Below are 115,343 nucleotides of genomic sequence, written 5' to 3'. Positions count from 1 at the left end.
AGCGATGAAATAAAAAAAGAAGAAGCAAAGAAAGAAGATAAAATTGAAGAAATAAAAGAACTTGGAAATTCAAATTCTACTCAAGAAACACAACAAAGAATTCATATATTATCTATAATTGGTCAGATTGAAGGTCATGGTGTTTTACCACCACAAACTAAAACCACAAAATATGAACATGTAATACCTCAGTTAATTGAGATGGAACAAAACGATAAAGTAGAAGGTATATTAACTATTTTAAACACTGTAGGTGGTGACGTAGAGGCAGGCCTTGCTATTTCAGAGATGATAAGAAGTCTAAGTAAACCTACTGTATCCTTAGTTATAGGTGGAGGACACTCTATCGGAGTTCCTTTAGCTACAGCATCTGATTATTCGTTTATATCTCCTTCTGCTACTATGATATTACATCCAATAAGAATGAATGGATTAGTACTTGGAGTTCCTCAAACTTTTAAATATTTTGATAAAATGCAGGAACGTATAAATGAATTTATAGTTAGAACTTCTAAAATGAATAAAGAAACCCTAAAAACATTAATGCTTCAAACTGATGAGCTATTAAATGATATGGGAACTATTTTAGTAGGAAAAGAAGCTGTAGATTATGGACTCATAGATGAAGTAGGTGGAATTAAGGAAGCGCTTGCTAAACTGAATTCAATGATAGATAGTGTAAATAAACCATAGGGAAATCCTATGGTTTATTTACTCTCTAATCGGCCATAATTTAGATAAGCTATGGATTATTATATTTGTGATAGAATAACTATTAAAATAAAGAGTAATTAAGAATATATCGCCTCAAAGCTTTCTTCACATACATTCGAAAAGGCAGATGCGCAAAAATAAGACACATTAGCGATTTTTTACTGTATAGGGAACTATAAAATTTTCAAATTGGCTAAACCTAGAGATTTCAATGGCTTTGGAAGTTTTTTATGGCTAGACAGTAAAAAAACAAAACTTATTCGCCTGCCAGATTTTCCTCATATACATTCGGAAAGGCAGATGCGTAAAAAAACTCACTGAAGAAGGTCACTTCAGCGACTTTTTTAAGGTTCTTAGAGGAAATTAAATCTACGTGTAGAAGTAGTAAAGAGAGGTGAAAAGAATGGCTAAGAAAAAATCTACAAGCAAAAAAAATCAAAAGAAAAAAAATACTGATATAACAGGAATAATATTACTAGCAGTGAGTCTAGTTTTAGCTATAAGCATATATACAAATGCGGCTGGATATCTTTCGTTTTTTTCAAAACGTTTCTTCATATCAGCAATAGGAGTAGGAACATATATATTACCCATATATATGATATATTTATCAGTAATATATATTAGCTCAAAAGGAGTTATAAAGTTATCTAAAAGTTTCATAGCTTTATCAATAGCAATAATAAACTCTTTAGTATTTATACAAGTGATGTCTATAGAAAGCTATTATGACAAGACTAGTTTTTTTAATTCATTAAAAGCAATTATATATTCTCAAAGTTATTTTCATAGCGGAATTATTGGATTTACTATAACTTTACCTATATATAAATTAATTGGTAGTATAGGTACTTTCATTGTGAATATTGCTATCTATATTATAGTATTTATAATTGGATTTGATTTTTCTTTAGATTCACTGAATCTAGATTTAGGTTTTCTACAGAAAAAGAGTGTAAAGAATAGTGAAAAGCCTAAACAGGTAGAGAAAAAAGATGATTTTCTAGTTATTGAGGAAAAGAATCCTGATCAAAACGAATTTATCAATGGAATAAATAATAAAATTAAAATATTGGACTTTATGAAAAACGCTTCAGTTCATGAAGAAGTAATGTCTGAGAGTGCTCCAACAAAGATAGAGATAACAGATAATACTATAGCTACTCCAAGCGCTACTAGTACCTCCGATAAGAAAAAAGGCTTAGACAACGAAGTTAAGGAAGTAGTTAATAAGGAATTAACAGAAAGATTGCTTTCAGCAGAAGATAAAGAATATATAATTCCATCTACTGAACTTTTAAATGTAAATTCGGCTTTAAAGCTCAAAAAGGAAGATAAGAAGGATTTACTTTTAAATGCAACTAAACTTGAAGAAACACTCAATAGTTTTGGCGTTGATGCTAAAATTGTACAAGTAACTAAAGGACCGTCTGTTACTAGATTTGAGCTTCAGCCAAGTGCAGGGGTAAAAGTAAGCAAAATAGTTAATTTATCAGATGATATAGCTTTAGGACTAGCCGCTAACGGTGTAAGAATAGAAGCACCTATTCCAGGTAAAGCAGCAGTAGGAATAGAAGTTCCTAACAAAGAATTGACTCCAGTTATGCTTAGAGAAGTATTAGACTCTGAAGAGTTTATCAATACTAAAACCAATCTTGCCTTCGCTCTAGGTAAGGATATAGCAGGAAAAGCTATTGTCACAGATTTAAGTAAGATGCCCCATTTATTAATAGCTGGTGCTACTGGATCAGGAAAAAGTGTATGCATAAATACTCTAATTATTAGTATATTATATAAATATTCTCCTTCAGAAGTTAAGCTTTTGATGGTAGACCCTAAAGTAGTTGAACTTAATGTATATAATGGAATACCTCAGCTTCTAATTCCAGTAGTAACTGATCCTAAAAAGGCAGCAGCAGCTCTTAATTGGGCTGTTAATGAAATGACAAGAAGATATAAACTCTTTGCAGATAGTGGTGTTAGAAACATAGAATCATATAATAATCTTTTTGATAAGGGTATTATCACTGAAAAATTACCTTGGATTGTTATAATAGTAGATGAGCTTGCAGATTTAATGATGGCTTGCCCTAATGATGTAGAGGATTATATAGCTAGATTAGCTCAGATGGCTAGAGCAGCTGGTATGCATCTTGTTATTGCAACTCAAAGACCTTCGGTTGATGTTATAACAGGTGTTATAAAAGCTAATATACCATCTAGAATATCTTTTGCCGTTTCTAGCCAGATAGATTCAAGAACTATACTAGATTCAGCAGGTGCGGAAAAACTTCTAGGTAAGGGAGATATGTTATTCTATCCTGTTGGTGCATCAAAACCAGTAAGAATTCAGGGAGCGTTTATATCAGAAGAGGAAGTTGAGCAAGTAATTAACTTCATAAAAGGTTCATCAGAAGAAACTTCTTATGAAACAGAAATAATAGAGCATATTAATAGTGAGGTTACTTCATCAAGTACATCAAATCCTGAAGATGGAGACGAACTTTTGGATGAGGCTATAAGAATAGTAGTTGAAACTGGTCAGGCGTCTACTTCTTTTCTTCAAAGGAAGCTTAGAGTTGGGTTTAATAGAGCAGCTAGAATAATGGAACAGTTAGAGGAAAACAATATTATATCACCAAAAGATGGCAGTAAGCCTAGACAAGTCCTTATATCAAAGGAAGAACTTGAGAATATGTAGAAAAAATACTTGTTTTAATGTTGAAACAGTTTTAAAATTAATTTGTATTATATATTGTATTGAACACAGGAGGAATTAAGTTGACGAAATATAAGGTGGGCTTGATAAGCCTAGGATGCGACAAAAATAGGGTTGATTCTGAAATTATGCTGGGTAAGCTAAAGTCTGGATACGAATTAACTAATGACCCTAAATCTGCAGATATAATTATTGTAAATACTTGTGGCTTTATAGAAAAGGCTAAACAAGAATCTATAGATACAATATTAGAGATGGCAGAATATAAAAACAAATATAACTGTAGGTTGCTTATCGCCACAGGATGTTTAACTCAAAGATACGGAAGTGAACTCACAGAGCTAATGCCTGAAATTGATATAATGCTTGGAGTTAATGATTATAATAAAATCGATGAGTTTATAAGAGCTTTTATAGAAAAAGAAGAAGGAAAAATAACTAAGCTTGAATACAGTAATACAAATATAAATGAAGGTGAAAGAGTTATTACAACTGATAAAGCAACAGCTTATATAAGAATATCAGAAGGATGTGATAATTTCTGCACATACTGTATCATACCAAAGATAAGAGGTAAATATAGAAGCAGAGCTTTAGAAAGTGTACTTGAAGAAGCAAAGAAATTAGCGTCAGCTGGAGTAAAAGAACTTATACTAATAGGTCAAGATACTACAAGATATGGAATAGATTTATATGAAGAGAACAGACTTCATATATTATTGAATGAATTAAGCAAGATAGAAGGTATTGAGTGGATTAGACTTTTATACTGCTATCCTGAAGAAATATATGATGAATTAATAGATGAAATTGCTTCAAATCCTAAGGTTTGTAAATATATAGATTTGCCTATACAACATATAAGTGATAATATTTTAAAAGCTATGGGAAGAAAGACTACTAAAGAAGCGATCATTAACAAGATAGAGCTTTTAAGAGAAAAAGTTAAAGGTATAACTTTAAGAACTTCATTAATTGTAGGATTCCCTGGAGAGACTGATGAAGATTTCAGCGAGCTTAAAAACTTTTTGAAAGATTATAAACTAGATAAGGTTGGTGTGTTTAAATATTCAAAAGAAGAAGGAACACCAGCATTTTCAATGCCAAACCATGTTGACGAAGAAGTGAAAGAAAAAAGAGAAGAAATATTAATGTTAACTCAAATGGATGTTTCAGAAGCTGTTAATAAGGCTAAGGTTGGCAATATCTATGATGTTCTAATTGAAGAATATGATGGAGAAAATTATATTGGAAGATCTTACGAAATGGCTCCTGAAATAGATGGTACTATAATCGTTAATCATACTAATGATAAATTAACTATTGGTGACATAATAAAAGTTAAAATTACTGATTCCGCTGAATATGACTTGTTGGGAGTTGTTTGTAATGAATCTTGCTAATAAACTAACTTTGATCAGGATTTTTTTAGTACCGTTTTTTTTGGTATTTATAGCCTTTAGAGACTTAACATATAGTACTTTTATAGCTACCTTCATTTTTATATTAGCATCGCTAACTGATAAACTTGATGGATACATAGCTAGAAGTAGAAATCAAATAACTCGTTTTGGAAAGCTTATGGATCCATTAGCAGATAAACTGTTAGTTACATCTGCACTTATATCATTAGTTGAGCTTCATGTAATACCAAGCTGGGCTGCTGTTATAATTATTGCTAGAGAGTTTGCAGTATCTGGACTTAGAACTATAGCAGCTTCTGATGGTACAGTTATTGCTGCTAGTTGGTGGGGAAAGATAAAAACTGTAATTCAAATTGTTGCTATAATTTTATTATTATTAAAGGTTAATATAGGTTCTTCTAAGTATTTAACAGATTTGGTTGATAAACATAGTTGGATGAATAATTTCTTTGCTATAGTACCAACCATTGCGCTATATATAGCTGTAATAGTGACTATTTTATCTGGAGTAGACTATTTTGTAAAAAATAAAGGTGCAATAAATACAGATAAATAGGTTTAATAATCATAAAAATAGTCTATAATTTTAAAGACTGTATGATTGATATTATGGAAGTTAAATTAACTTATGTTGATTTTAGTTGATGTATACTTATTTTAATAAATGTACCACTTCATAACTAAATGCATGTCTTCAAATTATCTAGTCAAATGCTGATAAGAGGATGTTTATGGCTTGAAGTGGTACATCTATTATGTGTTTAATTTAAATTTATTTTTCTACTCTGTTGGGTCAAATCACGCTACTTTCTTAAGTAAGGATTAAAGATGAAACACTTCAATTCGAAAACTATTTTAAAAACTCCTTTGGACTCTGAGAGACGGATTTGAAAATATAAATTTTATAATGAAGTGGTACATCCATATAGGGGTCCTAGCTCAACTATTAATTTATATATGCTAAAAGTCATAAGTGCGTGATTTTCGAACAAGTATAAATTAAGTTTCTACAGAGGAGCCCAATAGTAGAACCGTGTAAAAGAAGATATCACAAGAAATTTCAAAAGAAAAAATTACTAGGTATTACTTTAATTTTAAGTGTACATTAGTGTTGACTTATATATTAAAGTACCTTATAATATAAATAGAACAAATGTTCGATAGAGAGAGGATGTGTTTTATCAATGGGTATTGATATGGAAAAGCTAAAAGCTATAGAATCTGCTATGGGCCAAATAGAAAAACAATTCGGAAAAGGCTCAATAATGAAATTAGGTGAACATAGTACATTAAATTTCGATGTTATATCAACAGGTTGTTTAGATTTAGATATAGCTTTAGGAATTGGCGGAGTTCCTAAAGGAAGAATAATAGAAATATATGGACCAGAAAGTTCTGGTAAAACAACTGTTGCTTTAAATATAGCCGCTGAAGCTCAAAAAGCTGGTGGAGCAGTTGCATACATAGATGCAGAACACGCTCTAGATCCTAGCTATGCTAAAGTTCTAGGTGTAGATATAGATAATCTTGTTGTTTCTCAACCAGATACAGGGGAGCAAGCATTAGAAATTACAGAAGCCTTGGTTAGATCAGGCGCTATAGATGTTATAGTTATCGACTCTGTTGCAGCACTAGTTCCTAGAGCTGAAATTGAAGGCGAAATGGGAGATTCTCATGTTGGTCTACAAGCAAGACTTATGTCTCAAGCTTTAAGAAAATTAGCTGGTACTATAAATAAGTCAAAGTGTGTAGCTGTATTTATTAATCAGTTAAGAGAAAAAGTTGGAGTTATGTTTGGTAGCCCAGAAACAACAACTGGTGGTAGAGCATTAAAGTTCTATGCTTCAGTTAGAATGGATATAAGAAGAATTGATTCTATAAAACAAGGTGAAAGTATTGTTGGTAATAGAACTAGAATTAAGATAGTTAAGAATAAAGTTGCACCTCCTTTCAAACAAGCTGAATTTGATATTATGTATGCAGAAGGAATATCAAAGACAGGTAATTTAGTTGACGTTGGTGTAAAAGATGAAATTATACAAAAAAGTGGTGCTTGGTTCTCATATGGTGATGTGAGATTAGGACAAGGAAGAGAAAATGCAAAACAATTTCTTAAAGAAAATCCTGAAATAGCATTTGAAATAGAAAATAAAATAAGATCAAAATATGGTTTGCCACTTACTGTAGCAAATACACCGGCTAAAGCAGAAGCAGCTACTACTAAAGCTGAAGCAAAACAAAATAAACCTACTGCTGACCAAAAATAAATCGCATTTGCGATTTATTTTTTTGTTATAAATTACAAACAATTGATAATAATAATATATATAAAGATATTAAATTGTTTTTAACAAGCTTTTACCTATCAACTTGACATAATTTTAAAATTAATATAAAATAATAACAAATACTGGTTTATCATATTCATTTAATTACAGTGAGAATTTAATATGCACCTTACTACGCCTTCATATTTACTTATAATATAAATTGCTAAAATAGTGCGAAGGAGGTGTTAATAATGGAAAGATACATTATTGAAATTATAGTTTGTGTAATAGTTTTGATAGTGCTAGGAATTATCGAGTATTCAGTAATTCAAAATACTTTTAAACGTAGAATGTCCAGCTTAGAACAGGAAGCTGAAACTAATTTGGATAACGCAAAAAGAGAAGCAGAAGCACTGAAAAAAGAATCAATTTTGGAAGCTAAGGAAGAAGTTCATAAGTTAAGAAGTGATGTTGAAAGAGAATCCCGTGAAAGAAGAAATGAAATTCAACGTTTAGAGAGAAGATTAATACAAAGAGAAGAATCTCTAGACAAAAAAAGTGATGCTTTAGAAAAAAAGGATGAGGGCCTCAACAAAAAGATACAAGAGGTTCAACAATTAGAGGATAGTGTACAGGAATTATACACAAAGCAGCGCGAAGAGCTAGAAAGAATATCAAGTCTATCTAGTGAAGAAGCAAGGCAAATTCTTCTAGACGAAATAAGTAAGGAAATAAAACATGATGCTGCTATAATGATTAAAGAAGTTGAAACAAAAGCAAAAGAAGAAGCGGATAAGAAAGCAAGAGAAATAATCACTACTGCTATTCAAAGATGTGCCGCTGATCATGTTTCAGAATCTACTGTACACGTTGTGGCTTTACCTAACGACGAAATGAAGGGCAGAATTATAGGTAGAGAAGGTAGAAACATTAGAACTTTAGAAACACTAACAGGGGTTGATTTAATTATTGATGATACTCCAGAAGCAGTAATACTATCAAGTTTTGATCCAATTCGTAGAGAAGTAGCGCGTATCGCTCTAGAAAAATTAATTGTAGATGGTAGAATTCACCCAGCTAGAATAGAAGAAATGGTAGAACGAGCAACTAAGGATGTGGAAAATGATATTAAGGAAGAAGGAGAACAAGCTACCTTCGAAACCGGAGTACACGGACTACACCCTGAATTAATTAGACTTCTAGGTAGATTAAAGTATAGAACTAGTTATGGTCAAAATGTTCTAAAACACTCTATTGAGGTTTCATACTTAGCAGGACTTATGGCATCTGAACTTGGTTTAGATGTTACACTCGCAAGAAGAGCTGGTTTGTTACATGATATTGGTAAAGCTGTAGATCAAGAGTATGAAGGACCTCATGCCTTAATAGGTGGAGATTTAGCTAAAAGATATCATGAATCACCAATAGTAGTTAATGCTATAGCAGCTCATCATGGTGATGTAGAAATGCTATCTCTTGAAGCAGTACTAGTTCAAGCAGCTGATGCAATTTCAGCAGCAAGACCAGGCGCAAGAAGAGAAACCTTAGAAGCTTATATTAAGAGATTAGAAAAGCTCGAAGAAATTGCAAATTCATACGAAGGTGTAGAAAAGTCATATGCCATTCAAGCTGGAAGAGAGATTAGAATTATGGTTAAACCAGATCAAGTTGATGATGCAGGGGCCATTGAAATGGCAAGGAATATTGTAAAGAACATAGAAGAACAATTAGAATATCCAGGACAAATTAAAATAAATGTTATTAGAGAAACCCGTGCAGTTGACTATGCCAAGTAATTATAAAATACATTTTGTGAAAACAAAATGTATTTTTTTATGTTTTTTAGTAACATTTTTATTGTTTGTAAAATTTTTATAAATTTTTAAAAAAAATAAATTTATAAAAAAGAGGTTTTTCTGAGTTTATATAGAATATAGATAAAGTAGGTAATTATTATACTTTATGTAAACGATATCGATAATTTCTAGGAGGTCATATAATAATGGAAGTATTAAAAGTATCAACAAAATCTAATCCTAACTCTGTGGCAGGTGCTTTAGCTGCTATAATAAAAGAAAAAAATATCGTAGAAATACAAGCAGTAGGTGCAGGAGCTATAAATCAAGCTGTTAAGGCTATTGCAATTGCTAGAGGCTTCGTTGCTCCTAGTGGAAAAGATATAGTGTGTGTACCAGCATTCACAGATATAATGATTGATGGTGAAGAAAGAACAGCTATAAAATTAATAGTACAACCAAGATAAAAATAATAAAGGGAGCTTTTACACATTGAATTGTAATCCAGGTGTACGAGCTCCTTTTTGTATACGATTAAATTCTTGGGCATGTTTAAAGCACTGTGTTAAAATCAAGTAATTAGTCATCCAATACTTTAATGAGACTTCGCAAAGAATTAATATGATTTTGTCATATTCCATGGCTAAAACTGTAAACTCACTACGTTCGAACAGTACAGTTTTTTAACGCCCCTCCATCTGAAAAAATCATTTAATTCTAATAGCTTGCTCATATAGTATCTCCTGCCTAACCACTTGATTTTAAAAATACTATTAATCATAGCTTTATATAAATATCATGAAACTATTGACATTTTTCAGTTTAGACTATAAAATTTATCTGTAATACTAGGGGGGCCATTAAGGCTGAGATGAAGTTTTTCAGACCCTTTGAACCTGCACTGGGTAATGCCAGCGAAGGGAAGTTTTAAGACAATATGACAGGTAAATCTAAGAATATTAGTTTTACGATTATTAGATTATTAACTCTTTTCGTTGGTATGACAAATACTGATTGAAAGGAGTTTTTTTGCAGTTTTCAGAAAAGTTGTTCTCAAAAGGTTATCCTATTTAGGAAACATCTTTAGTGCAAGTTTTCGTAATATCTAAAATATTTATATATTGATATATATTTTGGTATAGAGGCTATAAAAAAGTTGGATAATTTATATGAAAGCATTGAAGATTAATAATTTATCGTTTAAGTATAAGGATACAGAGAAGTTAATAATTGATGATTTATCCCTTACTATAGATAAAAATGAGTTTGTTACAATTATCGCCCCAAGTGGCACAGGGAAAAGCACTCTTTTTAGACTGATTTTAGGCTTGATTAAGCCGCAAAAAGGTAGCATTGAAGTGGCGGAGGAAGATAATAAAAATATAATAGGCTATATGCCACAGAAGGATTCTTTAATGCCCTGGAGGAATATTCTTGACAATACATCAGTTGGACTTGAATTGAATGGACACAGTAAAAAAGAAGCAAGGAAAATAGCAGCAGACTATTTTAAAGACTTTGGACTTGAAGGTACCGAAAAATACTACCCTTATGAATTATCTGGTGGTATGAGACAAAGAGCTTCTTTTTTAAGAGCTATAGTAAATAAACCTTCAATACTATTACTAGATGAGCCCTTTTCTTCTTTAGATGCATTAACTAGAAGAAAAATGCAGGCGTGGCTTTTAGAGCTTTGTCAAAAGGAAAAGAATACTGTATTTATGATAACCCATGATATAGATGAGGCTTTGCTTTTATCGGACAGGATACTTATTTGTACTGAAGTTCCATACAAAAACTTAAAGTCTATAGAAGTTAATATAGAGAGGCCTAGAAGTTATGAAACCACACTCTCTAGTGAGTTTATAGAGTTAAAAAGAAGTATTCTAAATATTCTTGATGGGCTAGAAGAGAATGACAGGGGGAATTCATAATGAAAAAGATAAAGGATTATATATTCCCTTTAATGTTCCTATTGCTTTTACTTTTAGCTTGGGAGTTTTTAATACCATACTTCAAAGTGCCGAAATATATTATACCTAGACTTTCTGTAGTGCTTAAAGCGTTATGGACTCAAAGGGAGCTATTATATGGTCATTCTATTATAACCTTAGGAGAAGCAGTACTTGGACTTATGATATCTGTAATTATCGGTATTTCTTGTGCCCTTTCCATTTATCTTTGGAGAAATGTTGGGAAAACCTTGTATCCAATTATAATTTTTTCTCAAACAATCCCTACAATTGCTTTGTCTCCAATTATGGTTATGTGGTTTGGATATAGCATATGGTCAAAGGTAGCTGTAGTAGTACTGTTTTGCTTCTTTCCTATAGTTATAAGCACCTTAGATGGTTTAAATGGTGTAGATAAGGATTTAGAGGATGTTTTAAAAGCTCTAGGTGGAAGCAGGCTTCAAATATTTTTTAAACTTCATATGAATACTGTGCTTCCTAACTTTTTAAGCAGCTTTAAGATAGCTGCAACCTATAGTGTTGCAGGAGCTACCATAGGAGAATGGTTAGGAGCAGAAAAAGGATTAGGTATATACGTAAAGAGAACAGCAGGGATGTTGCAATCAGATTCAGTTTTCGCAGGAGTGTTAGTTCTATCTTTTCTAGGATTACTACTATTTTCAACAGGGTTTTTACTAGAAAAAGTTTTATTAAAATACAGAAGAGTAATAAAGGAGGACAATCATGAAATTAAAAAAGCTTAGTGTTTCATTAATTATCGTAGTAATGTTCAGTTTCTTGTTAAGCGCATGCTCTACAAAGTCAGATAACAAGGAAGAAAAAAGTGCTTCTAAGGATTTAAAAGAAATTAGTGTACTTTTAGACTGGTATCCAAATGCGGTGCATACTTTCCTATATGCTGCTGAGGAGCAAGGTTATTTTAAAGAAGCAGGCTTAAAGGTTAAATTAATTACACCTGCAGGTACAGATGATGGAATTAAATTAGTGGCAGCAAATAAAGCTGACTTAGCTATAAGCTATCCTAAGCAAGTTATCTTAGCAAGAGGGGAAAATATCCCAGTTAAATCTGTAGGTGCAATAGTTAGAAGCCCATTAAATCAGCTTATGGTACGTAAGGATTCAGGAGTTAAAACTTTGAAAGATCTAGAAGGTAAAAAGGTTGGATATGCATCCTTTGATATTGATAAGGAAACGGTTAAGGCAATGGTAACTGCTGCTGGAGCAGATGCTTCAAAGGTAGATTTCGTAGATGTTGGGTATGATCTAATGCCTGCAATGGAAACAAAAAGAGTTGATGCAATAATAGGTGGATATATAAACCACGAAAAATTATTACTAGAAAAAGAAGGTATTGAACTTATCACTTTTAATCCAGTAGACTACGGAGTAGCAAACAGCTATGAACTAGCATTTATTGCAAGTGAAGATGGACTTAAGAATAATAATAGTACAATACAAGCTTTCTTAACAGCTGCTAAAAAAGGCTTTGAATATACAAAAAATAATCCAGATAAAGCTTTAGATTTAGTTTTAAAGGCTCAAAATAAAGATTTTCCACTGGATTCAGAAGTTGAGAAGAAGAGCTTAAGTACATTGCTTCCGCTAATGGAAAATGAAAGCGGTAAGTTCTTAAGCCAGGATGAAAATGTTTGGGATAAGAATATTAAATGGTTACAAGATAAGAATTTACTTAAAGGAAAAGTTGAAGGTAAAGATTTAATTCAATAATTTTATACAGTATAGTACCTAGAGTAGTAAGCTCTAGGTGCTTTTTCTTTTAAGTAAAGAATAGGAACGATTTAAAATATAAAAAAATCAAAAGAATTTTATCGTTTTGCAGATATAGACTGCGGAGCCTTTGAGATATTTAGAAACATAATAGAGAAAAGAGACTTTGACTTTGTTGCCTACAACATGAACCTAGAACCCTTGAAGAAAGAATAAAATTACTACAAGTCACTAACCTTAAATGATGCAAAAGCTTTAGAAAAAATTTTAGAAAAAACAATAAAAGAAAAAGAGTTTAAATTTGAAACTCATATTAATATACTGTACAATTTAATAGGGACACAATGGTAAAGAATGCAAAATAAGGGTTGTTTGTATTGTCTATATGGACTCTACGAATAGTTTACTTGACCATATTCCACAGATAGTCGGTTACTTTAATATAAAATGTCCTATAAAATTGTATGTGAAAGGACGGTGCTTAATATGAATAATGGAAGTATGGCTAATTTCATTTGTGAACTACGAAAATCAAAGAATATGACACAAAGACAATTAGGAGAAAAATTGAATATTACAGATAAAGCAGTTTCTAAATGGGAAAGAGGATTGGGGTATCCAGATGTATCAATATTATCCTCGCTTGCCGAGGTCTTGGGGGTTACTGTAAATGAACTGCTTAATGGGGAAAGAAGCGTTGCTCTGCCTTTAGAGGCAAATGCACTTATCGAAACAACTTTGCAGTATGCAAATAAAGTTACATTCAATAAAAAAGAATCAGTAAAATTTGTTGCAAAAATTGCAATTACAGTAACCTGTTTGCTTGGTATATTTGTTTGTATGATTTGTGATATGGCTATTTCAGGTGCTTTTACATGGTCATTATATCCAATTTCAGCTATTTCATTTTCATGGCTTATTATAATTCCTCTTTTTCAGCTTAAAAAGAATAATGTGTGCATGTCACTTGTTTCGTTAAGTGTTTTTATTATCCCGTTTTTATTTATTTTAAATAAAATTATTGGTGGTACAAAATTCATGTTACCACTGGGAATTCCCGTATCACTGATTGCTATTGCCTATATGTGGACTATATATATTTTGGCTTCAATTAAAAATTCAGCAAAATGGAATATGGCGGCAATTTCTATCCTATTAGGAATTCCTGTTTCTTTAATTATAAATTACATTGTTGCAAAATTTACAAACCAACCAATAATCAATGTATGGAATATTTTATCATGGGGAATACAGGTGGTATTATCAATTGTGCTTTTCTTCATAGGAAAGAAACAGGAATTCTAAGACTCAATGTAGATGGTTCATTTTCTTATTATATAGCTTTATAGATAATTAAAAGTAAAAAGGCTTACTTTTAGCTGTAAGTCTAATTTCAGGAATAACATTATTTTATTAGGTAAACATTACTACATCTTTTATACATTAGCTTGTCTACAGTCAGCACTCTACGAATGTGGAGACTTGCGTGTTGCCACAACGAAAAACTATATTTTAAACTCTTCTTTAACCATTTTGTTTTTACAAATGAGGGTGATAAAATTCGTAATAAACAGTTGAAAAAATATATTGACGTTTCTGTAGTTATTGATATGGAGTGTAGTAACACAAAAGAATAGATTTAGAAAAAGAGATGTTGTGAAAAATATAAACGGCTCAGATAAAGGTAGTGCTTGTATAATTTTATGGACTCATCTTAATATAAAATATTAAATTTAGATTAGATAAAAGGATGTATCCAAATGATTCCTACAGGAAAAGATATACTGAAGATTTTAAGAAAATGATAATAGAAGTTTATAACTCAGGAAAACCGGTATTGGATATTTGGATCGAATATGGCATAACTACAGCAACATTGTATAAACTAATCAAAAATCCACCTAGTAATGATCCGAAAAAGGTTATTGAAAACTTGGAGCCACTGATAACAAGCTTAAAGAAAATAAGGAAACGCTAAAACTTCAGGCTGAGCTTAACAGTATTAAAGAAGAGAATGAGATATTAAAAAAAGCTATCGCCATGTTCGCAAAGGAATAAAATCAATAATTGAATTCATCAATTTAAATAAATATATTTATTCTGTGAAGACAATGTGCAAGATGTTGGAAATTTCTGCGAGAAATTATTATAAAGCCCAAGAGAAGACTTTAAGTAATAGAGCAATAGAAAATAGTAAATATGAAAAGAAACTCTTTAAAATTATAAAGAAATATTAGATGATGCTTATAAAACTTTAACAAACAAATGCTGCATTTGATTATATTCAAACTTGAGCCTTTACCTTTAAAGGAAAAATAGTTTTTAGGCATAAACATGTAAGAAGTTAATCGAAATTATAGAAAACTTTATGCTATTTTAGTCATTAAGCAAGTTGCTTTATAGGTAAAAGAAGGGGAGGTTATATGAATATGTATGTTCGATTAGCTGAATATAAAGATTCTGAAGCACTATCATTATTGAATAACATGTTCAATGAGGTAAATATAACTAGTGAAGAAATAAAACAGAACCTTATAAATAATAATGAATTAATAGTCGTTGGCGTTATTGATGAAAAGATTGTTAGTTTTGGCTGTGCTCAAATATATAAATCATTTTGTTATAATTACTTACATGGTGAGATAACAGAGATGTATGTAAATGAAGAGAGTAGAGGAAGAGGGTCTGCTTCCATGATGATTGAATTATTAGAAAAAGAATTAAAAAATCAAGGAGTAAAAAGTATAAAGTTACTTACTGGTAAATATAATCATATTGCACAGAAAACTTACTTATCTTGTGGATACATATCAAAGGATGAAGCAATGTTCTACAAAAAAATAAATACATAAATACTTGAAATGGGAGGTTTTTATGATAATAGATATTCATGCCCATGCAGCAGGTGATTACAGCACAGTAGATTCAATAAAAAATATGGCATCAAAATATAATGTAGAGAAAATTGTTTTGTGCACAAGTCCTAAGAATATGCAAAATCTTAAGGAACCACCGAGTATGCCTTTTAAACAGAAACCTGATAGCATTTATATGATGAATCGGATGAACAGGATGGCTTATAATCATTTTTTCAAAGATAACGGTGATGGTAATCGCTTTGTTTGGAATTTGAAGAATCAGCTCCCTGAGGTGGTTATCCAGTTTCTTTGGGTAAACCCGCTTGATACTGGACACATGAATAATCTTGAAAACAATATCCGCACATATCAGCCTAAAGGGATCAAACTACATCAAGCATGGAGTCCGTTTAAGATTGATGGCGTAGAATTTAAAAATCTGGTTGATATTGCTTCTTTTAATAAATTACCTATTTTCATTCATTTATATTCCAAAAAGGAAGTTCTGAAGCTGGTGCATTTTATAAGAGGAAACCCTAACGCAGTGTTTATAATTGGACATATGACCGGTACAGATATTTTTAGTGAAAGCGGTGTAAACCTAAAAAATGTTTACTTTGATACTTCGAGCTCCAAAAGAATCCAGAGCAGTGATATAAAGCAGGCAATCGATATTTTTGGGTATGAACATATTGTTTTCGGTACGGATACACCTTATGCAAGCATTGACGAACAGATTGAACGAATTGAACAGTTAAAGCTGTCTGATAATATAAAGGAGCATATTTATAGCCTAAATGCAAAAAGAATTTTAGCTTTAGATTAATTATAAAAAATTCCATGTTATTTTATTAATGAATATAAAGTACTCTTTAGGTGGTAAAACGATATGTATCATTGAATGGTCGTTCTACCATCTTTTTTGTTTCTTTAAATAATCGAAATTAAAGGAAAGATTGTTGATATTGAATAAATTTCTTAATGCATTTACAAATATATGGATATGCTTTGAAAATTTGAACAAACAAATATAGCAATGGTACCGATATAATGAAAATATATTCTGGAAATAAGGTGATTTTCTTGGATTTGTGTCGAAAATTAATACAATTGAATGATTTTTGTAAGTAATATTTCACAAAATGCAAATTTAGGTATATGGAAATACATAAAAAATGAAGGTTGTACATTTTTATATTGCATAGAATAATTGCTATTGGTAAAATATTCTGTTTTGTCACCATCAAAATATGTCTTAGAACTGTGAAAATTAAAGATTTAGTAGATTCATTTGCAAAGATTTACTTCCGTAGAGGACTTATAGAATAGAGGAGTAGCAACAATAGAACTAAGTTATTTAAATAATAAAGAAATTAAAGGAATTTACAATATAGAAAGTACTGGCAGATTCTTCGATGATACTTGAATATGTAACCCTTAAGAATGGAGTTATCTGAAAAAATTAAAATGAAAATGGTCCATTCTTAGAAAGTGGCTTAAGGGTTTCAATAAAAAAAGAGTTATTTAGAACCCTGAAGAGTTCTATGTGATAATAAGAAGTGCTATTATAGCCATTTGAGATAGTGGCACTTAGTCAAGCTTACTCCAAACTCATTGGAGCATAGACATTGTATTTAAAAGCTGGATATATAACTTCGTTCACAATTTTGCTTTCTTCCTTATTGGCACAGTATGCCTTTATAGAAAGAGTCTTTGTCATCATCTGGTCATAGACAACACTGGTTTTTATGGCAATGTTCGCACTTCTTAAAATATCCGCAAACTCTTTGCCGCTGTGCATGGTATCTGCCGTGATATCAAAGATATAAAGCTTCTCTTTCTCGGACTTCTTAACCGCAAGCCCTGGGATTAAAGTCCCGATAAATGTTGCAGCACATATAGCTATGATGCTTAGTATGCCATCTGACTTTGCCATCCTCACAACAGCAATCATGTATATAGTTGTAGACAACGCAGCTAGTAAGCTCGAAAAGAAGAACTTTCCACGGGCTAGATATATATTCTTCATGGTGCCTAGAGTGTTGTCCAGCAGTTTTAGTAAAAATACTATTAAAATTTCCATTTTTCCTCCTAATTTTTGTTAAATAAAAATAAAAGACCCTTGCAATAAAAATCACAAGAGCCAAATAATATCTTAATTTATGGATAAAATTGTTTTGCACCGTAAGGCGCATTCTTCTGTAACTACCTTAGTATATCACATAACATGTATCTTGTATACATCCACATTTTTACAAAATATTAGAAAACCTCTTTATTTGCTCTCAATTATACTGTTTCAACTCCAATTATTAATTTATACATGCCATAAGAGCCTGAGAAGCCTCGATTTCTTAACAAATATAAATTAGCCTTTTGTAATAGGGCCCCATATTTACATTTACAATCAATAATGATATATTTTAATATATAAAATGGAAATAAGGTGCTGAGATGAAATATGCCGATTTGCATATACATTCTAATTACTCTGATGGGGTATTAAGCCCTTCAGAAATAATACATATCGCAGAACAAAAAAACATAAATACTATTTCTATTACGGATCATGACTCAATATGCTCACAATTCGTTTTAAAGGGTTGTGAGACTTCAGTTAATATTATACCTGGAGTTGAGATAAGCACTATCTGCAATGATTCGGAGTTACATATACTAGGCTATTTTATAGATATCAATAATGTAGAACTTAATGATGCTATGAATAAGCTAAAGGATATACGGTTAGACAGGATAAGACAAATCATATTGAAGCTAAATGAACTTTCTATAGATATAAGCTTACAGGACATTGAATGTTGTTGTAGGGATACTGTTGGAAGATCTCATATAGCTAAAATTCTTGTAGAAAAAGGCTATGTAGATAATTATAAAGCAGCTTTTACTAATTATCTTATAAAAGGTCGTCCTGCTTATGTAGAAAGATATAAATTTAATTATACTGAAACGTTAAGTTTGATAAGAAAAGCTGGAGGAATTCCAATTCTAGCTCATCCAGGCAAGATTTATAGAAATATAGATGTTGAAAAGGTAATAAAAAGGTTAAAAGATTATGGCCTTTATGGCGTTGAGGTTTTTCATCCAAGTCATTCAGGTATTCAAGTGAATAAGTTTTTTAATCTTTGTAAAAAATATAAACTTTTAGTTGCTGGTGGTAGTGATTGCCATGGAGTGTGCTCAAATGATGGTAGTAACTTAATTGGACAGTATGGAATTGATAAAGAATACTTAGATAAGATTGTTAGATTTTATAATAAATTATAAAGGTGGGGTATCATGACATTATCAAAAAAAATAGAAGCTTTAACGCCTTCTATAACATTATCAATAACAGCAAAAGCAAATGAAATGAAAAAAACTGGGGTGAACGTAATAAGTTTTGCAGCAGGAGAGCCAGATTTTAATACTCCTAAGAATATTATTGATTCTGCAATTAGCGCTATGGAAAATGGGCATACTAAATATACACCAGCGTCAGGGCTTTTGGAATTAAAAAAGGCTGTGTGTAAGAAATTTATAGATGATAATGGATTAGAATATTCGCCTTCACAGGTTATTATATCTAACGGAGCTAAACAATGCTTAGGAAACTTATTTTTAGCTTTATTAAACCCTGGTGATGAGGTAATAGTACCTACACCATATTGGGTTAGTTATCCAGAACTTATAAAAATAGCAGATGGAGTTCCTGTTTACGTACAGTGTGAAGAGGAAAATGATTTCAAATACACTATAGAAAACTTAAAACAAAGTTTAACAGATAAAACAAAGGCTTTATTATTAAATTCTCCTAATAATCCAACTGGAACTATATATTCTAAAGAAGAATTAGTTGAAATAGCTAATTTTGCTAAAGAAAATGATCTTTATATAGTATCAGATGAAATTTATGAGAAACTAATATACGGTGGAGAAAAGCATTTTAGTATTGCAGCTGTATCAGAAGATGCTTTTAATAGAACCATAGTTATAAATGGACTTTCCAAAACATATGCTATGACAGGATGGAGAATAGGTTATGCTGCTGGACCAGAAAACGTAATAAAGCTAATGTCCAGCATACAAAGTCATATGACATCAAATCCAAATACTATAGCTCAACATGCTGCTATTGAGGCGTTAAATTCTCCTGTGAAATTAGTAGAGGATATGGTAATTGAATTTGAAAAAAGAAGAAATTATATGGTTTCTAAGCTAAGTGAGGTAGAAAACGTAAAAATAATTAATCCGAGTGGTGCTTTTTACGTAATGGTAAATATATCATATTATTTAAAAAAGAAATTTGGAGAAACTATAATTGAAGATTCAAAAATGTTTTCTGAACTTCTGCTAGAAGCTAGTGCTGTAGCCACTGTTCCTGGTATAGCTTTTGGACTTGATGACTATATTAGATTATCCTATGCCACTTCAATAGACAATATAGAAGAAGGTGTAAAAAGATTAAAATCTTTTATAAATAAACTAAAATAACCAACTTGTCCAAAACTTATTGATATTTTGTCCAAAAATTATTATAATATAATAGTTAATGATATAAAATATAATTAAAGAGGTGGATATAATGGTAACTAAAGAAGTATTAGTTAAAAATTCAACTGGTTTACATGCTAGACCAGCAACATTATTAGTAAAGAAGGCATCATCATTTAAATCTGATATTAGCATTGAATTCAATGGAAAGAAAGCTAATGTTAAGAGTTTAATAGGAGTTCTTTCTTTAGGCGTAACTAAAGATGCTAACATAAAAGTAATAGCTTCTGGAGATGACGAAACTTTAGCTGCTGAAGAAATCGTTAAATTAATCGAAGGATTAGACGAATAATAAAAAAGGTTCCGTAAGGAACCTTTTTTATTTATGTTCAGCAATTCTTTTTATAAACAGTTTTACTTCTTAGTATTACGACAATGAGATTAACTGCTCCTGCAAAAACTAGAGTGTAAATTATTCTTTCAATATAGCAGTTGTTTAGAGAGATTAGCTTAACTAAATTAAAATTAAGTAATCCTATTAACCCCCAATTAATTGCTCCTATAAGTACTAGTAAAAAACTTAGCTTGTCGATAAGACTTAGCTTGTACACAATTTTCAACTCCCATCAAATTAAATTCCCATAGTATATATATTAAAATAAATAATAAAATATACCTGTAAAAAAAGAAAAAATATGATATAATACGAATGATAAACGTATTTTTTTACATTTTATTCGCAGGAGGAAAGAAAATGAGAAATTTGTATAGCACACCTTTAAATTCAAGATATGCATCTAAAGAGATGTCGTATTTATTTTCCGATGATATGAAGTTTTCTACATGGAGAAAGCTTTGGGTAGTACTAGCGGAGAGTGAAAGGGAATTAGGGTTAAATATCACTGAAGAACAAGTTAATGAGCTCAAAGAGCATATATACGATATAAATTATGATGAAGCAATAAAGAAAGAAAAAGAAGTAAGACACGATGTTATGAGTCATGTATATGCCTATGGATTACAATGTCCTAGTGCTAAGGGAATAATTCATCTAGGAGCAACTAGTTGCTATGTAGGGGATAATACTGACATAATAATAATGAAAGATGCTTTATTGTTAGTTAAAAAGAAGCTTATAAATGTTATAAATCATTTAAGTAATTTTGCAAATAAATATAAAGATTTACCTACACTTGGTTTTACACATTTTCAACCAGCTCAACTTACCACAGTGGGAAAGAGAGCTACATTATGGATACAAGATCTTCTAATCGATCTTGAAAACTTAGACTTTGTTATTGAAAAACTAAAACTAAGAGGAGTTAAAGGAACAACTGGAACTCAAGCAAGTTTTATGACTTTATTTAATGGCGATGAAGACAAAATAAGAACCTTAGATAAAATGGTTGCTGAAAAAATGGGGTATACTAGCAGTTATGCTGTTACAGGTCAGACATATCCTAGAAAAGTTGATTCAATAGTGCTTAATACATTATCAGAAGTAGCTCAAAGTGCTTACAAATTCAGTAACGACTTAAGATTGCTTCAAAGTATGAAGGAAGTAGAAGAGCCGTTTGAAAAAAATCAAATAGGATCTTCAGCAATGGCATACAAGAGAAATCCTATGCGTTCAGAGAGAATAGGTGCTTTAGCTAGATACATAGTTGTAGATGCTTTAAATCCTGCTATAACGGCTTCAACACAATGGTTTGAGAGAACACTTGATGATTCTGCAAATAAGAGAATAGCTGTAGCTGAAGCTTTCTTAGCTTTAGATGGAGTTTTAAATCTTTATATAAATATAGCTGAAAACATGGTTGTTTATGATAAAGTAATAGCAGCACATGTATTAAATGAATTACCTTTTATGGCTACAGAAAACATAATGATGGAAGCTGTAAAAAGAGGAGCAGACAGACAGGAAATGCATGAAAAGATAAGAGTGCATTCAATGGATGCAGCTAGAAGAGTAAAAGAAGAAGGCTTAAACAATGATTTAATAGAAAGAATTGTTGCTGATGATAGTTTCTTATTATCAAAAGAAGAAATATACAATATAATAGATCCGATTAAATTTGTTGGTAGAGCACCAGGTCAAGTGGTTGAATTCTTAAGAGATGAAGTTTCGCCGATTCTTGAAGCTAATAAAGAATTATTAGGTGTAGAAGCTCAAATTAATGTTTAATAGAATTTAAATTCAAATTAATAAGGTTAAGAAATCTAATTTGATTTCTTAACCTTATTTTATCAATATCAACTTTACATAATGTTTAATATGTTACTTTATAAAATCATCAGAAATTATTAAGAGGGAGAACTGAGAAGAAAATGATTCTCAGTTGTGAAAAAACAAAAAAAGATATACATCAAGTAATAAATGAAAACTAGAAAATTATATGAAGTTATTTTTGATTGAAGAAACGAATTAATGAATTTGGCTGAAATAAATCATACATATAAATTGTAAAGAAAAAATAAAATTTAAGTATATAGCTAAATATATGCTTGAATAAAAAAAATCAGTTAAAGAAGTAATTTTAAGAATAAGAATATTTATTATAATGTTCTAAATAAATGTGATAAATTTCAATAAAAATCATGGTTGATTTGTAGAAAAATAAGTTTTTTAAAAAATATGTAATATACATTGGAATGGTTTTGAAAATTCTCGGTAGAAATTTTTCGTCAAAATCCATGGTTGTTTTTAATAAAGATTTTATTGGCAAAAAATGTAGAATTATAAGTAGAAAATAAAACCTCGATAATAAATCAAATTTATATAATTAAGCGAATAAAATTATTATCTTTCAAAACCTAATAAAATTTAAGGCAAGATCATTGATTTTGTAATTAAATTTAAGAGATATAAGTAATAAATGATAATTTATATGATTGAAATCAGTAAAAGCTTTTAAAAATGCGTAAAATTAATTTCGCTAAATGCTAATTTAGCGAAATTAATCTATATTTTTAAAGGAAAATATGGTATAATTTAATAAGTACATATGATTAAGGAGATTTTATAATGAAATATGATATAAAAGCAATTCAAGCATATAATAATTTGCCAAATTCAGTTATAGATTTTTTAAATTACTTAGAAACAATAAAAGGTAAATCCGAAAGAACTATTGCCGGATACAAATTCGATTTAACAGTATTTTTTAGATTTATAAAATTATATAAAGGATTATGTAATCCAGAGACAGATTTTAACGAAATTCCTTTAACAGATATAGATGAAAATTTTTTAAGAACTATAAAACTTACTGATTTATACGCATTTATGAGTTTTGTTGAAAAACAAAGAATCAACGGAACTTATGCTAGAGCTAGAAAGGTTGCTGCTTTAAAATCGTATTTTAAATTCATTTCTACAAAGGCAAAAATCCTTACCGAAGATCCTACTGTAGAGTTAGAAACGCCTAAGATAAGTAAAAGGCATCCTGTATATCTTACATTAGATCAAAGCATTAATTTACTTAACTCATTAGATCGGAAAAACAAAAATTACTTAAGAGATTATTGCATTTTAACACTGTTTTTAAATTGTGGATTACGATTATCTGAATTATGTAATATTCAAATAGATAAAATTAAAAACGACACTCTTACTATAATAGGTAAAGGTAATAAAGAAAGAACTGTGTATTTGAATGAAGCTTCTCTGGATTCTATTGAAAAATATATTGCTGTAAGAGATTCTTCTAAATGCGATACGGAAAATAAAAAGTTTTTATTTCTTTCTTCTAGAAATAAAAAAATTGATAAAAGAACTGTTGAAATACTAGTAAAGAAGCATATTACAAATAGCGGATTAACACAAGATAAATACACTCCTCATAAGCTAAGACACACTGCTGCTACCCTAATGTATAAGTACGGAAATGTTGACATAAGAAGCCTTCAACAGATATTAGGCCACGAAAGCGTTTCAACTACCCAGATATATACTCATATTGATGACGAAGGACTAAGAGAAGCTGTAAATTCAAACCCACTTTCTAAAATAAATAGATATAAATAGAGCGTTCAAAATGAACGCTCTTCTACTCTCTTCTTTTAATTTTAATTAATCCAGGATAAACTTCTTCGGTTAGTTTTTGTATACTTATATCGTCATCTAATATATCTTGTAAATCATCTATGTATTCTATATGATCCCAAGCGTCTTCGTATTCTTCATCTTCGTAGATTACTTCATCATTTTCATCGTCAACGCTGTCTAGATCTAAATCATCATAATTATTTTCATCTAACTCTATTAATTCTTCTTCTACAAAATCATTCTCATCTACATTTCTAGCTATATCTTCAATTTTAATAGCTTTTAGGTCTACCCCCTCGTTTTCAAGGCATTTTCCGCAGTTATCGCATGCCTTGTTAGGGAAAATATCACATAATTCATCTGCTAGATTTCCATTTGTATTCATTTCTTCTCTCCTATCCTAAAGATTATAATATTAAGTTTACATTGTAAAAGATATCGCTTATATAGATTATTGACTGTACAAATTAACTTATTCATTCAAATGCGGGAAATTGAGTATCTTTTTTCTTTAATCATTTCCGCTCTTCTATTAGTAATAACTTTGTAAAAACCATCAATTATCTAGTAACTTAACAATCCAAAACCAATAAAATAAAACATAAAGTTATAGTTCTACTAAAGTATACTATTCTACTTTGCGTACATTGTCAATATTATATGATAATATACCAAGTAATTATATCAAACCTTAGCAATAATATCAATAAATAGAGAACGTTCGTTTGATTAGTGCTAACATCTGTGATATAATCAAGTTAATTAGATTGAGAGGTGTAAGTTATGCTTGAAAATACTAAACAAAATGAGATATATGAATTCCTGAAAAATTATACTGAAAACAAAGGATACCCACCTTCAGTAAGAGAAATTTGCGAAGCTGTTTCGTTAAAATCAACATCAACTGTTCATGGTCATCTTAAAAGATTAGAAAAAAAGGGATTAATTAAGAGAGATCCTACTAAACCAAGAGCTTTAGAAATAGCTGAGTTATCTATGCCTAAAAAAGAAATGATACATATCCCTATAGTTGGTAAGGTAACAGCAGGCGAACCAATACTCGCAACCGAAAACATAGAAGATGTATTTCCAATGCCTATAGAATACATCAAACATGACAATGAACTATTTGCTCTAAGAGTAAGCGGTAATAGCATGGTAGATGTTGGTATTGAAGACGGGGATCTTGCTATAATAGAACAATCTAGCCACGCTAACAATGGTGAGATTGTAGTTGCTTTAATAGATACAGAAGCTACTATAAAAAGATTCTTTAAGGAAAATGACCATATAAGATTACAACCTGAAAATAAAACGATGGATCCAATAATAGTGGATGACTGCGCTATATTAGGACGTTTAGTTGGATTATTCAGATCATATTAGTTTACATAAAGAACTTCTAAAACAACTGAAATATCTAGGTTTAGCTAGCTTGAAATTTTTATAACTTACTATACAGCAAAAAAAGAACGGTTTAATCCGTTCTTTTTACTTTGCATATATTTATTTAACCTATATTAGATAAAGCTATTAATATACCTATTTTTGCATGATCAAAAGTTAATCCACCTTGTAAATATGCAATATAAGGTTCTCTTATTGGAGCATCTGCAGATAACTCAATTGATGATCCCTGTATAAATGCCCCTGCAGCCATTATAACTTGATCATTATATCCTGGCATATCCCATGGTTCACATTCAACAAAAGAGTCTACAGGCGATCCTTTTTGTATTCCCTTACAGAACTTAATTAATTTTTCAGGATTATTGAATTTTATAGCCTGAATTATATCACTTCTTTTTTCATCAAACTTTGGTAAAACTTCAAAGCCAGCAAGGTCCATGATTCTAGCACAGAATACAGCTCCTTTTACAGCTTCAATAGCTACATGTGGTGCAAGAAATAAACCTTGGAATAACTGTCTCATCACTCCAAAAGTAGAACCGCACTCTCCTCCTATTCCAGGTATAGTTAACCTAAAAGCAGCTTGTTCTACATATGCACTCTTACCTGCTATATATCCACCTGTTGGTGCTATTCCTCCACCTATATTCTTAATTAAAGAACCAGCTATTAAATCAGCACCAACATCTGTTGGTTCAATAGTGTCGATAAATTCTCCATAACAGTTGTCCACAAACACTATAACATCTTCTCTAATTGATTTAACAAGCTTTATAGCTTCACCTAATTCTGCTACAGAAAAAGAATTTCTCCATCCATAACCAGTACTTCTTTGCATGTGTACCACTTTTATACTTTTATCTTCTCTTAACTCTTTTTCTATTAGCTCAAAATCGAATTTTCCTTTTGAAGTCAAATCCGCTTGTTTATAATTAACGCCATATTCTTTTAAAGATCCTATGTTTTCATTTCCACTTATTCCAATAATATTATGTAAAGTATCATATGGCTTACCACTTACAGTAAATAAAGTATCATTAGGTCTAAGATTACCAAATAAAGCAGCTCCTATAGCATGAGTTCCATTTACAAAGTGCGGTCTAACCAAAGCACTCTCTGTATTAAAAATCCTTGCATAAACCTTATCTAACGCATCTCTACCCACATCACCATATCCATAACCAGAGGAGTTAGTAAAATGTGTGTCGCTTATTCTTTCTTCTTGAAGTGCATTAAGAACCTTTAATTGATTAAACTCTCTTATTTTATCATACATATCAAATTGCTCTTGTACATCTTCAATAGCCTTTTCATAAAGAGCAAAGGTATTTTCACTAATATTGTAGCTTTTTCTTAAAAAATCTTTTGTAATATCAAACATGTATAAACCTCCAAATTTATCCTAAAACAATAACATTAATATTATCATATGAATAAAAATTAGGCAAACAATTTGTTTGCCTATGCTAATACTTATAAACTCTCATCAACTTGTGGTGTATTAAATAGTATTGGCTTTGCTGGGGTTACTGTAGTTATCGCATGTTTATAAACTAGCATCTGTTTTCCATCTGAATCTAGAACAACAGTAAAGCTATCAAAACCCTTTACAAAACCTTTCAATTGGAATCCGTTAACTAAATGTATTATAACTAAAATCTTATTCTTTCTTGCGCCATTTAGGAAAATGTCCTGTAAATTATTTGTTGACTTGTTCATAACCGTAACCTCCAAATTTTCTTAATCTTATATATTATTATAATGCTATTGAATATTTATGTCATCAACTATTTTGTTTATTATTTCGTTATCTGACATTATATCCTTATCTAAGTAAACAACTCGAGGGTCTTTTCTAAACCATGTGAGCTGCCTTTTTGCATAGTTTCTACTTCCTTGTTTTATCAGCTCTATAGCCTTCTCTAAGGAAATTTTATCCTGTAGATAGTATAAAATCTCTTTATAACCTATTCCCTTCATTGACTGCATTTCTGGAGTAAGATTCATATTCATTAACATTCTTACTTCTTCAATTAGGTTTTTATCAAGCATAATGTCTACTCTTTTATTAATGCGGTTATAAAGCTTTTCTCTATCCATGGTTAAAACATAGTAATAAAGATCATAGTCGCATTGGTAAATGGATTCTTTTTCTTTAAATTCACTAAATTTTTTTCCTGTAGTTTTATATACCTCAAGAGCTCTTATAACTCTTTTTCTATTATTGAAATGGATATTTTCATAACTTTCCATATCAATAGCTTTGAGCATCTCATGAATATATTGGTTGCCATGGGCCTCAGCTAAACTTTCTAGGTAAGCTCTATATTCTTCATCTTTCTTACTATCAGTAAAGCTTAGGTTACAGATTATTGAATCTATATAAAGACCAGTACCTCCAGCAATTATAGGTAATTTCCCTCTGCTGTATATATCCTCGATATAGCCTTTAGCTAGATCTTTAAAGTCTGAAACACTAAATTCCTCTTTAGGATGTACCACATCAATCATATAATGTTTGACCCCATCCATCTCAGCTTCTGTAACTTTTGCAGAACCTATATCCATATATTTATATATTTGCATTGAGTCAGCTGATATTATCTCGCCATTTAGCTCTTTAGCTAATTTTATGGATACATCAGTTTTTCCAACTGCAGTAGGTCCCCCAAGCACTAATAATTTCTTCTTTTCCATAAGTCTATTCCTTTATTGTATCCTTCTAAATTTCTTTTCTAATTCATTAAGTGTAAGTTTAATGATTGTTGGCCTTCCATGAGGGCAATGAAACGGATCATCTATGAATCTAAGGGTATTTAACAGTTCATACATCTCTTCAGTACTTAACAAATCATGTGCCTTCACTGCAGCTTTACAGGCCATTGTGGCAATTCTATTATATTTAACTTCAGTGGTCTTCCCAGAACCAAGATTTTTTAAATTATCGATAATATCTAGAAGTAGACTTTTAGGATTGAGTTTATCCAAAAAGTAAGGAACTTCCTTTAACAATATACTATTATCCCCAAAATCCTCTATAAGAAAACCTGCTTTTTCAAATATTGATTTGTTTTCTAATATAATCTCATAGTCGTCCATGATTAAATTTATTACACATGGTACCAGTAAGCTTTGTACCTGTATATGGGAACTTTCAATATCTTTTAAATATTTTTCGAAAAGAATTTTTTCATGAGCAGCATGCTGATCTATTAAATACATAGTATCGTCATACTCACCTATTATATAGGTCTTGTTAAACTGACCTATAATTCTAAGGTTAGGTATTTTAGCATTACTCTTTTCTTCTACGGCTTTATATGTGTTCTTAACTGAGCTAGCATTTTCAATACTCTCACTATTTTCAATATAAGATTGAGTTACTTCTAAGGAACTGTTGACAGCGTCTGTAATTTGGTTATTATCCGTTGCCTCTTCCTTACTAAATGAAATAGGCTTTAAATCAACTGGTAAGTCTACAACTTGTTGCTTATCCTCATAAGTAGCTTCATCATCATTTTCTTTAACTATATAGTCATTTTGAGGCTGTACATATGAATGATAAACTTTATCAAAGTTATGGAAATCTAAATCTAGCGGAACATTTTCTACCTTTTCCTCTTGAACCTGTTCTTCAGGCAATTTAAAAGATTCAAAAACATCATCTTTTAAGGCTTTATGAACACTGTCAAAAGCAATCTTATATATACTTCTATCATCCTTAAACTTTATTTCAGCTTTTTGCGGATGAATATTAACATCTATAAGCTCAGGGTAGATATCAATAAGTAGAATAAAAAACGGAAATTTATTTACTGTACTGAAGGATTTAAAAGCATTTTCAACAGCTACAGTAGCTAATCTATTTTTTACATAACGCTTATTTACAAAAAGGATTTGGTTATTACGAGAACCTCTGCTTATTTCTTCTTTACCTATATATCCATAAGCAGAAGAAGTATCAGTATGACCTTCAAAGTATATAAGGTTATCTACTATATTCTTGCCAAATATTGTTCTAATAGCATCTAACATGTTGCCATTTCCATATGTATTAAATACTTTTTTACCATTGTTATGATATTCAATAGCTATGTCAGGATTTGCTATTGCTATCCTACTTATTATCTCATTTATCAAAGCAGCTTCTCTTGATTGAGATTTTAAAAACTTTTTTCTAGCTGGAACATTGAAAAACAAATCTTTAACCTCAATTTGAGTTCCATTTGGCATACTTACTTCTTCATTTATAACTGTTTTTCCACCTTCAATTTGAAGCATCCTGCCAGTATCAAACTCTGTACTCTTAGATTTTATGCTTATATAAGATATTGAAGCAATACTAGGAAGTGCTTCACCTCTAAAACCTAAGGTGTTTATGTTATAAACGTCCTCAATTGTTTGTATTTTACTAGTAGCATGAGGCATAAATGCTTTTTCAATATCATCTGGGTGTATTCCATTACCATCATCAGTAACCTTTATAAGCGTTTCTCCACCGTTTTCTATCTCTAAGACTATCTTCTTAGCTTTAGCATCTATACTGTTCTCTAGTAACTCTTTAACCACTGAAGAAGGTCTTTCGACAACTTCTCCAGCAGCTATTTTATTTGAAGTATTAGTATCTAGTAGATTAATTCTTTTCAAATTATCACCACCTATAATAGCTCCTTAGCTCTTTTCACCAAATCATATAATTTATTCATTGTTTCTAATGGTGTCATAGACATAATATCCATTGAAGCTATTGATTTTAATAAGGTTTCTTTCTCTATATCTGTAAAGTTCAGTTGCATCTGCGGTTCAAAGAAATCTTCTTTTTGTTTTTTGCTTTTACCGGTTTTTAGATGCGTGTTAGCAGTCTCTTTAATTGTATCTACAGCTACTTCTGAAGCATCATTATTAGATGTATCATTATTACTTGCGGCTACCCCATCAAGTTTGTCATGAATTTTATTATCTTCAAGAGAAGATAATATCTCTTTAGCTCTATCTATAACCCTAATAGGAAGCCCTGCAAGTTTTGCAACTTCAATACCATAAGATTGATCTGCCCCACCTTCAACTATCTTTCTAAGGAATATTATTGTGTTATTCACTTCCTTAACTGCAACTGAAAAGTTCTTAACACCCTTAATATCTTTTTCTAATCTAGTAAGTTCATGATAATGTGTAGCAAATAATGTCTTGCATTTTAAGCTATCATCCTTTGTCATGTACTCTATCACTGACCAAGCTATGCTTAATCCGTCATAAGTACTAGTACCTCTTCCTACTTCATCTAATAGCACCAAGCTTTTTCTAGTTGCATTATTTAGGATATTTGCAACTTCCCACATCTCTACCATAAAGGTACTCTTTCCACCAGCTAAATCATCAGATGCTCCAATTCTTGTAAAGATCTTATCACATACAGATATGTTGGCATAAGATGCTGGAACAAAGGAGCCTATTTGAGCCATTAATGTAATTAAGGCCACCTGTCTCATGTAGGTAGATTTACCAGCCATATTAGGACCAGTTATAATGAGTAGCTGTTCATCATTAATATCTAATTTTGTGTTATTAGATATAAATTCACCTTTAGAAATCACCTGTTCTACAACCGGATGTCTTCCCTCTTTAATATCTATAACATCTGCTTCATTAATCAGTGGTTTTACGTAATTATTATTAATAGCTACATTAGCTAAGGAACACAAACAATCAAGCTCAGCTATTATTTTCGCAGTATGCTTCATTCTATCTATTTCTGCTTCAATCTTATCTCTTATTTCAACAAAAATGCTATATTCTAAACTTGTTAGTTTTTCTTCAGCTCCAAGAATTTTTTCTTCCATTTCTTTAAGTTCTTGAGTAACAAATCTTTCAGCATTTGATAAGGTTTGTTTTCTAATATATCTTCCTTCAGGAATAGATGAATAATTAGCTTTCGATATTTCTATATAATACCCAAAGACTTTATTATAGCCGACCTTTAGAGATCTTATGCCGGTGAAATCTCTCTCCTGATTTTCTAACGCAGCAATCCATTCTCTACCATGAATTTTTGCTTGCCTTAGCTCATCAACTTCTATTGAATAACCACTTTTTATTATATTTCCTTCCTTTACAGAAAGTGAAGGTTCATCAGCAATTGAAATATCAAGTAACTCGCTAACATCTTCTAATTCATCAATGCTATTATAGAATTTTGAAAGCATTGATGAATTACAGTCTTTTAGTAATTGCTTCAAATTAGGTATCTTTTGAAGTGATACCTTTAAAGATATCATATCTTTAGCATTTACATTGAAGTTAGCAATTTTACCAGTGATTCTCTCTATATCGTATATATCCTTTAATGTTTCTTTGAGCTGCTCCATTAAATATAGGTTATTATGTAATTCCTCTACACCACTTAGTCTATCTTCAATTAATGATTTTACTATTAGGGGCTGATCTATCCATCTTCTAATTTCTCTACTCCCCATAGCTGTTGAGGTTTTATCAAGTACCCATAAAAGAGAGCCTTTTTTTGTTTTCTCTCTAATATTTTCTGTAAGCTCTAGATTTCTTCTTGAATTAGTATCTATAGTCATAAAATCTACTATTGAGTAGGTATCAATTCTGTTCAAGTTACTCAAAGACATCTTCTGAGCATCTATTACATATTTAATTAAACCTATAGAACTATATAAAGAGAATGAATCTAGTTTTTTCTTTTCATCTCCAAATTGAGAAGATAATAAGTCATTGTCATCCTCTTCAAAATAGCCTACAGGCTTTCTTGTGATTAGAGCGTTACAACTATCGGTTATAGAAGAAATTAAACTTGTATCTTCTAGTATATTTAATATTATCTCCTTAGGAGAGAATTTTGATATCTCATCTAAAATAATATTTTCATTATATTGAAAACTTGTAGTCAAAAAATCACCAGTAGATATATCAGTTGTGCTTAATCCTACAGTGTTTTTTGAAGGATCTACAAATATACACATTATATAATTGTTCTTAGATTCATCTATGTAATTTGAGTCACTATATGTACCAGGAGTAATTATCTTAATAACATCTCTTTTAACAAGCCCCTTAGCTAGAGCAGCATCTTCAACTTGCTCACATATAGCTACCTTAAAACCTTTAGCTATAAGCCTTCCAATATATGAATTTGAAGCATGATATGGTATCCCACACATAGGAGCTCTACTTTCGAGTCCACAGTCTCTGCCAGTAAGAACAAGCTCTAATTCTTTGGCTGCAACCTCTGCATCTTCAAAGAACATCTCGTAGAAATCTCCTAATCTGAAAAACAGAATGCAATCTTTATAATTTTCTTTTATCTCCATGTATTGCTGCATCATTGGAGTTAATGCCATAGTTAAACCTCCTTAAACGAAAAAGCTCTTATAATAAGAGCTTTATACTTCTTCACCTACAAGAGAAAATGATTGTGCTTTTGTTATTTTAACATTTACAAGCTTTCCTACGCTTTCCTTGCAACCGTCAAAATTAACAAGTTTTCCATTTCTAGTTCTTCCCATAAGTCTGTTATCATCATTTTTACTTGTGCCTTCAACTAGAACTTCAACAGTCTTTCCTTCATATGTAGAGTTCTTCTTTGCAATAATTTCATTTATTGCATCTACTAATTTGTTAAATCTAGCATGTTTTACTTCATCTGATATTTGGTTTTCCATTCTGTCAGCTGGAGTATACTTTCTTCTAGAGTATATAAAAGTAAAGGCTGAATCATATTCTACTTCTTTTACTAAATCTAGAGTGTCATTAAAATCTTCCTCAGTTTCTCCTGGGAAACCAATAATTATATCTGTAGAAATAGCAACATCTGGTATTTCTTTTTTTATCTTTTTAACTAATTCAATATATTGTTCTTTAGTATAACTTCTATTCATTTCTTTAAGAACTCTAGAAGAACCACTTTGAACAGGAAGATGTATTTGCTCACAAAGCTTATCACATTCTTTTATTGCCATTATAACATCTTCAGTAAGATCCTTAGGATGTGAAGTCATAAATCTTACTCTTTCAAGTCCATCTATTTCGTTTATTCTTCTTAAAAGACCAGCAAAAGTAAGCTCTTCTTCTAAGCCGTTTCCATAAGAATTTACATTTTGACCTAGTAAGGTTATTTCTTTATAACCTGCTGCTACTAGTTCCTTTATTTCTTTTTCTATATCTTCTGGCTTTCTGCTTCTTTCACGTCCTCTTACATATGGTACTACACAGTAAGTACAGAAGTTATTGCATCCATACATTATTGTAACAAAAGCTTTTATATCGCTTTTTCTATCTATTGGAATGCCTTCTACTATTTGCTCTTCTTTATTAACAATTTCTTTTACCTGAACCCCTTGTTGCTTAACTGTATTTAAATATTCAGGGAATTTATAAGCATTATGTGTTCCAAATATAATATCTACATAAGGGAACTTACTAAGAACTGTATCTGCCATATCTTTTTGTTGCATCATACATCCGCATATAGCAATTATAAGTTCTGGTTTCTTTGCTTTTAGAGCTTTAAGTGCACCTAAATTTCCAAATACTTTATTTTCAGCATTTTCTCTAACACAACATGTATTAAAGATTATGATTGATGCGTCATTTTTTTCCTCAGTACGTTCATATCCAATTCTTTTTAGCATACCTGAAAGCTTTTCAGAATCTTCTTCATTCATCTGACAGCCCCATGTTTCTATATAATATTTATCCATTACGTTACTCACTATTTTATTCCTCCAATTATTCAATTCTTTAATATTATACTGAATTTGTGAAGATTTTTAAAGTGTTTATACATAAGTTTCACTAAATTAATTACATATATTGTGGTAAAAACAAATATTTTAAAGCTTATGCTACAAAATTTACCAAAACTTATTGACTTGTTTTTCCCTTTTAACTGATAATAATAGATAATCAATTATCATATTAGAATAATAATGAATTGGGGGTATAATATTTATGAAATTTTCTAAACGCGCGAGTAGCATTAAAACTTCTGAAATAAGGGAGATCTTAAAACTGATTGAGAATCCAGAAATTATTTCTTTTGCTGGAGGGCTACCAGCACCTGAATTATTTCCTAAAGAAGAAATAATAAAATTAACAGCTGAGGTAATTAATAACGAAGGGAATGAAGCACTTCAATATGGTACCACTGAGGGATACAATCCACTAAGAAAGGCTATACTTGAGCAAAGACTTAATCCTTTTGGAATAACAGGAACAATTGATAATATCTTAATAACCAGTGGATCTCAACAAGGTCTAGATTTTACTGGGAAGCTATTTATTGATAAAGATGATGTAATTATTGTAGAAAAGCCAAGCTACCTTGGTGCTATAAACGCTTTTAGGGTTTATGAAGCACAATTTGTAGAAGTTTCTATGGATAAGGATGGTATGGTTATCGAAGAGTTAGAAGAAAAATTAAAATTGTATCCAAATGCAAAATTTATATATACCATTCCAGACTTCCACAATCCCTCAGGAATAACTATGTCTTTAGAAAGAAGAAAGCAACTTGCTGATATAGCTAGTAAATATAAAGTGCCAGTATTAGAAGATAGTCCATACGGCGAACTTGTACTTGAAGGAGAAAAACTTCCGCCTATAAAAAGCTTTGATACAGATGGATATGTTATATATTTTGGTACTTTCTCAAAAACATTTTGCCCAGGATTAAGACTTGGCTGGATTTTTGGTGACGAAAAAGTAATTAATAAATACGTAACTTTAAAACAAAGTTCTGATCTTCAATGCAGTTCATTAGATCAAAGAATAATTGCTTATTATTTAAATAATTATAATTTAGATAACCATATAGAAAAGATTAAAAATGTTTATAAAAGAAGAAGAGATCTAATGTTTGATTGTATGGACGAATTTTTGCCTAAAGAAATAAAATACACTAGATCTAAGGGTGGTTTATTTACTTGGTTAGAATTAAGACAAGATATAGATACTGTAAAGCTACTAGAAGAAGCATTGAAATTTAATGTGGCTTTTGTTCCTGGAAGTTCTTTTTTTGCTAATGGAGGCCATAATAATTACTTGAGACTAAATTATTCAAATATGCCTGAAGATAAAATAGTTGAAGGTATTAAAAGATTATCAAGACTTTTAAAAGAATATTATAAAGAAAGTTAAAATTTCTATTGTGTTTTAAGTCTGTTACGCATACTTATTCATAGATATATATTAAATATAATTTTCTAAAGAATAAATAAAATCCCTTCTTATTGGAATAATAAATAAGGAGGGATTTTTTATGTATGATTTAAAACAAAATCAAGAAACTAATGACGCCTCTAAGGAAACAGACTTAAATAAAGAAAATGACTCAAGAAACATAGGTGACAGAGCATATTACAGAAGTCATTTAACTGACAGTGTATTATACACTAAGTCGTCCTATGTTCCAACAGAATCCCTGTTCTAAGAAAATGAGCAATAAGGTAGTAATATTGCTACTTTATTGCTCCCAAATGCCAACTGTGTTCACAAATTTAAACCCGTTATTTAAATAAAGCTTTTTAGCTATTTCATTCTTTTCATCAACTCTAATATAGATGTTTTTAATACCTCTATCATAGCAAACATTCATTAAATGATTAAGTAGACATGTACTAAACCCTTTTCCTCTTTGCTCTTTTACAATACCTAAATTAACAATAAAATAACTATCGTTATTGAGTATTATTTGTCCATAACCTACATGATCATCATAACTTTTTATAAAAACTGATGCCTTTTCTAAATAATAGTCTTGGCACTGATCATAGTATATATCATCTATTGTTAATGGAATTCTGCTATCATCTTCGAAAATATTATTCTGCAAATTGCATCTTAAATTTTCGTCTTTATTATTTTCCATAAAACTAAAGGTTATATTAGCAGTAACTTCTTCTTCATGTTTATTTTCAATGGATTTTTCCATAAGCAATGTTTCACCAGATTTTTTAAACCCTAGCGTAGTTAATATTATATTATTTAAAGTATTATCTTCACACTCATATATAAAGAGACCCTTTGAGAAGAAACTAGGTTTCTCTGTACTTTCTTCTAAAGTTTTTGATAAATTAGCTGTGTTATTTACTACAAAATCCTTTATCGAATAAGTTTTTTCATATATCTGCTCAAACCAAAAGTAACCTATAACCTTTTGGTTTAAATATATAAATCTGATATTTCTAAGTAGTAGCAATCTAAAGAGTGGTAGTTTAGATTTATAGAATTTAATAAAACTATTATTAAAGGAATTAAAGCTTTTAGAGCTTTCAAATAAGTTAATTAGTCTATTTTTATCAAAACAAAATCTCTTAATTTTTATCATACCATTATGTCCTTTACATTATTTACCTAATAATATTTTAATATTGTTCTTGGAACAAATCAACTAACTATATTGAAATATGTTATTTATATACCTCGATTTAGAAGAAATAAAAGTTCTATGCTTTCATATATAATAAAAAAGCAACAGAATTATCTGCTGCTTTTAGGCTATACATCTTTAATGCTTAAACCAATACGTTTATTTTCTTTTTCAACTTTGATTATTCTAGCTTTAACTAACTCTCCTACCTTTAACACTTCTGAAGGATGATTAATTTTGTTAAAGGATATTTTAGATATATGAGCTAATGCATCAACACCAGGTTCTAATTCAAGGAACGCACCAAAATCATTAAGTCTAGCTACCTTACCTAAAACTATACTTCCCTCAGGATATTTCTCTTCAATATCCATCCAAGGATCTTGAACTAATGCTTTAATGCTAAGAGATACCTTTTTCTTTTCAATATCTAAAGCAATAACTTTAGCTTTTACAGTTTCACCAACTTTTAACACATCTGATGGATTATTTATTTTGCCCCAAGAAATTTCAGATATATGGACTAAACCATCAATACCATTTACTTCAACAAATGCTCCAAAATTAGTAAATCTTTTGACTATGCCATCAACTATATCTCCTACATTTAGCGAGTTAAGAGCATCTTGCTCACGTTGATGTTTTTCTTGTTCTAATAATACTCTTCTTGATGCAACTATTCGGATATGTCTCTCTTTTTCAACTTCAAGAAATTTAACTTCTAGTTCCTTACCAACAAAATTATTGAATTCTCCAGTATATCTTATATCTAATTGAGATGCAGGAATAAATACTCTAAGTCCTTTAAAGGTTGCAACTACTCCACCGTTCACAACTTCAGTTACTTTTACAGTTACTATATCTCCATTTTTGAATGCTTCCAAAGTTTCATCAAAGGCCTTTTCTTTTTCTAATTCAATTCTTGATAGAACAACATAACCTTCTTCGTTTTGTAGCCTTAAAACCTTAGCATCTACTAATTCTCCAACTTTAAAATGTTCTGATAGTTTTGACTTAACACCGTCATTAAACGAAATTTCTGAATTAGGGATTACACCGTCAGCTTTATATCCATCAATAGCAACAATTAACTCGTTTTTAACTATTGATAAAATTTCACCTTTTAATATTTCACCTACATGTATCTTTTTTGTAGATTTCTCCATCAATTCTAGCTGTTCATTATATTCGCTGTTATTCATAGTCATTTTATCAATAACCTCCTTAATTATCCAGTCAGGTGTAGAGGCACCTGCGGTTACTCCTATAGTACTGATAGAATTATCATTTAGTAGTTCTTTAGGTAATTCTTCTAAATTTTCTATGTGAATAGTGTTTTCACAGTTACTTCTACATATTTGAAATAACTTTGTTGTATTTGAACTATTTTTTCCACCAATAACAATCATTGCATCAACTTTTTTTGATATCTCTTCAGCGCTTCTTTGCCTTACATCAGTGGCTGAACAAATGGTATTAAATGCAAGAACATCAGTGCTTTTTTCATTAACTACATTTAATGCCTTATCCCAGTTGGCTTTTTTCTCAGTAGTTTGAGAAACTATACAAATTCTTTCAGGTAGATTATCATTGAATTCACCACTTTTTGTAACCATAGCTTCGTTATTACACCATCCGTTAATTCCAACAACTTCAGGATGATCTTTATCGCCTACTATGATAATATTGTATCCTTCATCATGATATTTATTTACTTTCTTTTGAATATTAGTAACATATGGGCACGTAGCATTTACTACAGTTAGCCCTTTATCATTTAATTTATCAACTAATGCTTTAGGAACACCATGTGAACGAATTACAACTACATCATCGTTAGCTAAGGAATCAATATCATTGATATCAATAGCAAAAATATTATTATCTTCTAACATTTTAACCACATCGTTATTATGTATTAAAGGTCCAATTGTAAAAATTTTTTTATTATATTGCTTTTGAACTTTTAGAGTTTCATCTACAGCTCTTTTAACTCCAAAACAAAATCCAGCACTTTCAGCTAATAATATTTCCCTCATATTTTTACCTCATACTAAATTCTAATCCATTATTTATATACTCACAAATTTTGTTAACAACCTGATCTATATTTATTCCAGTAGTATCCACTTCTAGCGCATCATCTGCCTTAGTTAAAGGGTCAACTTCTCTATTACTATCTAAATAGTCTCTTTGAATTATATCTTTAAGGATGGTACTATAATCTACTTCGAGACCTTTAGCTTTTAGTTCTTCATAACGCCTTGTTGCTCTTTCTTCTGGACTTGCTGTTAAGAAAAATTTAAAAGATGCATCCTTTAAAACTACAGTGCCTATATCTCGACCGTCCATTATTACGTCATACTTTTTAGACATATTTCTTTGAAGTGTTACGAGTCTAGTTCTAACTTCCTTGATTGATGCATATGCAGAAACATTTTTACTGATATTAGGTACAGTCAACTGTTCATTTATATTAACATCGTTTAGATATAATTCATCATTCTCAAAATGCATTTCCATAGTATCTATTAAATTGCATAAAGCCTCTATGTTTTCGGGAGGTATATCCTTTTCTAAAGCTTTATATGTAACAGCTCTATACATCGAGCCAGTGTTTATATACATTAAGTTATATCTTTTAGCCACAATTTTAGCTATTGTGCTTTTACCTGCACCAGCTGGGCCATCAATAGCAACTGATAATCTCAATTAAATCGTCCTCTCTCTATGTAGTTTTCTTTCTGATTATACCACATTTTATGAAATTCAATAAATATCTTTTCTGATAAACGAAAAAATCATTTGTAACTATTCGTTTACGTGAGTTCCTGCTATATAACCAGTTGAAAGTGCAATTTGAACATTATACCCACCGGTAAATGCGTCAACATCAATTACTTCTCCAGCAAAGAATAAATTTGAAATAATCTTTGATCTCATAGTGGATGGGTCTATTTCTTTTGTATCAACACCACCAGCAGTAACGATAGCCTCTTCAATAGGTCTTAGACCTTTAACAGTAAAACTGAAGTTCTTTAGTAGATTTACGAGTTTTCTTCGTTCTTCCTTAGTTACTTCATTTACCTTTTTATCACCGGATATCCCGCTCAAATGAATTATTGTTTCAATAAGTCTTTTTGGTAATAAATCAACCAAAGAATTTTTAAAATCTTTATTTATATACTTTTGAAAATCTTTCTGTATTCTTAAATCTAACTCCTTATCATCTAAGGCTGGCTTTAAATCTAAAGATGCTGTATATGTAATCCCGTCACTTTTAACAAATCTGCTACCACTTAGAACTACTGGTCCTGATATCCCGAAATGTGTAAAAATCATTTCGCCAAAATCTTTGAATAGTACCTTTTTTCCGTTGCTTATTGTAAATTCTATATTTTTAAGCGAAAGCCCTTGTAACTCTTTTACCCAGTCTTCTTTAATTTCTATCGGAACTAAAGATGGCTTTAGATCAATAATCTTGTGACCTAATTTTCTTGCAAAGTTAAAACCTTCTCCAGTAGATCCAGTAAGGGGATATGATTTTCCTCCGGTACACAAAATGAAACTGTCGCCTTCTATTACTTTGCCGTCAGTTAAAGCTACTGCCTTTATAACATCGCCTTCAGTTATTATCTTACTAACCTTAGAATTAAGCATTACTCTAACTTTAGCTTCATCCAAAGCCCTGCTAAGACCACTTATAATATCTGAGGATTTATCTGATTCAGGAAAAACTCTATTTCCTCTTTCAATTTTAAGTTTAACTCCTAGTTTTTGAAAAAAATTCATAGTATCTTCATTTGTAAAAGTATATAAAGAACTATACAAAAAATGTGGATTACCAGGAATCATATCGAAGAAATCACTAATGTCCTTAGCGTTAGTAACATTACATCTCCCTTTTCCAGTAATAAAAAGTTTTTTACCTAATCTATTATTACCTTCTAATAAAATAACTTGATTATCTTTAGCAGCAGAAATAGCCGCCATCATTCCCGCTGGTCCAGCACCGATAACAATAACCTTACTCATGTGTATTACTCCTTCTATAAAAATAGCTAATTTATTTTTTATTAATGATTTATATACGCAAAATTTAGTATGCAAATAAATTCTGTCTTTTTACTGTATTACTATAAGGTATTTATAAAAGCATAGGGATATCTAAATTTATCTAGTTTGGAATTTTATAAAACTTTCTTAAACAGTAAAAAGAGGCAAAATAGCCTCTTTATCTAGATTCATTACCATTTTTATTGTATGAATATACATGATATTCCTTCCAAAGGCTTTCAAGATCAGCAAAAGTTTTGGATATCTTTTCTTTTTCTCTCATTCCAACTGCTATTATTAGTGCATTTATAATACTTAGTGGTGCTACAAGAGAATCAACAAAAGATGCCATGTTACTTTGTGCGATTAAAGTATAATCAGCCTGTGAAGCTAATGGTGAAAGTAAACTATCTGTTATTGCAACGACCTTAGCGTTTCTAGATTGTGCAAATTCAAGTGCATCTATAGTTTTAACAGCATACCTTGGAAATCCTATTCCAATTACTAAATCACCATCTCCAATATTAATCATCTCTTCGAAAACATCACTTATACCATTACCTATTATTTTAACATTATCTAATATTAAGTTTAGGTAAAAGCCTAAGAATTCTGCTAGTGCTGAAGAACTTCTAAGACCGATTATATAAATTCTTTTGGCAGTAAAAATATTATGCACAACATCTTCAAAGGTTTTATGATTTGTTTTCTCTAAAGTTGCTCTTATATTTTCCATATCAGCTTTTAAAACGCCTTTAAGAGCATTTTCTTCACTAATATAGTCATTTGAAAGCTGTAATCTTTGAACTGACGTCAACTTGTTTTTTATAAGTTCTTGAAGCGCTTTTTGCAGCTTTGGATAGCCACTAAATCCTAATTCATTTGCAAATCTAACAACAGTAGATTCACTAACCCCTACGCTAATTCCTAATTTTGCAGCAGTCATGAAAGCCGCTTTATCATAATATTTAAGTATGTATTCAGCAATTAGTTTTTGACCTTTACTTAAACGTGGAAATTTTATTTGTATTAATCTCATTAAATCGTGATTATCGTTGATACTCATACTAGCTATCCCTTCTTCCATTGCAGATGATAAAATGCAATATTTATTTCATTTTATCATCAAATATGAAGATATTCAATATTGTAGAAACTTATTTCTTTTCTATAACAACTAGTTCTGGTGGGCAATTAGTGCGATTTAAATATTCATGATGCATTACACCAAAGAACTTTTTATCAAGATTTCTTGCAAAATTTATTACTTCTGAGCTTTCTCTTTTTCCTTCAGTATGTCCGTTATATAATGCAATAGTTATTATACCTCCAGAAGATAAAAGCTTAATCGAAGCCTTTAAACTTTTAAGTGTTGAATCTGTAAGTGTGGTAATCTCTTTGGAACCACCAGGTAAAAAACCAAGGTTAAACATGACACAATTAACCTGTTGGGTTACATACTTTTCTATGTACTCATGGGAATCCAATATAAGCTCTACATTATCTTTTTTCTTTAACTTGTAAGTACTAACCGCTTCTTCTTGAATATCAAACGAATATACTTTTTTAAAGTTATCGCTTAGGAAATCAGAATCATAACCATTTCCTAAAGTTGCATCGATAGCAATGTTTTTTTCGTCTACAAAATTATTAATTATGTAATGGGTAATGCTGCTTATATCTCCAACATACTTAAACATTCACTCACTCCTATAGAGATTTTATATAATCTAATTCAGCCTCAGTTAGTTCTCTAAAATTGCCTTTTTCTAAAGTTCCAAGTCTTATTTCACCAATACTTTCCCTAGTTAGTTCAAGCACTTCATGATTTAAAGCTGCACACATTTTTCTGATTTGCCTATTTTTACCTTCATGAATTTGAAGTCTAACTTTTGAACGGTCTTCCTGAATTTCAATAACTTCTATTTTTGCATCAGCTGTTATGTATCCACCTATATCTATACCGCTTTCGAATCTACGTATATCATCCTTTGAAAACATTCCCTTTACGATAGCAACATATGTCTTAGTTATTTTTTGCCTTGGGTGAATAAGTTTATTATATATTTCCCCATCATTGGTAAGAAGTAATAGACCTGAGCTATCAAAATCAAGCCTTCCTATTGGAAATATTCTTTCCTTAATTCCAATCAAATCAATTACTGTTTGTCTATCGTGTTCGTCTTTTACAGAGGAAATATATCCTTCGGGTTTATTAAGCATGATATATCTTTTTTTCTCCTCAGGTCTTATTTCCTTTCCAGAAACTTTTACTAAATCTTTATCACAATCAATTTTTGTTCCTAATTCTTTTATAATTACATCATTTACACTTACTATACCTGAAAGTATAAGTTCCTCACACTTTCTTCTAGATGCAACACCACATCTAGCCATAAACTTTTGAAGTCTTTCTTCCATAATTATCACCTCTAATAATCCATTCTAATAAATAACAAAGAGGATTTCAATAAATATTATTGATTTACATTTCCTGGAAAATAATTTGCAGTGATTCCTTTGATTTTGATATACTAAAAATATATATTTATAAGAACAGTTTTTATTAGATATTATTTATTGAGTTCGCTTATCAAAATTAACTGCTCTTATGTTGAAACGAAAGGATTACTAGCATGGAAAAATTATTATTTGGAATCTCAGGGTTGCCTATTGGCGATGGAAAAAATAAATTCACTTATAAAACTGGAATAGAATATCTTCATTCAATAGGCCTTGATGCAATGGAACTACCCTTTGTGCGTTCGATAAATGTAACTGATAAAAATAGACAATCTATTTTAGATATAAAAAATGAAAAAAACTTCTATTTATCTGCACATGGATCTTATTTTATAAACTTAAATGCTATAGAAGAAGAGAAAAGAGAGAAATCAAAGGAAAGAATAGAAAATGGAGCAAATGCCTTAAAAAATGTAGGAGGAAGAAGCCTTGTGTTTCATCCAGGATATTATTTAGATTCTACCAATGAAGAAGCTTTTAATAATATAAAGGAAGAACTTGAAAGTCTATCATATGAAGGAGTAGACTTTAGATTAGAAACAACAGGAAAACCTACTCAATTTGGTTCTTATGATGAGATTGTAAGACTTTGCAAGGAGATACCAACCTGTAAAATATGTGTTGATTTTTCACATGTTCATGCACGAGGGAATGGTATCTTAAAGGATTATGATGATTTTGCAAAAATATTAGATCTTATAGGTACTGAACTTGGAAAAGAAGCAATTGAAGATATGCATATACATCTTTCAGGTATTGCATACACAATTAAAGGTGAAAAAAATCACTTACCATTTGAAGAAAGCGACTTTAACTATAGGGATTGCTTAAAAGCATTTGTGGACTTTAATGTAAAAGGCTGTATCATTTGTGAAAGTCCTATATTAGAAAACGATGCCTTACTGCTAAAGAAAATTTATGAATCATTATAATAATAAAAAAATCGCTGAAGTGACTTTTCAGTGATTTTTTTGCGCATCTGCCTTTCCAAATGCATATGTGGAAACTTACAGGCGACACATTCTCCTTATTTTATTCTTTGACTTATACTATTAAGTCTGTTGCGCATTCTTATCCGCAGGGCTAATTGAATTATAATTCCTAAAGAATAAATAAAGCCATAGGCAAAATGCCTATGGCCTTTTACTAGCAGCGGAATGAACCTAACAATAATAATAAAAATAATGGGTTATTGTAGTAACCACCAAAACCACCGCCACAGCCACAATTATTAAACCCAGCACCACATCCCATTGGGCCATAATTGAATCCATTGCCACAGCAGCTATTACCACAACAGTTATTTCTACAACAATTATTTCCTCCACAGCAACATCCGTGTCTTCTTGACAAGTAAATCACCCCATCTCTTTTGTATAGTATATAGTATTCAATTATGTTATAAATTGACAGTAATTTTAATATTATTTTATATTATGCTTTTTATAGAGCTTATTAAGCTAAAAAACATGAAATATTACATATAAATATGGTTATATTGATAAAGGCGTACATATGTTTTATAATAAGTATAATGGAAATGAGGTGTTTTTATGTCGCAAAATCGTAATAGGATGGTTGCTCCAAGAAATGTTGTAAACATAAAACAGATATATATTTTTTATATATTGAAAGAATTAGCTAAAGGTAAAGAGGTTTTTGGCAATAGAATTTTAGAAGATTTTAGAGAAGCTTTTGTAAATAATAATTTACCACTGCCAGTATCATCGAGCACTGTTTATGATACTTTGTATGACTTAGAAACTAGAGGTTATGTAAAAAGTAAGTGGGAAGGTGATGAATTCCTCAATAAGAGAAGTAAGAAAATATATTCTATAACTGATGCTGGCTTATTATATTATACTACTCACGTAGCAGATTATATTGATAATATTAAGAAAACAAAAAGTCTTCTAGACCAGCTTATTTATATGCTACAGAAATAAATAAACTATGAAATTCTTAGCAAGATACGCAAAAAAATCACTGAAGAAATCCCTTCAGTGATTTTTTTATGTTATGGTGTATAGAATATTTGAGTTGCCATTACTTTACCGTTTTCGTAAGTAACACCTATACCTATTTGTGTATAGCTTTTATTTAATATATTTGCTCTATGGCCTGGTGAATTCATCCAAGATTGTACAATACTTTGACCACTTGCTACGTCTTCTACTCTTTGACCTGAAAGACTCATTGTATAAATATTCTCACCTATATAAGAATATCTCCAACTATCCCTTTGAGCAATATCAGATATATAACCGTTCACTGGTGATTTATGATCAAAATAATTAAGTCGAATCATTTCCTCACTCTTGCTTCGTGCATATTTAGCAGCTGTTGTATTTATAGTTAATGGAGCTAACCCAATCTTTTGTCTTTCTTGATTTGAATATTTCAAGATATCAGCTTCTATTGTTGACATATATTGTACACCAGTGCTGCTTTGGTTAGGTTGAGCTTTATTTGTTCCTGAGCCATTACTATTTGTTCCTGTACCGTTGGCATTTGTTCCATTTGACTGATCAGTTGCTGGCGTATTATATTGCGTTCCGCCATTTTGTGTTCCTCCACCTTGCTGATTAGGAATAGGTTGTGTTGCAGGTGGAGTATTTGGAGCTGTTTGAGTTTGAGGCGCTTTTGTACCAGAATTATCATTTGTTCCAGCAGTATTGTCATTTGGCGCACTATATGTGCCATTAGGATTTTGTGCAGTTGTATTCTTTTTAGTAGTAGTACATCCAGTAAACATAACTACAGCTGATAAAAAACAGCTGATAACTATAAACTTTTTCCTCATAAAACACCCTCCTATTAATTTTAAAGTATTTATTCTTAAATATTTTGCCCTTTTTTTATTACTATATGTTCTTTTATTAAATATTCAATTAGGGAGTTATATAAGTAATTTCTAATAACTATTATAATTTTAAGATTTTTTCTTAAAAAGGTTTTATTTACTGTATATAAAATCATAAAAATTTCAAGCTAGCTAAACCAAGATATTTCAGTAATTTCATATTTTTTGTATCCTTATAAATAGAAAAATTTAAAACTTTTTAAAAAGTTTATTTTCTTTAGATAATGTTGCTATAGTCATAAATAAATCCATTGAAATAGCTAAAAGTATTAGAATGATAAATACAAAAGAAGTATCTTTATAAAATAAAAAAAACTTATTTATCATTGGATGAATGAAAAACATACCTAATAAACTCAAAATCATCCAATAGAATGAAAACTTCGCACACACTAATCCATTATAATTGGCTCTTTCATTTGAATAATCCCAATAAATCTTGTTAAAAAACTTTTTTAGATAATAGCCACTTAAATACTCTATGAATGTAGGAATTAATAAGCAAATAATCATTGCAAGTATAATGTTGTTATGAATAACGTCATTAAGTAAAACTAAAGTAGAAAAAGCAAAACCATACATAGGTTTATATGGGCCGTATAAAAAGCCATCTTCTTGGAATCTCTTAAACAGATGATAGCAGTACAAGTTTTCAATTATCCATCCAAGAAAAGAGTAAATTATAAAATTAAATCCTACAGAAACAAAAAAACTCATTAATTTTGCCTTCTTTCTAAAATATAATTTAGCTTATTTTTGGCAAAAATTAATGAATTTATTTACTGATTTATATAGAATATTTTTTATTTTAAAATGTATAATTTCATGTATGTACCTTAAAATAGAATTTGAGTTTAAAAACTAACCTTCAATTAACATATTTATACAACAAATTTTTCTATAACTTCTGAGATTGCATCATGATCATTGTCTCTAATAGTTATATAGTTTGCAACTGATTTTACATAATCTTTTGCATTACAAACAGCAACTCCAAGTCCTGCTTTTTTTATCATCTCAATATCATTTTCGTCGTTACCAACAGCAATGCATTCTTCAAGAGAATAACCGTAATGTTTAGCTAATACCTCTAGAGAACTTCCCTTACTTAATCCCTTATTAGTAATTTCTATTCCGCTTAGTCCAGATGAAACTATTTCTAAATCAAACATGTTTTCAAATATATCTCTTATAGCATTTACATTACTAGTGTTATCATCATAAATCTCAAATTTAGATATCCTTGGAGTAGAATCTAATATAAAACTTTTAGCATCTCTTATCATCTTCAATTCCATTCTATACTCAACTGGTAAAGTCAAATTATGTTCATTAAACTTTTCGGCAAATGGATGAAGTTTTTCAGAATAAATTATATCCTCTGAAAAAAAGCTATAAAAAGTATCCTTAAAATCCTTTCTTAGTATATCAATCATAGTGATCAATGCATTATTATCCATTGAACCATAAGCTAGCTCATTATGGTTATGATCTAGAATTATACTTCCGTTACAAGCTATAATAGGTTGATTTTTTGGCATATCTTTAATAATATATTTTAAAGCAGATGGAATTCTTCCAGATGAGATAACTACTTTAGCACCAAGCTCTGCAGCTCTTTTTACTGCTTTAAGGTTTCTCTCTGTAATTTGTCTTTCCTCATTTAAAAAGGTACCATCCATATCTATTGCAATTAGTTTATATTTCATTAACGTTCCCCCTAAATCCTTATCAAAATTGAAATGTCCTATTAAAGATTATAATGAAATTTTAAGTATAAAAAAAGTTATTTTCTGATTTAGAAACTTTTTGCCTAAATAAATATAGTTAAAATTTACACAATTCCTGTATTTTTAATACTATAATATGTTCATTGTTATTCTCTTACAATAAAAAACAAGCTTATTATTTATAAAGCATACTTAATATAAAAGGCAGTAGCATACGCCACTGCCTTTTTACAGAGAAATTATATTTTTTTATGATTTCTATCATTCAAAATTAAATTATGATTGAGCTGCTAGGGCCTTCATCTTTTTCCATGTTTTTTTACCAACAATACCATCGTATGGAGTTAAACTTTCATGCTTCTGGAATGCCTTTACAGCATTATATGTTTTAGTTCCAAAAATTCCGTCTACGCTACTAGAGCTAAGATATCCTAACGCAACTAAAGCACTTTGAACTTGGCGTACTGCTTTTCCTTCATCGCCTCTTTCAACAACGCCGCCATCAGATATAATCTCATCTACAGTTTCGCCATCCCAAGTAGGATCACTGGAAGCAGCTCTATTAACTGTTGAAATATTAGTAACCACATTATTCCCCGAGTATGAATTTGTAGCTGCAAAGACTGGGGTTGCAGAAATCATAACAGCAGCTAGTACACCTAAAGATAACACTTTAATTTTCATTTTTTTCACTTCAAACTCCCCTTTTTGTTTATTTTTTACTCTTCTACAAATTTACTACAAGGAATAGTATACTATTTTTGCCTCATATTGTAAATATTAAATCAATGTCTTTTCTACTTAGAAATTTTAATGTTTCAACAAAATATTGAATTTTATGGGATTTTGATTAATTTTTCTCAGTTATTACTACTTTTTTTTGTAATTATTTCAGTTATTTTATGATTTTAGTAACAAAAGAAACGAAATGTTGGTTAAATGCAAGAATTAGTAGTGTCAAAATCATTCTTAAACGCATGGATAAAAAATAAAACCTTACCTGAAGTATTATATATAGGAATACCCATCAAATTTTACATTAAAAATTGAAGGTTATATCACTATATTAAATAATGATATAACCTTGTCGAGATTGAATTATATTTATTTTCTAGCTTTTCCCGTAACTTGAACTATCTCAATACCAACTACCTTGGTTTTATCCTTAGCTTTTTCTATATACATCTTGCCTTGCTCAAGAAAATCCTTGGAGTATTTTTCAATAAGTTTATATAAAACCTTATCCTTTATATCTCCAGTTACCTCTGATGCATGTCCATACGCAACTACGCTTTTAAATCTAGTACTGAATTTATCTGGAAGAACTTCTGTATCTAAAACAACACAAAAAGATACATTACTATTTCTTGCTATATTATCAAGTTTCTCTCCTACCGTTGCACTGTGGAAGTATATGTAATTGTCAAAATATACATAACTTAAAGGTATCGCTACAGGGTATCCATTTTCTGATAGTGTAGCTAAAATTCCATACTCTCCATTTTCTAATATCTCTATTACTTCTTCCTTATCTATTTCTCTGTCTTTTCTTCTCATTTCTTTAAACATAACAAATCTCCTTTTTTATATGATTTTATGAATATATTGATTCTTCTATATTAACATAGTGATGAAAAACAAATTTTAATAAATACATTTTAAAGATGTACTACATAAATGATGTTATTAATAAAACAAGAAATCTTATCTTAACTTGAAAGTCTTAGGCGAAAGTTTATATATTAAAATAAGCGCTACTATTGAGTAAATAATAGTTACAACAAGTATTCCTAAGGTAAAATTAGAAGTACTTGTTTTTAAATTCAAACAAAAGTAGCTAATAAAATATATTATACCATTACTTATTCTAAAAAGCGGACTTTTTACTGTAAGTTCTGAAGTATATGGTTGTAAAACATAATACATTAGCAGATAGTGAATCGAAAAAAAGCATGATAGGCATAGTATGGAAAGAAAAACTGGCACCATTGATACTATGTCTTGCTTATGATTGCATAAAACTATTAAGATAATCAATACAAAAATCAAAGTTATAGCTGGAATCAAATTTAATACTATAATTTTTTTAGCTCTATACGTAAAATTATTTAATATAGATTTACTATCCCTATAAAATTTGTAGCTTAAAAGGCTTATATCGCAATTGTGAAACATAGCTTTACAGACTCTTTCTCCAGTAGAAATTGAAAACATTAGAAATACAACCAGTGGTTGACTTTTTCTAATTATTTCAAACATTGCAACTTTGCTACTAGGGTAAAAAACTGCTAATGCTATTAAAAATAAAGTCACAGCTAAAATCACTAAAACACGATATTTAATTGGAGTTATTATCATTTTCCTGTGACGATAAAAAAATATAGAATTTAAATAATCATATCCTTTTTTATTGTTAAATTTACTAGTATCGAGCAAGTCCTTGCTTAGCTTTTTTTCATCTAACTCAACAGTTGCAAATGCTAAAGTTGCACTAAAGGCTTCAGGATTAAAAATAGCATCTTTTACTAGGACAGTTCTTGCTATATTCTTATATTTTCTGTACGAAAATAAGTATATAAGAGAAATAAATCCTATAACTAATATAGCAGCTAGTAAGAATATATTTGTTAAGAAAATATCCAGCTTCAAAGTTAATTTTAAAAGAGGTATCCCATATGCAAAGAATAAGCAACCTATTACTGCTGGTATAATGATTTTGTTATCTCTAGCAATAACATTTCCTCTTTTTTCGAAAAAAAGCACTTGAACTGCTTCTCCAAAAAACTTCAATAATGTAATCTCAATAAGTATTAGTAGTGTTTGCGATATAGGTCTATTAAATATTGAACCGATAACTAGCATTGGTATAATAGAATATATAAAAACAAAAAATTTTTCATATAACACAAAGGTAATAAAGTACTCTTTTGCATCACATCTCATTAAATTTATCATGTCGTAAGCTTCTTTATTGTTAAAATTGAATATTGAGCTATTCATAAACATACTTAAAGCAAAACTAATGAAAAAGAATATATTGATGAAGTTTCCGTAAAAATCACCTGAATATCTTGAAATAGCAAAAGCTGGCAGTATCAATATTATACCAAAGTATAGGAATGTCCTAAATAAACCTCCCATAATCTTAAATATTGTACTCAAAATTGCAAAAAACACTTTAAGTGTAGTTGCTTTATATAGTTTTTCTGGTATGAACTTACCGAAAAAAGGTATCCTTTTTAAAAAGAAAATAAAAGAATTTGCATTTTGGATAAAGGAAATCTTAAAACTAGCCAGAAAAGTATTAAACATCACTCTCCTCCTTTAAAATGTCCATAATTCTATCTTCAAAATCTTTGCTGCCTAAAATATCATTATCTAATTCTTCAAGTACACCATTGTTCAATACTACTATTTCATCGCATAAATCTGTAGCCAGTTGAAGTATGTGTGTAGAAAAAATTATAATATGATCAGATTTAATTTCTTTTAACAAGTTTTTTATCTGAAGTGCAACTACTACATCAAATGAAGTTAGAGGTTCATCTAATAGAATAATTTGAGGTCGTGTAATAAGAAAGCAAAGCATTTGTATCTTATTTTTCATCCCATGAGAATATCCTTTTATCAATCTATACCTATCATTTTCATCAATTTTTATTATATTAAAATACTCATCAATTGTAAGAAGATTTGATATCTTGTCTATATTTATATCAATAAAAAACTTCAAGAACTCATAACCTGTTAAAAATTCAGGCAATAAAGGTTGTGAAAATACAAAACCTATATTAGAATAATCTATCTCATATTCACATTCACTCTCATCATATAAAGTTACTGATCCATTATCACATTGCATATCTCCGCTTATACAATTAAAAAGAGTTGTTTTACCTGCACCATTGCGACCAAGTAATCCATAAATCTTTCCTTTTTCGAAGACAAAAGATACATTTTTTAAAACCTTTTTTTCACCAAAATTTTTCTCAATTTCTCTTAATACTAACTTCATCATATATTCTCCTTAGTCGCTCTAAAATTATATCTTCATCATTATCTTATTTTTGTCAATACTTTATATTTTTTCATTATACTTTCTATACCTTAAATTCATTGGTTTTTTGCAAATTAAATTAATTATAATATATTTTTGATAAATTGGAAATTACCAACAAGTAATTTTCTTAAAAAGTTATTTTATCATTATAATATTTGTGATATAATTAACAATAGTGCGTTTATTGCTATACTAACTTAATTGTAAAATTTGAGCCTCTTCTTAATTTACAGAAGAGGCTTTGAGTGTGCTTATTTTGCTTAAGTAACATGCTTATAACCAATATTTGATTATCATTATTTAGCTGGCTATTTTTATAATTGAGCTTATATTTTTAAAGCTACTGCCAAAATAGTAGTTATTTAGAAATAAGTTTAGATTTATAACTATTTGTATTTATAAACGCTACTAACTGATACAGCTTTATATTTAACAACTATTTGAAGTAAGGAAGGCGATTAAAATGAAGAAATATTTAATGTTAATAGGATCTCCACCAGCATGTGGAAAAACTTATGTGGCTAATGAAGTAGCTAAAAGACTTCCTAATCCAGTTTATTTGGACAAGGATACTGTAATTCCATTATCAAAGATGATATATAGAGCAGCAAATGAGCCTTACAATAGAGACTCAGCTTTCTTTAAGGAATATGTAAGAAATGCTGAATACGAAGCAATAATGGACATTGCTTTTGAGGCACTTCCATTTAACTCCCATGTTATGGTAAACGCACCTTTTGCTAAGGAATTTAGAGATGAAATATACATAAACAACTTAAAAGAAAAATTAAAATCTTATGATGCCGAATTGGTACAAGTATGGGTTCATTGTGATATTGAAGTATGTCATCAAAGAATGATTGATAGAGCATCAGACAGAGATACTTGGAAACTTGAAAACTGGGACGAGTATGTAAGTGGACAAGACTTCTCAAAACCTGAAGTACCAGGTATACATATAATAGATAACTCTGGTTCAGAGAAAGTACAAAATGACATAGAAAAGCTATTAAAGGTATTATAGGATTCATCCTATAATACCTTTAATTATTTTAAAATGTATTTTCACATAAAGCTCTAATTAAATCTGTTTTTTCTGCCACTTTCCTTTTCTATAGACAATATACCCATATATACATACAATCAAATTACTAAAGGACATAGAGAACCATATTCCTACAGGACCAGCAGCGGTAACATATTTAAACAAAAGTATCATAGGTAGTCTTACAAGCCAAAGTCTACCTATTTCCATATTCATTGAATATTTAGTGTGCCCTGCACCTTGAAATATACCTTGATAAATACTGAATAACCCCATCAATGGCATTGAGAATGAAATATATATTAAATATGTTATACCTTGAGTTATGACAGAAGGATCATCCTTGGATTGAATAAAAAAGTTAATTATAGGCTCGTCCTTCCACACCATAAGAATGCCGCCTATTATTGAAAATGTCATAGTAAGCTTTACTGCTTTAATAAAAGCTTCTTTTACTCTATGTACTTTATCGGAACCTAAATTTTGACCAACAATAGCTGTAAGTGCTGCTCCAACTCCCATAGCTGGTTGCATTATTAAGGAAGTTATTCTATTTACCATTCCAAAAGCCGCTATAGTTGCTGTACCGTAAGAAGCTATAAACACATTAAGAACTATAAAGCCCAAAGCAGAACCAGACTGTCCGATTGCAGACGGAATAGCTACTCTAAAAATTCTTTTAATTAAACGTATATCAAACTTAAAATTCTTAAAATCAGGTTTTACTTCGGATTTAGATCTATGAAGTATATATAAACCTACAAATGCAAGTACAGCCTTTGCAATTAAAGTTGCAACAGGAGCACCAGCCATTCCGAGTTTAAGATTAAAAATTAGTATAGGATCTAGAATTACATTCAAGATTACACTACATCCACTTAATATAGTAGACATTATAGTATTACCTTGAGAATTCATTATTGCATTAAAGCTAAAGAATATAAAAGTAAAGGGCATGTCTAAAAAAGTTATTCTTAAAAATATATTGCTATAATATGCTAAATCTCCGCTTGCTCCCATTAATTTTATTATTACTGGACTTGTTAAATATCCTAGTGCTGAAAAAATAACAGCGCATATAACTGAAATTATGATTAGCTGAGATGCATATTTTGATGCTTTTTCGTATTTCGAAGCACCAATAAGCTGTGATAATAAAGAAGTTCCAGCAATAGACATTCCTGAACCTATTGAAATAAACAGGAAAATAACTGGCCAAACAAAAGATGTAGCTGCAAACTGGACTGAACCAAGTTTTCCGACCCATATCCCATCAACCAAATTATACAATGTTTGTATTAGGTTACTTATCATTATAGGTAGTGATAAAGTTAATATGACTTTATACATACTACCATTAAGTATTAGATTTTTACGGCTGTCTGTATTCATTAGTATGTCCCCCTAAGCTTTTTACAATAATCAATTTTATCAAACTTAGGCAACTAATACTAGTATCTCATTCAATTAATTTTATTATTAAAAATATTTTATATAAATACGCAATATTTTAACAGAAGCGATGCAATCAAAAATTACTTGTTGTAACCTAATATATGCTCGTATTCATTAGAATGTTACAATATCATCATTCTTAAATTTTTCTTAAATCCTGATGTTTTCGATAATAACATTAGTATTTATGCTAATATAATATATATATGGTTATGAGAAGATAGAGCTCTAACTTAAGTTTTCTAAGTAGAATACTACGCCTCATAACTAAATTTTAATGAATGGTGATATAAATGATTTTAGGATTTATCTTAATGATTCTCGTATTAGGGTTTGGGTTAATAATAAGCCTAACAAAATTTGTCTTCGGAGCAGTTTTCGGTATAATTGGAGCTGTTGTAGGAACAGTTGTTTTAGTTTTCGTTGGGCTTAATCTAATGTTTGCTTTTATTCCAATAGTTGTTATACTTTTTTTAATTTTATGTTGTCGTAAGTTAATTAAATAATATGCAAATAACAAAAAGGCTTATACCAAATCAACTAATTGGTGTTAAGCCTTTTATATTAATAATCTTTTTAATGCTAATCTTCAATTTTCAAATTCTTAAGGCTTAAATCAAGAATATTTGATGAATGAGTTAAGGCTCCAGAGGAAATGTAATCCACACCAGTCTTAGCAACTGTTCTTATATTCTCTATGGATATATTACCTGAGGCCTCTGTTAAAGCTCTTTTATTCACAATATGCACTGCTTCCGAGATAGTCTCAACATCCATATTATCTAGCATTATTATATCTGCACCAGCATCTAAGGCTTCATGCAACTGCATCAAATCTTCAACCTCTACTTCTATTTTTCTTACAAAAGGAACAGCAGCTTTTACTAAACTAATAGCGTTACTTATTCCTCCTGCAGCTGCGATATGATTATCCTTTATAAGAACTCCGTCACTCAGCCCTAGCCTGTGGTTAATTCCACCTCCAATTTTTACAGCATATTTTTCAAATACTCTCAAGTTTGGTGTAGTTTTTCTTGTGTCCAAAAGTTTAGCATTGGTTTCTTTAATTTCATTAACATACTGCTTTGTTGTAGTTGCAATTCCACTAATACGTTGAAGAAAGTTTAAGGCCACCCTCTCACCTGTAAGAACAACATCAGACTTTCCATGAATTTTTGCGATTACTTGTCCTTCTTTTACTGATTCACCATCCTTGATATAAAAATCTATTTCAATAGGTCCTATAATTTCAAAAATCCTTTTAAATACTCCTAGTCCAGCTATTATTCCCTCCTCTTTAACTATTAAGTCTGCAGTGCATTTTTTCGACTCATTAGTTATAGCCATTGTGGTTATATCACCATAGGGTGCGTCTTCTTTAATTGCATTTTTAAAAATATCATCATAAAGCGACCAATTCATTTATAATATCTCCTCTAACTTTTTTTATTTCCTGTTGTAATATAACAGAAAGACTATTACTATAGTAATCCGTATCTCCTTCAAGCCTCTTTATTAAATCTTTGTAAATTACTGAATAAGGAGAAATTGTCCTATTAATATGTTCCATAGCTCTATTTGAAAAGACTAATGATTCAAGAAGCGAATTGCTTGCTAACCTGTTAGCACCATGCAAACCAGTAGAGCTTACTTCTCCAGCAGCATAAAGGTTTTCCATGGAAGTTCTACAATACATATCAACCTTAATTCCGCCCATAAAATAATGTTGTGCAGGCGTTACTGGAATTGGTTCCTTTGTTATGTCTACTCCTCTTTCTAGACAATTTTTATAAATGTTAGGGAATCTCTTTAATATAAAATCTTTTTCTAAAAAACTTATATCTAAATATACGTGATTACTTTTGTACTTAAATTCTTCCTTAATAATAGCCTCTGTAACCTTATCTCTAGGAAGAAGCTCATTAACAAAACGGATACCATCTTTATTTAATAATCTTCCACCTTCTCCTCTTACAGCTTCAGATATTAAGAGGCGTCTTTTATCTTCTATATCTTCATAAAAAGATGTAGGATGAAACTGGATATAGTTTAAATTTTCAACCTCTATATTGTTTTTTATAGCTATTGCTATACCGTCACCGCTGATAGAATGAAAATTAGTTGAATTTCTAAATAACCCACCAATTCCTCCTGTGGCAATTATTGTTGTTTTAGCAATTATATTAAGTTCTTTACCTTCATTAATTGCTAAAGCCCCAATGCATCTATTTTTCAATGTCAATAAATCTGCAAGGAAACAGTTTTCTATTAGCTTTACATTTGTTTTTTCTCTAACTTTTTTCTCCAAAACTTTATGAAGCTGCTCACCGGTATTGTCGTCACAGTGTACTATTCTATTAATACTATGAGCTCCTTCTCTTGTGTAAATTAGCTCTCCATCCTTATCTCTATTGAAAGGAACTTTTAATTGTTCTAGTCTTTTTATTGCAGCTCTTGATTCTCCAACTAAGATTTCAACAGCTTGTCTTCTATTTTTATATCCACCTGCAGCTAATGTATCATTTACATACTCTTCATAATCATTTTCATTCCTAAGTACCGAGATACCGCCTTGAGCTAAGTAACTATTACATTCTTGTAGATTATTCTTAGCAAGTACAATTATATCAAGATCATCTCTTAAGTTTAATGCAAAATTTAACCCTGTAATACCTGCCCCAATTATTAGAACATCAGTATTTAATATCATACTTTAACCTTCCTTCAAATATAAAACTTTAGAAATAAAAAAATACCGTTTAGATTCTAAATCCTCCTAAATTGTATGCATTCTCATTAGGCAATCAAAGGCATTAATTCTTAATTCTTCATCAAGTAAAATTTCATTTTTTTCAAAAAGCAATACATCTCTTACATCCTTTAGAGAAGTCTTTTTCATATTAATGCACATTAAGCCTCCTCTTGGGGTAAAGAACTTTTTATTAGGGTTTCTCTTTTTTAATTCATGGATAACGCCTTCTTCTGTTGCTATCAAAAAGTTTTTATTATTGCTTGAAGTTGCATAATCTATTATTTCTGAGGTGCTTCCTATAAAATCTGAAAGATCTCTTATTTCCTTTTCACATTCAGGATGGGCTAAAATTAATAAATCATCAATTGAATCCTTTGCAGTAAGAATTTCTTCCACTTGAATTCTTCTGTGAGTAATACAAAAACCTGGCCAAGGTATTATCTCTTTATTTGGAACCTTTTCTTGAATATATGAGGCTAAATTCTTATCTGGTAAAAATATAATTTGTTCATTTTCAATTGAGTTAATTATCTTTAATGCATTGGAAGAAGTACAACATATATCGCTTACAGCTTTTACTTCCGCCGAGGAATTTATATAACAAACTACAGCAGCCTTAGGGTACTTACTTCTATACTCAAGTATTTTTTCAGCAGTAGCCATATCTGCCATAGGACAGCCTGCATCTAATGCTGGCAGAAGTACTTTTTTATGAGGAGATAGTATTTTTGCACTTTCAGCCATAAATTTAACACCACAAAATACTATGGTGTTTTTATCTGAATCCTTAGCTATTTTACTTAAGTAGTATGAATCTCCTATATAATCAGCAATTTCTTGTACTTCTGGCCGTTGATAATAGTGCGCAAGTATTATTGCATCCTTTTCTGTTTTTAAAGCTTGAATTTCTTCTATAATTGACATAACATTCACCATTCCTTTACAGATGTATATACACTAGCATATATAAAATATACCATTATATAACTTCCTTTTCAAGAAGAACATTCTACTATGTCTTAATTATGTTTTTTATAATAGAAAATTATATAAAATCATTTCATAAGAAAAAAGTTTCTCACAGGGTAATATTTTTAAAGCTCTTCTTAAAAAAGTAGCATCCAAATCATGAGTTCATTTGATGTACAACAATACAATTAAAATTGTATTATATTAATCAAAGATAAATACCCAATGATGCAAAGAACTGCAGTTATAATAGAGAACATGGTTACAATTTTAGTTTCATGAAACCCTGACAGTTCAAAGGAATGATGTATTGGAGTCATCTTAAATACCCTTTTTCCTGATATCTTGAATACCATTATTTGAATAAATGTAGTCAAGGTTTCGATTAGATATACCCCTCCTACTATGGGTATAATAAGTGGCAACTTAAGTACAATTGCTATAGAAGCTACAAAACCACCCAAAGCTAAAGAACCAGTATCTCCCATGATTATTTTTGCTGGAAATATATTAAATCTTAAAAAACCTATTAACGAGGCAAACAGTGAACCACAAACTATCGCTAAGTGATACTTATCAAAAAGAATACAAACTGATGTGAAAAAAATCGCTATAAGCATTGTTACTGTTCCTGCTAATCCGTCTAGGCCATCAGTTAGATTTACAGCATTTGTTACGCAGGTATAGAAAAATAAAATAAACGGAATGTAAAATATTCCAATATGAATGGTTTTAAGTGTAAACGGAAGCACTAATATATCGTTCATATTTAAATTTTTATCAGCAAAATATATTAGGTAACTTGCTCCTATCAATATAAGAATGAGTTTTTGAAGTACACTTAAACCTTCATTTTTCATTTTGAAGGTTTTTAGGGCATCATCTACAAAACCAACAGCACCAAAGATTAGAAATGACAAAATAATAAATATTACTTCATTATTAAATTCTTTTATCATGATGACAGAAGTAGCTACTGTTGAAATAATAAATATAAATCCTCCAAAAATTGGCGTGCCAGCTTTCTTTTGATGGTCCTTAGGCTGTTCTTTTCTTATGTATTGTCCTATATTTTCTTTTTTTAGAATTGGTATGATTAATCTTCCGATTGCTATTGAAAGTAAAAACGAAAAAATTATAGAGGTAATAATATCAGTCATAATAATGATCCTTTCTTTTAGTTGATTAAATTTAATAATTTTAATATTTATTGAAAATCCATTATTATGGTAATATATAAGAGGTTAATGCTCAATGAATCTATAAAAATATGTGATTAAATTGAAAATGTTATAATTTAAGTTGAATATTATTCAACTTAAATTATAAGAAAATACTCTAAGGAGGTTTTTTATTGAATAAAGGAACAAAAAGTACTAAGGATATGAACCATATTGATAATGAAAAACTCTATGCAACAAAAAAAGATTCTTTAAATCAAATTAATATTGTCAAAGCATCTAAAAATAGTTTATTTGAAGATATATCAAATAACTTCATATATAATCTAAAGAAGTTAATTCAACTTGAAGGAACACAAAAACAACTGGCAAAAAAGATTGGAGTATCAGAAGATTTGCTTTCTAAGTATAAAGCAGGTGATGCATTTCCTTCTATTGAAACATTAGCTTATATCTGTAATGTATATAATATCAAGATTGATAGATTTATAAGGCTGAGATTATCAGCATTAGATCTAGAAAGTATTGAGAAAAGACTAAATTCAAATAATGATATATTTTTCCACAGTTATTATTGCTATTTTTTTGCTACTAATATGGGTAAGGAAGACTCAATACATGAAGGAATCTTAGAATTTGAAAATGGAAGAATACAATTTAAAATAATTTCAGGTGATTCTGTTATGAAAAACTTCTCAGGAAGTATTAATAATTCTGAAAAAATCATGACTTTTAACATGCAAAGTGTTGAAGATGGCATAACCTATCTAAGTATGAGAAAACCAAACATAAACAAGGGAAAATACGTTGGCGGTCTTGCTATGCTTTTCTTACCTTCAGATGCTAATAGCAAGCCATGTTGTCAAAAATTATTAATAAGCAATATTAGAATTAATCGACATACATATTATGAAGACCTTAAGAAACTCTTGACTTTTAATTCGAGTAAAGCTGAGATTAGAAACGTGAAGCTTTCTTCCTTTGAAGATGAAAAAGCCTATAATTTTATAGAGTCACTACTATAAACCTAATTAAAAAATCTAATTATATTATTGAAGACACTCTTTATAGTTAAACAGCTCTACAATAAACTTTAAGATTGTAAAATTATTAAATTAACCCCTACATTTACTAAGTATTCAATTTTAAAAAAAGGTTATATTAATAGTGTAAGGAACATAGTGATGAAAAGAGTCAGTTAATTATATCAAACTTTCAAAACTATCGATTTTATATTGATATAAGATGAAATAATTTGATTAAAATAATTGAATTTCTTTATTCTATACTTATAATAATAGTTTTTCTATTTTATATAAGTAATATCCGAGTTATAAACTTACGGATTAGATTTTATATGGTTAGGAAAAGCTTTATTATGGTCATTATTTGATCATAATGAGGTTCCAACTTATCATATAAGGTCGAGATAAGATTTTATTGGGTGTTGTAATGGTTATATATAGCCGAAAGATTATATATAGTTGTGTAAATATTTAATAAGGTCGAGTGAACCATTAATATTGGGTAGTGATGTGCTTATTTATAGTCGAAAGATTTTATTTAGGTGATAAATTATCTTTATTAGTGCTAACCGCATCACTATGTTTCTTATATATAATAATATAGTCGTGTTAACACATTCTTATGTTGTACAATAGTAATTTAAAATTACTATTGTTTTTTGTTGTAAAAAAACATAATAATTTAATCATAACTAACCTATTAATTTCATGTAGTTAAAATAGCTTTTTATAGATCATATTTAAAAATGAACTTATCTACCTGTGTGATATTAAAATACAAAGGCTTAATCATATAGTTTATGATTAAGCCTTTTTGACAAATAGTAAATTATCTTATAGTAACTTTTCTATTTCTGTACTAGAAACAGGTTTGGAAAATAAAAATCCTTGTATTTTATCGCCTTTATGGTTTTGTAAGTACCTCAATTGTTCATCGGTTTCAACTCCTTCAGCGATAACTTCTAAGTTTAGCTTGTGAGCCATAGAGATTATATCTTCAATAATTAACTTTGTATCTTCAGTTCCACAAATATCATCGACAAAACTCTTATCTATCTTTATAACATCTAATGGCAGTTTTATTAGATAAGATAAGGATGAATAACCTGTACCAAAGTCATCGAGAGATATACCAATGCCCATTTGTTTTAACTTATTTAAAATACTAATATTGTTATCAAAAGATTTTATTACAGTTCCTTCAGTAATCTCAATCTTTAAATATTTAGGATCTAAATTTGTTTCTTTTAAAATTGTCTTTACTCTCTCAACAAATAGAGGAGATTGGAATTGATGTTCAGATACATTTACTGCTACTGGAATTCTCTTTAGGCCCTTATCCTGCCAAGTTTTATTCTGTTTACAAGACTCCATTAGAACCCAATCACCTATTTCCTTAATTAAACCAGTTTTTTCTGCTAAAGGAATAAATTCATTTGGTGGTATTATACCTCTTTTTGGATGATTCCATCTTATTAAGGCTTCTACACCTTCTAATTCACCACTTATTGCATCAAAATATGGTTGATAATTTAAGTAAAATTCTTTTTGAATTATAGCTTTTCTTATGCTCTTTTCAAAATCACTTTCTAATTGAACTTTTTTAGACATTTCTTCATCATATATTTTGAATCTGCCCTTGCCCTCTTCTTTAGCATTGTACATAGCTATGTCGGCTTTTTTTAATATTTCAACCGATTCTATACCATGTTCTGGTATGATTGCTACTCCGATACTTGCAGCAACATAAAAAGGTTGATTATTGATTAATATAGGTTTATCAAAAATTTTTATTATTTTCTGAGCGGTTTCGTTAAGTTCAAGCTCGTTATCTAACTTATGTTGTATTATTATAAACTCATCTCCACCAAATCTGGCTACAGTATAGTCTTCTCCTAGTACAGACAATAATTCGTTACTAGCGCATTTTAGAACTATATCACCATAGTCATGTCCAAGTGTATCATTGATATTTTTAAAATTATCTAAGTCTAGAAAATAAACTGCGGCCTTTCCACCTTTTTTTGTAACATTTTTTATTAATTCATCTAACTTATCATTTAAATAAGTTCTATTAGGAAGATTGGTTAAATTGTCATAGTACGCCATTTTAAAAATCTTTGATTGGTAATTTCTCTTTTCAGTAATATCAGAAATGGAGCCAGCCATCCTCACAATTGACCCATCTTCATTTCTGAAAATCCTTCCTTTACACTGAATCCATATAAATTCTTCTCTTTGTAAATTTAATCTAAAGAAAACCTCATATGAATTAGTTTTTCCCATGAAATATTCTTCTAAAGAACTTAATACTGACTTTCTATCCTCAGGATAAACAATTTCTTTTAAGAATTCAAAATAATTTTCAATTTCATCCTCTTGAACTCCTAACAAATCTCTCCATGGCTTTGATAAGTAGCCTATATCATTTTCTACGTCCCAATCCCAAACACCGTCATTTGATGCTTCTAAAACTAAACGATATCTTTCTTCACTTTCCTTAAGCGCAATTTGATTTTTATATAATTGTTCATATTGATTTTCCAAGTTTGTTTTTGTTTCAGATAACTCCGTATTAACAACAGCTAGCTCATCATAATTTTTTGAAACAGTAGATTTAAGTCTATCAATATAAACCTTCAAAACAATAAATATTATAACAATTATACATATAGCAAATCCTAACAACGTTAGATAGTTCCTATGTTGATTTTCTAAATATTCTTCCGAATTAGCGTAGAAGTACTTTTTATATAGTTCTTCAAAGACACCTGACTTCTTTAGTTGATCAATTCTAGTATTAATATATGCCACAAGCTCAGGTTTATCCTTACTTACCGCATAAGCTTCTTCCACAGGAAATAAATTAGTAACTTGCGGAATTATCTCACCTTTTAAGTTCTTATGCATTAGTATATAATCCATTAACTGTTGATTTTCGAAGATTACATCTATTTTTTCATCTTCAAGATCTTTAACAGCATCTTCCATATTATCATAAGCAATATAGTTATTAACTCCAAGCTTATCCTTTAAAATATTTTCTGTAAAATAGCTTTTACCAACTCCAACTCTATATTCCTTCAGCTTATTTAAATCAACTGGTCTATAATTATGACGAGTATAAACAGCGGAGTATGCTTTAAATAAAGGCTTAGTAAACAGCATTTCTGATTTTCTACTGTCAATTATTCCGGCTATACCACCAACATCAACTTCTCCTGAAATTAATCTTTTGTAAATAAAATCCCAATTATCAGAAGATACATGTACATCATATTTATCACTATTAAATATTAGATTTATTAAATCTACATCGAAGCCATGCAAATAACTTTTAGCTGAAAATGTATACGGAGGATAATTTTTATCAACTTGATAAATAACTTTTGTTGCGGCTTTTACTCCAAAGGAAGTAAAGCAAATAAAATATATTAACATCATTAGAAATATTTTTATCTTTTTCTTACTCATATCACGACTCCCTGCAAAACAATTATAAACATTAAACCCATTTATACTTAAAGCTGTTTATTAAAAAGCTTTAGGTCCTCAGAAATCATGTGTTGATCTAACCATGAATATATAAATTCAAACACTCTAAGTAATGTTTCTTTATCAGCAATGATATCATCAAAGTCATAATAACATAATCTTTTAATAAAAAAGTAATGTTCTCGCCTATGGTTTACAAATTCTTTATACTCAATCTCAGACATATAATCTTCTTCAATAGAAAAACTGAATTTTGCGTATGATATAAAATCTTTAAGAGCATTGTTGAAATAGCTTATATTAACTTCATTGCTTCCAGATTGCGTACATGTTAATACATCATAGCCTATTTCAAACAATTTTTTATGATTGTCATCTATAAAACTTGATCCTGTTTCATACATTTTAGACCATTGAAACATACCAATCTCCCTTCTACCAAAATAAAATTTAATTAGTTAAATGAATATTATTCAATTAAAACAAATCAGCACTACATTTTTGTCGTATTTTGATGTTTTTTGTAATATATATTTATCGGTTATAACAATTAGAACTTAATAAAATCATTGATGAAGATTATAAATTTTTACAATAAAAATTTACATTAAAAAAGAAGCGGCAAAAATTTTGCTCACTTCTTTTTTAATGTAAATTATAAAGTAAATCTATAGCCAATACCCCATATAGTTTCAATATATTCTGGATTTGATGGATCAAACTCTATTTTTTCTCTTAATCTTCTTACATGGACTGTAACTGTTGCTATACCACCAACAGGATCTAATCCCCAAATCCTTTCATATAATTCTTCTTTTGAAAAAACTCTATTTGGATTATTTAAAAGTAAAAGCAAAAGTTCATATTCTTTTGATGTGAACTCTATTTCTTTACCATTAACATATACCTTTCTAGCAGTTTTATCTACAGAGATACCTCTAACTTCAATTATTTCTTTATTTATTACACTATTACCGCTTTTTAATCTTTCATATCTTGAGATATGAGCTTTAACTCTAGCAACCATTTCGTTAGGACTAAATGGCTTAGTCATATAATCATCTGCACCAAGCCCTAATCCTCTCATTTTATCAACGTCTTCCTTCTTGGCAGATACAATGATTATAGGAATCTCTTTTTCTGCACGAATCTTTTTACATATTTCAAATCCTCCTATACCAGGAAGCATGAGATCTAAAATTATTAAATTATAGTCTTCATTCAAAGCTTTTGCTAATCCGTTATCACCATTATTTTCAATATCAACCTCAAAGCCATTGATTTGTAAATAATCCATTTCAAGATCTGCAATACTAACATCATCTTCAATTATCAATACTTTTTGCATTAAATCTCACCTACCTAGATATAAAAATTTATAAATATGTCCTTATGTTATTTTTTAAAACTAAGAAATATAGATGTCCCTTTATTCAATTCACTACTTACTGATATTTTGCCAGTATGCTCATCCATAATTTTTTTAGCTATTGCAAGACCTAGACCACTACCACCAATAACTGTTTCTCTAGAAGTATCTGCTCTATAAAACCTTTCAAAAATATATGGCAATGCTTCCTTTGAAATTCCTTTTCCATTATCTCGTATTTCAACAATCACCAAATCATCATTTGACTTAACAACTATAGCTATAATAAGCTTATTGTCAGTTTTGTACTTTATGGAATTTTCTACTACATTCATTATAGCTCTTTTTAATTTTTGTACATCTATATCAATCAAAGTAGGTTTTTGTGGGACATCAGCTATCAATTCAACTTTAGATTGATCAAGATCAAAATTTATTTCTTCAACACAATCTTGAATATAAATATTCATATCAACAGTTTGAAATTTAAAAGGTTCCTTATTCAATTCTAGTTTTGAATATAAGAATAAATCATTTATCAAACTATCCATGTAATTTGCTTTGGTCAAAATAGTATTTACGTACTTCTCCATCTTATCAGGTGTGTCAGCTACCCCATCTTTAATTCCTTCTATATAACCTTTAATAGAGGTTATCGGAGTCTTCAAATCATGAGATATACTTGCTATCAGTTCTTTACGATTCTCTTCGTACTGATTTTGAATTTCTAGAGATTCTTTAAGTCTTAATCTCATTTCCTCAAAAGTTTCTGCTACTTCTCCTATTTCATCTTTAGAGTCAATGTCTAGCTTATAATTCAAATTTCCCTTTAGGATTTCTCCAGCACCTTTATCTAACTCTTTTAAAGGCTTAACAATACTTTTGGACACAAAGTAAGTTATTATGCCGTTAGTAGCCATTAATATAATTAAAATTAACACCATAACTATCAAGACATTTTGTTTAAATAACTTTTTATAGCTTTCCAGATCTATTATATAATAGATACTCCCTTTATCTTTATTACTTGTTGTAAAGTCTTGTTTCCATAATATTATAATCTTCTTTTTAAACTGGTCATTAGAATTTGAATTAAAAGAAGTTAATGCATCTTCACTTAAATCTTTTCGTATAAAATTTGAAGAATAGTCAATTTTATTGTTAATTAAAGTTACTATTCCAGTATATTTCATATTTGAACTATTTTCTAGTTGGAGGAGATAATCATGATTTAAAAAGTTATCCGGATTAGTCAAAACTTCACTATTTACTTTTTGTAGCAATTTATTATTTTCTGTTACAAGCTCAGTAAAGAATGCAAAGTTTCCTTTTCCTAACTTGCCTGAAACATCGTATTTTGAATTGCTTTCTGTTAATGCAATAAATACATTACTTAAACATATCAAAAGTAAAAATGACGTAATAAGAATCATTACATATGTCAACTTCAATTTCCTTTTTATATACACGAAATCCCTCCTTTCATTTATCTATCAATGTTAATAAATTGTCTGTTCTTAAAGAAATAATCAACTGCATATATAACTGTTACTAAAAGTGCGAGATACAATACCATGTAAGGTATTACACTAATAAAGCTATTCGCTACATATTCTTTTACTTTGTGAAAATTATAATCAATACTCATTTTAGAAAGCAGTATTATTATAGAACTCATTTGAAAAACAGTTTTTACTTTTTCCAAAGTACTTTTTGCTAGCAAAAGACCATCTGAATTACCTATTGATACAAGTCCACCAATAGCAAACTCTACTGATATAATGGTTACAGCTACAAAACTAGGTATTATACTTGTTTCAACTAAATAGATCAAAGCTGTAGTAACAAGGATTTTATCAATCAATGAATTTATTAAAACAACTAATTTGTCTGATTTATTCTCTTTCCTAATAAAATTCTCATAAAATACATCTATCATGGTAGCAGCAATAAACACCATTGTAGCAATACTTCTACGATGAGGTATTCCCTTTATAGACATAAATACTAAAAAGATCGTTGCTAAAATCAATCTTGTCATAGTAAGTTTATTTACGAATTTCATATAAATTCACCCCTACTTAATAAAATTTACTCATATCTCAATGCTTCAATAGGATCTAGCTTAGCAGCTTTTCTAGCAGGATAAATTCCAAAGAAAATTCCTACTGCTGAAGAAAAAGCTATTACTCCTATGATTGCAGATATTGATAAAGATGGTGTAATACTTGCAAAACTACCTATTGCATAAGCTCCAGCAATTCCTACAAGCAATCCTATGATTCCTCCAATTAGAGAAATTATAACTGACTCTGTCAAAAATTGAAGCAGTATCTTGTTGGTTGTAGCACCAATTGCTTTTCTTATACCTATTTCTCTAGTTCTTTCAGTTACTGAAACCAACATTATATTCATTACTCCTATTCCACCTACAATAAGTGATATAGCAGCAACTGCTCCTATAAAGGTAGTGAAAATTCCAAGTACATTATTTATTTGTTCAAGCTGGCTCAAGGCTCCTTGAGCAGTATAAATATCTTTTCCTCTGTTATTATGCCTACTTTCTAATACGTTTTTTGCACTATTGCCTGTTTCTTCTAATGCATCTTTATCAGAAGCCATTATGCTTATCTTATCAATAGAAAATTCATTTGAGTACATATTTTGTAGTAGTGTAGCAGGTACATAGAATATACCTGGTCTTTGATTTCTACCCATGTTTTTGAAAGTCGATCCAAAAGGTGAAACAGTAACCCCTATTATTGTGGCTTTAATTGGAGATTTTGCAGACCCAATTTTAATACTCTTTCCTGTAACATCTGTATATCCAAACAAATCATTTGCAGAGTCTTCGTCAATTATTACTACATTTTTACCTTCTGTATATTCTCTTTCATTAAAAGCTCTTCCATATAAGAACTCAGTATTTTGTATTATAAATCCGTCAGTATTAGTTCCACTTATACTTGCTCTTTTATTGCTAGTATCAGAAATTGCAACTCCATTTTTAGATACACTTGGAGCTACATATCTTGCTGTATCAACCTTGTTTTTTATTTGTTTTATATCTTCAAAAGTTATCAAATCACTTTCAGATGCTTTTGTTGTATCAGTAGATACATTTACAGTTGATGAACCAAGTTTTTCGAACTCACCAGTTATAGACTCCTGTCCGCCAGCTCCTAATGATATAATTGCTATAACCGAACTAATTCCTATTATTATACCAAGCATTGTTAGAAAAGAACGCATTTTATTAGATATGATACTATCAACAGCCATTTTAAAGTTTTCTAGTAAACTACTTATTATATTCATTAGTTTTACCTCCTATAGAATTATTCTGTTTTCCACTAAATAGTCATCAACTATTAGTCCATCCTTGAACCTAACTATTCTTTTGGTGTGCTGAGCTATATCTGGTTCATGAGTAACCATTATTACAGTTGCACCTTCGTTATTTAAGTCCTGGAATATTTTCATTATTTCTATAGAAGACTGTGTATCCAGATTTCCTGTAGGCTCATCAGCCATTATTACTGCTGGAGTATTTACTATTGCTCTAGCAATAGCAACTCTTTGTTTCTGTCCTCCTGAAATTTCATTTGGTTTATGTTTTACTCTGTCACCAAGACCAACCTTATCTAGAGCCGATAAAGCTTTTTCTCTTCTAATTTTCTTAGGTACACCAGCGTATACCATAGGAAGTTCAACATTTTCTAAGATCGTCATTCTAGGTAATAGATTGAAGGCTTGAAAAACGAATCCTATCTCTTTGTTTCTAATAAATGCCAATTCTTTATCTGTAAGGTTTGATACATTTTGTTCATTTAAAATATATGTTCCGCTGTCCATTCTATCCAGACATCCAATTATGTTCATCATAGTAGATTTACCAGAGCCTGATGGTCCCATAATAGAAGTAAATTCACCTTTTTCAATTTTAAGGTTTATACCTTTAAGTGCAGTAAAATTAATATCTCCGTTTACATACTTCTTAATTATATCTTTAACCTCTAGCATTACTTACCATCACCCGCTTCTTTTACCGTTACTCCATCTTTAACACTTGAGCTTGGATTAAGTATTACCTTATCCCCATTGCTTAATCCTTCAGTTACTTGTGCTTCCATGTCAGATTGAAGCCCTAGTTTCACTTCTTTTTCTACTGCTTTTCCACCACTTATAACATACAAATAATTTCTAGCATTTTTATCAGTTCTTAAGCTTTCAGCTGGTACTTTTATTACATTGTTTACTTGTCCAAGTAATACATCTACATCTGTGTCAAAATCAATTTTTAATCCGTCTGGTTTATCTAATATGTCAATTTCTACTGGAAGTGTTGATTCAGTTCCAGTTGCCGATGCAGTAGTTTTAGCTGCTGGCCCAATGAATGAAACTTTTCCTTTTAGTTTTTTATCTCCACTTTTTATAACTGCTTCTTGTCCAAGTTGAATCTTTGCAGCATCAAACTTTCCAACTGACATTACAGCCTTTAAATTGTTCACATCTTGTATTGTTATAGCTGGTTGTGCTGCTGCCGCTGTAGCTGCACCCTCAGAAACATTTAATGCAGTTACTACTCCATCAAAATCAGCAACTATTGTACTTTGACTTTTTGAAAGGTTATCTTTAGCTGTATCTAATGCAAGTTTTTGAAGTGCAATAGTATTATCTGATTGCTTTAGCTGTTCATCGCTAAATTGTGGCTTTGTTGCAGCATCTCTTTTTGATTGGATTGTTGCTAATTGTGACTGTAATGCTGATACGTTAGTTGCAGTTTGAGGATTCTTCTTTGCTTCATTAATTTGATTATTTAAATCTGAAATCTGTTTATCCAAATCAGGTATGCTATTTTTAAGAGCATTATTTGCATTTACTTGTATCTGTTTTGCAAGCACTGCATTATCATAGTTTATCTGAGCTTGTTTTACACTTACATTTGGATCAGTTACATCAAATTCAACAAGTACTTGTCCTTTTGTTACTGAATCTCCAACTTTGACATTTACTTTTTTAACTTTACCTTGGATTGGATAATAATCTTTACTATTCTTAGATTTTATAGTTGCAGTAGTAGAAAGATATGACTGGATATCACCAGTTGATACGCTTGCAGTTTTTACGCTTAGAAAATGTGTTGTATTTTTTCTGCTTCTAGCATAACCTAATCCTCCAACCACTACTATTGCTACTAATACTATAGCTATTACTTTCTTTTTCATCCAAAATTCCTCCCATGTAATCATACATATATTCCATAATTAATTTCATAGCATTATATAAAGATGCACCATTCAACTTTAGATATTATCCCTATATTGAAATAGTACATCTTTATTGTACATGCTGATTATAAAATTAATTGAAAGAAATTATTAAATAATTCTAAACTAAATCTAAAATCTTTTATAAATCTATCTTTTATAATTCATTTCTAAATGGTATAGAAGGCTGAGCTCCCTTTCTAGTAACAGAAATTGAGGCCGCTTTATTTGCAAATTGTATAGCTTGTTCTATACTACATCCCTCACTTAACGCTACAGCAAATGCCCCATTGAAGCAATCACCTGCTGCTGTGGTATCAATGGCTTTAACTTTTTCAGTTTTAAACGTAACACATATATTATTATTTAAAAGTAAAGCACCACTCTCTCCTAATGTAACTATGACGTTTTTTACACCTTTTGATAAAAGAATCTGTGAAGCTTTTATCGCACTATCGATATCATTTACTAAATTTCCAGTCAACTTTTCTAATTCTGTTTCATTAGGTGTTAAGAAATCAATCTTATCTAACAACTCCTTTGGCAGAATTTCTGGAGCAGGTGCTGGATTTAATATTATTATTTTGTTCATTTCAGAAGCTTTTTCTATTATATAAAAAACAGTTTCTTTTGGGATTTCCATCTGAAGCATAATGATATCACTATCTTTTAATATATCTATGTTCTTATCTATGTAATTTTTATCAACACTAGAATTTGCTCCTGGAAGTACTACAATGCTATTTGCCCCTTCTTTATTCACATATATTATGGCTAGACCAGAATTTAATTGTTTAATTTTTTCTATTCTTGTTATATCAATTCTCTCTGCCGCAAGATTTGATATTAGTTTCTCTCCTATAGTATCATCGCCTACCATACCAAGCATTGTGACACTTCCACCTAACCTTTGGGCAGCAAAAGCCTGGTTTGCTCCTTTTCCTCCTGGAATTTCTATATAACTTTCGGCTAAAATTGTTTCACCTTCTTTAGGTATATTATTAACGGGTATTACCCAATCCATATTCAAACTTCCGATTACTAATATTTTTTTCTTTTTCAAATTTATCACCTCGATATAATCTTAACATTATTGATAAAAAAAGTAACTGTGGTACGTTCGTATAATTTTTATCCTTTACTTTAATTGGATGCACAAAAACAAATGAGACTTCAAATAAAAATAATACAAACAATTCAAGCACTACTCAATCACAACATGGAACAAAAGTTTTAAATAATATACCTATAGTAGGAAAGCTAAAGTAGAAAATCGATTAAATTAGGATAGTATGATAATACCTTCAAATTATGCTATAATTATATGGCTAATGTTATGGAGGTTACTTTTATGAACTTATTATCTTTATTTTCAGACAAAAAATTTTTTAAAGACACGATAAAGCTAGCCTTTCCCATTGCACTTCAAAACTTTATATTGTCTTCGTTAAATTTATTTGACAATATAATCATAGGCGGATTAGGGGAAGTTGCAATTGCAAGTGTTGGACTAGCTAACCAAATGTTTTTCTTGCTAAATCTAGTGTTGTTTGGTGTAGTAAGTGGTGCTTCGATTTTTACGGCGCAATACTGGGGAAAAAAGGACCTGAAGAATATTAAAAGAGTTCTAGGAATCTGTCTTATTACTGCAATAGCAGTGTCATCAGTTTTTACCATTGCTGCTTTAATTTTTCCTAGACAAATAATGAGTATTTTCTCTAATGATCCAGCAGTTATAAAAATGGGAGCAAACTATTTAAGAATAATCTGTCTTAGTTATATAGTTACCGCAGTATCATTTGCTTATGCTGCAACCTTAAGAAGTTTAGGGCAGGTAAAAGCTCCAATGGTAGTTAGTATTATTGCTTTAGCAGTAAATACTGTTCTAAATTTCACTTTAGTGTATGGTGTTGCTGGTATTCCTGGACTTGGAGTATACGGATCTGCTTTAGGCACATTGATAGCTCGTATTGTAGAATTTATATTAATGATATTTGTTGTATATAAATTTAAATTTCCTCTTGCTGCAAAGCCAAAAGAACTATTAGACATATCAATGGAATTTGCTAAGAGATTCTTTAAGATAACTATACCTGTTATCTTGAATGAAAGCTTCTGGGCTTTAGGTGTCACTATTTACTCGGTTGTATACGCTCATATGGGCACGGCTATTGTTGCCTCAACTAATATAGTAAGTACTATAGATAGACTTGCTATGGTTGTATTTTTAGGCTTTGGAAATGCTGCAGCCATAATGATAGGTCAAAAGATAGGACAGAAGGACGAAAAGACAGCTTTTCTATATGCTAAAAGATTTATAATAATGAATCCACTTATTGGTGTTATTGTAGGTCTTATAATATATTTAGGAGCACCTTCAATTTTATATGCCTATAGTGTGTCCCCGGAGGTCCACAATTACTCTAAATCCTTACTTCATATACTAGGGATATTTCTTTTCATAAAGGTATTCAATTATACAAATGTTGTTGGTATACTTAGAAGCGGTGGAGATACAAAATTTTGTCTACTATTAGATATCGGTGGAATGTGGCTTGTAGGGGTGCCTTTAGTTGCTCTAGCCGGATTATACTTCCATATGTCGATAGATAAAGTTTATATCTTTGTATTTATGGAGGAAATAGCCAAGTTTATTGTTGGATTTCCTAGAATTGCATCTAAGAAGTGGATAAATAATCTAGTAGTCCATTAATTACCAAATCAATATTTTAAATTTATAGTGAAATAAAATGAAAAAGGTTAGAACTAAAATTTTAGTTCTAACCTTTTTTTGCATATAGGAATATTATCAAAATCTTTACTATTATCTATTTTTTAACAACTCAGATATTACATATGTTGCATCCATGTATGAAGCAATAGATTGGTCACCATTTAATCTATTTATTATTCTAGCAATAAATTGTGACATATCTACTTTTTTAAACCACTCTGCTTCTTGAACTTCAGGTGCTATATATGTAAGGTTTGTTGAGTAAACTCTTGTTATAGTACCATCTTCATAGAACTTTTGGAACTTTTCAGCTCCTTCTGTAAAGAATGCAAAAGTTGCAGCTACATAAACATTTCTTGCTTTTCTTGCTTTAAGTTCTTTTGCTATATCAAGCACAGACTCTCCAGATGCAATCATATCATCTACGATAAGCACGTCTTGACCCTCAACATCTCTTCCCATATATTCATGTTTTACTATAGGGTTTTTACCATTAACTATTGTAGAATGGTCTCTTCTCTTATAAAATAGACCAACATCTAGACCTAGCACACTTGAATAGTATATAGCTCTATCCATGGCTCCTGTGTCAGGACTGATTACTAGCATTTTATTTTTATCTATTTCTGCTGACTTTTCTTCTGTGATAAAAGTCTTTAGTATGTCATAAGTAGGATAGAAATTTTCGAAAGATAAAAGTGGAATCGCATTTTGAACATTAGGATCATGTGCATCAAAGGTTAATATTTCTTGCACTCCTAATCTTTCTAATTCTTGTAATGCTAAAGCACAGTCAAGGGATTCTCTACCCTTTCTTCTGTGTTGTCTTGAAGCATAAAGAAGTGGCATTATAACAGTTATTCTTCTTGCCTTCCCTCTTATAGCTGAAACAGTTCTTTTTATGTCTTGGAAATGTTCATCAGGACCTTTAAAAGTTTTTACTCCAAACATATTATATGAGCAACTATGATTACCAACATCGCAAAGTATGTAAATATCTTTACCTCTAACTGTTTCTGAAAGCTTTACCTTTCCTTCCCCATTAGAAAAGCGTATTTCATCTGAAGGAATTAAAAAAGATTCACTTACGCCCCTTTTAGCCTTGATTTCTTCATCAATTTTTTGTCCTAAAGCTCTACAGCTTTCTAAAACTATAAGACCTAATTCTCCGTTGTTATGGATAAAAATTTGATTTTCGTTCATCTTCATACTCCTTATAATAAATATATATATATTATACTTGTATTTTCTATTTCATGAATTAATTATTATGTCGGATTAACTCGATATTTCAAGTATTTTCTTATTCAATTTAACTAATTCATGACTTTACTCATAGTTTCTACTATTTGTCATACTATATAAATATACCCTAAAATTTTCATATAAATCATAAAATCTAAAATTAATCTAGTAATTAGCAAAAACTTAGTTATAAATAATTTCATCTGTGATTCTTATTAATTAAAAATCACTACGAGACAACTATTCGTAGTGATTTTTAAGCTATAAAATTTATTTTTTAAAGTTAAATTTAAATATAGTAGAAATATCTTTATCTGTCACTAGAAAAGTTAGAGCATTATTGTCATAAGACAGTTTTACAGAATTTATAAACTTGTTATCTTTATATATAATTTGATCTTTGTAGGCTCTATTTCCATCAATATAAACTGCATGAAGCTCGCTAGACTCATTTAGAAAAACACTATATATTATCATTTTCCCATCATTGCTAGCTGTATAACCATTAATTTTTTTCCCAGGCAACCTTACTATCGGCACTATTGTATTTGTATCAAAAGAATATATATAAATACAAATTTCTCCATTATCAAATCCTTGGTAAGCAATACTTGAGCTAGACACTGCTGTAATATTGCTAATATACCTACTACTAAGTACTGTTAGTTTTGGTATAACAGTACCATTAATGCTAAAATACCCACAAACATTATCATACACTACATAGACTTTATTACCATCTTTTGATACTGCTACTTCAATCTCTTTACTTCCACTAATACTATCTTTATCAAACATTTGATTCATTGCTATTAAGTTAGTCCTTTTTCCGCTTGAAATATCTTTTATAAATACATAGTTATCTACTCCTATATATTTATTGCTATCTGGTAACCAACAAGCAGCTAATAACTTTTCGTATTGAATAATCTGAGTTTTTTTATCTACATCATAAAGTAAATTGGCAAAAGATTGATTTTTGTAATTTTCAAATAGGCAGAGAATATTTTTCCCATTAGGAGAAACTAATACTTTTTTTAAATCATAGTCACTTAATTGAGAAATATCGATATCTGAATATACATTATTCTTATTATCTATAAGTTTTAAGTCTTTTTCATCTATAGAATACTTTTTTATTTCTGATGTTAACTTAGGTGTGCCTTGAACAGCAAAAATATTGTCTTTTATGAAGGTAGCATCATTTACGCTGTAGGGAAGATTTAGTTTTTCAACTTTCTCCATTGATAAGTCATTTATTATATTATCAGGAAAATCACTCTTAAATAAGTTTTTATCAAGCACTACAACCTTATTAATGATATTATTATTTGAATAGGTTAAGTTAATAAAATAGAAGGACACAATGAATAAAAGAAAAATAGCAAGCAAAAGGACTTTATTACCTATTTGTCTAATATTCTTAAGCTTTATCATTTAAGTCACCTCTAAATTTCATAGTTATCTCTGTACCTTCATTTAGTTTACTACTTACTCTAATGTTTCCCTGGTGTTTTTCAACTATCTCTTTCACTATTGTTAACCCAAGTCCTGCACTTCCTTTTTGCCTTGCACTTTTTTTATTAACTCTATAAAAAGGTTCAAAAATTTTACTTAAATTTTCTTCTGATATACCTTCGCCTAAATCTTTAATTTTGATAAATATCTCCTGTTCTTCTTTATAAGCATTAACATAAATATTTGAATTAACATTTCCATACTTCATAGAATTATCCAAGAGATTTACAAAAACCTCCTTGAGTCTTTCTTTATCACCATATATGTGAAGATCATATCCAATACTTGTAACGATTTTAATATTATATTTTTTAGCTTTAATACCCATCTCTTCACATGTACTTATTAGTATTTTGCTAATATCTATATCATCGAAATTATAACTAAAATGATTTGATGAGGTCTTGGCAAGTTCAAGTAAGTCTATAACCATATTGTTTAATCTAATGCTTTCTTCGATAATACAATTTAAGCCTTTCTTGTAAAATTGATCTTCAGATAAATCCATCTCTTCAATAGCCTGAGCATACCCCATAATTGTTGTTATTGGAGTTTTTAGCTCATGAGTCACGTTGTCAAAAAAAGTTTTATTTTCACTTTGTAATTTTTCTAATGCATCCTTATCTTTTTTTATTATTGCTATCTGTTCCTTGATTTTCCCTACCATTATATTAAATCTTTCAGCTAAATATCCAATTTCATCTTTTGTTTTTACCTTTAAGTCAATTTCAAAATTTCCCTTAGCAACATCCTCAGAAGCTTCAGCAAGCTTTTTTATTGGTCTGGTAATTTGTTTAGAAAATAAAAGTGAAAAAATTAATATAACTAAAAATATAATAACTGCAAATATATTGCTAATATTTTTAAAGTTTTTGCTATAATTAAAAAGATCAGTATAATCTTTACTATATCTGATTATTTCAACTGCCTCATTATTCACAACAACTGGGTAGGAAAGATTGACCATAGTCCTTCCGTTTGCTGTTTCGGCACTATAATTAATTTTTCCTTCAATGGCCTCTGTAATATCTTTTGAATCATACTTAGTACTACTCTCCGTATTATCAGAGATGTTTTTCCCTTCCATATCAAAAACTTCAACTTTGTTTCCTATTTGAGCTGTAAGCTGACTTGATATGTCTTCAGCTTCTAATAAAAAATTTTTCTTAGACAGTTCCATATTATTAATTAAAAAATATTGCTTTAGATAAATGTCTAAATTTCTTTTTGTCTCTACCATATCAGAGTTTATGATATTCTCGTTATTTTTTTCTGTAAGTTTGTACGATACAAAAAGTAATGAAGATAGAGCAATAAATATAATAATAGAAAAATAAATAAATATTTTATATTGTATTGAATATTTCATATTAATTAACCTACCATCTTATAGCCTATTCCAAAGACTGTTTCTATTAAAGAAGAATTCTTGCTTTCATCCAACTTCTTTCTCACCCTTTGTATATGAATGTCTACAGTTCTTGAATCACCTACAAATTCAATTCCCCATACCTTATCCAACAATTCATTTCTTGTAATGACCTTACCTTTATTCTTTGCTAAATAAGCTAATAATTCATATTCCTTATTAGTCATATCTATTTTTATGCTATTTTTAAAGACTTCTCTGCGATCTATATGTATTTCTATATCATTACCTATCTGAATAAAATTAGGTTCGTTATTAGTAATAGATTCTGAAATCAAGTCAATTCTTCTAAATATTGATCTTATCCTTGCTATTACTTCCCTTGTGTTAAAGGGTTTTGTTATATAGTCATCTGCTCCTAGCTCCATTCCTAGAACCTTATCAACTGTATCAGACTTTGCAGTAATCATTATGATTGGTATTATGTAATTTGTTGAAATCTTCTTGCAAACTTCAAATCCATTTATATCTGGAAGCATCAAATCTAAAAGTATTAGATCAGGCATAAATTCTTGAACAAGCTGCAGCCCAAGTGTTCCGTTGTTTGCAATTCTAGTAGTATAACCTTCTTTGTTTATGTAATGAGAAAGTAAATCCGCTATGTTTTCTTCATCTTCTATTATAAGAATTTTTTTATTTTGCATATTAAGTTTACCTCAACTATCTATATTGTCGAACCATTTTTGATTGAATTTATTTATCCTCAAGTCTTGCCTAAAAATCCAGAAAAGTTTTTAGATTTAAATGGTGCACCTTCATAACTTTTATTATAAGCTTTTGTTGTTTCAAATTCTATTATACTTGTATCTAACTTGTAACAAATAAATTGTAAATTAAAGTTTACAACTTATTTATAATTTTGAAACCTAGCACAAATAATTTGAAATAACAGTTCCGTATAATTTAAACCAAGAAATAGATAAAAAACGGAGGTTAATATAATGAAAAAAAACTTAATAATCATTTTTTTAATTTTGCTTACTCTAACTGCTACTGGAATGTTCATAAAAAACACTATAGAAAATTATTCTCTAGACAAGCCTGTTAAAATATACCCAGTTAAACCAATAGTGGATGATAATAATTCGACTTCCACGAAAAATGTAACAGCCAACGCAGATGTAGCAGCTTCAGCTCAAAAGGAAGGAAATAAACCAACTTATACTAACAATTCTAAAGACACAAAACAAAATGATAAAAATTCAAAAGAAACCAATGCTCAAGTAGTAAATTATCAGTTTCCAACCAAAACCCCAGTTAGGGCTAAACGAAGCAGTGACAAATATAGTGTTAAGGTACATATTGATACTCAAAAAGTAGAGATATATAAAAATGATACGCTAATAAAGATAATGGAGTGTTCAACAGGATTAACAGAAGGTGATTACGATACACCTGTAGGAAATTTTAAAATAAATGACTACTTTGGCGAAAGTTTTTATAATGCCAAGTATGGAGAAGGTGCAAGGTATTGGGTAGGATTTATTGGAGCAACTTATCTGTTCCATTCTCTTCCTGTAGATTCAAATGGTCATATTATTGAAGATGAAGCCGCTAAGCTTGGGACACCAGCATCTCACGGATGCATAAGACTAATACCAAATGACGCTTTTTGGTTTTATGAAAATATTCCTACTGGAACTAATGTTGAGATTGGTGATTAGCTTCAATAAAAAAAGTCACTCATATCAGTATAATTGTTTATGAGTGTCTTTTATTTTTAAAGATTTTATGAATGCGAATGATTTATAACTCTTTCCTATAAGCATAAATAGTCTCTTTTTCCATAAACCCTATTCTTTTATATAACTTCTGTGCTTTATCATTGTTTACTCTAACACTTATTGTAATCTCTTCAGCTCCATTTTCAATAAGCCTCTTTATTGCGTTATTTAAAAGCGCAGAACCATAGCCATTGTTTCTAAACTCTTGTCCAACGTGAAGAAGTACAATTTCACTTTGTTTTTTATCTTTTGATTGTTCATAACATACATATCCTTTAACCTCATCATTTTCTATAGCTAAAAATAAATCGTGCTGTTCTTTTGATCCTTCAATCAATTCGTTTAATGTGAAAAAGGTATTCTTAGGGTGAACTATATCTAATTTCTCTCTATATCTGTCTTCATAAGCCTGTATGGATACTAATTCTTTTTCAACTTTTTTTATATTAGAAAAGTTATTAAGAACCATGGTTCTTTCTGCATTGTATAATTCAAAATTATTTTTTTCACACCATAATTTACATGAAACATTTTCTTCAAAAAATGCTATTTTCATCTCAGATATAAAATTTGGCAAGCTTGCTAAACATTGTTCATACAAGTTATCAACGTATTGAGTGAAGTACTGATCTTTAATGATTGGTCCAAGAAGTCTAGCAACCTTTTGTTCCTCAGAAATGTGAAGCCCTATGCATCCAACTACATTGTTATCATTTATACAAAGAATAAAATTTTCCTTATCAATTTCAGCTATCTTCGTATAGTTATTAGGAATCCATGCAATGAAATGATTACTTATGTTATTATATTTAAATAAAAAATCATTTAAATCCTTTGTATACCTATCTGCCATCTTTAATAGCATTGTGTTTCCCCCTATGTTGTAATATAAAATTAATTGTTGTTAAGCAAATTATTTTATACCTTTAATTATGAATAAAGAATACTCTATTACCTCATCGCCAATATCTTTTGAATCAAAGTAAAATGTATAGGCTTTAACTTCTTTAAAACCAGCGTTCTCAAAAATCTTTATAAGCTCAGCTTGATTGAATCCATTATGTCCATGAAAATCAGTTTCATTTTTATGAAACCTACCATCCTCTTTGTTTAAATCTATTATGCAAAGGCAGCCTTCATTATTAAGAAGTTCATAAAGCTTACTTATTATACTTTTTGTATCATCAATATGATGCAGTACCATCGAGCTATATATTATATCGTACTTCTCATCAATTACACTATTAGCTTCTATATCTATTTTTTTTATAACTACGTTATTAATTTTATAAGTTTCAACTTTAGACTTAACTATATGAAGCATCCCTTCTGATGAATCTATAAGTGTTATTTCTTTTAACTTATCATGAAGATTAAAACTTATAAGTCCTGTTCCACATCCAAATTCCATTGCAGAAAGTCTTTTATTGATATGAATAAAGTTTTCTAATTCCTTAGCTATAATTTTTGCTCTAGAAATTCGTTTCTCTGTGTCCCACCCTTTTGCATATTCATCAAATTCCATATGGCACCTCACTTAACTTAAATATAAAATATTGCCTTAATTTTAAGCAAAAGCAAAAAATCATTTTTTGGGGAATTAGCAAAATTTATGATTTTCTTCTCATTAATACTGACCATAAAAAAGATTTTCCAAAGTTATTTTTATCAGTTGATTCTTTCATTTCTTGAAATTTTATTTTTCTAAAAGGTTGTCCAACATATCGAGTGCATCATCTTCAGTCTTAATAATTTCTTCATTTAAATTATTGTCCATAGCTACCTATCCTCTAATGTTAGCATTATATGTATAATTATACCATAAAACATACACTTCGAGAGTATCCGTATTGTTGCACTTAATTTTTAGTTATTAATTTAAGTGTTACCTCGTATCGGTAAAAATTCTATACTTGAATTATTAAACAAAAGTTATAACTAGCATTAGTAACTTTTATTTTGTTTCTGCTTCAAAAGTTTATCACAATCCTCACAAATACCCTCGTTATTTAGTGCAAGCGGTTTAAAGTAACAACGCAAATTTCTTGTTTCTGTTGGTGGATAAGGATATAACTGCTCTAATATGTTTGGCTTGTATCCTCTATGATGACACATACTACATTCATTTATCCATTTTCTTTGATTAGGATGCATTGATAGGTATTCTTCTTCATTATCTATCACTGTTTTGTACACCACCCGTCTATTTTTTATAATTACTATTAAAATACACTTAAAAAAATATAATTATATATATTTTACCCAATATTCTGATTTTTTATAATATTTTAGACTAAATTATATTCGTATAGTTATATTTTTAGAATAATTCAATTGAGTAATTGAATTTTTAAATAGAAGTTTATTATTATAGATTTGAGATGATATTAGAAACGATATTTAGATTTTATTAGAGAAGTCACTTAGAACTTCTCTAATAATCTTATTGAATCTCATAAATATATACTAATTTTTAGATTTTTTCTTAAACGTTGCCGCAGCAAGTAGGCTCAGGAAGAAGCCCATGAATATATTAAAAAAAACAACTATATAAGAATATGGTACATTGAATTTATACATCAACACTCCAATTATTGCTTCAAGAACTACATAGGATACACATATCAAAGCAATCCAAGCTGTATTAGTTTTTAACTTTATTTTCTTCTTTAAGTATGATAATAAATCGTACTTTTTATATATCGCACTAAATAAAAACCATGAACCACATATTATGATTACTTGTTCTAAACTGTTAGTTGACATTTCTTCTCTCCTCTATTTTTTATCTTTAATATATTTTAATTTTGTTTGAATGGTTATAATAGATTGTCCACCTTTTCTTCTGTGTCAAAAAAGCATTCTTGTATTTCATATAAATTTTCTATAAAATCACGGTTAAATTATCGTAGTTGTATAGAAGCGTTAAATATAAATATTTTCTTTAAATTAAATAGTGTTCATTAAATTATTGTTATTTTACTTTTTATAAAGCATATCTATATGAGGAATGCCGTCTTCTAAGTATTCCTCAGAAATTGCATTAAATCCAAAGCTTCCATAAAAATCAAATAAATATGCTTGCGCTTGAATTTTAATTTCTGTTTCCTTCATATTTTCCTCTATGAAGCTAATGGATTTTAAAAGCAATTCTCTAGATAAGCCTTTCCCTCTATAATCTTTTTTTACGATTACTCTGCCTATTGAAGCTTGTTTATAAGCAACACCTTTATTTAATAGCCTTGTGCAAGCCACAATTTCGCCCTCATCTTCTAAATATAAGTGATAAGAGTGTTGATCTTTACCATCTGGGTCTAGATAAACACAATTTTGTTCTACGACAAAAACCTCACTTCTTAATTTAAGCAGCTTATATACTTCTTCTCCAGTTAGTTGATCAAAAGTTTTGATTTTCCAAATCATCAAGTTATCCTCCACGTCTTTAGTTAAGTTAAATTTAAAATATATCTATGAATTATATTGAGATTATTTACAATTATTATAGTGTTCATATAAAAATTATATAATTATTATAGGCTGATGTTATATTGAATCATTATAACATACTATTGTCAATTAGATTAGCTAGAATTCAACTTCCATACCATCAAAGGTTGCAAATGAGTTAGAGAAAGTCTCTTTTGCATTTAATTCTGCTTCAATTCTCATTTCTTTATTGGTATAAGTGCTTGCATCAAAATGCATCAAGTAAAGCTTTTTCACTTCAGCTTCTTTTGCAAGCTGCGCTGCCATTTGAGGATTAAGATGCACATTTGCGTCCTTATCTACATTTGGTGCCATACTACATTCTGTAATTAATATATCTGCATCTTTAGCTAAAGTAACTGCATTTTCACATTTACTAGTGTCAGTACAGTATGTGATAATCTTGTCATTTATTTCTAATCTAATACCTAAAACTTCTATACTATGTTTCAATGGTAAAAAACTTACTTTAAAAGGAAAGTTAGTTGAAATTTTATTAACCTCTATTATCTCTACTTTGAAAGGAAGTTGTTTTATTGGTACTGTGTAAGGTAAATTGATAAAGTTTTGTAGAAAATCTTTTCCTCCATTTTGTACTATAATATATAATCCTTTAGAAAAATTATTTTTAACCAGTGTGTGTAATCCAGAAATGTGATCTAAATGAAAATGGCTTAAAAATAAATATACTGGTTTAGCTGAATCAATATAGTTGTTCAGTTTAGAAATGCCATTGCCAGCATCCAATATTAAATTATATTGTTCATGCTCTATTAGAACAGAAGGGGTATTCCCTGTTTTTGTATCATACCATCCATTTGTACCTAAAAATATTATCTTTGCCATATACTATCCTCCAAGTGGATTGTTTATAAGATTAAACTAAATTTTCAACCTCATATTCTTTTTCTTCCCCAACTAAATTAATCAGTGGAGTGTAAAACAGAATTCAATTCTATTATATAACATATTTAACTTTTTTATATAAAATTAATCACTAACTACTTTTCAAAAAATAAAAGCCATAAGAATATGAATTATCTAATCTTATGACTTTTGTAATCAAACTTATTTATGTTTAATACTTTGCTGCTTTAATTTAAGGCTATGTTTAAGAATATTGTTGAAATTAATTCTTTGCGTAAGCACATTTAAGCGGCGGATGATTAACCAATTAATTTCAACATGGTGCTTTAACAACTCTTAATTTTATAAGTTAAAAATCAGGTCACTCTATTTTAATATAAGCTTACCACTTACTGCTGGAATAATAAATTCAATCTTGTTATCAATTTTAGCAAAACTTAAACTTTCTTCATTGAAATAAATCTCTTTAGTAGTATCACAATTTAATATAACTTTAAAGCTATCATATGCTTTATAAGCTTCATGTCTTACATTGATATCTATGGTAACTTCTTCATCACACTTCATCATAAATTCATATAAAGTATATTCACCATCTTTATATTTATAACTTTCTTTGTCATCTACGTAATGAACATATTGACCTTCACCTGGATAAATATCAAGAGTTAATTCTTTAATATCTTTTTCTCCCACGTAGCTTTGCACTGGATAGTTTGGAACTATACTTCCCTTCCTAATATATACTGGACAGATGTCTAGCGGAGCTTCTTTAAGTATATACTTTCCACCAGCTATAACTTCCTTTGTCCAATAATCTACCCATTGACCTTCTGGAAGATATACAGTTCTTATTTTCTTACCTTGCTCTAATATAGGTGCTACCAATATATTTTCACCAAATAAAAATTGGTCATTGATTTCATATACTTCTTTATCTTTTTCATAATGAAGTACAAGCGGCCTCATCACTGGTAATCCTGTAGTCTCACCACTCCATAATAAATCATATAAATATGGAAGGAGCTTATATCTTAATTTTATATACTTTCTATTTATATTCAGGGTTTCTTCATCAAAAGCCCATGGTTCCTGATCTCTCGTGTTACTACCTGAATGATTTCTGAATAATGGTGTAAATGCTCCTACTTGTACCCATCTTGATAAAAGTTCTGGGGTGCAATCAAAGCTAAAACCTCCAACATCAGTTCCACAGAAGCTTATACCACTCATTCCAAGGTTTAAAAGCATTGGTATCGACATTCTTAGATGATCCCAAAAGCTTTGATTGTCCCCTGTCCACACTGTAGAATACTTTTGAGTTCCTGCATATGCCGCTCTTGTTATAACAAAAGGTCTTTTACCGCTGTGCTTCTTAATTCCCTCAAAAGTTGCCTTTGCCATTAGATGTCCATATACATTATGAATTTCAGTATGATCTGTATTTCTTCCTTCGTTTTCAAACTGAACATCATCCGGTAGCGGACCGTTAAAACTAGCAGGCTCATTCATGTCATTCCATACACCTGAAACTCCTGAATCTAATAAAAGCTTTTGATTTTCGGCCCACCAGGCTCTAGTGTCTTTCTTAGAAAAGTCAGGAAACACAGAATCACCTGGCCATACCTTATTTACATAAGTAATTCCATCCTTTTCAGTAGCAAAATATCCATTCTTAAGTCCAGTCTCATAAATATCATAGTTTTTTTCTTTCTTTACTCCTGGATCTATTATGGTAACTATCTTAAACCCATCTTCACTAAGCTCATTTAATAGCTTCTTTTCATCAGGAAATCTTTCTTTATCCCAAGTAAACACTTTAAAATTCTCCATATAATCTATATCTAGATGAATTGTGTCACAAGGAATATCTTTTTCTCTAAAGTTTTTAGCTATTTCTTTAACTCTGCCTGCTGGAGAATAAGCCCATCTGCTTTGTTGATATCCAAGAGTCCACATTTGAGGAAGCGGAGTCTTTCCTGTTAAATCAGTATAACCCTTTAGTATACTTTGTATATTATTACCTCCAATAAAATAATAGTCAAAATTACCATCGTCTGCTCCAAAGTAATAATAGGCTGAGTTTTCTTTTCCCATATCAAAATAAGTTTTAAAGGTGTTATCAAAAAATATACCAAATACGCTTTCATCTCTAAGCGTTACAAAATAAGGGATGGATTTATAAAGTGATTTATGACTTTCAACATGCGGAGTTGGATCATCAGTATTCCACATTTCATAGTAATAACCTCTCTTATTAAGATGTCCTGTTTTTTCTCCAAGACCATAGAACTTTTCATCTCCAAATAATCTTTTAACGACTTCAATTTTATGCTTATCAGCTTGTTTATCTACATTATGACCTTCATCTTGTGCATCACTTATAGTACCTCTTCTTCTAAAAGGAGCTCTCTCCTCTCTAAAATCTTCACATAGTATCTTTCCTTCTATGTTGTAAAAATCTACTTTAAAATCATCATACACCCTAATAAGTAACACTTCAGTTTTAATCTCTATGTAAGAGTTTTTTTCCTCTACTATAATCTCACATGGTTCGATGTTTAAATCTTCTACAGCTCTTGAATAATGATTATCATATTTTAAAGGACAAAAAACATTCACAATCATTGGATTTATAACCTCAATTATGCCTTTATTTTTTTCAAAATCAAAATATATCTTATTATTTTCTACTCTATGACTTACTATTTTACCAAACATATTATTCCTCCTATATAATTTATACTTGTTATATTACGATGTAAACATTATATTAGTATTATATATATTTTTTTAGTTAAATACTTGCTCTATTTTAACTAAAAATAACACTATTTTGACATAAATATAAAAAGTAGTATTCTATCGCTTTTCATTTAATTATAAATTAACAAACTATATGAATATTTCTAGTGAGGTGACTTTTTATATGGAAACTGAAAAAAATACTCTAAGGGAAACTGTAGATAGAGGTGAATCTCTTGTTCCCCTTTACTCCTATAGTCAAAATTGGAATAACTTCACCCTATACTTACACTGGCACAATGAATTTGAAATCATTTATGTGGAAAAAGGATCTATTATCTATACAATTGACACTGTTTCTACAAAGGTTTCAGAAGGCCAAGCTATAATAATAAATAGTGGTCAACTTCATTCGGCTCATACTATTAATGGAGAAAGTAGCTTGCATCATGCTTTACTTTTTGACTTAAACTTTTTAAATAGTTCAATCAATGATCCTTGCCAAAATAATTATATTAATCCACTTCTAAATGGAGATTTTCGTTTTCCTTTAGTAATAGATGAGAATTATATTTGGGGTAAAAAAGTAATAGAAGAAGTAAAAGAAATACTAGATATATGCTCAGAAAAACAATTCGGTTGGGACATAGGAATTAAAGCTTCACTATACAAAATTCTTTCTGTTATAGCTAGAGAAAATAAATTCATTGTTAATAAGATATCCTCAGCTCCATCTCTTAATTATAAAATAAGTATAATTAAAAACACTATAAATTATATACAGAATAAATATACAGAAAAGATGTATATAGAGGATTTAGCTAAAGAAGTAAATATGAATCCACAATATTTTTGTAGATTTTTCAAAGCAAATACAGGTAAAACAATAGTAGATTTTATAAACCAATATAGAATTGAACAAGCTACTAAACTTCTAAAAAATGGAGACAAAAAAATATCAGATATTTGTATTGAAGTTGGTTTTGATAACTTTAGTTATTTTATTAAAAAGTTCAAAGAATATGAAAATATGACTCCAAATCAATATAAGAAACAATTGTTAAATGTAACATAAAACTAAATAGCAAAGCTCAATGATATACATATACTAGTTCTGTAAACAAATTATAGAAGGTAAATATTAAATGTCAAAATTTAAACCTGAAAAACTTTCAGTTGAATTTAGAGATGGTGTTACACAAAACAATCCTATTTTAACTAGACACTGTACATTAACTCACTCTGATACTACAGCAGAATTATTTTTAACTATAGGTTTGAGTTTCGCTTATGACAAAACTAATGAGATGAAAGATGAAGTGCTTGGAAAGTGGATAAGTAAAGAAAGCTCACTTTTGTTTTATGTTTATCTAGCTGTAGACAACAATACAAATCCAATACAAGCATCAATTAGAGACTATATTTTTAGAAAAGAACTGCCTCTTGCACTTGAAGCAATAAGATACGGAGATAGGAAGCTATTTGAGGTATATCCAAAACTGGATAACTGCCATATTATCGTACATTTTATTGCAAAATGTCCTAATTTAAATAAGGTTGAAGACTATGGAAGCTTTTCAAAGTATAATACTATAAAATAGCATTATAGCCTTATAATTTAACTATTACTAAATATATTTACCGCTAAGAATTGCAATAAAATATGCATACATAGGTTAAGTGTCAGCTTCCTTTGTATGCATATAATTTATATATAGATTTTACTTTATAATATTTCACCGTTAGATTCTATTACCTGCTTAAACCAATTGAAGCTTTTTTTCTTATATCTCTTTAGATCCCTTAAATTGGTTTCTGTTCGATTTACGAATATAAATCCATATCTTTTACTCATTTCTCCTTGAGAACTTAGTATATCTATTGGTCCCCAAGCCAAGTAACCAATGATTTCAACCCCCTCAGATATTGCAATTTTCATCTGCTCTATATGCTTTTTCATGTAATCTATTCGATAACTATCTTCTATAGTATTATCTTCATTTAATTCTTCCTTTACACCAATTCCATTTTCTAATATAAAGATAGGCATATTATATCTTTCATAGACATCCTTTAAAGCCAGCCTAAATCCAATAGGATCAATAGTCCATCCCCATTCACTAGCTTTAAGATATTGGTTTTCTATTAAACTCTCCATCCCTGGGAAAAGTGGCCTATCATTTTTACTGCTAGAACTAACAGTACCACTAAAATAATAACTGATTCCTAAATAATCAGCTTTTCCAGCTTTCAATAACTCTAAATCATCTTCTTCAAAGAATAAAGGTATTTCTTTATTTTTCAAAGCTGTTAAGTAGTAAGATGGATACTCTCCTCTTGAAAATACATCTAAATATAAATCTGTAGTTTTTTCTTTGAATTTTTTCATTAAAAGTGCATCTTCTGGATTACAGGTTGCTGGATATAACTGCATATAGTTAACCATACCACCCATTTTTCCACCCTTTACAATTTCATGTAGTGCTTTGGTAGCCTTTGAATGAGCAAGAAATACATTATGAATTAATTGATTTTCGAAAGTTTCTTTATCCATATCCTTTGGACGTCTAGTCCCGTACAAATCAGTCATTAGTGTAACTGAATTCATTTCATTAAAGCTAACCCAATACTTAACCCTATCTCCATATCTTTTAAATACAGTGGCTGCAAATTTTTCAAATAAATCAACTACTTTTCTTGAAATAAATCCATTATATTTTTCCTGTAATGCTAAAGGCATATCAAAATGATACAAGGTTAACACTGGCTCTATACCATTATTTAAAAGTTCATCTATTACATTATCATAAAACACTAAACCTTCTTCATTTATATTTTCTCCATCAGGAAGTATTCTAGACCAGGCTATATTAGTACGAAATGAGTTTAATCCAAGCTCCTTAAAAAGTGCTATATCTTCCTTATATCTATGATAAAAATCTATGGCAGTGTTCCAATCAGATACTCCTGGTTTAATTTCTCTGTTATCTACAATAGAAACTCCTTTACCACCTTCATTCCAAGCGCCTTCTATCTGAAAAGATGTTACAGCGCCTCCCCAAAGAAATTGATTCGCATTTGTTTTACTCATAAATTCTCTCCTCCATTTTTCATATAATTCAGCTACTCAATACTTATTCCCTTTAATAATACAGCGTTTTCCAACTGGTTTACACACTGTAAACTAGTTTTATATTATCACTAAATTTACACAGTGTAAACCAGTTATTATTATATTTTCGCATTTAGAAAATCTCACTTTTCCAATTTATATGTTAAAATATAAACATGTGTATCCTTTAATTAAGATATTACTTGAAATATAAAGCGAAACAGCTTATTTGGAGGTTCTAATGAGTTTAAAATATAGCCATAAATTCAAAGATAATAGTGAACGTAAAAATACCTTAATGGAAGCAGCTTTCAAGCTAGCTGTTAAAAACGGTATGGATAAAGTAACTGTGGTTGATATAGTTAATCTTGCTGAAACCAGTAGAGTAACCTTTTATAAATATTTCGATTCAGTGTTTGATATATTCTGGGAAATTCATAGAAACATTTTAGGTGAAATAACAGTATTTTTGAAAGAAAATATCAAAGGTAACAACGCAAGTGAAAAAATACATTCTTTAATCGATTTATATAAACAGTTATACCTTGAAAGGTTTGATGATATAAGATTTACCATATTTTTTGATTGTTATCATACTCATCGTGCCGATGATGAAAATTATTTGGATTATATAATCTATTCCTATTTTTATGATGAATTAATTAATGAAGGACTTCAGGATGGATCCATTAAATATAGTTTAAGTTTTCGTAAAAAGCTAGCTATTCAAATAAATGCTATATGGGCTCTCATGCAAAGACTCTCGGTAAGAAAGGATCATATCCAGATAGAAACCTCTTATGATGCTATGGAGATTTTAGAAGGGGTAATTGAAACAGCCCATATAATTCTCAATATAGAACAGTAACTTCTTTATAAATTTAAATACAAATATAAAGTCGCTGAAGTGGACTTCTACAGTAAAAAAAAGATGGTGATACAACCATCTTTTTTTATTTTCTAAATAAAATTGGTAAAAATTTGAAAATAATATTGTAATATTATATAATTACAATAAAACATAATTAGTTTAATAGATAAAATATCTAGTAGGGTTGATCACTTGGATTTTGTTTATAAATTAGGAGGTTAATTTAAAATGGTAATCGGATCTATTTTAATAACAATTTTTTTAGTAATATCAATTGCCTTAATAAAAGGTAGATTAAGTTTTCTAGTTGCTAGCTATAACACAATGGATGTAGTAGAGAAAACTAACTATGACGAGAAGAAGATTTGTAAAAATGCTGGAATTGAACTACTTTCAGCAGATATAGTATTAATCATTGTAATGATTCTTCTCAATACTGATTACGGAAATAGCCACTCTACTTCAATTGGTTTGATTGCAACAGTTATTATAGTTACACTTACATTTGGAAACGTTATATTAACTCAAAAAAGGAAATAAAAATACTGAAAATATGAATTTAAGTCTAAGAAAAATCAGCATACATAGACAGCCATTTCTGGCTGTCTATGTAGCTCTTTAATAAAAAAATTATTTTCTAATTTCTAATATTTACTTTTTTTAAATTCCTCTTTTATTATTTTAAGAAGATATTTATCTGTGATAACATCATAACCAGTTAGGGCTAATGCAGATGTACCTTTTAGTAAAGCTTCATGTGCACTATCCGTAATCGTAAAATCAGCCATTTCTTTTGTATGTCCAACTAAATTGGAATTACCTATTCCTAAAGTAGGATGTATCGCTGGTACCACATGGCTTACATTCCCCATATCTATTGATCCAATGTTAGTATCTGGTTCATTTATGTCTTGAATCCCTGCGAATTTTAAGTTTTCACTAAAAGCTTCAGAAAGAGTTTCATTTGTATTCATATCATCATATGACAACTCATAATTGCTTAATTCAAGTTTAGCACCAGTCATTAGTGCAGCTCCCTTAGCTACGTTATTTACCTTCTGTACTACCTCTTCCAAGGTTTTCTTTTTAGCAGCTCTAACATAAAACTGTGCAGTTGCTTTATCAGGAACTATATTGGCAGCTTTACCACCATCACTTATTATTCCATGAATTCTAACATCAGAGGTTACATGTTGTCTCAAAGCATTTATACCATTAAAGGTAAGTAATACTGCATCCAGTGCATTTATACCTTTCTCAGGTGCTCCAGCAGCATGGCTAGCTTTACCATAGAAATCAAATTGAATTGCCTCCATAGCTAAAGATGTCCCACTTTTATAAGTTAATTCACCTGGATGAAGTATCATAGCCACGTCAATATTATCAAAACAACCCTCTTCAGCCATTTTCACTTTTGCTCCATTTGTTTCTTCAGCAGGTGTTCCAAAAACTACAATGGTTCCACCAATTTTCTTTAAGATTTTACTTAGAGCCACTGCAGCTCCAGCACTCATGGTTCCTATCATGTTATGTCCACATCCATGACCTATTCCTGGAAGAGCATCATATTCACAAAGCAAAGAAATTTTAGGTCCAGTCACATTACTATCAAAGGTAGCTTTAAAAGCCGTAGGTATTCCAACAGTACCAACTTCAATTAAGAATCCATTTTCCTCTAAAAATGAAGTTAACGTATCTACCGCTTTGAACTCACAGTTTCCTAACTCAGGATTTTCATAAATAAAATCATTTATTTCAAAAAGTCTTTCTTTAAGCTTATAAACTTCTTCTATTATTTGATTTTTCATTTTTAATGCCTCCTAATTTAAAAGTTCATTATATTATCATTAGCTTTGTTGTATCAAATCATATCACTTAATAATCTTTATACAACTCTCCATGGATTTTCTTTTCCTTCAATTTCCAAAACACAACTTTTTAAAGATGAATAAACCATCTCCAGTACATCTTGGTTTGTATAGAATGCCATATGAGGTGTCACAATTACATTTGGATAACTTTTTAAAATTGCCAAATCACGATTACTTAACACCTCAGATTTTAAATCGTTATAACAAAGTCCTGCTTCATTTTCTATCACATCTAAGGCTACTGCACCAATCTTTCCGCTTTCGATTCCATCTAGAAGTGCATTTGTGTCAATTAGTGCTCCTCTAGCAGTATTTATAATAATCACTTGATTTTTCATCTTTGAAATTGCTTGAGCATCTATCATATGATAGTTTGTATCATCAACAGGAGCATGAAGGCTAATTATATCACTTTCATTTAAAAGTTCGTCTAAGGAAACATATCTTGCATATTTTTTTACTTCTTCATTTTCATATAGTGAGTGAGCTAAAACTTCATTTCCAAATCCTGAAAGATGACGGATAACTGTCTCACCAATTCTTCCAGTTCCTATTATGCCTATCTTCATATTTGCAAATTCTCTTCCTAAAAGTCCTTGCAATGAAAAATCTTGAATATTTCCACGTTCCATAATACGTTTCATATTACGTGATGCCATCATCATTAGCATTATCGCATAGTCTGCTACTCCATTTGGTGAGTATGTTGCATTACTTACATTAATTCCCAGCTCTTTCGCATATTTGATATCTATATGATCAAACCCAACAGTTCTAGTTGAAATCATTTTTATATTCATTTCATGAAGTTTTTCAATTAACTTGCTATCCAACGGTGAGGTTATAATGCTAATACAATCACAACCATCAGCTAAATGTATATTTGAAAGAGTTGGTGTTTCTCTACAGATAATAAGTTCTACTCCTAGTTCTTCACTTATCTTATTAAAATATTGAGCTTCGTCAAATTCTCTGTAGTTGAAAACACATATCTTTATTTTGTAACTGACCATAATATATCATCTCCTGCATACTGAATAATGTGGTTAACTATAGTTCATCGGTTATAAATAAGTACAAAAAATTAGACCTTTCATTACTATATTATATAATTTTTCCAATATAAAAGTATATTGCTAAAGTGAAAATACCTAAGATAATCATCATAAATCTATACTTCTTTTGTAATAAACCATCTAAAATAAAAACTATAGCTATAACACTCCAAAGTTTATCTAATAAAAATAAACCTAAAAGTTTTAAAATAAGAAAAAGTATGCGAATAAAAATTCACATACTTTCAAAAATAACAATTCAAATTTTACTTCTAAATCTAAAAAATCTACTCTCTTAGATTTTTAGATTTACACATACAAATTAACTAATTAATTAGAATCTAAAGTCTCTCTTTCCTTCTCTTAACTCAGTCAAGTGTTCTTTAACTATAGTTTTTACCTTTTCGTTAGGAATTCTTTCAGTTTCATCATTAATTACAACTTCACCATTTTTCTTAGTTTCTTCTGAAGCATAGTCTTCTAGGTATTCTTTAAGAGTCATCAAAGCATTAGGCTGACAACAGTTTGCAATCTGTCCTGATTTAACAAGGCTCATGAATCTATCTCCAGTTCTACCTTCACGATAACAAGCTGTACAGAAACTAGGTATATAACCTAACTCTAAAAGCCAATTTACTATTTCGTCAAGGGTACGATTATCACTTACATCAAATTGAGATGAATTTTCTTCTTCTGGCTCAGGTTGTACGTATCCACCAACACTAGTCTTTGAACCACCGCTTAATTGTGATACTCCAAGTTCAAGTACACGTTCACGAGTTTTTTTAGACTCACGAGTAGAAACTATCATTCCTGTGTATGGTACTGCTATACGTATTATAGCAACTATTTTTTCAAATATTTCATCTGATATTGCATTTGAAAAGCTATTAGGATCAATATCATCTGCTGGTCTAATACGAGGTACGCTGATAGTGTGTGGACCTACTCCCATTGCAGCTTCCAAATGCTCTGCATGCATTAGAAGACCTACAAGATCATATTTATATAGATTAAGTCCAAATAATACACCTAGTCCAACATCATCTATTCCAGCTTCCATAGCACGATCCATTGCTTCAGTGTGATATGCGTAATTATGCTTTGGTCCAGTTGGATGAAGCTCTTCATAAGTTTCTTTATGATATGTTTCTTGAAATAATATATAAGTTCCAATGCCAGCATCCTTAAGCTTTTTATAGTCTTCAACTGTAGTTGCAGCTATATTTACATTAACACGTCTTATTTCTCCGTTTTTATGTTTTATACTATATATAGTTTTAATGCTTTCAAGAATATATTCAAGTGGATTATTTACAGGATCTTCACCTGCTTCAAGAGCTAAACGCTTGTGTCCCATATCTTGTAGGGCAATTGTTTCTCTTTTTATCTCCTCTTGAGTAAGTTTCTTTCTAGCTATATGTTTATTTTTATAGTGGTATGGACAATAAACACATCCATTTACACAGTAGTTTGAAAGATAAAGAGGTGCGAACATTACAATACGATTTCCGTAGAATTTTTGTTTAATCTCTTTTGCTAGTTTATACATTTCTTCATTTAATTCTTCAATATCACATTCTAATAATATAGCAGCTTCTTTATGGCTTATGCCTTTATAGCTTCTAGCTTTTTCAATAATACTAGCTATTAGTTCTCTATTACTCTTATTTTCCTTAGCATGTTCTAAAGTACTTTTAATTTCCTCGTCATCGATAAATTCTGTTGCAACTTTAGACTTAACATTATACATTCAAATCCCTCCAATATTTTACTCCTTGGCAGAAACCTTAGAGTATACCGTTTTGATGTTCACATCAGGTATCATTCCCAATTTTCCAGAAAGAGCGGCGATAACATCATTCGGTGCATCAATAACTATAGTTATTATATTAAGTTGACGTTTTGGGTATGGCAGTCCCATTCTACCTATAATATACTCAGTATATTCATGTAGAATAGTATTAATCTTTCCCACTGAATCTTTATTTTCAACAATAATTCCAACCACAGCAATCCTTGTTTCCATAAAAAAATCCTTTCAATAATACATAAAAAATCGCTGAAGCGACTTTCTTTAGTGATTTTTTTGCGCATCTGCCTTTCCGAATGAATATGAGGGAAATTTGGCAGGCGACACATTCGTATTTTTTATTCTTTAAATCACATTATGTTTTAAGTCGTTACTCATATTTATCCACAGATATAATTGAGTTATAAATTTATAAAGAATAAAAAATCCTTGTACCAAAAGGAACAAGGATAGAAAATAAAACGCAAGTAATCATATAAATTAATTTCCTGAGTTTATAACAACTATTCTCTCGCCTTCTAACTTGGGACTAACCCTCATTCATTCAGTACGATTCTTTAAATTTTATGGTTTACTACAAGAAAAAACTATAAGCTTAATCTCAGAAAGTGCACCAACAATATTTATTATATCATAATGTTTTCCAAAGTAAAACTTAATGTGTGAACTTCGATTATTTCTTAAAAGCTAAATTTCACTTTAGAGCTTGTTTATATTTAGCACATATATAATAATTAAATCTATGAAAATAGAAGTTTATGACAAAAAAATGTTGTTTAGTAAGTATATATAGTGAAATCATAGGAGGTGACTATATGAATGATAAAGACATTGAGATATAACTTCAACAAATAAGTTATGAAGCCCTAAATAAAGTAATCACAAGATTTTAGGACATGCATAACTTAAGTTTTATTTTTTATAGTCTATTAATTATTTACCATCATAGCTGAGTTGCCATTGTATTCCAAATTGATCTGTTAATGAGCCGTAACATTTACTCCAAAAGGTTTCTTGAAGCTCCATGTCAACAGTTCCACCTTCCTTTAATTTATCAAAACATGACTTTACTTCTTCTATATCTCTAGTAACTAAAGTTAAGCTAAAATTATTTCCTTGAGTAAAAGGCATGCCAGGGAATGTATCAGAAAACATTATAGTAGTTCCGCCGATTTCAAGTCTTGTATGTAATACTAATTTTTTTGCTTCTTCAGGGATAACAAAGTTCGGATCAGATGCATGTTCACCAAAAGTCATTATTTGAGGCTTTTCAGTTTTAAAAACCTCTGAATAGAATTCTACTGCTTCTCTGCAATTTCCATTAAAATTTAGATATACCTGTATAGCCATCTTCTTCAACTCCTTAAATTTATTTTTTATATTATGTGAAATTTTGATAAGATTTAATTTTGTTCGTATGCTCTTTTTAAAGTATCAATATCTAGTTTTTTCATTTTTAGCATGGCATCTACAGCTTGCTGTGACCTTTTTTCATCTTCGCCGTTTAAAAGTTCACCTAGAACTGAAGGTACTATTTGCCAAGAGACTCCATATTTATCTTCTAACCATCCACATTGACCTTCTTTGCCTTCATTAGTAAGGGTTTCCCAAAAATTATCTATCTGTTCTTGAGTCTCACAATCAACAAAAAATGATATTGCTGGTGTAAAAGTAAATTCATGATTAATATTACTATCCATTACCATGAAATTTTGAGATCTTAGCGTAAAAACAGCACTTTTCACTGATCCCTTAGTCCCCAATTTATCATCATTATAAAGTTCAATTGAATCAATCTTTGAATTTTCAAATATAGATGTATAAAACTTAATTGCTTCATTAGCTTTTCTATAATTATCTCCAAAGAACATCAAAGCTGGATATATACTTTGTTCTTGGTTTGAAAGATTTATCTGCCAGGTTACCCCATACTTATCCTTAAGCCAACCAAATTTATCACTAAAAGGATATTTTCCTAGCTCCATAAGCACAATGCCATCTTTGCTAAGCTGTTGCCAAATGCTTTCCACCTCATCCAAGGTCTCACAGTTAACAAAGAAAGATATTGCTGGAGTTATCGTATAATATGGACCGCCATTTAGAGCTACAAATTCTTGACCACATAATTCAAAACTTACACTCAGTAAGCTATCTTTAGGCTTTGGTAAACCTTCTGCATAAAATGTTTTATCAGTGATTTTTGAATTTTTGAATATAGAAACATAAAACTCTGTTGCTTCTTCTGATTGGTCATCAAACCATATGTAAGGTACTATCTTTGACATACAAACCCTCCTATCTAGAGATTTTTAATATACAAATTGATAAAAATTTGATTTATATCACTATTCTCTATATTTCTCATAATTCCTTCAAGTTTTAACTATTTTATCATCTTTATCTTAATAAGCTTATATTATTCATAAAAATATAATTAAGGTAAAAAAAAGAATCACATATAAGCGATTCTTAAAATCTATTTAAAGACATGTAAGTACTGTTTATTTAAAATTTATATTTTTAAGTTGAGGCGTTTTTCTTTACCTTTGTTTCTTTATACTAAATAATGCTATATTAATAGATAAAATCAGTGCAGCAACCCATATGGCTTTCACACTAAAAATAGTAGTTAATATTGCACCTAAAAAAGCTCCTGCTATAAATGATGCTATAATCGTAAAAAGTTTTACAGCTCTATTTCTAGCCTTCTTGTCTTTTTGAGTTACCGCCAGATAAACTGCTTCACAAGCAGTTCTTAAATTACCTGTTGTCATAGTTGTGCTATAAGGACAATCTCCTAGTTTTCTAAAAGATGCTATTTGAAGCGATGAAACAAACGAAATTATAACATTTACAATTGTATCAGTAGTACCCTTAGGCATAAAACCTGTTATAAAAAGCACAACAATTTCAAGAATTAAAATAACTTTACCCCATTCTCGAATAAAAAGTTTAGGTGAATTTCCTTTGACGATTTCCGTTACTAGAACCCCTAGTATAAATGCTAATATAGGCGGAAGATGCTGAAAAGCCTGCGCCCATTGCCCTTGTGAACCGTATATTCCTAAAAACACTATATTTCCTGTTTGCGCATTTGAGAAAACTCCACCTCTTGAGATAAAGGTGTAGGAATCTAAAAAACCTCCAACTATTGCAAGTAACATTCCAAAAAACACAGTCTCGTGAATTTCATATTTTGAATCAATACTTATATCTCTTATATTATATACCTTGCTAATCACTTCTAAAGCCCCCTAAATAAATGTGTAAAATCCAGTTGTACGGAATAGCTTCCCCAAGATATTATATCACTATTGAAAATTTTTATCTTACTACCTTCAAGCAAAAAATACCATATAGCCTCATTTTTTATCCTTATAACAAAATAATTAAGGGAACAAAGGGATTTGCTTAGAATCTAAATCTTTACATATGCTTTTAGTAGCTTTGTATAAAGTTTTTCTTAAGTTTCAGAACAATTTAAACCTTATTTTTGTTAAAACCTTAAGTATTATACTGCAAATTTTCAAAGCTAAAATGAAAATTTGATTAATAAAAATAATCTTTTAATAGTCATAAAATCAGATGATTTGTAAAAGCCTAAATTTATAAAATATAAGAAAGGTGGTTTACTTATGGAAAAAAATCAGCAAATTATTGGTAAGTTGATAGATGAGCTTGAATCAAAAGGAGAAATAAGCTTATCATGTGATAAAAATGATTTATTTATTGAGAGCGTAGATGATAAAGAAGGATATTCTTTTGTTAGTAGTACAAATGAGGAATTTGCAACTAGCAAAGATGCTGTAGAATGGTTAATAAAAAAAATGAATGGAGTTGAGAATATAGTAGATTGGCAGTAAAGTTTGTATATTTATAAAAGTATTACTATAGATGAGCCACTTCATAATTACATTTATATTTTCAAATTTTCCCCTCAGGACCCAGAGTAGTTTTGAAACTAGATTTCAGATTGAAGTGTTTCATCTTTATTTAAAGCATTTGAAAACATTTTTTATGATTTTCTCAGAAACTAAAGAATAAAGCGCCTTTTTATAGAAGTTTTTGTTCTTTTAGTTTAGCATTAATATTTTGCTTCCATTTCAATTTTTCAGGGCTTCTGTCGAACTTGATACTTAAGTATCTGTGTTATATACTATCAATAGCGTTACATAAAATAATTTAATCAATTAATATATTTTAATAAGCCAAATTATACTATTTAACCATTTATTCTTGTAAAGATAAGCGTTATATAGCATCATGGTTAATTAAAAATACGTTTATTTAAGCTAAATAAGCTATCATATATATTTATAATTCGCAATCATATACAGAAAGGCGCTGAATATAATGAACACTACAAAAACTCCCGCTCTTCTACAAAATAAATCGCTTAGATTATTAATGGTAGCAAGAGTATCTACAAACTTTGCCTATCAAATGCTATCAGTAGCTATAGGCTGGCAGATGTATTCTATGACTCATTCTGCATTTTATTTAGGATTAGTTGGACTAGTTCAATTTCTACCTATGCTTTTATTATCACTTTTTGTTGGACATCTTGCAGATAGATACGACAGAAGAAGGATAATTACAATTAGTCAAATATTTGAAGGAACAGCAATACTAGCTTTAGCCTATGGAAGTTATAGTGGATGGATTACAAAAGAAAGATTTCTTATTATAATATTCATCATCGCTGTTGCACACTCGTTTCAAGGACCTCCAATGCAAGCTTTATTGCCAAACATTGTGAATAAAGACATTTTCCCAAGAGCTTCTGCTTTAATGTCTTCTGTTTCTGAGTTTGCAGTTATTATAGGACCTGGTGTCGGCGGCATACTGTATGCTTTTGGTCCAACTCTAGTCTACGGATTAACTGGAGTTCTAATATATACATCTAGCATTTTAATATCTCAACTTATAATGAGAAAAGAAGAAACTAAAGCTGAACCAGCTAGTTTAAAGACACTTTTTGCTGGTATTTCCTTTATAAAGGGAAGACCAATTATTCTTGGCGCAATATCTCTAGATTTATTTGCAGTATTATTTGGAGGAGCAACTGCACTTCTACCAATATATGCAAGTGAAATTTTAAAGATAGGATCCTTCGGACTTGGTATACTTAGATCTGCACCTGCAGTAGGCGCATTACTTATGTCAGCTTATCTAGCTAAAAAGCCATTAAAGAAAAATGTTGGACGTACTATGTTTACTGCAGTAATTTTCTTTGGTTTATCAACTATAGTATTTGCAATATCTAAGTCTGTCATTATATCTTTCATAGCATTATTCGTTCTAGGAGCTTCCGATGTTATAAGTGTTGTTATCCGTTCAACCCTTGTACAGTTAGAAACACCTGATTTTATGAGAGGTAGAGTAAGTTCTGTAAATATGATTTTTATTGGTACATCTAATCAATTAGGTGAATTTGAATCCGGTGCTACAGCTGCACTTCTTGGACCGCAGTTTGCAGCTCTAGTTGGCGGTATTGGAACTATATTAGTTGTATTAAGTTGGATGAAACTTTTCCCTTCAATTTTAAATGTTAACAAATTTGAAGATATAAAAAGTTATAAGCTTGATTAAAAATCTACATATTGATATTTAATTGAAAATCCCAGTAGAAAGCAATTGCTGCACCTCTACTGGGATTATTTTATAATCAATAATTTTATTTTCCATTAATCGATTATTTTTTCTTTAATCACTATTATATAGATTTATTAATTTGTTAAAAAACTTATATTCTAAAATCAAATAGTGTATACAAAATTAAGTGGAAATTAAAGTTACTATGTTATGTTTTATAAATCTATTAAATGGGATAACTACTATAACTATACTGTATAACAAAATACATATAAAAAATAATAAAATTGTTTGAATAGGAATAATGCCATTTATATCAACACAGTATTTCAAAATCACTGCAACAAAAGAGTAAAGAATTACTGCGTATATTAAGGAAAGCACTTCCTTAACTAATCTTTCTAGTATTATAATTAATCTTATCCTTTTCTTTGATACATTAAAGAGTTGTAGATACCCAATTTCTTTTCTTCTATAAAATAATTCAAGCTGTATTTCATTTTTTATAAAGATTAATGCGATAAGCCCTGCAATGCATACAGTAATCATAATTATCATGTAGATCATATCAATTGTAGTTTTCATATCTATGATTTTTGCATCCCATACAGATATAGGACCATCCAAAAAAGAACGGATAGATTTATACTCTTCTCTTTTATCGTATAAATCGTCTAATCTAACCATTTTAGTTTTAGATTGAACCTTATAACCTTTTTCTTTCATAGTATCATAAGGGATAAATACTTTGTTTGGATTATTGGTTTGATAATAAGAATTGTAATATACTAAGTCTTTCTCATCACCCTGCGATAGATCTGAAAGAATTCCAGATACAGTGTAAGAATAGCCTCCAATTGAAACTGTTTTTCCTACAAAGTTTTTATAGTTCTCTGTGTTAAAACAATTTTTAATATATTCTCGTGTTACGACAATTTCAGTACTCTTTTCAGGAAAATGGCCAAATTCAATAACCCCTTGAAAATTAAATCCACTGATTTCTTTATTAAGTAAAGGATGACACTCTATATCTTTTTCATCGATTGTATAATTATCATATGTGATGAAATCATACGATTCCTTTAGACTTTCATACTGATTGTTAGTAAGACTAAAAACATTTAAAGGATACTTAGAATATATTTTTTTTATATATTCTTTTTGGAAATTGCCTTGTATCGAAATACAACATAAAAGAATTGACATAATAATAACTGTGGGTAACAATCTCAAGAATTTATATTTTTCTTTATTTCTCATAAACACATAGTTAAGAATAGAGGCTTTTCCAGCATCTTTGGTTTTTCCAATGAGTTCTATTTCTTGATTACTATGTTTTTTTGTTTTTATTTTTTTGTCTACTGAACAAACTTCACCATAATTTAGGTTAATAATCTCATCCGCAACATCATCAAAACAATTTTCATGACTTGCAATAATAATTATATTTTCCATATTACTCATGTCTGCTATCATGTTTGCAATGATTATAGAGTTCTTGTTATCTAGAGATGCTGTAGGTTCATCAGCAAGAATAAGCTTAGGATTGATTAATAACGCACGTATAATTGCAATCCTTTGTCTTTCACCTCCGGATAATTGTTCAGGGTACTTGTCCAAAAGATTAAAAACTCCTAATTTAATTGCATAAGAATAAATACTATCTTTATCATCTCTTATAAACATTAAATTTTGTAAAATTGTGAGTTTTGATAGAAGAAGACTATTTTGAAAAACATAACCAATTTTATTTCTAAATTTTTCTGTTTCCAGCTTTGTGAATTCTTTTACAGACTTGTCATTCCATGTATAATTCCCATCAAATTTATTATCCAATCCAGATAAAATATTTAATAAAGATGTTTTCCCACAGCCACTTACCCCTTTGACAACATATATTTTACCCTTTTCAAATTTATATGAAAGGTTATCTAGCACTTTTGAATTATAGCATTTACAAATATTTGTTAACTTAATCATAATATCATCCTTACTAAATTAAATCTCTCTGTTCCAATAATATTTGATACCATCCTGACATTTTTACTTTATTCAATGTAATAGTTGAGACTATAATATTTAACACAATAATTAAAACATTCAACAATAAAATCAAATAACTATTATATGTAAATATTTGAAATGGAATAATAATAATTTTGCTGTTAATTAGATTGGTAATCCACATTAATGGAAAGGCCACTAGCATTGCACTCAATAACATTTTAATAACTTCTTCAAGACTAGTAACAATCCAACATCTTTTTATTTCTTTAGCTGAGTATCCAAGGTACTGATATACGGAAAAAATATGTTTATTATAAACCATTTTGATCTTCCAAGTTTGATAGTATAGTAATACAGCAACAGGAATTATCACTAAAACAATAGGGAATAAAATCGCAAACATTGATTGAAATAGAAAGGATATATCATTCCCAATATCTGCATATATTAATTTAATTTCATCTTGTTTATAATTATAATTATTATTTTCATAGAATAATTTCATGTCTTTAAAATCACTAAAATATGCGGTATAAATTCGCTGACCGTGCATAAGAAAATCTTTATTCTCTACATATCGTTTTGTAAATTCTCCGTTAATAAAAAATGTGTCATTATTATTTCCTAAATATATTCCGCTTGCCCATAAATATTGTTTTTCGATTTTAGAAAATCTTTTGAACACTCCTACTATTTCCATGTCGTAACTCTTATCAAATAAATCAACCTTTAAAGTTTGTCCAATTAAATCTTTAGGATTTCCAATTGAAAGCGCCATATCGTATGACAATATTATTTGTTCTGCTTTTGTATAATAGCTACCATACTCAATGTCATGTGCCAACGGAAACGCATCTTCTCTGAAAGGCAGTGTTTCTGCAGTAATGTTATAATTAACATTAGAAGTAATGTCTTTTTCATCATCTATACCGTCAGGCACAGACCTATTGTACATTAAATCTACTTCTAAAACCTTGTTATTGCTTGACAATTCTGTCAACAAAGACTTATTAACACCAACAGTTGACAGTTGAAGTTGGTTCAAATGGTAAGTATACTGGATGTTTGAATCAGTCTTGCTTTGTGGAGTATCACATATACATAATGCTATTACTGCTAGAAAAAAAACAATAGTCAATTGAATTTTTGATTTTTTTTCTCTTCCGTGATACTTGTATTGTTTTCTGAAGAATGGGTATAGTTTTCTTTTATTTTTAATACCCTTTGTTTCAAAACAAGTAGCTGATATATTTTCATTTGGTTTTACACTCTGTAAATTATTAAAATCAATTATTTCATCAGCATATACCTTGGCTTCATAATCATGAGAACTACAAATAATGAGCTTACTATTCTTTAACTCATTTAATATATTAAAAATTAGGAGTTTATTTTCTCTATCCAATGAAGCTGTAGGTTCATCTAAAAGCAGTATATCTTTTTCGCCAAGTAATGCCTGAATAATTGCAATTCTTTGTTTTTCGCCACCACTTAATGTAATTGGGTAATTGTCTTTAATATCAACTAATCCAAACTTTTTTAAAAATTCCATAATATACTCATCGTCAGTGGAGCACAGCCTAAGATTGTCAAACACAGTAAGATAATCGATAAAATGTGTATCTTGAGTAATATATCCAATATCATTACTGATTTTATTATAATCTACTTTGTTTTCATATTTATTTTTTTTGAATATGATTTCACCCTCATCAAATATAGTCATACCTGCCAAAATATTTAGAAGTGTGGTTTTTCCACAACCACTTTCTCCATACAAAAGAACAAATCCATTTTCTTTAAATGTATATGAAAAACTGTCGAGAACTTTTTCTTGACCATATTTTTTACATATAGTTTTGCAGTGAATCAATCAGTTTTCCCCTCCGATTCAATTTTTTTGAGTAACTCTTGCAATCTTTTGAATTGAATCTTATCAAAAGTTAACTTTTCATAACCACTAATCTGAAAAGATTGCTTATCTATAATTTGCTTCTCAATTTCCTTAATCTTATTGTAAACATCTTTCTGTAAACTATCTGCTGTATTATCCTTTATCATATCTGAAAGATACTTTGTCTTATCATATATTAATTCTATTCTTACCGCTAAAATGTTCCCTTTAGCCATAAAATAACCAACTTGCCATTGATACCCACTAAGTAAATTTTCTTGTATTACATTTGCTTCAGGCAAATAATCGTACTTACCATTAGGCAATTCTTTTTTCTCCATTGCTTCATTAAAAAGTTTTAGAACATTGTCTTTTTGAATTTTTTTAAGATTAAGTGAATCTAAATCAGAAATTTCTATTGGAGTAACAAATTGCTTTTCTATAAGTGTTTTTTTTATATTAGTGATATCCTCATCAAATTCTTTATTAAGAGTAAGATATGGTAAAGAACTTGTAGCAGTATCGACAACTTTTTTAGTCTTACCATCTATAATAGGTATATCATAACCAGATATATGTTTATATTTTAAGTTATATCCATTAAATATATATGACTTGTTTGAATCTTTGTTATTGTTTGAGTACTCATAACTAAAAAAATATAGCCATCCATCTTCTTTCTCTTCTATTGCTGTCTTAGAGCTATAAGAATAAGTAGGAGGAGAGTTTTTAAATGAAGACGAAACACTACATGACGTCAAGATAATCGCTAAACTTGTTACTAGTAAAGTAAATACTTTTTTACCCATAAATATTAGCCTCCATTATTTGTATTTTAATATAGATAAACCTCTGAATAAATTCAAGCTGCCACTCTATTATTAATGACGTGACAGCTTGATTGATATTAAGACTTAATTAACAGTAAACTAGTTGATTCCAACTGAGTATTCAAATAACCCTGAATTTACAGTATCAGATGTGTTATCACCACTAACTGCATCAACTGACATCTTTAGATATAATTCTGCACAATTATCGCCTGAACCTTCTATTTCTCCTGAAGTCTGTGTACTTAAGAAAGTTATACTACTTAAAGTTCTATCTTTAAAGGATCCTTCATAGGTTTTAACCTGATCGTTAGCATTAAATAATCCATCATCTTCCCATAATTCCATGTGAACTTTCCTTCCGCTACTTGCAACAAAGCCACTGGTTAAGCTTGTATAATTTCTAAAATATGTGTATGTTGAACTTCCAGTTGCTGTCTTTGCTGCTGCATAACAGCTGTAAGCAGTTCCACTTACCATTGTTCCTGTTTTTGTAGATGGCGATTTTACATATGGTGAGCCAGTAGCACTAGCCATAACTGGCATTGCTGCAACAACCCCCATAATAGTAAATGCAAAAATACGTTTTTTCAATGTAGACTTTTTCATGTTTTACTTCCCCCTAAAAAATTATATTTTTATATTAAACTTACTAGAATGTGTGCACTTCATTATAATAAGTCAAATATTGGCTAAATTAAAAAATAAATCATTAAATCTTTTTTTATAGCTAGTATCTTTTTAATAATATTTTAACATTTTAATCTCGTAAGCGTTTAACTTATTCATTTAAAATAAAAAATAAATAACTAAATCACAAAATAATTGTTATTAGTTTGTAATACACATACTACCATATATTAACAATTGTGTCTATATTGAATTTATGAAAATATTCTTTTTTTTAATTTCTATGTTACTTTTTTATCTTTAAAAACTAATAATCAACAAAAAAGTCGCTGAAACAACCTTCTTCAGCGACTTTTTTGCTCATCTGTCTTTCCCAACGAATATTAGGAAAATTTAGCAAGCAAACAAGTTTTATTTATTACTCTATAGCTACGACTTTTCATCTATATATTTTACTATCTTTTCGCAAAGCTCATGTGTAATTAATGAATCATACACAGATGGCATAGGCTCAAGGTTATTTTTAACGCAATCAATGAAATGATCTACTATTTGATAAAATCCTCGTTTGTATAAAGTCGGTTCCCAATCTCCAAATTTAGATACTTTTATTTCTTTATTATGAAAATGTGTTGTTTCAATCAAATTATCAATTACATATTTATCACTACTTGTCATATATTCTATAATCTCTTCAGTGACACCGCCGTTTCTATTCATAATCCCAATAGCGGTAACACCATCACCTATAAGTTGTACTACTAAATTATCAAGTAATTCACCATTTCTTAAATACTGAACCTTTAAATCTTTAACTTCAGTTCCCATCAAAAATCTCAAGGTATCTACAACATGGACAAAGTCCTCAACAACGAATCTTCTAACCTTATCAGGTAGTGCAAATCTGTTTTTTTGCATAACAATTATTGTAGGTGTTCCTTTTTTCTTCAATTCTTTAACAATTGGTATAAATCTTCTATTGAAACCAACCATTATAATTTTTCCACTTTGCTCAGCAAGTTTTACTATTTTTTTAGTTTCTTCATAATTCATAGAAATAGGTTTATCTATATATACATTAATCCCCTGTTTTATAAGTTTTTCAGCCACTTCAAAATGTGCTTCAGTAGCAGTACTTACAAAAGCTGCATCAATACCACTTCTAATAAGTTCTTCTACTGTATTATATTTTTCTCTAATCCTATATTTTTCTGATAAATTATTTAATGTTACAGAATTTCTTGTGCATAGAACTAACTCTATATCTTCTTTTTCAGAAAGTACAGGTAAGTATGCTTTTTTTGCAATATCCCCTAATCCAATGATTCCAACCTTCATTTTCTCACCTCATAATAGTAATTATATATTGCTTTTCAATAAAATAATTTTTATTATAACAAACAATATTTTTAAAAAATTTCTAATACCATTTTATTAATTTTACTAAAACACTTAAGTTTTCTTATTCTAAAAAAGTGGACTTTCTAATTATTTTATCAACTAATTCTGCCATTTCTACAGGAGTTTTCTTTGCACCATTTTTTACCCATACAATTAGCATATTCCAAAACCCTCCTCCACTAAAGGCTAGTATATACTCTAATATATCATTTTCTTCAAATCTATTTTCACCCTTAAATTTTTTGTGGATAATTGGCAAAAAATCATTATATGCTTTAAGGATAATATGTAACAAATCATTTTTGTCCATTAACCTCAATTAAAGCATATTTAATGCAAATATTATGATTTTAGCTTATTAAGTCTTATATTTATTTATAATACTTATTGATCATTATTTTATGACTGCTAGGTATATCTTCAGGAAGATTCTTATAACTAAAAAATTTTAATTCTTTTGTTTCATTGTTATCAATTGTTAGCTTTCCGCTAAAGCTTTTACTAACATAACCAATAGAAATAAAATAAGCTTTATCTCCATTTGGGAAATCAATATAACATTTTCCTCCTGAAGTAGTTCCAAGTAGCTCTAGTTCTTGGATATCCAGACCAGTTTCTTCTTTTGCTTCTCTAATTGCTGTTTCTTCGAGAGATTCACCAAGTTCAGTTATCCCTCCTATTAGTCCCCATTTAAAAGGATATGTCCCTCTTTTTTGAAGCAATATCTCATTTTTATCATTTATTATCAATACATTTACACCTGTAAGATTGATTGCATCATGTTTTACTTTTTCACGTATGTATTTCACATAGTCCATATTTGTTCTTAATCCTTTCATAAAAATTAATAACTTTAGTCATTATCATTTTATCAGCTTCTTATTCACAAGTTAAAGGAACTACTCTATTTAATAAAATACTATTATCTTTTAAATTTAAAAAGAAGGTAATTTCCAATAATCAGGAATTTACCTTCAGCATTATTTAGTATTATATCTATGAACAGCCTTTTTTCTTAACTTAACGCCAAGTGTTTCTTTTACAAATCTATCAATGATTTCTTCCTTAGTAGCTTTTCCTTCTATAATATTTATATTATATCTCTTACATAGTTTAACTAAATCAGCTTTATTTATTTCACTAGTTTTTATAAAGGCAATCGCACTTTTAACACTAGTCATGACCATTATACGTTTATATATTTCATCATTTGTCATAAATTTTAGTTAATGATTAACTGTATATTGTGGTACAGCATCACTAAATCCTCACTTCCTATAAATATATATTATTTTATAATTTCAAATCAAATCCACCGTGACTTATTATAGATGAACCACTTCATATTAATCCTTATATTTGCAAATTCTCCTCTCAGAATCCAGAGGAGTTTTGAAAATATGTTTCAGATTGAAGTGTTTCATCTTTAGTTATTTTTTGATTTTCACCATATCTTATCATATACTCTCTTATTCCGCAATAATAACTTCTATCTCAAAATTCAACTTTTATATAAATTTCAGATAATTTTCTAAGCTATGCATAACCATTTAATTTCAACACAGTGCCATATTTTAACACAAAAATATCCTATAGATTAGCTTTTGTTTAAAGACTAACTATAGGATACTTTTTATGATTATAATACAATAATCATCTTATTGTTTGTCGTAATAAAGTTAAATTGTAATTAATTGTTCTATTTCTTCTGCTATGTTAAGAGCATTAGGGTTTGGCAAATTCATATTAATTGTTTCTCTTAACACATCCTCAATTGTTTCGACAAGAATAAACTTCAACTCATTTCTTACTTCAACTGGTATGTCATTAATGTCTTTTTCATTTCCTTTTGGAAGGATTACTCTCTTTATACCTGCACGATGTGCTGCAAGTACTTTTTCCTTAATTCCCCCAACTGGAAGCACAGCACCTCTTAAGGATATTTCTCCAGTCATTGCAAGCTTTGGATCTACTTCACGACCAGTTATTAAAGAAGCTATAGTTGTGAATAACGCAACTCCAGCTGATGGACCGTCTTTCGGCGTAGCTCCTGCTGGCACGTGTATATGTAAATCATTTTTATTAAACTCAAAATTCTTTAAGCTTACTGCTAGTCTTGAACGTATAAGACTTTGTGAAATCTTTGCAGATTCCTTCATTACATCACCAAGTTGCCCAGTAAGAATAAGTTGTCCATTTCCAGGCATATAAACTCCTTCAATGAATAATATATCTCCGCCAACCGGTGTCCAAGCAAGACCAGTTACAACTCCTGGAGCATTTTTTTCGTTAGCTCTATCATATTGAATTGCGTCATGTCCTAAAATATCAGTAAGCATTTCAGCTTTAATTGTATAAGGTAAAGCTACACCACTAGTAACTATCTTCTCTGCAGAAACCCTAGCAACTTTTGATAATTGCCTCTTTAAACCTCTTACACCCGCTTCTCTTGTGTACTTCTCAATAATTACTTTTAATGCATCATCTTCAATTACTAGTTGTTCACTGCTAAGTCCATGATCTTCAATTACAGCTTTAACTAAATGATCTTTTGCTATATAGAACTTTTCATGACTTGTATAACTACTTATATCAATAATTTCCATTCTATCTCTTAATGGACCTGGAATGTCTCTTAATGAGTTAGCTGTAGCTATAAAGAACACATCTGATAAATCATATGATACTTCTAGATAATGATCGGAGAAACTATTGTTTTGCTCTGGATCTAGAACTTCCAGTAGTGCACTAGAAGGATCTCCATTTGCTGATGCACTTAACTTATCAATTTCATCTAATATGAAAACTGGGTTCTTTTCTCCTGCTTTCTTCATACCTTGAATTATTCTTCCTGGCAATGCGCCAACATAAGTTCTTCTATGTCCTCTTATCTCAGATTCGTCTCTAACGCCACCAAGACTAGCCCTTACATATTTACGATTTAAGGCTTCTGCTATACTTTTACCTAAACTTGTTTTTCCAGTACCTGGAGGACCTACAAGAAGTAAAATTGAACCTTGCTTATTTTGTTTTAGCTTCATTATTGTAAGGTGTTGGATTATTCTATCTTTAACCTTATCAAGACCATAATGTTTACTGTTCAATAAGTCTCTTGCAGCAGCTATATCAATATCTCTTACTTCACTTTTTTCCCAAGGTAAATTTACAAGTAAATCTAGATAATTTCTAATAACATTTCCTTCAGTGCTATTTTGACTTTGTCTCTCTAATTTATCAAGTTCATTAAGTGCAACTTCTTTAACATCTTCAGGCATATTAGCTGTTTCAATTAGTTCTTTATAATCTTTTTTGCCTTTACTCTTACTATCATCTGTTTCATTTAGTTCTTCTTGAATGGCCTTAAGTTGTTGTCTAAGCATTTGTTCTCTATAATTTTTATTGACCTTGCTATTGTATTTTTCTGATATTTCTACTTGAAACTTTATAGCATCTCGTTGTTCTATCAAAATATCTAAAAATCTCAAACTTTTTTCCCTTAAAGAGCGTATCTCCAAGAAAGCTTGTCTAGCTTCGAAGCTTATATTCATAAACGGGAATAAATAAGCTATTGTAGCAGTAATATCATCCAATTTTTTAATATAATCAACATAAGCTTCTGACCCCTTAAAATGACCACTTATCTCACCTACTAAGGTCTTAATATGTGTCATTATCTCCTTTTGATTATTAACCTCTAAATCTATAACATCAGGTACATAGTTAAAAGTTACTCTAAAATCCTCACCATCCCTAATAAATTCATCAGCCGCTACTCTTTCAAGTACATCAATAACAAAGTGATAACCATCTGAAAGTGGTTTTCTTTCTTCTAACTTTATTAATGCTCCAACAGTATAAAAATCATTTTCTTCATATACTTCTAGTTGCTTTCCGTCTTTTATAGCTAAAACAATACCATAGTTATCCTCTGCCACAACTCTATTATAAAAGCTGTCACCTACTTCTTTACTTGTTTTAACTGTAATGCTTTTACCAGGTAAAAGCACTGTATTAGGTATAATGATTAGAGGTAATTCCTTTTTTATATCTAAATTATTCATGTTTATTCATCTCCATTATTTTGACTATAACAGTCATTAATTTAATCTTTTATCAAAATACTTTTATTGATGTACCGCTTCATAATAAATTTTATATTTTCAAATTCTCCTCTCAGAACCCAGAGGAGCTTTGAAAATAGTTTTCTGATTGAAGTTGTACATCTATAGTTCTATAACTATAGAACTATATGTTAAAAAATATATCTCTTACAAATTAGCTTTTATGCTAATCATCCCAATCTAGGGAAACAAAATTCTTTAATACCTCTCTGTTTAGACTGTAATAATGATAGATACCATCCTTACGTAGTTCAATTAATCCGCAATCAGCTAGCTGTTTCATATGATGTGATAATGTTGATTTTGCACATATGCAAGCTTTGTCTTCAATTTCATTACAATTCAATTCATTAATTCTATATAAAATTTTAATAATTCTTATTCTTGTTGGCTCTCCTAACGCTTTATAAACTTTAACAGCCTGTTCAATTGTATTATCATCAAGTTTCATGCAGGTTTTCTCCTGATCGTTTTATATTTCGATATTCATCGAATTATTGTTATTATACTATCATAAGGCAATTGCATTGTCAATATAATTAATTTTAAAATTTTATTTTTCACTTTACAACCATAAAAAAACTTCTAAAGCCATTGAAACATCTATGTTTAGCTAGCTTGAAAATTCTACAATTTCCTAGACAGTAAAAAAAATCACCATATTTATAGTGATTTTCAAATTAGCTTTATTTATTAGTTAAATTCAAGAAAATTGTTTAAATAACATTTTTCCATAACAAGAAATTCTATTTCTTCATTATATATTTCCCAAGTAAAATCGTCTATTTTATAAAACCCAAGTTTTTCATAAACTCTAATAGCTCTTTTGTTAAACTTAGCAACATAAAGTGAAATCTTATCATATCCATATTTCTTCTTACCAAAATCTAAAATTGCTTTTACAAATTCATAACCGTTGCCTTGTCCTGTAAAACCTGGGTTCATTTGCAGTCCGAGAATTATTTCACCTTCTTCATCATCAAAACTACAATGTCCAACAAGTTTATTATTTTCATCAAAGATTGTGAAAGCATCTTCTTCAGTATGAATATTTAATGCCCATTCTTGTTTTTCCTTTGTTTTATCATTGCTATAGAAAGAGTACTCATTTTCATATTTCCAAGTTGCTATTTGCAATGAATCTTCCTCTCTTGGTATCTTAAAATCAAAATTCATCTTATCCTCATCTTCTATCTTAAATATCTAAGTATATGTAATATTAATTCTATTATAATATATATTACTGCAGCTAATCCATAAAGTATATATTACCTTAAAACTTTTACTTTAAAAAATATACATTTATTACTTTGAGTTAATGAGTATTTTTTACTATTATTACGTTAAAATATAAGCACATAAAATTTATATTTTCAATAAAAATATACCACTTCATTTGTATATTTTACAGAATTCGTATTTCTTCTGAAAACTGAATTAAAATATTCAATGAAGTGGTACAAAAAAATTAAATTAACAAATTAATATCCTTGCGGTACAATATCGAATTCTTCCCAATTTCCTCCTACAGCATCTCTATTTGCAATTAAAGGGTTATTTCCATAATTATCAGCACATACGTATTTATTGTTTGCTAATGATTTCAATGCTTTCTTTCCGTCCGGCATAGTTACAACTTGGAATTCTTCCCAGGCATCTATAGTATCTCTGTTTGCTATCAAAGGATTATTGCCATAATTATCAGCACATACATACTTACCATTGGCAAGTGATCTTAAAGCAATAACCCCATTACCTAGATTAACTTGTTCAAACTGTTCCCATAACCCAGCTGAAGTTCTACTTGCTATTAATGGACTAAGTCCACAATTATCTGCAGTTACATACATGCCATTATATGCAGATTTTAAAGACACCATATTATATCCATTTGCTCTTTGATATACACGAACATAATCTATAGCGTATTTTTGTGGGAACACTGTTGTAGAATCAGGGTTTCCTGGCCAGCCACCACCAACAGCTAGATTTAACAATATGAAAAAAGGTTGATTAAATACCCAAGTGTTACCGTTAACATCATATGGAGTTCTAGTTTCATATAATACTCCATCTACATACCATTTAATTGAGCTTGGCTCATATTCAACAGCATAAGTATGATATCCGTCGCTTAAGGCAGTAGAACTGGTATATGCAGCTCCAAGTCCTGCGCTACCTGAATATCCTGGACCATGAATAGTCCCATGCACAATATTAGGTTCTTTACCTAAGTTCTCCATTATATCTATCTCTCCGCATTTAGGCCATCCAACATCAACATTATCAATATTGCTTCCTAGCATCCAGAATGCTGGCCACATACCTTGCCCATATGGTAGCTTTGCTCGCATTTCAACTCTTCCGTACTTAACACTAAATTTATTTTTTGTTATTATTCTTGCAGAAGTATATTGCGAACCATTATAGTTTTCTTTATTAGCTTGTAAAATTAAGCTTCCATCTTGCATGTAAGCATTTTGGGTACGATTTGTGTAGTTTTCTAATTCATTATTGCCCCATCCTCCTGCACCAGTGTCAAAACTCCATTTTGATGTATCTACAGCTGAGCCATTTGCAGAATTAAATTCATCTGCCCAAACTTGAACCCACCCATCATTTATTGATGCTTTTGCAGTAGTTGCAGGTATTGAAGTAAAAGTCATACCAAATAATAGTGCCGAAATAACTGTAGCTGCTACTAGCTTCTTTCTTACCATAAAAATCTCCTCACTTTTAATATAGTTTTAAATTAAAAACCTTACGAATTGATTACTTACTAATTAACTTTAATTATTTGAAAAGCCTCCCACGCTCCACCAACAGCATCTCTATTTACTACTAGAGGATTAGCTCCAGCGTTATCAGCACATACAAATTTATTATTAGACATAGATTTTATTCCATAGTTTCCATCTGGTAATATAACTAATTGGAAAGCTTCCCAGGCACCTCCTACTGAAGCTTTATTTGCGATCAAATAGCCTCCACCACCATTTTGCGCAGAAACAAACTGATTGTTAGCTAAAGATTTTAATGCAACAGTACCATTTCCAAGATCAACTTCTTGGAATTCTTCCCAAGCCCCATAGGTATCTCTATTAGCTATTAAAGGATTGTTTCCGTAATTATCAGCGCATACAAACTTATTATTAGCCATTGATTTAATTGCAATTATACTTGTTGTTGGAGTAGGTGGTGGTGTTGAAGTTCCTAAATCATTCCATATTTGTCCTAAAAGTTGTCCATTATCCTGACTATATTCCCAGAACATTGCACCACCAAGTCCTTTACTCTTTATAAAAGAGTCTTTTACAGCTATTGATTGAGGATCTTCATAAGTTATTGCAAATTGTCCGTTGAGAGTTAAATATGGTTCCTGAGCTGCTGAATCCCACTGACGTACATATCCGTTTTTATTTATATAATTATTTACTAACTCCGTGTAAGTTGGCCATCCACCTGAAGTAGTCCTACCGTAAAATGGCATTCCAAGATTTAATTTAGCTGCTGGCACTCCTGCATTTAAGTAAGTATTAACAGCGCTCTCACAGCTTAATCCAGAAGTTGCCAAACTTGAATTGTAAGTATTTGCATTTAACGTATTACCATTTGTAAAATCATAAGTCATTAGATTAATATAATCTACTATATCTTTTACTTTTGCCATTTCAGTCCAAGTGTTTACAAAATCAGAAGAAGCTCCACCAGCTATTGAAAGTATCTTTCCAGTACCGATTGCGTTTCTTATAGCTTGAAGCAATAAAGTAAAGTTTTGCTTA

General features: G+C 29.8%; 104 protein-coding genes and 1 riboswitch (2 of these 105 cut by a window edge). Of the genes, 34 read left to right on the top strand and 70 right to left on the bottom strand.

What is annotated here, in order from left to right:
* The 13 genes from J3477_RS00735 to J3477_RS00675 form a co-directional block, all read left to right on the top strand.
* Positions 1 to 693: the 3' portion of a ClpP family protease gene (locus tag J3477_RS00735; RefSeq protein ID WP_206867654.1), read on the top strand. 3 nt of this gene lie to the left of the window's left edge; the window shows 693 of its 696 coding nt (coding positions 4-696); its start codon lies off the left edge, out of view; it ends in the stop codon at positions 691 to 693.
* A gap of 424 nt (positions 694 to 1,117) precedes the next feature.
* Positions 1,118 to 3,415: an FtsK/SpoIIIE family DNA translocase gene (locus J3477_RS00730; RefSeq protein ID WP_206867653.1), complete on the top strand. Its 2,298-nt coding sequence runs from the start codon at positions 1,118 to 1,120 to the stop codon at positions 3,413 to 3,415.
* Between the two features lie 80 nt (positions 3,416 to 3,495).
* Entirely contained in the window at positions 3,496 to 4,836 is a 1,341-nt protein-coding gene (rimO, locus tag J3477_RS00725) for a 30S ribosomal protein S12 methylthiotransferase RimO (protein WP_206867652.1), read from the top strand.
* Entirely contained in the window at positions 4,823 to 5,413 is a 591-nt protein-coding gene (pgsA, locus tag J3477_RS00720; protein ID WP_206867651.1) for a CDP-diacylglycerol--glycerol-3-phosphate 3-phosphatidyltransferase, read from the top strand. Before rimO ends, pgsA begins: the two co-directional genes overlap by 14 nt.
* A gap of 628 nt (positions 5,414 to 6,041) precedes the next feature.
* Positions 6,042 to 7,124 carry a recombinase RecA gene (gene recA / locus J3477_RS00715; protein WP_206867650.1) on the top strand — a complete coding sequence of 361 codons (1,083 nt, stop codon included), beginning with the start codon at positions 6,042 to 6,044 and terminating at the stop codon, positions 7,122 to 7,124.
* A gap of 254 nt (positions 7,125 to 7,378) precedes the next feature.
* Positions 7,379 to 8,923: a ribonuclease Y gene (gene rny, locus J3477_RS00710; protein WP_206867649.1), complete on the top strand. Its 1,545-nt coding sequence runs from the start codon at positions 7,379 to 7,381 to the stop codon at positions 8,921 to 8,923.
* A 206-nt stretch (positions 8,924 to 9,129) separates the two neighbouring features.
* The gene (locus J3477_RS00705) at positions 9,130 to 9,390 is read left to right on the top strand and encodes a stage V sporulation protein S (protein ID WP_183277380.1); all 261 of its coding nucleotides are present in this window, start codon (positions 9,130 to 9,132) and stop codon (positions 9,388 to 9,390) included.
* Positions 9,391 to 9,763: 373 nt separating this feature from the next.
* Positions 9,764 to 9,863: riboswitch (TPP riboswitch) on the top strand.
* Between the two features lie 229 nt (positions 9,864 to 10,092).
* Positions 10,093 to 10,857 (top strand): ABC transporter ATP-binding protein, encoded by a 765-nt coding sequence (locus tag J3477_RS00700; RefSeq protein ID WP_206867648.1) that lies wholly within the window; start codon positions 10,093 to 10,095, stop codon positions 10,855 to 10,857.
* Positions 10,857 to 11,639, top strand: coding sequence for an ABC transporter permease (locus J3477_RS00695; RefSeq protein WP_206867647.1), 783 nt, complete (start codon positions 10,857 to 10,859; stop codon positions 11,637 to 11,639). The genes J3477_RS00700 and J3477_RS00695 overlap by 1 nt, the downstream gene beginning before the upstream one ends.
* Positions 11,620 to 12,624, top strand: a complete 1,005-nt coding sequence (locus J3477_RS00690) for an ABC transporter substrate-binding protein (RefSeq protein ID WP_206867646.1) — start codon at positions 11,620 to 11,622, stop codon at positions 12,622 to 12,624. Before J3477_RS00695 ends, J3477_RS00690 begins: the two co-directional genes overlap by 20 nt.
* Positions 12,625 to 13,110: 486 nt before the next feature.
* A complete protein-coding gene (locus J3477_RS00685) occupies positions 13,111 to 13,929 on the top strand; it encodes a helix-turn-helix domain-containing protein (protein ID WP_206867645.1) in 819 nt (272 codons plus the stop codon).
* A gap of 1,118 nt (positions 13,930 to 15,047) precedes the next feature.
* On the top strand, positions 15,048 to 15,476 hold the full coding sequence (locus tag J3477_RS00680; protein ID WP_206867644.1) for a GNAT family N-acetyltransferase: 429 nt from the start codon (positions 15,048 to 15,050) through the stop codon (positions 15,474 to 15,476).
* 22 nt (positions 15,477 to 15,498) lie between these two features.
* The gene (locus J3477_RS00675) at positions 15,499 to 16,308 is read left to right on the top strand and encodes an amidohydrolase family protein (protein ID WP_206867643.1); all 810 of its coding nucleotides are present in this window, start codon (positions 15,499 to 15,501) and stop codon (positions 16,306 to 16,308) included.
* Between the two features lie 774 nt (positions 16,309 to 17,082).
* On the opposite strand, the gene J3477_RS00670 is transcribed toward J3477_RS00675, so the two are convergent.
* Positions 17,083 to 17,565, bottom strand: coding sequence for a hypothetical protein (locus J3477_RS00670; RefSeq protein ID WP_206867642.1), 483 nt, complete (start codon positions 17,563 to 17,565; stop codon positions 17,083 to 17,085).
* 371 nt (positions 17,566 to 17,936) lie between these two features.
* On the opposite strand from J3477_RS00670, the gene J3477_RS00665 reads away from it, so the two are divergent.
* The 3 genes from J3477_RS00665 (at position 17,937) to J3477_RS00655 (ending at position 20,325) form a co-directional block, all read left to right on the top strand.
* Entirely contained in the window at positions 17,937 to 18,767 is an 831-nt protein-coding gene (locus J3477_RS00665) for a PHP domain-containing protein (RefSeq protein ID WP_206867641.1), read from the top strand.
* Between the two features lie 12 nt (positions 18,768 to 18,779).
* Complete coding sequence (locus J3477_RS00660) at positions 18,780 to 19,973, top strand: pyridoxal phosphate-dependent aminotransferase (RefSeq protein WP_206867640.1); 1,194 nt, start codon at positions 18,780 to 18,782, stop codon at positions 19,971 to 19,973.
* Positions 19,974 to 20,064: 91 nt separating this feature from the next.
* Positions 20,065 to 20,325, top strand: a complete 261-nt coding sequence (locus J3477_RS00655; RefSeq protein WP_206867639.1) for an HPr family phosphocarrier protein — start codon at positions 20,065 to 20,067, stop codon at positions 20,323 to 20,325.
* Between the two features lie 37 nt (positions 20,326 to 20,362).
* Here the strand turns inward: J3477_RS00655 and J3477_RS00650 are convergent, their stop codons facing one another.
* Entirely contained in the window at positions 20,363 to 20,584 is a 222-nt protein-coding gene (locus J3477_RS00650; RefSeq protein ID WP_206867638.1) for a DUF378 domain-containing protein, read from the bottom strand.
* 143 nt (positions 20,585 to 20,727) lie between these two features.
* Here J3477_RS00650 and purB point away from each other — a divergent pair, with 143 nt between their 5' ends.
* On the top strand, positions 20,728 to 22,158 hold the full coding sequence (gene purB / locus J3477_RS00645) for an adenylosuccinate lyase (RefSeq protein ID WP_206867637.1): 1,431 nt from the start codon (positions 20,728 to 20,730) through the stop codon (positions 22,156 to 22,158).
* An 840-nt stretch (positions 22,159 to 22,998) separates the two neighbouring features.
* A complete protein-coding gene (locus J3477_RS00640) occupies positions 22,999 to 24,000 on the top strand; it encodes a tyrosine recombinase XerC (RefSeq protein ID WP_206867636.1) in 1,002 nt (333 codons plus the stop codon).
* 22 nt (positions 24,001 to 24,022) lie between these two features.
* On the opposite strand, the gene J3477_RS00635 is transcribed toward J3477_RS00640, so the two are convergent.
* The gene (locus tag J3477_RS00635) at positions 24,023 to 24,406 is read right to left on the bottom strand and encodes a hypothetical protein (RefSeq protein ID WP_206867635.1); all 384 of its coding nucleotides are present in this window, start codon (positions 24,404 to 24,406) and stop codon (positions 24,023 to 24,025) included.
* 398 nt (positions 24,407 to 24,804) lie between these two features.
* Between J3477_RS00635 and lexA the strand changes: the two genes are divergently transcribed.
* A complete protein-coding gene (gene lexA / locus J3477_RS00630; protein ID WP_206867634.1) occupies positions 24,805 to 25,407 on the top strand; it encodes a transcriptional repressor LexA in 603 nt (200 codons plus the stop codon).
* 124 nt (positions 25,408 to 25,531) lie between these two features.
* Here lexA and J3477_RS00625 read toward each other — a convergent pair whose 3' ends face one another.
* The 6 genes from J3477_RS00625 to miaB form a co-directional block, all read right to left on the bottom strand.
* The gene (locus J3477_RS00625) at positions 25,532 to 26,812 is read right to left on the bottom strand and encodes a methionine gamma-lyase family protein (RefSeq protein ID WP_206867633.1); all 1,281 of its coding nucleotides are present in this window, start codon (positions 26,810 to 26,812) and stop codon (positions 25,532 to 25,534) included.
* A 92-nt stretch (positions 26,813 to 26,904) separates the two neighbouring features.
* Complete coding sequence (hfq, locus tag J3477_RS00620) at positions 26,905 to 27,150, bottom strand: RNA chaperone Hfq (protein ID WP_183277363.1); 246 nt, start codon at positions 27,148 to 27,150, stop codon at positions 26,905 to 26,907.
* 45 nt (positions 27,151 to 27,195) lie between these two features.
* Positions 27,196 to 28,128: a tRNA (adenosine(37)-N6)-dimethylallyltransferase MiaA gene (gene miaA / locus J3477_RS00615; RefSeq protein ID WP_206867632.1), complete on the bottom strand. Its 933-nt coding sequence runs from the start codon at positions 28,126 to 28,128 to the stop codon at positions 27,196 to 27,198.
* 12 nt (positions 28,129 to 28,140) lie between these two features.
* Complete coding sequence (mutL, locus tag J3477_RS00610; protein WP_206867631.1) at positions 28,141 to 30,078, bottom strand: DNA mismatch repair endonuclease MutL; 1,938 nt, start codon at positions 30,076 to 30,078, stop codon at positions 28,141 to 28,143.
* 11 nt (positions 30,079 to 30,089) lie between these two features.
* Positions 30,090 to 32,792 carry a DNA mismatch repair protein MutS gene (gene mutS, locus J3477_RS00605; RefSeq protein ID WP_206867630.1) on the bottom strand — a complete coding sequence of 901 codons (2,703 nt, stop codon included), beginning with the start codon at positions 32,790 to 32,792 and terminating at the stop codon, positions 30,090 to 30,092.
* Positions 32,793 to 32,834: 42 nt separating this feature from the next.
* A complete protein-coding gene (gene miaB, locus J3477_RS00600) occupies positions 32,835 to 34,151 on the bottom strand; it encodes a tRNA (N6-isopentenyl adenosine(37)-C2)-methylthiotransferase MiaB (RefSeq protein WP_206869608.1) in 1,317 nt (438 codons plus the stop codon).
* A gap of 244 nt (positions 34,152 to 34,395) precedes the next feature.
* Here miaB and J3477_RS00595 point away from each other — a divergent pair, with 244 nt between their 5' ends.
* Together J3477_RS00595 and J3477_RS00590 are read left to right on the top strand one after the other, a co-directional pair.
* Entirely contained in the window at positions 34,396 to 35,589 is a 1,194-nt protein-coding gene (locus J3477_RS00595; RefSeq protein ID WP_206869602.1) for an aminotransferase-like domain-containing protein, read from the top strand.
* A 121-nt stretch (positions 35,590 to 35,710) separates the two neighbouring features.
* On the top strand, positions 35,711 to 35,881 hold the full coding sequence (locus J3477_RS00590) for a hypothetical protein (RefSeq protein ID WP_206867629.1): 171 nt from the start codon (positions 35,711 to 35,713) through the stop codon (positions 35,879 to 35,881).
* A 33-nt stretch (positions 35,882 to 35,914) separates the two neighbouring features.
* Here the strand turns inward: J3477_RS00590 and J3477_RS00585 are convergent, their stop codons facing one another.
* The 7 genes from J3477_RS00585 to J3477_RS00555 all read right to left on the bottom strand — a co-directional run bounded on the left by J3477_RS00585 (position 35,915) and on the right by J3477_RS00555 (position 43,297).
* The gene (locus J3477_RS00585) at positions 35,915 to 36,778 is read right to left on the bottom strand and encodes a GNAT family N-acetyltransferase (RefSeq protein ID WP_206867628.1); all 864 of its coding nucleotides are present in this window, start codon (positions 36,776 to 36,778) and stop codon (positions 35,915 to 35,917) included.
* Positions 36,779 to 36,948: 170 nt separating this feature from the next.
* Positions 36,949 to 38,859, bottom strand: a complete 1,911-nt coding sequence (locus tag J3477_RS00580; RefSeq protein ID WP_206867627.1) for a bifunctional 4-hydroxy-3-methylbut-2-enyl diphosphate reductase/30S ribosomal protein S1 — start codon at positions 38,857 to 38,859, stop codon at positions 36,949 to 36,951.
* A 4-nt stretch (positions 38,860 to 38,863) separates the two neighbouring features.
* The gene (gene cmk, locus J3477_RS00575; protein WP_206867626.1) at positions 38,864 to 39,532 is read right to left on the bottom strand and encodes a (d)CMP kinase; all 669 of its coding nucleotides are present in this window, start codon (positions 39,530 to 39,532) and stop codon (positions 38,864 to 38,866) included.
* Positions 39,533 to 39,631: 99 nt separating this feature from the next.
* Entirely contained in the window at positions 39,632 to 40,855 is a 1,224-nt protein-coding gene (locus J3477_RS00570) for a BaiN/RdsA family NAD(P)/FAD-dependent oxidoreductase (RefSeq protein WP_206867625.1), read from the bottom strand.
* A gap of 199 nt (positions 40,856 to 41,054) precedes the next feature.
* The gene (locus J3477_RS00565; protein WP_206867624.1) at positions 41,055 to 41,942 is read right to left on the bottom strand and encodes a MurR/RpiR family transcriptional regulator; all 888 of its coding nucleotides are present in this window, start codon (positions 41,940 to 41,942) and stop codon (positions 41,055 to 41,057) included.
* 91 nt (positions 41,943 to 42,033) lie between these two features.
* On the bottom strand, positions 42,034 to 42,576 hold the full coding sequence (gene mnmM, locus J3477_RS00560) for a tRNA 5-(aminomethyl)-2-thiouridylate-methyltransferase MnmM (protein ID WP_206867623.1): 543 nt from the start codon (positions 42,574 to 42,576) through the stop codon (positions 42,034 to 42,036).
* 10 nt (positions 42,577 to 42,586) lie between these two features.
* Complete coding sequence (locus J3477_RS00555; RefSeq protein ID WP_206867622.1) at positions 42,587 to 43,297, bottom strand: pseudouridine synthase; 711 nt, start codon at positions 43,295 to 43,297, stop codon at positions 42,587 to 42,589.
* Between the two features lie 215 nt (positions 43,298 to 43,512).
* Here J3477_RS00555 and J3477_RS00550 point away from each other — a divergent pair, with 215 nt between their 5' ends.
* Positions 43,513 to 44,331, top strand: coding sequence for a TIM barrel protein (locus J3477_RS00550; RefSeq protein ID WP_206867621.1), 819 nt, complete (start codon positions 43,513 to 43,515; stop codon positions 44,329 to 44,331).
* A gap of 214 nt (positions 44,332 to 44,545) precedes the next feature.
* Here J3477_RS00550 and J3477_RS00545 read toward each other — a convergent pair whose 3' ends face one another.
* Entirely contained in the window at positions 44,546 to 44,752 is a 207-nt protein-coding gene (locus J3477_RS00545; RefSeq protein ID WP_206867620.1) for a hypothetical protein, read from the bottom strand.
* A gap of 200 nt (positions 44,753 to 44,952) precedes the next feature.
* Between J3477_RS00545 and J3477_RS00540 the strand changes: the two genes are divergently transcribed.
* Entirely contained in the window at positions 44,953 to 45,345 is a 393-nt protein-coding gene (locus tag J3477_RS00540) for a PadR family transcriptional regulator (RefSeq protein WP_206867619.1), read from the top strand.
* A 71-nt stretch (positions 45,346 to 45,416) separates the two neighbouring features.
* On the opposite strand, the gene J3477_RS00535 is transcribed toward J3477_RS00540, so the two are convergent.
* From J3477_RS00535 to J3477_RS00505, 7 genes are all read right to left on the bottom strand, one after another.
* Entirely contained in the window at positions 45,417 to 46,202 is a 786-nt protein-coding gene (locus J3477_RS00535; RefSeq protein ID WP_206867618.1) for a CAP domain-containing protein, read from the bottom strand.
* Between the two features lie 249 nt (positions 46,203 to 46,451).
* Complete coding sequence (locus tag J3477_RS00530) at positions 46,452 to 46,979, bottom strand: putative ABC transporter permease (RefSeq protein WP_206867617.1); 528 nt, start codon at positions 46,977 to 46,979, stop codon at positions 46,452 to 46,454.
* A gap of 164 nt (positions 46,980 to 47,143) precedes the next feature.
* Positions 47,144 to 47,971, bottom strand: a complete 828-nt coding sequence (locus J3477_RS00525) for a Cof-type HAD-IIB family hydrolase (RefSeq protein ID WP_206867616.1) — start codon at positions 47,969 to 47,971, stop codon at positions 47,144 to 47,146.
* A 297-nt stretch (positions 47,972 to 48,268) separates the two neighbouring features.
* Entirely contained in the window at positions 48,269 to 48,676 is a 408-nt protein-coding gene (locus J3477_RS00520; RefSeq protein WP_228731239.1) for a peptidoglycan-binding domain-containing protein, read from the bottom strand.
* Between the two features lie 420 nt (positions 48,677 to 49,096).
* A complete protein-coding gene (locus J3477_RS00515) occupies positions 49,097 to 49,561 on the bottom strand; it encodes a pyridoxamine 5'-phosphate oxidase family protein (RefSeq protein WP_206867614.1) in 465 nt (154 codons plus the stop codon).
* A gap of 135 nt (positions 49,562 to 49,696) precedes the next feature.
* Positions 49,697 to 51,304 (bottom strand): hypothetical protein, encoded by a 1,608-nt coding sequence (locus J3477_RS00510; RefSeq protein WP_206867613.1) that lies wholly within the window; start codon positions 51,302 to 51,304, stop codon positions 49,697 to 49,699.
* Complete coding sequence (locus J3477_RS00505) at positions 51,297 to 52,007, bottom strand: ABC transporter ATP-binding protein (protein ID WP_206869599.1); 711 nt, start codon at positions 52,005 to 52,007, stop codon at positions 51,297 to 51,299. Before J3477_RS00505 ends, J3477_RS00510 begins: the two co-directional genes overlap by 8 nt.
* 508 nt (positions 52,008 to 52,515) lie before the next feature.
* Here J3477_RS00505 and J3477_RS00500 point away from each other — a divergent pair.
* Positions 52,516 to 53,076, top strand: coding sequence for a P-loop nucleotide/nucleoside kinase family protein (locus J3477_RS00500; protein WP_206867612.1), 561 nt, complete (start codon positions 52,516 to 52,518; stop codon positions 53,074 to 53,076).
* A 57-nt stretch (positions 53,077 to 53,133) separates the two neighbouring features.
* Here J3477_RS00500 and J3477_RS00495 read toward each other — a convergent pair whose 3' ends face one another.
* A complete protein-coding gene (locus tag J3477_RS00495; RefSeq protein ID WP_206867611.1) occupies positions 53,134 to 54,489 on the bottom strand; it encodes an MATE family efflux transporter in 1,356 nt (451 codons plus the stop codon).
* 377 nt (positions 54,490 to 54,866) lie between these two features.
* Here J3477_RS00495 and J3477_RS00490 point away from each other — a divergent pair, with 377 nt between their 5' ends.
* On the top strand, positions 54,867 to 55,058 hold the full coding sequence (locus J3477_RS00490; protein WP_206867610.1) for a hypothetical protein: 192 nt from the start codon (positions 54,867 to 54,869) through the stop codon (positions 55,056 to 55,058).
* Between the two features lie 76 nt (positions 55,059 to 55,134).
* Here the strand turns inward: J3477_RS00490 and nadC are convergent, their stop codons facing one another.
* The 4 genes from nadC to mraY all read right to left on the bottom strand — a co-directional run bounded on the left by nadC (position 55,135) and on the right by mraY (position 59,433).
* The gene (nadC, locus tag J3477_RS00485; protein ID WP_206867609.1) at positions 55,135 to 55,974 is read right to left on the bottom strand and encodes a carboxylating nicotinate-nucleotide diphosphorylase; all 840 of its coding nucleotides are present in this window, start codon (positions 55,972 to 55,974) and stop codon (positions 55,135 to 55,137) included.
* On the bottom strand, positions 55,955 to 57,262 hold the full coding sequence (locus J3477_RS00480) for an L-aspartate oxidase (RefSeq protein WP_206867608.1): 1,308 nt from the start codon (positions 57,260 to 57,262) through the stop codon (positions 55,955 to 55,957). Before J3477_RS00480 ends, nadC begins: the two co-directional genes overlap by 20 nt.
* Positions 57,263 to 57,328: 66 nt before the next feature.
* Positions 57,329 to 58,228 carry a quinolinate synthase NadA gene (gene nadA / locus J3477_RS00475; RefSeq protein WP_206867607.1) on the bottom strand — a complete coding sequence of 300 codons (900 nt, stop codon included), beginning with the start codon at positions 58,226 to 58,228 and terminating at the stop codon, positions 57,329 to 57,331.
* Between the two features lie 233 nt (positions 58,229 to 58,461).
* Positions 58,462 to 59,433 (bottom strand): phospho-N-acetylmuramoyl-pentapeptide-transferase, encoded by a 972-nt coding sequence (gene mraY / locus J3477_RS00470; protein WP_206867606.1) that lies wholly within the window; start codon positions 59,431 to 59,433, stop codon positions 58,462 to 58,464.
* A 224-nt stretch (positions 59,434 to 59,657) separates the two neighbouring features.
* Here mraY and J3477_RS00465 point away from each other — a divergent pair, with 224 nt between their 5' ends.
* Positions 59,658 to 60,479, top strand: a complete 822-nt coding sequence (locus tag J3477_RS00465; protein ID WP_206869597.1) for a helix-turn-helix domain-containing protein — start codon at positions 59,658 to 59,660, stop codon at positions 60,477 to 60,479.
* Positions 60,480 to 61,313: 834 nt separating this feature from the next.
* Here the strand turns inward: J3477_RS00465 and J3477_RS00460 are convergent.
* The 9 genes from J3477_RS00460 to rbsK all read right to left on the bottom strand — a co-directional run bounded on the left by J3477_RS00460 (position 61,314) and on the right by rbsK (position 71,676).
* Positions 61,314 to 63,953 carry an EAL domain-containing protein gene (locus J3477_RS00460; RefSeq protein WP_206867605.1) on the bottom strand — a complete coding sequence of 880 codons (2,640 nt, stop codon included), beginning with the start codon at positions 63,951 to 63,953 and terminating at the stop codon, positions 61,314 to 61,316.
* Positions 63,954 to 64,000: 47 nt separating this feature from the next.
* Positions 64,001 to 64,396 (bottom strand): bacteriohemerythrin, encoded by a 396-nt coding sequence (locus J3477_RS00455; protein ID WP_206867604.1) that lies wholly within the window; start codon positions 64,394 to 64,396, stop codon positions 64,001 to 64,003.
* 233 nt (positions 64,397 to 64,629) lie between these two features.
* Positions 64,630 to 65,322: a response regulator transcription factor gene (locus tag J3477_RS00450; protein WP_206867603.1), complete on the bottom strand. Its 693-nt coding sequence runs from the start codon at positions 65,320 to 65,322 to the stop codon at positions 64,630 to 64,632.
* Between the two features lie 47 nt (positions 65,323 to 65,369).
* Positions 65,370 to 66,812 (bottom strand): sensor histidine kinase, encoded by a 1,443-nt coding sequence (locus J3477_RS00445; RefSeq protein WP_206867602.1) that lies wholly within the window; start codon positions 66,810 to 66,812, stop codon positions 65,370 to 65,372.
* 17 nt (positions 66,813 to 66,829) lie between these two features.
* Positions 66,830 to 67,408: a CDP-alcohol phosphatidyltransferase family protein gene (locus J3477_RS00440; protein ID WP_206867601.1), complete on the bottom strand. Its 579-nt coding sequence runs from the start codon at positions 67,406 to 67,408 to the stop codon at positions 66,830 to 66,832.
* A 26-nt stretch (positions 67,409 to 67,434) separates the two neighbouring features.
* Entirely contained in the window at positions 67,435 to 68,661 is a 1,227-nt protein-coding gene (locus tag J3477_RS00435) for an ABC transporter permease (protein ID WP_206867600.1), read from the bottom strand.
* Positions 68,662 to 68,673: 12 nt separating this feature from the next.
* Positions 68,674 to 69,366, bottom strand: a complete 693-nt coding sequence (locus tag J3477_RS00430) for an ABC transporter ATP-binding protein (protein WP_206867599.1) — start codon at positions 69,364 to 69,366, stop codon at positions 68,674 to 68,676.
* Positions 69,366 to 70,571 (bottom strand): efflux RND transporter periplasmic adaptor subunit, encoded by a 1,206-nt coding sequence (locus J3477_RS00425; RefSeq protein WP_206867598.1) that lies wholly within the window; start codon positions 70,569 to 70,571, stop codon positions 69,366 to 69,368. Before J3477_RS00425 ends, J3477_RS00430 begins: the two co-directional genes overlap by 1 nt.
* A 199-nt stretch (positions 70,572 to 70,770) precedes the next feature.
* A complete protein-coding gene (gene rbsK, locus J3477_RS00420; protein ID WP_206867597.1) occupies positions 70,771 to 71,676 on the bottom strand; it encodes a ribokinase in 906 nt (301 codons plus the stop codon).
* A gap of 288 nt (positions 71,677 to 71,964) precedes the next feature.
* Between rbsK and J3477_RS00415 the strand changes: the two genes are divergently transcribed.
* Positions 71,965 to 73,326: an MATE family efflux transporter gene (locus J3477_RS00415; RefSeq protein ID WP_206867596.1), complete on the top strand. Its 1,362-nt coding sequence runs from the start codon at positions 71,965 to 71,967 to the stop codon at positions 73,324 to 73,326.
* 111 nt (positions 73,327 to 73,437) lie between these two features.
* Here the strand turns inward: J3477_RS00415 and J3477_RS00410 are convergent, their stop codons facing one another.
* The 4 genes from J3477_RS00410 to J3477_RS00395 form a co-directional block, all read right to left on the bottom strand.
* The gene (locus J3477_RS00410; RefSeq protein WP_206867595.1) at positions 73,438 to 74,550 is read right to left on the bottom strand and encodes a ribose-phosphate pyrophosphokinase; all 1,113 of its coding nucleotides are present in this window, start codon (positions 74,548 to 74,550) and stop codon (positions 73,438 to 73,440) included.
* A 312-nt stretch (positions 74,551 to 74,862) separates the two neighbouring features.
* On the bottom strand, positions 74,863 to 76,029 hold the full coding sequence (locus tag J3477_RS00405; protein WP_206867594.1) for a TolB-like translocation protein: 1,167 nt from the start codon (positions 76,027 to 76,029) through the stop codon (positions 74,863 to 74,865).
* Positions 76,016 to 77,479 (bottom strand): sensor histidine kinase, encoded by a 1,464-nt coding sequence (locus J3477_RS00400; protein ID WP_206867593.1) that lies wholly within the window; start codon positions 77,477 to 77,479, stop codon positions 76,016 to 76,018. Before J3477_RS00400 ends, J3477_RS00405 begins: the two co-directional genes overlap by 14 nt.
* 5 nt (positions 77,480 to 77,484) lie before the next feature.
* Entirely contained in the window at positions 77,485 to 78,183 is a 699-nt protein-coding gene (locus J3477_RS00395) for a response regulator transcription factor (RefSeq protein WP_206867592.1), read from the bottom strand.
* A gap of 297 nt (positions 78,184 to 78,480) precedes the next feature.
* Between J3477_RS00395 and J3477_RS00390 the strand changes: the two genes are divergently transcribed.
* Complete coding sequence (locus tag J3477_RS00390) at positions 78,481 to 79,203, top strand: L,D-transpeptidase (protein ID WP_206867591.1); 723 nt, start codon at positions 78,481 to 78,483, stop codon at positions 79,201 to 79,203.
* A gap of 82 nt (positions 79,204 to 79,285) precedes the next feature.
* Here the strand turns inward: J3477_RS00390 and J3477_RS00385 are convergent, their stop codons facing one another.
* The 7 genes from J3477_RS00385 to J3477_RS00355 form a co-directional block, all read right to left on the bottom strand.
* Entirely contained in the window at positions 79,286 to 80,128 is an 843-nt protein-coding gene (locus tag J3477_RS00385) for a GNAT family N-acetyltransferase (RefSeq protein WP_206867590.1), read from the bottom strand.
* A gap of 48 nt (positions 80,129 to 80,176) precedes the next feature.
* Positions 80,177 to 80,788, bottom strand: coding sequence for a class I SAM-dependent DNA methyltransferase (locus J3477_RS00380; RefSeq protein ID WP_206867589.1), 612 nt, complete (start codon positions 80,786 to 80,788; stop codon positions 80,177 to 80,179).
* A gap of 419 nt (positions 80,789 to 81,207) precedes the next feature.
* Entirely contained in the window at positions 81,208 to 81,447 is a 240-nt protein-coding gene (locus J3477_RS00375) for a hypothetical protein (protein WP_206867588.1), read from the bottom strand.
* Between the two features lie 282 nt (positions 81,448 to 81,729).
* Positions 81,730 to 82,029, bottom strand: a complete 300-nt coding sequence (locus tag J3477_RS00370; protein WP_206867587.1) for a hypothetical protein — start codon at positions 82,027 to 82,029, stop codon at positions 81,730 to 81,732.
* A gap of 213 nt (positions 82,030 to 82,242) precedes the next feature.
* Complete coding sequence (locus J3477_RS00365) at positions 82,243 to 82,686, bottom strand: GNAT family N-acetyltransferase (RefSeq protein ID WP_206867586.1); 444 nt, start codon at positions 82,684 to 82,686, stop codon at positions 82,243 to 82,245.
* 162 nt (positions 82,687 to 82,848) lie between these two features.
* Entirely contained in the window at positions 82,849 to 83,595 is a 747-nt protein-coding gene (locus J3477_RS00360) for an MBL fold metallo-hydrolase (protein ID WP_206867585.1), read from the bottom strand.
* Between the two features lie 387 nt (positions 83,596 to 83,982).
* Positions 83,983 to 86,337, bottom strand: a complete 2,355-nt coding sequence (locus J3477_RS00355) for a glycoside hydrolase family 31 protein (protein ID WP_206867584.1) — start codon at positions 86,335 to 86,337, stop codon at positions 83,983 to 83,985.
* A gap of 208 nt (positions 86,338 to 86,545) precedes the next feature.
* Between J3477_RS00355 and J3477_RS00350 the strand changes: the two genes are divergently transcribed.
* Both J3477_RS00350 and J3477_RS00345 read left to right on the top strand, forming a co-directional pair.
* Positions 86,546 to 87,436, top strand: coding sequence for an AraC family transcriptional regulator (locus J3477_RS00350; protein WP_206867583.1), 891 nt, complete (start codon positions 86,546 to 86,548; stop codon positions 87,434 to 87,436).
* A gap of 70 nt (positions 87,437 to 87,506) precedes the next feature.
* On the top strand, positions 87,507 to 87,962 hold the full coding sequence (locus J3477_RS00345; RefSeq protein ID WP_206867582.1) for a staygreen family protein: 456 nt from the start codon (positions 87,507 to 87,509) through the stop codon (positions 87,960 to 87,962).
* 125 nt (positions 87,963 to 88,087) lie between these two features.
* Here J3477_RS00345 and J3477_RS00340 read toward each other — a convergent pair whose 3' ends face one another.
* The gene (locus J3477_RS00340; RefSeq protein ID WP_206867581.1) at positions 88,088 to 89,452 is read right to left on the bottom strand and encodes a glycoside hydrolase family 1 protein; all 1,365 of its coding nucleotides are present in this window, start codon (positions 89,450 to 89,452) and stop codon (positions 88,088 to 88,090) included.
* 262 nt (positions 89,453 to 89,714) lie between these two features.
* On the opposite strand from J3477_RS00340, the gene J3477_RS00335 reads away from it, so the two are divergent.
* Together J3477_RS00335 and J3477_RS00330 are read left to right on the top strand one after the other, a co-directional pair.
* Positions 89,715 to 90,341, top strand: coding sequence for a TetR/AcrR family transcriptional regulator (locus J3477_RS00335; RefSeq protein WP_206867580.1), 627 nt, complete (start codon positions 89,715 to 89,717; stop codon positions 90,339 to 90,341).
* Between the two features lie 231 nt (positions 90,342 to 90,572).
* Positions 90,573 to 90,884: a DUF3784 domain-containing protein gene (locus tag J3477_RS00330; protein ID WP_206867579.1), complete on the top strand. Its 312-nt coding sequence runs from the start codon at positions 90,573 to 90,575 to the stop codon at positions 90,882 to 90,884.
* Between the two features lie 104 nt (positions 90,885 to 90,988).
* Here the strand turns inward: J3477_RS00330 and J3477_RS00325 are convergent, their stop codons facing one another.
* From J3477_RS00325 to J3477_RS00295, 7 genes are all read right to left on the bottom strand, one after another.
* Positions 90,989 to 92,152, bottom strand: coding sequence for a M20 family metallopeptidase (locus J3477_RS00325; protein ID WP_206867578.1), 1,164 nt, complete (start codon positions 92,150 to 92,152; stop codon positions 90,989 to 90,991).
* A 77-nt stretch (positions 92,153 to 92,229) separates the two neighbouring features.
* Positions 92,230 to 93,213 (bottom strand): D-isomer specific 2-hydroxyacid dehydrogenase family protein, encoded by a 984-nt coding sequence (locus J3477_RS00320; RefSeq protein ID WP_206869595.1) that lies wholly within the window; start codon positions 93,211 to 93,213, stop codon positions 92,230 to 92,232.
* Between the two features lie 391 nt (positions 93,214 to 93,604).
* Entirely contained in the window at positions 93,605 to 95,023 is a 1,419-nt protein-coding gene (gene hydG / locus J3477_RS00315) for a [FeFe] hydrogenase H-cluster radical SAM maturase HydG (protein WP_206867577.1), read from the bottom strand.
* 18 nt (positions 95,024 to 95,041) lie between these two features.
* Complete coding sequence (locus J3477_RS00310) at positions 95,042 to 95,299, bottom strand: TM1266 family iron-only hydrogenase system putative regulator (RefSeq protein WP_206867576.1); 258 nt, start codon at positions 95,297 to 95,299, stop codon at positions 95,042 to 95,044.
* Positions 95,300 to 96,016: 717 nt separating this feature from the next.
* A complete protein-coding gene (locus J3477_RS00305) occupies positions 96,017 to 96,433 on the bottom strand; it encodes a VOC family protein (protein WP_206867575.1) in 417 nt (138 codons plus the stop codon).
* Between the two features lie 53 nt (positions 96,434 to 96,486).
* Positions 96,487 to 97,368, bottom strand: coding sequence for a VOC family protein (locus J3477_RS00300; RefSeq protein WP_206867574.1), 882 nt, complete (start codon positions 97,366 to 97,368; stop codon positions 96,487 to 96,489).
* A gap of 255 nt (positions 97,369 to 97,623) precedes the next feature.
* The gene (locus tag J3477_RS00295) at positions 97,624 to 98,325 is read right to left on the bottom strand and encodes a YoaK family protein (RefSeq protein WP_228731172.1); all 702 of its coding nucleotides are present in this window, start codon (positions 98,323 to 98,325) and stop codon (positions 97,624 to 97,626) included.
* A gap of 393 nt (positions 98,326 to 98,718) precedes the next feature.
* On the opposite strand from J3477_RS00295, the gene J3477_RS00290 reads away from it, so the two are divergent.
* On the top strand, positions 98,719 to 98,946 hold the full coding sequence (locus J3477_RS00290; RefSeq protein WP_206867573.1) for a hypothetical protein: 228 nt from the start codon (positions 98,719 to 98,721) through the stop codon (positions 98,944 to 98,946).
* A 490-nt stretch (positions 98,947 to 99,436) separates the two neighbouring features.
* Positions 99,437 to 100,675, top strand: a complete 1,239-nt coding sequence (locus tag J3477_RS00285; RefSeq protein ID WP_206867572.1) for an MFS transporter — start codon at positions 99,437 to 99,439, stop codon at positions 100,673 to 100,675.
* Between the two features lie 186 nt (positions 100,676 to 100,861).
* Here J3477_RS00285 and J3477_RS00280 read toward each other — a convergent pair whose 3' ends face one another.
* The 13 genes from J3477_RS00280 to J3477_RS00220 all read right to left on the bottom strand — a co-directional run.
* Entirely contained in the window at positions 100,862 to 102,658 is a 1,797-nt protein-coding gene (locus J3477_RS00280; protein ID WP_206867571.1) for an ATP-binding cassette domain-containing protein, read from the bottom strand.
* 13 nt (positions 102,659 to 102,671) lie between these two features.
* Positions 102,672 to 104,558 (bottom strand): ABC transporter ATP-binding protein, encoded by a 1,887-nt coding sequence (locus J3477_RS00275; RefSeq protein WP_206867570.1) that lies wholly within the window; start codon positions 104,556 to 104,558, stop codon positions 102,672 to 102,674.
* Positions 104,555 to 105,388, bottom strand: coding sequence for a hypothetical protein (locus J3477_RS00270; RefSeq protein ID WP_206867569.1), 834 nt, complete (start codon positions 105,386 to 105,388; stop codon positions 104,555 to 104,557). Before J3477_RS00270 ends, J3477_RS00275 begins: the two co-directional genes overlap by 4 nt.
* 120 nt (positions 105,389 to 105,508) lie before the next feature.
* Positions 105,509 to 106,018 (bottom strand): hypothetical protein, encoded by a 510-nt coding sequence (locus J3477_RS00265; protein WP_206867568.1) that lies wholly within the window; start codon positions 106,016 to 106,018, stop codon positions 105,509 to 105,511.
* Positions 106,019 to 106,468: 450 nt separating this feature from the next.
* Complete coding sequence (locus tag J3477_RS00260; RefSeq protein ID WP_206867567.1) at positions 106,469 to 107,377, bottom strand: Gfo/Idh/MocA family protein; 909 nt, start codon at positions 107,375 to 107,377, stop codon at positions 106,469 to 106,471.
* A 124-nt stretch (positions 107,378 to 107,501) separates the two neighbouring features.
* Positions 107,502 to 107,750, bottom strand: coding sequence for a TetR-like C-terminal domain-containing protein (locus J3477_RS00255; protein WP_206867566.1), 249 nt, complete (start codon positions 107,748 to 107,750; stop codon positions 107,502 to 107,504).
* A 61-nt stretch (positions 107,751 to 107,811) separates the two neighbouring features.
* Positions 107,812 to 108,258 carry an NUDIX hydrolase gene (locus tag J3477_RS00250; RefSeq protein WP_206867565.1) on the bottom strand — a complete coding sequence of 149 codons (447 nt, stop codon included), beginning with the start codon at positions 108,256 to 108,258 and terminating at the stop codon, positions 107,812 to 107,814.
* A gap of 162 nt (positions 108,259 to 108,420) precedes the next feature.
* The gene (locus J3477_RS00245) at positions 108,421 to 108,621 is read right to left on the bottom strand and encodes a hypothetical protein (RefSeq protein WP_183277294.1); all 201 of its coding nucleotides are present in this window, start codon (positions 108,619 to 108,621) and stop codon (positions 108,421 to 108,423) included.
* A gap of 498 nt (positions 108,622 to 109,119) precedes the next feature.
* Positions 109,120 to 111,501 carry an endopeptidase La gene (gene lon, locus J3477_RS00240; RefSeq protein WP_206867564.1) on the bottom strand — a complete coding sequence of 794 codons (2,382 nt, stop codon included), beginning with the start codon at positions 111,499 to 111,501 and terminating at the stop codon, positions 109,120 to 109,122.
* 226 nt (positions 111,502 to 111,727) lie between these two features.
* A complete protein-coding gene (locus J3477_RS00235) occupies positions 111,728 to 112,012 on the bottom strand; it encodes an ArsR/SmtB family transcription factor (RefSeq protein WP_206867563.1) in 285 nt (94 codons plus the stop codon).
* Between the two features lie 242 nt (positions 112,013 to 112,254).
* A complete protein-coding gene (locus J3477_RS00230) occupies positions 112,255 to 112,737 on the bottom strand; it encodes a GNAT family N-acetyltransferase (protein ID WP_206867562.1) in 483 nt (160 codons plus the stop codon).
* Between the two features lie 305 nt (positions 112,738 to 113,042).
* Entirely contained in the window at positions 113,043 to 114,281 is a 1,239-nt protein-coding gene (locus J3477_RS00225; protein ID WP_206867561.1) for a family 16 glycosylhydrolase, read from the bottom strand.
* A 59-nt stretch (positions 114,282 to 114,340) separates the two neighbouring features.
* Positions 114,341 to 115,343, bottom strand: partial view of a glycosyl hydrolase family 18 protein gene (locus tag J3477_RS00220; RefSeq protein WP_206867560.1) — the 3' portion only. The gene runs 458 nt beyond the window's last position; 1,003 of the gene's 1,461 nt are visible here — the last part of the coding sequence; its start codon lies off the right edge, out of view; its stop codon occupies positions 114,341 to 114,343.

The sequence above is a fragment of the Clostridium zeae genome (assembly GCF_017312485.1).
GTDB classification, from domain to species: Bacteria; Bacillota; Clostridia; order Clostridiales; family Clostridiaceae; genus Clostridium_AR; species Clostridium_AR zeae.
The sequence above is the reverse complement of the archived record's forward strand: the minus strand, read 5'-3'. Positions and strand labels throughout refer to the sequence as shown.

Bases quoted from the DNA above. Each gene is read 5' to 3' on its own strand.
- J3477_RS00505 (WP_206869599.1), bottom strand. From the start codon at position 52,007: ATGAAGTTAGTATTAAGAGAAATTGAGAAAAATTTTGGTGAAAAAAAG.
- J3477_RS00460 (WP_206867605.1), bottom strand. From the start codon at position 63,953: ATGAGTAAGAAAAAGATAAAAATATTTCTAATGATGTTAATATATTTT.
- J3477_RS00330 (WP_206867579.1), top strand. From the start codon at position 90,573: ATGGTAATCGGATCTATTTTAATAACAATTTTTTTAGTAATATCAATT.
- J3477_RS00260 (WP_206867567.1), bottom strand. From the start codon at position 107,377: ATGAAGGTTGGAATCATTGGATTAGGGGATATTGCAAAAAAAGCATAC.
- J3477_RS00590 (WP_206867629.1), top strand. From the start codon at position 35,711: ATGTATGATTTAAAACAAAATCAAGAAACTAATGACGCCTCTAAGGAA.
- J3477_RS00355 (WP_206867584.1), bottom strand. From the start codon at position 86,337: ATGTTTGGTAAAATAGTAAGTCATAGAGTAGAAAATAATAAGATATAT.
- J3477_RS00335 (WP_206867580.1), top strand. From the start codon at position 89,715: ATGAGTTTAAAATATAGCCATAAATTCAAAGATAATAGTGAACGTAAA.
- J3477_RS00685 (WP_206867645.1), top strand. From the start codon at position 13,111: ATGAATAATGGAAGTATGGCTAATTTCATTTGTGAACTACGAAAATCA.
- J3477_RS00675 (WP_206867643.1), top strand. From the start codon at position 15,499: ATGATAATAGATATTCATGCCCATGCAGCAGGTGATTACAGCACAGTA.
- lon (WP_206867564.1), bottom strand. From the start codon at position 111,501: ATGAATAATTTAGATATAAAAAAGGAATTACCTCTAATCATTATACCT.
- J3477_RS00425 (WP_206867598.1), bottom strand. From the start codon at position 70,571: ATGAAAAAGAAAGTAATAGCTATAGTATTAGTAGCAATAGTAGTGGTT.
- J3477_RS00515 (WP_206867614.1), bottom strand. From the start codon at position 49,561: ATGTTTAAAGAAATGAGAAGAAAAGACAGAGAAATAGATAAGGAAGAA.
- J3477_RS00365 (WP_206867586.1), bottom strand. From the start codon at position 82,686: ATGATTTGGAAAATCAAAACTTTTGATCAACTAACTGGAGAAGAAGTA.
- J3477_RS00540 (WP_206867619.1), top strand. From the start codon at position 44,953: ATGTCGCAAAATCGTAATAGGATGGTTGCTCCAAGAAATGTTGTAAAC.
- mnmM (WP_206867623.1), bottom strand. From the start codon at position 42,576: ATGTTTAAGTATGTTGGAGATATAAGCAGCATTACCCATTACATAATT.
- J3477_RS00405 (WP_206867594.1), bottom strand. From the start codon at position 76,029: ATGATAAAGCTTAAGAATATTAGACAAATAGGTAATAAAGTCCTTTTG.
- J3477_RS00450 (WP_206867603.1), bottom strand. From the start codon at position 65,322: ATGCAAAAAGTATTGATAATTGAAGATGATGTTAGTATTGCAGATCTT.
- J3477_RS00705 (WP_183277380.1), top strand. From the start codon at position 9,130: ATGGAAGTATTAAAAGTATCAACAAAATCTAATCCTAACTCTGTGGCA.
- J3477_RS00265 (WP_206867568.1), bottom strand. From the start codon at position 106,018: ATGAAAAAGTCTACATTGAAAAAACGTATTTTTGCATTTACTATTATG.
- J3477_RS00290 (WP_206867573.1), top strand. From the start codon at position 98,719: ATGGAAAAAAATCAGCAAATTATTGGTAAGTTGATAGATGAGCTTGAA.
- J3477_RS00660 (WP_206867640.1), top strand. From the start codon at position 18,780: ATGACATTATCAAAAAAAATAGAAGCTTTAACGCCTTCTATAACATTA.
- J3477_RS00310 (WP_206867576.1), bottom strand. From the start codon at position 95,299: ATGGAAACAAGGATTGCTGTGGTTGGAATTATTGTTGAAAATAAAGAT.
- J3477_RS00390 (WP_206867591.1), top strand. From the start codon at position 78,481: ATGAAAAAAAACTTAATAATCATTTTTTTAATTTTGCTTACTCTAACT.
- J3477_RS00435 (WP_206867600.1), bottom strand. From the start codon at position 68,661: ATGAATATAATAAGTAGTTTACTAGAAAACTTTAAAATGGCTGTTGAT.
- hfq (WP_183277363.1), bottom strand. From the start codon at position 27,150: ATGAACAAGTCAACAAATAATTTACAGGACATTTTCCTAAATGGCGCA.
- J3477_RS00655 (WP_206867639.1), top strand. From the start codon at position 20,065: ATGGTAACTAAAGAAGTATTAGTTAAAAATTCAACTGGTTTACATGCT.
- J3477_RS00520 (WP_228731239.1), bottom strand. From the start codon at position 48,676: ATGAAAATTAAAGTGTTATCTTTAGGTGTACTAGCTGCTGTTATGATT.
- J3477_RS00280 (WP_206867571.1), bottom strand. From the start codon at position 102,658: ATGATTAAGTTAACAAATATTTGTAAATGCTATAATTCAAAAGTGCTA.
- J3477_RS00440 (WP_206867601.1), bottom strand. From the start codon at position 67,408: ATGAAATTCGTAAATAAACTTACTATGACAAGATTGATTTTAGCAACG.
- mutS (WP_206867630.1), bottom strand. From the start codon at position 32,792: ATGGCATTAACTCCAATGATGCAGCAATACATGGAGATAAAAGAAAAT.
- J3477_RS00670 (WP_206867642.1), bottom strand. From the start codon at position 17,565: ATGGAAATTTTAATAGTATTTTTACTAAAACTGCTGGACAACACTCTA.
- J3477_RS00480 (WP_206867608.1), bottom strand. From the start codon at position 57,262: ATGATATTAAATACTGATGTTCTAATAATTGGGGCAGGTATTACAGGG.
- J3477_RS00350 (WP_206867583.1), top strand. From the start codon at position 86,546: ATGGAAACTGAAAAAAATACTCTAAGGGAAACTGTAGATAGAGGTGAA.
- J3477_RS00455 (WP_206867604.1), bottom strand. From the start codon at position 64,396: ATGTTTCAATGGTCTAAAATGTATGAAACAGGATCAAGTTTTATAGAT.
- J3477_RS00570 (WP_206867625.1), bottom strand. From the start codon at position 40,855: ATGAGTAAGGTTATTGTTATCGGTGCTGGACCAGCGGGAATGATGGCG.
- J3477_RS00530 (WP_206867617.1), bottom strand. From the start codon at position 46,979: ATGAGTTTTTTTGTTTCTGTAGGATTTAATTTTATAATTTACTCTTTT.
- J3477_RS00370 (WP_206867587.1), bottom strand. From the start codon at position 82,029: ATGTCAACTAACAGTTTAGAACAAGTAATCATAATATGTGGTTCATGG.
- J3477_RS00495 (WP_206867611.1), bottom strand. From the start codon at position 54,489: ATGAATACAGACAGCCGTAAAAATCTAATACTTAATGGTAGTATGTAT.
- J3477_RS00700 (WP_206867648.1), top strand. From the start codon at position 10,093: ATGAAAGCATTGAAGATTAATAATTTATCGTTTAAGTATAAGGATACA.
- lexA (WP_206867634.1), top strand. From the start codon at position 24,805: ATGCTTGAAAATACTAAACAAAATGAGATATATGAATTCCTGAAAAAT.
- J3477_RS00535 (WP_206867618.1), bottom strand. From the start codon at position 46,202: ATGAGGAAAAAGTTTATAGTTATCAGCTGTTTTTTATCAGCTGTAGTT.
- J3477_RS00690 (WP_206867646.1), top strand. From the start codon at position 11,620: ATGAAATTAAAAAAGCTTAGTGTTTCATTAATTATCGTAGTAATGTTC.
- J3477_RS00465 (WP_206869597.1), top strand. From the start codon at position 59,658: ATGAACCATATTGATAATGAAAAACTCTATGCAACAAAAAAAGATTCT.
- J3477_RS00225 (WP_206867561.1), bottom strand. From the start codon at position 114,281: ATGGTAAGAAAGAAGCTAGTAGCAGCTACAGTTATTTCGGCACTATTA.
- J3477_RS00415 (WP_206867596.1), top strand. From the start codon at position 71,965: ATGAACTTATTATCTTTATTTTCAGACAAAAAATTTTTTAAAGACACG.
- J3477_RS00430 (WP_206867599.1), bottom strand. From the start codon at position 69,366: ATGCTAGAGGTTAAAGATATAATTAAGAAGTATGTAAACGGAGATATT.
- J3477_RS00625 (WP_206867633.1), bottom strand. From the start codon at position 26,812: ATGTTTGATATTACAAAAGATTTTTTAAGAAAAAGCTACAATATTAGT.
- mraY (WP_206867606.1), bottom strand. From the start codon at position 59,433: ATGACTGATATTATTACCTCTATAATTTTTTCGTTTTTACTTTCAATA.
- J3477_RS00665 (WP_206867641.1), top strand. From the start codon at position 17,937: ATGAAATATGCCGATTTGCATATACATTCTAATTACTCTGATGGGGTA.
- pgsA (WP_206867651.1), top strand. From the start codon at position 4,823: ATGAATCTTGCTAATAAACTAACTTTGATCAGGATTTTTTTAGTACCG.
- J3477_RS00250 (WP_206867565.1), bottom strand. From the start codon at position 108,258: ATGGACTATGTGAAATACATACGTGAAAAAGTAAAACATGATGCAATC.
- J3477_RS00235 (WP_206867563.1), bottom strand. From the start codon at position 112,012: ATGAAACTTGATGATAATACAATTGAACAGGCTGTTAAAGTTTATAAA.
- J3477_RS00360 (WP_206867585.1), bottom strand. From the start codon at position 83,595: ATGGCAAAGATAATATTTTTAGGTACAAATGGATGGTATGATACAAAA.
- miaA (WP_206867632.1), bottom strand. From the start codon at position 28,128: ATGGAAAAGAAGAAATTATTAGTGCTTGGGGGACCTACTGCAGTTGGA.
- J3477_RS00635 (WP_206867635.1), bottom strand. From the start codon at position 24,406: ATGAATACAAATGGAAATCTAGCAGATGAATTATGTGATATTTTCCCT.
- J3477_RS00550 (WP_206867621.1), top strand. From the start codon at position 43,513: ATGGAAAAATTATTATTTGGAATCTCAGGGTTGCCTATTGGCGATGGA.
- recA (WP_206867650.1), top strand. From the start codon at position 6,042: ATGGGTATTGATATGGAAAAGCTAAAAGCTATAGAATCTGCTATGGGC.
- J3477_RS00730 (WP_206867653.1), top strand. From the start codon at position 1,118: ATGGCTAAGAAAAAATCTACAAGCAAAAAAAATCAAAAGAAAAAAAAT.
- J3477_RS00525 (WP_206867616.1), bottom strand. From the start codon at position 47,971: ATGAAATATAAACTAATTGCAATAGATATGGATGGTACCTTTTTAAAT.
- J3477_RS00325 (WP_206867578.1), bottom strand. From the start codon at position 92,152: ATGAAAAATCAAATAATAGAAGAAGTTTATAAGCTTAAAGAAAGACTT.
- J3477_RS00305 (WP_206867575.1), bottom strand. From the start codon at position 96,433: ATGGCTATACAGGTATATCTAAATTTTAATGGAAATTGCAGAGAAGCA.
- J3477_RS00410 (WP_206867595.1), bottom strand. From the start codon at position 74,550: ATGAACGAAAATCAAATTTTTATCCATAACAACGGAGAATTAGGTCTT.
- J3477_RS00585 (WP_206867628.1), bottom strand. From the start codon at position 36,778: ATGATAAAAATTAAGAGATTTTGTTTTGATAAAAATAGACTAATTAAC.
- J3477_RS00395 (WP_206867592.1), bottom strand. From the start codon at position 78,183: ATGCAAAATAAAAAAATTCTTATAATAGAAGATGAAGAAAACATAGCG.
- J3477_RS00510 (WP_206867613.1), bottom strand. From the start codon at position 51,304: ATGTTTAATACTTTTCTGGCTAGTTTTAAGATTTCCTTTATCCAAAAT.
- hydG (WP_206867577.1), bottom strand. From the start codon at position 95,023: ATGTATAATGTTAAGTCTAAAGTTGCAACAGAATTTATCGATGACGAG.
- J3477_RS00380 (WP_206867589.1), bottom strand. From the start codon at position 80,788: ATGGAATTTGATGAATATGCAAAAGGGTGGGACACAGAGAAACGAATT.
- J3477_RS00400 (WP_206867593.1), bottom strand. From the start codon at position 77,479: ATGAAATATTCAATACAATATAAAATATTTATTTATTTTTCTATTATT.
- J3477_RS00695 (WP_206867647.1), top strand. From the start codon at position 10,857: ATGAAAAAGATAAAGGATTATATATTCCCTTTAATGTTCCTATTGCTT.
- nadA (WP_206867607.1), bottom strand. From the start codon at position 58,228: ATGTCAATTATAGAAGAAATTCAAGCTTTAAAAACAGAAAAGGATGCA.
- purB (WP_206867637.1), top strand. From the start codon at position 20,728: ATGAGAAATTTGTATAGCACACCTTTAAATTCAAGATATGCATCTAAA.
- J3477_RS00345 (WP_206867582.1), top strand. From the start codon at position 87,507: ATGTCAAAATTTAAACCTGAAAAACTTTCAGTTGAATTTAGAGATGGT.
- J3477_RS00640 (WP_206867636.1), top strand. From the start codon at position 22,999: ATGAAATATGATATAAAAGCAATTCAAGCATATAATAATTTGCCAAAT.
- J3477_RS00680 (WP_206867644.1), top strand. From the start codon at position 15,048: ATGAATATGTATGTTCGATTAGCTGAATATAAAGATTCTGAAGCACTA.
- J3477_RS00500 (WP_206867612.1), top strand. From the start codon at position 52,516: ATGAAGAAATATTTAATGTTAATAGGATCTCCACCAGCATGTGGAAAA.
- J3477_RS00555 (WP_206867622.1), bottom strand. From the start codon at position 43,297: ATGGAAGAAAGACTTCAAAAGTTTATGGCTAGATGTGGTGTTGCATCT.
- rny (WP_206867649.1), top strand. From the start codon at position 7,379: ATGGAAAGATACATTATTGAAATTATAGTTTGTGTAATAGTTTTGATA.
- nadC (WP_206867609.1), bottom strand. From the start codon at position 55,974: ATGAATTGGTCGCTTTATGATGATATTTTTAAAAATGCAATTAAAGAA.
- J3477_RS00300 (WP_206867574.1), bottom strand. From the start codon at position 97,368: ATGTCAAAGATAGTACCTTACATATGGTTTGATGACCAATCAGAAGAA.
- J3477_RS00490 (WP_206867610.1), top strand. From the start codon at position 54,867: ATGATTCTCGTATTAGGGTTTGGGTTAATAATAAGCCTAACAAAATTT.
- J3477_RS00245 (WP_183277294.1), bottom strand. From the start codon at position 108,621: ATGACTAGTGTTAAAAGTGCGATTGCCTTTATAAAAACTAGTGAAATA.
- J3477_RS00385 (WP_206867590.1), bottom strand. From the start codon at position 80,128: ATGCTATTAAAGATGGCAGATAGGTATACAAAGGATTTAAATGATTTT.
- J3477_RS00340 (WP_206867581.1), bottom strand. From the start codon at position 89,452: ATGAGTAAAACAAATGCGAATCAATTTCTTTGGGGAGGCGCTGTAACA.
- J3477_RS00270 (WP_206867569.1), bottom strand. From the start codon at position 105,388: ATGGGTAAAAAAGTATTTACTTTACTAGTAACAAGTTTAGCGATTATC.
- J3477_RS00580 (WP_206867627.1), bottom strand. From the start codon at position 38,859: ATGAGGGAAATATTATTAGCTGAAAGTGCTGGATTTTGTTTTGGAGTT.
- J3477_RS00230 (WP_206867562.1), bottom strand. From the start codon at position 112,737: ATGAATTTTGATTTTAAGATACCAAGAGAGGAAGATTCATTGCAAATA.
- J3477_RS00285 (WP_206867572.1), top strand. From the start codon at position 99,437: ATGAACACTACAAAAACTCCCGCTCTTCTACAAAATAAATCGCTTAGA.
- J3477_RS00565 (WP_206867624.1), bottom strand. From the start codon at position 41,942: ATGAGTATCAACGATAATCACGATTTAATGAGATTAATACAAATAAAA.
- miaB (WP_206869608.1), bottom strand. From the start codon at position 34,151: ATGGATAAATATTATATAGAAACATGGGGCTGTCAGATGAATGAAGAA.
- J3477_RS00255 (WP_206867566.1), bottom strand. From the start codon at position 107,750: ATGGACAAAAATGATTTGTTACATATTATCCTTAAAGCATATAATGAT.